General features: G+C 71.3%; 91 protein-coding genes and 4 tRNA genes (2 of these 95 only partly in view). 28 read left to right on the top strand and 67 right to left on the bottom strand.

What is annotated here, in order from left to right; genetic code table 11:
- A protein-coding gene (locus ACZ56E_RS26130; RefSeq protein WP_471217750.1) for an AMP-dependent synthetase/ligase crosses the window boundary here: on the bottom strand, nt 1-200 show its beginning. Its footprint begins 1690 nt before the window's first position; the window shows 200 of its 1890 coding nt (coding positions 1-200); the start codon lies at nt 198-200; the stop codon falls past the left edge of the window.
- A gap of 286 nt (nt 201-486) precedes the next feature.
- Entirely contained in the window at nt 487-2358 is a 1872-nt protein-coding gene (gene lepA / locus ACZ56E_RS26125) for a translation elongation factor 4 (RefSeq protein WP_362995725.1), read from the bottom strand.
- Nucleotides 2359-2575: 217 nt separating this feature from the next.
- On the opposite strand from lepA, the gene rpsT reads away from it, so the two are divergent.
- Nucleotides 2576-2842, top strand: coding sequence for a 30S ribosomal protein S20 (rpsT, locus tag ACZ56E_RS26120; protein WP_030783448.1), 267 nt, complete (start codon nt 2576-2578; stop codon nt 2840-2842).
- 667 nt (nt 2843-3509) lie between these two features.
- Here rpsT and holA read toward each other — a convergent pair.
- Entirely contained in the window at nt 3510-4502 is a 993-nt protein-coding gene (gene holA, locus ACZ56E_RS26115; protein WP_468601067.1) for a DNA polymerase III subunit delta, read from the bottom strand.
- A gap of 105 nt (nt 4503-4607) precedes the next feature.
- On the opposite strand from holA, the gene ACZ56E_RS26110 reads away from it, so the two are divergent.
- A complete protein-coding gene (locus ACZ56E_RS26110) occupies nt 4608-4853 on the top strand; it encodes a hypothetical protein (RefSeq protein ID WP_471217748.1) in 246 nt (81 codons plus the stop codon).
- A 27-nt stretch (nt 4854-4880) separates the two neighbouring features.
- On the opposite strand, the gene ACZ56E_RS26105 is transcribed toward ACZ56E_RS26110, so the two are convergent.
- The 6 genes from ACZ56E_RS26105 to leuS form a co-directional block, all read right to left on the bottom strand.
- A complete protein-coding gene (locus tag ACZ56E_RS26105; protein WP_471217791.1) occupies nt 4881-5765 on the bottom strand; it encodes a YceI family protein in 885 nt (294 codons plus the stop codon).
- Between the two features lie 282 nt (nt 5766-6047).
- Nucleotides 6048-8774, bottom strand: coding sequence for a ComEC/Rec2 family competence protein (locus ACZ56E_RS26100; protein WP_471217746.1), 2727 nt, complete (start codon nt 8772-8774; stop codon nt 6048-6050).
- The gene (locus tag ACZ56E_RS26095) at nt 8771-9982 is read right to left on the bottom strand and encodes a ComEA family DNA-binding protein (protein ID WP_471217744.1); all 1212 of its coding nucleotides are present in this window, start codon (nt 9980-9982) and stop codon (nt 8771-8773) included. Before ACZ56E_RS26095 ends, ACZ56E_RS26100 begins: the two co-directional genes overlap by 4 nt.
- Nucleotides 9983-10083: 101 nt before the next feature.
- On the bottom strand, nt 10084-10929 hold the full coding sequence (locus ACZ56E_RS26090; protein WP_471217742.1) for a DegV family protein: 846 nt from the start codon (nt 10927-10929) through the stop codon (nt 10084-10086).
- Nucleotides 10930-10983: 54 nt separating this feature from the next.
- On the bottom strand, nt 10984-11727 hold the full coding sequence (locus ACZ56E_RS26085) for a hypothetical protein (protein ID WP_471217740.1): 744 nt from the start codon (nt 11725-11727) through the stop codon (nt 10984-10986).
- 179 nt (nt 11728-11906) lie between these two features.
- Complete coding sequence (gene leuS / locus ACZ56E_RS26080; protein WP_471217738.1) at nt 11907-14807, bottom strand: leucine--tRNA ligase; 2901 nt, start codon at nt 14805-14807, stop codon at nt 11907-11909.
- 406 nt (nt 14808-15213) lie between these two features.
- Here leuS and ACZ56E_RS26075 point away from each other — a divergent pair, with 406 nt between their 5' ends.
- Nucleotides 15214-16302, top strand: a complete 1089-nt coding sequence (locus ACZ56E_RS26075) for a hypothetical protein (protein ID WP_471217736.1) — start codon at nt 15214-15216, stop codon at nt 16300-16302.
- Entirely contained in the window at nt 16299-17891 is a 1593-nt protein-coding gene (locus ACZ56E_RS26070; protein ID WP_471217734.1) for a ferredoxin, read from the top strand. The genes ACZ56E_RS26075 and ACZ56E_RS26070 overlap by 4 nt, the downstream gene beginning before the upstream one ends.
- 82 nt (nt 17892-17973) lie before the next feature.
- Here ACZ56E_RS26070 and ACZ56E_RS26065 read toward each other — a convergent pair.
- Nucleotides 17974-18046 (bottom strand) — tRNA-Ala (locus ACZ56E_RS26065).
- A 121-nt stretch (nt 18047-18167) separates the two neighbouring features.
- Between ACZ56E_RS26065 and ACZ56E_RS26060 the strand changes: the two genes are divergently transcribed.
- On the top strand, nt 18168-19439 hold the full coding sequence (locus tag ACZ56E_RS26060) for a glycosyltransferase 87 family protein (protein WP_471217732.1): 1272 nt from the start codon (nt 18168-18170) through the stop codon (nt 19437-19439).
- On the opposite strand, the gene ACZ56E_RS26055 is transcribed toward ACZ56E_RS26060, so the two are convergent.
- The 9 genes from ACZ56E_RS26055 to ACZ56E_RS26015 all read right to left on the bottom strand — a co-directional run bounded on the left by ACZ56E_RS26055 (nt 19408) and on the right by ACZ56E_RS26015 (nt 24209).
- On the bottom strand, nt 19408-19641 hold the full coding sequence (locus tag ACZ56E_RS26055; protein ID WP_306334254.1) for a hypothetical protein: 234 nt from the start codon (nt 19639-19641) through the stop codon (nt 19408-19410). The two genes, ACZ56E_RS26060 and ACZ56E_RS26055, sit on opposite strands and share 32 nt — an antisense overlap.
- 3 nt (nt 19642-19644) lie before the next feature.
- Nucleotides 19645-19827, bottom strand: coding sequence for a hypothetical protein (locus tag ACZ56E_RS26050; RefSeq protein WP_362995749.1), 183 nt, complete (start codon nt 19825-19827; stop codon nt 19645-19647).
- 168 nt (nt 19828-19995) lie between these two features.
- Nucleotides 19996-20068 (bottom strand) — tRNA-Ala (locus ACZ56E_RS26045).
- A gap of 72 nt (nt 20069-20140) precedes the next feature.
- A complete protein-coding gene (locus ACZ56E_RS26040; RefSeq protein WP_468601087.1) occupies nt 20141-20782 on the bottom strand; it encodes a histidine phosphatase family protein in 642 nt (213 codons plus the stop codon).
- Nucleotides 20779-21222, bottom strand: coding sequence for a ribosome silencing factor (gene rsfS, locus ACZ56E_RS26035; RefSeq protein ID WP_398297710.1), 444 nt, complete (start codon nt 21220-21222; stop codon nt 20779-20781). Before rsfS ends, ACZ56E_RS26040 begins: the two co-directional genes overlap by 4 nt.
- A 99-nt stretch (nt 21223-21321) precedes the next feature.
- On the bottom strand, nt 21322-22977 hold the full coding sequence (locus tag ACZ56E_RS26030) for an LCP family protein (protein WP_471217729.1): 1656 nt from the start codon (nt 22975-22977) through the stop codon (nt 21322-21324).
- A 16-nt stretch (nt 22978-22993) separates the two neighbouring features.
- Complete coding sequence (gene nadD / locus ACZ56E_RS26025) at nt 22994-23620, bottom strand: nicotinate-nucleotide adenylyltransferase (RefSeq protein WP_356262450.1); 627 nt, start codon at nt 23618-23620, stop codon at nt 22994-22996.
- A gap of 44 nt (nt 23621-23664) precedes the next feature.
- Complete coding sequence (locus ACZ56E_RS26020; RefSeq protein WP_362995757.1) at nt 23665-23829, bottom strand: hypothetical protein; 165 nt, start codon at nt 23827-23829, stop codon at nt 23665-23667.
- 86 nt (nt 23830-23915) lie between these two features.
- Nucleotides 23916-24209: a hypothetical protein gene (locus ACZ56E_RS26015; protein ID WP_471217800.1), complete on the bottom strand. Its 294-nt coding sequence runs from the start codon at nt 24207-24209 to the stop codon at nt 23916-23918.
- 99 nt (nt 24210-24308) lie between these two features.
- Here ACZ56E_RS26015 and ACZ56E_RS26010 point away from each other — a divergent pair, with 99 nt between their 5' ends.
- Entirely contained in the window at nt 24309-25415 is a 1107-nt protein-coding gene (locus ACZ56E_RS26010; protein WP_471217726.1) for a M48 family metallopeptidase, read from the top strand.
- 28 nt (nt 25416-25443) lie between these two features.
- Here the strand turns inward: ACZ56E_RS26010 and ACZ56E_RS26005 are convergent, their stop codons facing one another.
- The 5 genes from ACZ56E_RS26005 to proB form a co-directional block, all read right to left on the bottom strand.
- Nucleotides 25444-26529: an SCO2583 family membrane protein gene (locus tag ACZ56E_RS26005; RefSeq protein ID WP_471217724.1), complete on the bottom strand. Its 1086-nt coding sequence runs from the start codon at nt 26527-26529 to the stop codon at nt 25444-25446.
- A gap of 66 nt (nt 26530-26595) precedes the next feature.
- Nucleotides 26596-27210 carry an SCO2584 family spore wall biosynthesis protein gene (locus tag ACZ56E_RS26000; protein WP_471217722.1) on the bottom strand — a complete coding sequence of 205 codons (615 nt, stop codon included), beginning with the start codon at nt 27208-27210 and terminating at the stop codon, nt 26596-26598.
- Between the two features lie 50 nt (nt 27211-27260).
- On the bottom strand, nt 27261-28553 hold the full coding sequence (locus ACZ56E_RS25995) for a glutamate-5-semialdehyde dehydrogenase (RefSeq protein ID WP_468601097.1): 1293 nt from the start codon (nt 28551-28553) through the stop codon (nt 27261-27263).
- 85 nt (nt 28554-28638) lie between these two features.
- Nucleotides 28639-29127 (bottom strand): hypothetical protein, encoded by a 489-nt coding sequence (locus ACZ56E_RS25990; RefSeq protein ID WP_471217719.1) that lies wholly within the window; start codon nt 29125-29127, stop codon nt 28639-28641.
- 215 nt (nt 29128-29342) lie between these two features.
- Nucleotides 29343-30449 (bottom strand): glutamate 5-kinase, encoded by a 1107-nt coding sequence (proB, locus tag ACZ56E_RS25985; RefSeq protein ID WP_468601101.1) that lies wholly within the window; start codon nt 30447-30449, stop codon nt 29343-29345.
- 251 nt (nt 30450-30700) lie between these two features.
- Here proB and ACZ56E_RS25980 point away from each other — a divergent pair, with 251 nt between their 5' ends.
- Nucleotides 30701-32800 carry a hypothetical protein gene (locus ACZ56E_RS25980; protein ID WP_471217717.1) on the top strand — a complete coding sequence of 700 codons (2100 nt, stop codon included), beginning with the start codon at nt 30701-30703 and terminating at the stop codon, nt 32798-32800.
- 116 nt (nt 32801-32916) lie between these two features.
- Here the strand turns inward: ACZ56E_RS25980 and obgE are convergent, their stop codons facing one another.
- From obgE to folC, 18 genes are all read right to left on the bottom strand, one after another.
- Nucleotides 32917-34365, bottom strand: coding sequence for a GTPase ObgE (obgE, locus tag ACZ56E_RS25975; RefSeq protein WP_471217715.1), 1449 nt, complete (start codon nt 34363-34365; stop codon nt 32917-32919).
- Between the two features lie 123 nt (nt 34366-34488).
- Entirely contained in the window at nt 34489-34743 is a 255-nt protein-coding gene (rpmA, locus tag ACZ56E_RS25970; RefSeq protein ID WP_365355700.1) for a 50S ribosomal protein L27, read from the bottom strand.
- A 14-nt stretch (nt 34744-34757) separates the two neighbouring features.
- A complete protein-coding gene (gene rplU, locus ACZ56E_RS25965; protein ID WP_055566950.1) occupies nt 34758-35078 on the bottom strand; it encodes a 50S ribosomal protein L21 in 321 nt (106 codons plus the stop codon).
- 194 nt (nt 35079-35272) lie between these two features.
- Nucleotides 35273-36625, bottom strand: a complete 1353-nt coding sequence (locus tag ACZ56E_RS25960) for a phospholipase D-like domain-containing protein (protein ID WP_471217713.1) — start codon at nt 36623-36625, stop codon at nt 35273-35275.
- 219 nt (nt 36626-36844) lie between these two features.
- On the bottom strand, nt 36845-41293 hold the full coding sequence (locus tag ACZ56E_RS25955) for an Rne/Rng family ribonuclease (protein ID WP_471217711.1): 4449 nt from the start codon (nt 41291-41293) through the stop codon (nt 36845-36847).
- A gap of 232 nt (nt 41294-41525) precedes the next feature.
- A complete protein-coding gene (locus ACZ56E_RS25950; protein ID WP_471217709.1) occupies nt 41526-42323 on the bottom strand; it encodes a TIGR03936 family radical SAM-associated protein in 798 nt (265 codons plus the stop codon).
- A gap of 47 nt (nt 42324-42370) precedes the next feature.
- Nucleotides 42371-43561: a hypothetical protein gene (locus ACZ56E_RS25945; RefSeq protein WP_471217707.1), complete on the bottom strand. Its 1191-nt coding sequence runs from the start codon at nt 43559-43561 to the stop codon at nt 42371-42373.
- 6 nt (nt 43562-43567) lie between these two features.
- A complete protein-coding gene (locus ACZ56E_RS25940) occupies nt 43568-44113 on the bottom strand; it encodes a GNAT family N-acetyltransferase (RefSeq protein ID WP_471217705.1) in 546 nt (181 codons plus the stop codon).
- Nucleotides 44114-44128: 15 nt separating this feature from the next.
- Nucleotides 44129-46054 (bottom strand): TIGR03960 family B12-binding radical SAM protein, encoded by a 1926-nt coding sequence (locus tag ACZ56E_RS25935; protein ID WP_471217703.1) that lies wholly within the window; start codon nt 46052-46054, stop codon nt 44129-44131.
- Between the two features lie 50 nt (nt 46055-46104).
- On the bottom strand, nt 46105-47709 hold the full coding sequence (locus ACZ56E_RS25930; protein ID WP_471217701.1) for a CYTH and CHAD domain-containing protein: 1605 nt from the start codon (nt 47707-47709) through the stop codon (nt 46105-46107).
- Between the two features lie 63 nt (nt 47710-47772).
- A complete protein-coding gene (rodA, locus tag ACZ56E_RS25925) occupies nt 47773-48966 on the bottom strand; it encodes a rod shape-determining protein RodA (RefSeq protein ID WP_362995791.1) in 1194 nt (397 codons plus the stop codon).
- Nucleotides 48966-51143 carry a penicillin-binding protein 2 gene (gene mrdA, locus ACZ56E_RS25920; RefSeq protein ID WP_468601123.1) on the bottom strand — a complete coding sequence of 726 codons (2178 nt, stop codon included), beginning with the start codon at nt 51141-51143 and terminating at the stop codon, nt 48966-48968. Before mrdA ends, rodA begins: the two co-directional genes overlap by 1 nt.
- On the bottom strand, nt 51140-51814 hold the full coding sequence (mreD, locus tag ACZ56E_RS25915) for a rod shape-determining protein MreD (protein ID WP_398297749.1): 675 nt from the start codon (nt 51812-51814) through the stop codon (nt 51140-51142). Before mreD ends, mrdA begins: the two co-directional genes overlap by 4 nt.
- Before the next feature lie 12 nt (nt 51815-51826).
- Nucleotides 51827-52777, bottom strand: a complete 951-nt coding sequence (gene mreC, locus ACZ56E_RS25910) for a rod shape-determining protein MreC (protein ID WP_468601126.1) — start codon at nt 52775-52777, stop codon at nt 51827-51829.
- Between the two features lie 163 nt (nt 52778-52940).
- On the bottom strand, nt 52941-53960 hold the full coding sequence (locus ACZ56E_RS25905; RefSeq protein WP_030362602.1) for a rod shape-determining protein: 1020 nt from the start codon (nt 53958-53960) through the stop codon (nt 52941-52943).
- Nucleotides 53961-54301: 341 nt separating this feature from the next.
- Nucleotides 54302-54715 carry a nucleoside-diphosphate kinase gene (gene ndk / locus ACZ56E_RS25900; RefSeq protein WP_471217698.1) on the bottom strand — a complete coding sequence of 138 codons (414 nt, stop codon included), beginning with the start codon at nt 54713-54715 and terminating at the stop codon, nt 54302-54304.
- A gap of 71 nt (nt 54716-54786) precedes the next feature.
- Nucleotides 54787-55152 (bottom strand): DUF4233 domain-containing protein, encoded by a 366-nt coding sequence (locus ACZ56E_RS25895; protein WP_398297753.1) that lies wholly within the window; start codon nt 55150-55152, stop codon nt 54787-54789.
- A gap of 6 nt (nt 55153-55158) precedes the next feature.
- A complete protein-coding gene (gene folC, locus ACZ56E_RS25890) occupies nt 55159-56682 on the bottom strand; it encodes a bifunctional tetrahydrofolate synthase/dihydrofolate synthase (protein ID WP_471217696.1) in 1524 nt (507 codons plus the stop codon).
- Between the two features lie 144 nt (nt 56683-56826).
- Between folC and ACZ56E_RS25885 the strand changes: the two genes are divergently transcribed.
- Nucleotides 56827-57843 carry a rod shape-determining protein gene (locus ACZ56E_RS25885; RefSeq protein ID WP_471217694.1) on the top strand — a complete coding sequence of 339 codons (1017 nt, stop codon included), beginning with the start codon at nt 56827-56829 and terminating at the stop codon, nt 57841-57843.
- 181 nt (nt 57844-58024) lie between these two features.
- Here ACZ56E_RS25885 and ACZ56E_RS25880 read toward each other — a convergent pair whose 3' ends face one another.
- Nucleotides 58025-59188 (bottom strand): sensor histidine kinase, encoded by a 1164-nt coding sequence (locus ACZ56E_RS25880; protein ID WP_471217692.1) that lies wholly within the window; start codon nt 59186-59188, stop codon nt 58025-58027.
- 136 nt (nt 59189-59324) lie between these two features.
- Here ACZ56E_RS25880 and ACZ56E_RS25875 point away from each other — a divergent pair, with 136 nt between their 5' ends.
- Nucleotides 59325-59969 (top strand): hypothetical protein, encoded by a 645-nt coding sequence (locus tag ACZ56E_RS25875; protein WP_471217690.1) that lies wholly within the window; start codon nt 59325-59327, stop codon nt 59967-59969.
- A 498-nt stretch (nt 59970-60467) separates the two neighbouring features.
- Here the strand turns inward: ACZ56E_RS25875 and ACZ56E_RS25870 are convergent, their stop codons facing one another.
- Entirely contained in the window at nt 60468-63092 is a 2625-nt protein-coding gene (locus tag ACZ56E_RS25870) for a valine--tRNA ligase (protein WP_471217688.1), read from the bottom strand.
- A 135-nt stretch (nt 63093-63227) separates the two neighbouring features.
- Here ACZ56E_RS25870 and ACZ56E_RS25865 point away from each other — a divergent pair, with 135 nt between their 5' ends.
- From ACZ56E_RS25865 to ACZ56E_RS25850, 4 genes are all read left to right on the top strand, one after another.
- Nucleotides 63228-64271 (top strand): hypothetical protein, encoded by a 1044-nt coding sequence (locus ACZ56E_RS25865; RefSeq protein WP_471217686.1) that lies wholly within the window; start codon nt 63228-63230, stop codon nt 64269-64271.
- A 194-nt stretch (nt 64272-64465) separates the two neighbouring features.
- Nucleotides 64466-65488: a hypothetical protein gene (locus ACZ56E_RS25860; RefSeq protein WP_471217684.1), complete on the top strand. Its 1023-nt coding sequence runs from the start codon at nt 64466-64468 to the stop codon at nt 65486-65488.
- Between the two features lie 91 nt (nt 65489-65579).
- Entirely contained in the window at nt 65580-66599 is a 1020-nt protein-coding gene (locus ACZ56E_RS25855) for a hypothetical protein (RefSeq protein WP_471217682.1), read from the top strand.
- A gap of 75 nt (nt 66600-66674) precedes the next feature.
- Nucleotides 66675-67508, top strand: a complete 834-nt coding sequence (locus ACZ56E_RS25850) for a hypothetical protein (RefSeq protein WP_471217681.1) — start codon at nt 66675-66677, stop codon at nt 67506-67508.
- Between the two features lie 69 nt (nt 67509-67577).
- Here the strand turns inward: ACZ56E_RS25850 and clpX are convergent, their stop codons facing one another.
- From clpX to ACZ56E_RS25825, 5 genes are all read right to left on the bottom strand, one after another.
- Nucleotides 67578-68864, bottom strand: coding sequence for an ATP-dependent Clp protease ATP-binding subunit ClpX (gene clpX, locus ACZ56E_RS25845; protein WP_468601146.1), 1287 nt, complete (start codon nt 68862-68864; stop codon nt 67578-67580).
- Nucleotides 68865-69030: 166 nt separating this feature from the next.
- Nucleotides 69031-69726: an ATP-dependent Clp protease proteolytic subunit gene (locus ACZ56E_RS25840; RefSeq protein ID WP_468601148.1), complete on the bottom strand. Its 696-nt coding sequence runs from the start codon at nt 69724-69726 to the stop codon at nt 69031-69033.
- A 62-nt stretch (nt 69727-69788) separates the two neighbouring features.
- Nucleotides 69789-70394 carry an ATP-dependent Clp protease proteolytic subunit gene (locus ACZ56E_RS25835; RefSeq protein WP_190329594.1) on the bottom strand — a complete coding sequence of 202 codons (606 nt, stop codon included), beginning with the start codon at nt 70392-70394 and terminating at the stop codon, nt 69789-69791.
- A gap of 395 nt (nt 70395-70789) precedes the next feature.
- The gene (tig, locus tag ACZ56E_RS25830) at nt 70790-72169 is read right to left on the bottom strand and encodes a trigger factor (RefSeq protein WP_471217678.1); all 1380 of its coding nucleotides are present in this window, start codon (nt 72167-72169) and stop codon (nt 70790-70792) included.
- Between the two features lie 160 nt (nt 72170-72329).
- A tRNA-Pro gene (locus ACZ56E_RS25825) sits at nt 72330-72406 on the bottom strand.
- 144 nt (nt 72407-72550) lie between these two features.
- Between ACZ56E_RS25825 and ACZ56E_RS25820 the strand changes: the two genes are divergently transcribed.
- A tRNA-Gly gene (locus tag ACZ56E_RS25820) sits at nt 72551-72621 on the top strand.
- A gap of 61 nt (nt 72622-72682) precedes the next feature.
- Here ACZ56E_RS25820 and ACZ56E_RS25815 read toward each other — a convergent pair.
- Nucleotides 72683-72877, bottom strand: coding sequence for a hypothetical protein (locus ACZ56E_RS25815; RefSeq protein WP_398297777.1), 195 nt, complete (start codon nt 72875-72877; stop codon nt 72683-72685).
- Between the two features lie 554 nt (nt 72878-73431).
- Here ACZ56E_RS25815 and ACZ56E_RS25810 point away from each other — a divergent pair.
- Nucleotides 73432-74640: an acyltransferase family protein gene (locus tag ACZ56E_RS25810; protein ID WP_471217676.1), complete on the top strand. Its 1209-nt coding sequence runs from the start codon at nt 73432-73434 to the stop codon at nt 74638-74640.
- A 7-nt stretch (nt 74641-74647) separates the two neighbouring features.
- On the opposite strand, the gene ACZ56E_RS25805 is transcribed toward ACZ56E_RS25810, so the two are convergent.
- The 3 genes from ACZ56E_RS25805 to ACZ56E_RS25795 are packed head-to-tail and all read right to left on the bottom strand — an operon-like array spanning nt 74648 to nt 78356.
- Nucleotides 74648-75082: an HD domain-containing protein gene (locus ACZ56E_RS25805; protein WP_471217790.1), complete on the bottom strand. Its 435-nt coding sequence runs from the start codon at nt 75080-75082 to the stop codon at nt 74648-74650.
- Nucleotides 75082-77538 carry an FtsX-like permease family protein gene (locus ACZ56E_RS25800; RefSeq protein ID WP_471217675.1) on the bottom strand — a complete coding sequence of 819 codons (2457 nt, stop codon included), beginning with the start codon at nt 77536-77538 and terminating at the stop codon, nt 75082-75084. Before ACZ56E_RS25800 ends, ACZ56E_RS25805 begins: the two co-directional genes overlap by 1 nt.
- Nucleotides 77538-78356: an ABC transporter ATP-binding protein gene (locus ACZ56E_RS25795; RefSeq protein ID WP_471217673.1), complete on the bottom strand. Its 819-nt coding sequence runs from the start codon at nt 78354-78356 to the stop codon at nt 77538-77540. Before ACZ56E_RS25795 ends, ACZ56E_RS25800 begins: the two co-directional genes overlap by 1 nt.
- Before the next feature lie 254 nt (nt 78357-78610).
- On the opposite strand from ACZ56E_RS25795, the gene ACZ56E_RS25790 reads away from it, so the two are divergent.
- Complete coding sequence (locus ACZ56E_RS25790) at nt 78611-79786, top strand: cation:proton antiporter (protein WP_471217671.1); 1176 nt, start codon at nt 78611-78613, stop codon at nt 79784-79786.
- Nucleotides 79787-79804: 18 nt separating this feature from the next.
- Here the strand turns inward: ACZ56E_RS25790 and ACZ56E_RS25785 are convergent, their stop codons facing one another.
- Entirely contained in the window at nt 79805-80989 is a 1185-nt protein-coding gene (locus tag ACZ56E_RS25785) for a PP2C family protein-serine/threonine phosphatase (protein ID WP_468601160.1), read from the bottom strand.
- 129 nt (nt 80990-81118) lie between these two features.
- Between ACZ56E_RS25785 and ACZ56E_RS25780 the strand changes: the two genes are divergently transcribed.
- Nucleotides 81119-82348 carry a GNAT family N-acetyltransferase gene (locus tag ACZ56E_RS25780; RefSeq protein ID WP_471217669.1) on the top strand — a complete coding sequence of 410 codons (1230 nt, stop codon included), beginning with the start codon at nt 81119-81121 and terminating at the stop codon, nt 82346-82348.
- A 32-nt stretch (nt 82349-82380) separates the two neighbouring features.
- On the opposite strand, the gene ACZ56E_RS25775 is transcribed toward ACZ56E_RS25780, so the two are convergent.
- Both ACZ56E_RS25775 and ACZ56E_RS25770 read right to left on the bottom strand, forming a co-directional pair.
- Entirely contained in the window at nt 82381-83193 is an 813-nt protein-coding gene (locus tag ACZ56E_RS25775; protein ID WP_471217667.1) for an Fpg/Nei family DNA glycosylase, read from the bottom strand.
- Nucleotides 83194-83284: 91 nt separating this feature from the next.
- The gene (locus ACZ56E_RS25770; protein WP_471217665.1) at nt 83285-83770 is read right to left on the bottom strand and encodes a ribose-5-phosphate isomerase; all 486 of its coding nucleotides are present in this window, start codon (nt 83768-83770) and stop codon (nt 83285-83287) included.
- A gap of 205 nt (nt 83771-83975) precedes the next feature.
- Here ACZ56E_RS25770 and ACZ56E_RS25765 point away from each other — a divergent pair, with 205 nt between their 5' ends.
- Both ACZ56E_RS25765 and ACZ56E_RS25760 read left to right on the top strand, forming a co-directional pair.
- A complete protein-coding gene (locus ACZ56E_RS25765; protein ID WP_471217663.1) occupies nt 83976-85424 on the top strand; it encodes an amino acid permease in 1449 nt (482 codons plus the stop codon).
- Nucleotides 85425-85639: 215 nt separating this feature from the next.
- On the top strand, nt 85640-86899 hold the full coding sequence (locus tag ACZ56E_RS25760; RefSeq protein WP_471217789.1) for an FAD-binding oxidoreductase: 1260 nt from the start codon (nt 85640-85642) through the stop codon (nt 86897-86899).
- Between the two features lie 24 nt (nt 86900-86923).
- Here ACZ56E_RS25760 and ACZ56E_RS25755 read toward each other — a convergent pair whose 3' ends face one another.
- On the bottom strand, nt 86924-87502 hold the full coding sequence (locus ACZ56E_RS25755; protein ID WP_398297800.1) for a biotin transporter BioY: 579 nt from the start codon (nt 87500-87502) through the stop codon (nt 86924-86926).
- 262 nt (nt 87503-87764) lie between these two features.
- Here ACZ56E_RS25755 and ACZ56E_RS25750 point away from each other — a divergent pair, with 262 nt between their 5' ends.
- The 3 genes from ACZ56E_RS25750 to ACZ56E_RS25740 all read left to right on the top strand — a co-directional run bounded on the left by ACZ56E_RS25750 (nt 87765) and on the right by ACZ56E_RS25740 (nt 91623).
- Nucleotides 87765-89183 carry an amino acid permease gene (locus ACZ56E_RS25750; protein WP_471217661.1) on the top strand — a complete coding sequence of 473 codons (1419 nt, stop codon included), beginning with the start codon at nt 87765-87767 and terminating at the stop codon, nt 89181-89183.
- A gap of 135 nt (nt 89184-89318) precedes the next feature.
- Nucleotides 89319-90740, top strand: coding sequence for an amino acid permease (locus ACZ56E_RS25745; protein WP_471217659.1), 1422 nt, complete (start codon nt 89319-89321; stop codon nt 90738-90740).
- A gap of 232 nt (nt 90741-90972) precedes the next feature.
- On the top strand, nt 90973-91623 hold the full coding sequence (locus ACZ56E_RS25740; RefSeq protein WP_362339562.1) for a superoxide dismutase: 651 nt from the start codon (nt 90973-90975) through the stop codon (nt 91621-91623).
- Nucleotides 91624-91793: 170 nt separating this feature from the next.
- Here ACZ56E_RS25740 and ACZ56E_RS25735 read toward each other — a convergent pair whose 3' ends face one another.
- Entirely contained in the window at nt 91794-92435 is a 642-nt protein-coding gene (locus ACZ56E_RS25735) for a mycothiol-dependent nitroreductase Rv2466c family protein (RefSeq protein WP_471217657.1), read from the bottom strand.
- A gap of 196 nt (nt 92436-92631) precedes the next feature.
- Here ACZ56E_RS25735 and pepN (ACZ56E_RS25730) point away from each other — a divergent pair, with 196 nt between their 5' ends.
- Entirely contained in the window at nt 92632-95208 is a 2577-nt protein-coding gene (gene pepN / locus ACZ56E_RS25730; protein ID WP_471217655.1) for an aminopeptidase N, read from the top strand.
- Between the two features lie 209 nt (nt 95209-95417).
- A complete protein-coding gene (locus tag ACZ56E_RS25725; RefSeq protein WP_471217653.1) occupies nt 95418-96485 on the top strand; it encodes a hypothetical protein in 1068 nt (355 codons plus the stop codon).
- A 52-nt stretch (nt 96486-96537) separates the two neighbouring features.
- Here ACZ56E_RS25725 and ACZ56E_RS25720 read toward each other — a convergent pair whose 3' ends face one another.
- From ACZ56E_RS25720 to ACZ56E_RS25710, 3 genes are all read right to left on the bottom strand, one after another.
- Nucleotides 96538-97695, bottom strand: coding sequence for a serine hydrolase domain-containing protein (locus ACZ56E_RS25720; RefSeq protein ID WP_471217651.1), 1158 nt, complete (start codon nt 97693-97695; stop codon nt 96538-96540).
- Between the two features lie 108 nt (nt 97696-97803).
- On the bottom strand, nt 97804-99636 hold the full coding sequence (locus tag ACZ56E_RS25715; protein ID WP_471217649.1) for a TIGR03767 family metallophosphoesterase: 1833 nt from the start codon (nt 99634-99636) through the stop codon (nt 97804-97806).
- A gap of 256 nt (nt 99637-99892) precedes the next feature.
- On the bottom strand, nt 99893-100357 hold the full coding sequence (locus ACZ56E_RS25710; RefSeq protein WP_471217647.1) for an NUDIX hydrolase: 465 nt from the start codon (nt 100355-100357) through the stop codon (nt 99893-99895).
- A gap of 304 nt (nt 100358-100661) precedes the next feature.
- Between ACZ56E_RS25710 and ACZ56E_RS25705 the strand changes: the two genes are divergently transcribed.
- Nucleotides 100662-103946 carry a S8 family serine peptidase gene (locus ACZ56E_RS25705; protein WP_471217645.1) on the top strand — a complete coding sequence of 1095 codons (3285 nt, stop codon included), beginning with the start codon at nt 100662-100664 and terminating at the stop codon, nt 103944-103946.
- Nucleotides 103947-103998: 52 nt separating this feature from the next.
- Here the strand turns inward: ACZ56E_RS25705 and ACZ56E_RS25700 are convergent, their stop codons facing one another.
- Nucleotides 103999-104679, bottom strand: coding sequence for a hypothetical protein (locus tag ACZ56E_RS25700; RefSeq protein ID WP_471217643.1), 681 nt, complete (start codon nt 104677-104679; stop codon nt 103999-104001).
- A 587-nt stretch (nt 104680-105266) separates the two neighbouring features.
- Nucleotides 105267-105800 (bottom strand): RNA polymerase sigma factor, encoded by a 534-nt coding sequence (locus ACZ56E_RS25695; protein ID WP_471217641.1) that lies wholly within the window; start codon nt 105798-105800, stop codon nt 105267-105269.
- A gap of 197 nt (nt 105801-105997) precedes the next feature.
- Between ACZ56E_RS25695 and ACZ56E_RS25690 the strand changes: the two genes are divergently transcribed.
- Nucleotides 105998-107014, top strand: coding sequence for an aspartate-semialdehyde dehydrogenase (locus ACZ56E_RS25690; protein ID WP_468601194.1), 1017 nt, complete (start codon nt 105998-106000; stop codon nt 107012-107014).
- A 33-nt stretch (nt 107015-107047) separates the two neighbouring features.
- On the opposite strand, the gene ACZ56E_RS25685 is transcribed toward ACZ56E_RS25690, so the two are convergent.
- Nucleotides 107048-108304: an MFS transporter gene (locus ACZ56E_RS25685; protein ID WP_471217639.1), complete on the bottom strand. Its 1257-nt coding sequence runs from the start codon at nt 108302-108304 to the stop codon at nt 107048-107050.
- 124 nt (nt 108305-108428) lie between these two features.
- Here ACZ56E_RS25685 and ACZ56E_RS25680 point away from each other — a divergent pair, with 124 nt between their 5' ends.
- Complete coding sequence (locus ACZ56E_RS25680; RefSeq protein WP_471217637.1) at nt 108429-109304, top strand: LysR family transcriptional regulator; 876 nt, start codon at nt 108429-108431, stop codon at nt 109302-109304.
- A gap of 9 nt (nt 109305-109313) precedes the next feature.
- On the opposite strand, the gene ACZ56E_RS25675 is transcribed toward ACZ56E_RS25680, so the two are convergent.
- Together ACZ56E_RS25675 and ACZ56E_RS25670 are read right to left on the bottom strand one after the other, a co-directional pair.
- Nucleotides 109314-109868, bottom strand: a complete 555-nt coding sequence (locus ACZ56E_RS25675; protein ID WP_471217635.1) for a DUF1203 domain-containing protein — start codon at nt 109866-109868, stop codon at nt 109314-109316.
- A gap of 111 nt (nt 109869-109979) precedes the next feature.
- Nucleotides 109980-111269, bottom strand: a complete 1290-nt coding sequence (locus ACZ56E_RS25670; RefSeq protein ID WP_471217633.1) for a flavin-dependent oxidoreductase — start codon at nt 111267-111269, stop codon at nt 109980-109982.
- Between the two features lie 255 nt (nt 111270-111524).
- On the opposite strand from ACZ56E_RS25670, the gene pepN (ACZ56E_RS25665) reads away from it, so the two are divergent.
- Complete coding sequence (gene pepN / locus ACZ56E_RS25665) at nt 111525-114092, top strand: aminopeptidase N (protein WP_471217632.1); 2568 nt, start codon at nt 111525-111527, stop codon at nt 114090-114092.
- Between the two features lie 412 nt (nt 114093-114504).
- Here pepN (ACZ56E_RS25665) and ACZ56E_RS25660 read toward each other — a convergent pair whose 3' ends face one another.
- Nucleotides 114505-115343 carry the 3' portion of a LysR family transcriptional regulator gene (locus tag ACZ56E_RS25660; protein ID WP_471217630.1) on the bottom strand. It continues 82 nt past the right edge of the window, so only the last 839 of its 921 coding nucleotides appear in the window; its start codon lies off the right edge, out of view; it ends in the stop codon at nt 114505-114507.

Raw genomic sequence — 115343 nt, 5'->3', positions numbered from 1 at the left:
ACGAGTCCGGCGGCGATGGCGTGGACGCGGTCGGCGGCCTGCGCCCAGCTGAGCGCCTTCCAGTCGTCGGGGCCCTCGCCGGAGGCCGCCGGGACGGGGTAGCGGTAGGCCTCGGCATCCGGCGTGGCCGCCACGCGCTCCAGGAAGAGATGCGCCACGGACGGCGGACGGTTCTCGATCAAGGTCTGTGTGTCGCTCACGACATCCTCCGGGCCCACGACGGTGCGGCGAACTGGCTGGCGGCTGCTTCTCGGCTCTGCTTCTCGGGTCTGCTTCTTATGTCCCTGCGGCTACTTGTTTAACTTGTGAGTAACCTACGAGTGGTGATCAGAGTAGAGCTCCGACGCGTCGTGCGTAAGGGGCAGCTGCCTGTCACTTCCTACAGACACCCAAACGGAATGAGCAGGCCCGCCGCAACGCGCCGCGGGCCCGGTGCGTGTGCGCACCGGGCCCGCGTGGCGGCCGCTCCACCGCGGCAGGGGGCGACTACTTCTTGGCCTTGCCGGGCCCGCTGTCGTCGCTGGAGAGCACCGCGATGAAGGCTTCCTGCGGCACCTCGACGGAGCCGACCATCTTCATGCGCTTCTTGCCCTCCTTCTGCTTCTCCAGGAGCTTGCGCTTACGGGAGATGTCACCGCCGTAGCACTTGGCGAGGACGTCCTTGCGGATGGCGCGGATGGTCTCGCGGGCGATCACCCGGGAACCGATCGCGGCCTGCACCGGCACCTCGAACGCCTGGCGCGGGATGAGCTCGCGCAGCTTGGCGACGAGCCGCACGCCGTACGCGTACGCCGCGTCCTTGTGCGTGACGGCGGAGAACGCGTCGACCTTGTCGCCGTGCAGCAGGATGTCGACCTTGACGAGCTGCGCGGACTGCTCGCCCGTGGGCTCGTAGTCCAGCGAGGCGTAACCACGCGTCTTGGACTTCAGCTGGTCGAAGAAGTCGAAGACGATCTCGGCGAGCGGCAGCGTGTAGCGGATCTCCACGCGGTCCTCGGAGAGGTAGTCCATACCGAGCATGACGCCGCGCCGGTTCTGGCACAGCTCCATGATCGAGCCGATGAACTCGCTGGGCGCGAGGATCGTGGCGCGCACGACGGGCTCGTACACCTCGTCGATCTTGCCCTCGGGGAATTCACTCGGGTTGGTGACCGTGTGCTCGGTGCCGTCCTCCATGATCACGCGGTAGACCACGTTCGGAGCGGTGGCGATGAGGTCGAGCCCGAACTCGCGCTCGAGCCGCTCACGGATCACGTCGAGGTGCAGCAGCCCCAGGAAGCCGACGCGGAAGCCGAAGCCGAGCGCGGCCGACGTCTCCGGCTCGTAGACGAGCGCGGCGTCGTTGAGCTGGAGCTTGTCCAGGGCCTCGCGCAGGTCCGGGTACTCCGAGCCGTCCAGCGGATACAGACCCGAGAAGACCATCGGCTTCGGGTCCTTGTAGCCGCCGAGGGCCTCGGTGGCGCCCTTGTGCAGGGAGGTGATCGTGTCACCGACCTTGGACTGACGGACGTCCTTCACACCGGTGATGATGTAGCCCACCTCACCGACGCCGATGCCGTCGGCCGAGGTCATCTCGGGGGACGACACACCGATCTCCAGCAGCTCGTGCGTGGCGCCGGTGGACATCATCCGGATCCGCTCACGCTTGTTGAGCTGGCCGTCGACGACTCGTACGTACGTCACGACGCCGCGGTAGGAGTCGTAGACCGAGTCGAAGATCATCGCGCGGGCGGGCGCGTCCGCGACGCCGACCGGCGGCGGGATCTCGGCGACGACCTTGTCGAGCAGCGCCTCGACGCCCATGCCGGTCTTCGCCGAGACCTTCAGCACGTCGGCGGGGTCGCAGCCGATGAGGTTGGCGAGCTCCTCGGAGAACTTCTCCGGCTGAGCGGCCGGCAGGTCGATCTTGTTCAGTACGGGGATGATCTTGAGGTCGTTCTCCATCGCCAGGTAGAGGTTGGCGAGAGTCTGCGCCTCGATGCCCTGGGCCGCGTCGACGAGGAGGATCGTGCCCTCACAGGCCGCGAGCGAACGCGAGACCTCGTACGTGAAGTCGACGTGGCCCGGGGTGTCGATCATGTTGAGGATGTGCGTACTGCCCTGGTCCGGGCCCTCGTTCGGGGCCCAGGGCAGACGCACCGCCTGGGACTTGATCGTGATGCCGCGCTCGCGCTCGATGTCCATGCGGTCGAGGTACTGAGCGCGCATCTGGCGCTGCTCGACCACCCCGGTGAGCTGGAGCATGCGGTCGGCGAGCGTGGACTTGCCGTGGTCGATGTGCGCGATGATGCAGAAATTGCGGATCAGAGCCGGGTCGGTACGGCTCGGCTCGGGCACATTGTTAGGGGTCGCGGGCACGCAGGGTCCTGTCTCTTGAGGCGCCTGTAGCCTCGGGTCGGATCTATACGTAGCTTCCATCGTCCCATGGGTGGCGCACTGCGCTCGGTTTGGGCCGGTCCGAGGGCGGCTGGTACCGTGGACAGCTGTGTCTCGTAGCCCTCTCAAGCATCGAGGCGCGTGTCATCAAACTCATCTGCAGTACCTCTGCAGTACCTGAACCTGAAAAGGCTCTTTCGTGGCGAACATCAAGTCCCAGATCAAGCGGATCAAGACCAACGAGAAGGCGCGTCAGCGCAACAAGGCGGTCAAGTCTTCGCTGAAGACCGCGATCCGCAAGGCCCGCGAGGCCGTTGCCGCCGGTGACGCCCAGAAGGCCGCCGAGCTCACGCGTGAGGCCACGCGCCAGCTCGACAAGGCCGTCTCCAAGGGTGTCATCCACAAGAACCAGGCCGCCAACAAGAAGTCGGCGCTTGCGACGAAGGCCGCGTCCCTCAAGGGCTGAAGCCCTTACCCCGGCTAGTACGCCGGGGCGGTGATCAATCCTCCCGCGAGGGTAATTCGAGCCCTCTACCTCGAATCGCGGACAGACCACGCAGTACGCCACGCTGCGCCAATGCCCCCGGACCCACTCCGGGGGCATTGCTGTGTCCGGGGGTACGTCTCGCCGGGGGGGGGCGGCTGGGTCCGCTCAGGGGGCGCGGGATGGGGGCCTTGTCGGGGTGTGGGGGGCGGGGGTGCGACTGGGCGCGGCGGAGCCCCGTCAGGGGCGCGGGGGTGCGATTGAGTGGGGCGGCTGGGCCCCGTCGAGGGCGCGCGGGGACGTGATTGGGCGCGGCTGGGCCCCGTCTGGGACGCGGGGTGGGGGCGCCTCGTCGGGGCTGTGGGGCGCGGGGACGTGACTGGGCGCGGGTGAGCCCCGTCAGGGGCGCGGGGATACGACTGCGTGGGGCGGCTGGGCCCCGTCGAGGGCGCGAGGACGTGACTGGGCGCGGGTGAGCCCCGTCAGGGGCGCGGGGAACTGCGCGACCAGCCACAACCGACCCGCAGACAACACGACGACCCAGCCCACCCAGGGGCGCGGGGAACTGCGCAAACAGCCACGACGGGCCCGCAGGCGGCAAGGCACCGCAGCCAAGGCGAGTCGCCCCCGCCCAAGCCAAGCGCAGCGCTCAGCGGCGCCCAGCCCGCGCCGCCCGGGCAATAGCGACCACGGCCTTCTCCAGCGCATACTCCGGATCGTCCCCGCCCCCCTTGACCCCCGCATCCGCCGCCGCAACGGCGGTAAGCGCCGCAGCCACCCCATCCGGCGTCCACCCCCGCATCTGCTGCCGGACCCGGTCGATCTTCCAGGGCGGCATGCCCAGCTCACGGGCGAGGTCGGCAGGACGGCCACCACGCGCGGAGGACAGCTTCCCGATCGCCCGCACACCCTGCGCAAGGGCACTAGTGATCATGACGGGGGCGACCCCGGTCGCAAGAGACCACCGCAACGCCTCGAGCGCCTCGGCGGCCCGCCCCTCGACGGCCCGGTCGGCCACCGTGAAGCTGGAGGCCTCGGCGCGGCCCGTGTAGTACCGCCCGACCACCGCTTCGTCGATCGTGCCCTCGACATCCGCCGCCAGCTGGGACACCGCCGAGGCGAGCTCCCGCAGATCGCTGCCGATCGAGTCGACGAGCGCCTGGCACGCCTCCGAGGTCGCCGAACGACCCAGCGTCCGGAACTCGCTCCGCACGAACGACAGCCGGTCCGCGGGCTTCGTCATCTTGGGACAGGCGACCTCACGCGCGCCCGCCTTGCGCGCGGCGTCGAGCATGCCCTTGCCCTTCGCGCCGCCCGCGTGCAGCAGGACGAGGGTGATCTCCTCGACGGGCGAGGCGAGATACGCCTTGACGTCCTTGATCGTGTCCGCCGACAGATCCTGCGCGTTCCGCACGACGACGACCTTGCGCTCGGCGAAGAGCGACGGGCTGGTCAGCTCGGCGAGCGTGCCGGGCTGCAACTGGTCGGAGGTGAGGTCGCGCACATCCGTGTCCGCGTCGGCCGCGCGGGCGGCCGCGACCACCTGCTGCACGGCGCGGTCGAGGAGCAGCTCCTCCTGTCCCACGGCGAGCGTGAGGGGAGCGAGCGGGTCTGACTGCGCGGTATCTGTCTTCCTGGCCATCGCGGTCAAGCATCCCACGCGGCACTGACACCCCGCCCCGAGCCGCCCGCCCGCTCTGAGCCTCCCCCTCCCGACCCCGCCCGTCCCCTGTCGGAGAATGGTCGAGTGACCGACGTACGACATGTCCTGGTGCTGCCCGACCGCGATGCCGCGGAGACGGTGGCCGAAGAGCTCCCCGACCGTTTCGGCGTGACCGAGGAACCCCAGCTCGTCCGCGACGCCCTCGCCGGCGAGGACGACGCCGAGGACGCCCAGTGGCTGGTGGTCGTCGAGGACCCCGCGTCCCGCCTCGACCCCGCGGCCCTCGACGAACTGGCCGCCGAGCACGAGGGCTGGCTGGAGGCCCCGTAGGTCTCCGTAGGTCTCCGTAGGGGAAGGTCAGCCGGTCTTGGGGATGACCTGGATGTCGAGGTCGATCGTGATGCTGTGCCCGACGGCGGCGATACCGCGCGCGAGCATCGTCTGCCAGGTGATCGTGAAGTCGTCGCGGTGCAGCTCGGTGGTGGCGCGGCAGGCGACACGGGTCTCACCTTCGAGGCCCTTGCCGATGCCGAGGTACTCCGTGTCGAGCGTGACCGTCCGCGTCACGCCGTGCAGCGTCAGGCCGCCGGACACCGCCCAGCGGCTGCCGCCCTTGTGCACGAAGCGGTCGCTGTAGAACTCCATCGTCGGATAGCGCGCCACGTCCAGGAAGTCACCGGACCGCAGATGGTCGTCGCGCATCGTGACCGCGGTGTCGATGGAGGCCGCGTCGATGACGACGTGCATCGCGGACTCCTCCATCCGCTCGCCCAGCCTGATCGCACCCGCGAAGCTGTTGAACCGGCCGTGGATGCGGGCGAGCCCGATGTGCCGCGCGGTGAAGCCGACCGAGGAGTGCAGCGGGTCGATCTCCCAGTCACCGGGCTCGGGGAGCGCCGGGGGCGGGGCGACCTGGAGCGTGACATCGCCGAGCGAGGCGTGCGCGTCCTCCGCGACCGTGGCGCTCGCCCGGTACGGAGTGAACCCCTCCGCCGAGACCGCGAGGCGGTAGTCCCCGGCCGGAACAGCGGTGACGAACGATCCGAAGGGATCCGTGCCCCCGCTGACGACCTTGCGGCCCATGGCGTCGCTGACGGCGAACTCCGCGTTCCGCACGGGTTCGTTGACCGGGTCCAGCACCCGGCAGCTGAGCACCCCCGCACTCGACGGAACCGTCAGCGCCGACAACGGTCTCGTCCGTCCAGCCAGATTCGTACGGTTTCCCAGCCAACGGCCGAACACGTGCGACACACCCCCGCCTTGCTTGACAACACCACAACACCTGCAAACTGCAACGAAGAGGCATTCGATCACCGTTGCGGCTTTCGATGCAACACGGACCCAGATCACGGGAATGCTGCCGATGCGCCGCGAAGTGTCGCGACTGGCCCGAATTGGCCCTCCCTCCTTCACATCTTGCCTGCTCACGACGGGGTTCCCCGCGGTAGCCACCACGCGGGGCGGGGGCCTGGGGCGGGGCGGAGCCCCGGGCGGCTGCGGAGGTGGCTCGGTGCTCGGTGCTGCTCAAGGCGGCCGGGTGGCCACTTCGAGCCGTGGCGCCGACCGGGAGCCCGACCCCACCACCGCGATCGCCCCCTGCGTGTCCGTACGCAGCACCTTCGCTCCCCCGGCCCGCAGCGCCGCCATGGTGACCGGCGACGGATGTCCGTACGTGTTGTCGGCGCCGCAGGAGATGAGGGCCAGCCGCGGTGCCGCCCTGCGCAGGAGCTCCGGGTCCTGGTGGGCGGAGCCGTGATGGGCGACCTTGAGCACATCCACGGAGGCGAGCGACGCGGCGGCCGGCGTGCGCAGCAGGGCTCGCTGGGCGGGCGGCTCCAGATCCCCGAGGAGCAACAGGGTCAGTCCTCCCGTCCGCACGAGCAGCGTGACACTCGCGTCATTCGGCCCCTCGGGTCGCGGCACCGGCCCCGCCGTGGGCCACAGCACCTGCCAGTCCAGGGGGCCCGCACGGCGCCGCTCCCCCGCCACGGCCGGGGCCACCGGAACTCGTGCCGCCGCGGCCTGCCTCCGCACGAACGCTGCCTGCTCCGGCGGCTCCTGGAACCCCGTCGTCTGGATCTCCCCCACCGCTCGCCCCCGCAGCACGCCCGGCAGGCCCGCGACATGGTCGGCGTGAAAGTGCGTGAGCAGGACGAGCGGCACGCGCGTGATCCCGAGCGAACGCAGACAGCGGTCCACGGCCACCGGGTCGGGCCCCGCGTCGACCACCACCCCCGCGCCGTCGCCCGCCGCGAGCACCATGGCATCGCCCTGCCCGACATCACACATCGCCATGCGCCATCCCGGCGGCGGCCAGCCCGCGATCACCCGGGTGACGGGCGGAGGCTGAACGATCACGAGGAAGAGCAGCGCGGCACAGGCCATGGCGAGCCAGGGATGCCGGATGATCCTGCGCCCCACCAGGACGAGGACGACCGTGGCCACCGCGAGCAGCAGTCCGCCGCGCCAGCCGTCCGGCCAGTCGACCCCGCTCCCGGGGAGCGCCGCACCGGTGCGGGCGATCCCCGCGATCCACTCCGTGGGCCAACCCGCGCCCCAGGCCAGCGCCTTGGCGACGGGCATCGCGACCGGCGCCGCGGCAAGCGCCGCGAAGCCGAGCACGGTGGCGGGCGCGACCGCGAACTCCGCGAGGAGGTTGCACGGCACCGCGACCAGGCTCACCCGCGCCGCGAGGACCGCCACGACGGGCGCGCACACCGCCTGCGCCGCCGCCGCTGCGGCCAGCGCCTCGGCGAGCCGGGGCGGGACCCCTCGGCCGCGCAGTGCGGCCCCCCAGCGCGGCGCGAGAGTGAGCAGGGCGCCGGTGGCCAGGACGGAGAGCAGGAACCCGTAACTCCGGGCCAGCCAGGGGTCGTACAGGACCAGCAGCAGAACCGCCGCGGCGAGCGCGGGAATGAGGGACCTGCGCCGCCCGGTGGCGATGGCGAGGAGCGCGATCAGCCCGCACGCCGCGGCCCGCAACACGCTCGGGTCCGGCCGGCAGACGATGACGAACCCGAGGGTGAGCGCCCCGCCCAGCACCGCCGTCGCCCGCAACGGAATGCCCAGCTTCGGCGCCAGACCGCGCCGCTCGACCCGCTGGGCGGTGCCCTGCGGTCCGATGAGCAGGACCAGGACGATCGTGAGGTTCGCGCCGCTGACCGCGAGCAGGTGTGTGAGGTCGGTCGCCCGAAAGGCCTGGTCCAGCTCGGCCGGCACCCGTGACGTGTCCCCGATGACGAGCCCGGGGAGCAGCGCGCGGGCGTCGGCCGGCAGACCGTCCGTGGCCTCGCGCAGCCCGCCCCGCAACTGCCCCGCCAGCCGCTGCGCACCGGACGGCGCCCCGACCACCCGCGGCGCCCGCTCCCCCGACACCCGCAACACCGCCGCGACCCGACCCCCCTCCCGCAAGGGCGGCGCCAACCGGGCCTGCACCCGCACCCGAGCCGACGGCAACAACCCAAGCCACCCTTCCCCGGGCTCGGCCCGTCGCTTCACCGCCACGTCACCGGTACCGACACCGGCCCCTCGCTCCACGGCCACGTCGTCGGAGCCGGCTCCCCGCTCCACCGCCCCGTCATCGGAGCCCGCTGCCCGTCCCACGGACACGTCGCCGGACCCGCCGCCCCGAAGCACTCCCACATCACCGGAGCCCGCTCCCCGCTGCGCCGCCCCCTCCCCCCTGCCCTCGCCCCTCGCGGAGTCCGTGCTCCCCGGTCGTACGACGACCAGGACCGGCGTGCGCGTCGCGGTTGATGTGCCGTCTGCCTCCCTGACTCGTACGACCTCGGCGTTCAGGACGATCGCGGGTGGCATCGAGTGCGCACGCGCGACGGCGGGACGGGAGCGGCGGGGGTCGGACGTGACCTTCAGCTCCGCTTCCACTTCCGCGTATTCACCGGCCAGCACGGGGACGGGCCCACGGCGCAGGTCCGCGCCGTGCAGAGCCGCGGAGACTGTCGCCCCGGCGGTGCAGAGCAGAACCGCGGCCGCCGACAGCCTTCCCCACTGCCTCCGCCGCGTCCGCTCCCGCCGCCCCACCGTCCACGCCACCATCAGCGCTCCGGCCGCGAGCACGCAGACCGTCACCGTGGCGACCACCCACCGCGTCGGGGCGTCCAGCATCAGTGCCGCCGACCCCCATGCCGCGAGCGCGGGCGGCACCAGTCGGAGGTCGGCCGGGCCTTCCTGCCGGGGGTTCGAGGCACCGAGCCGGTGGCCCGACGCGAGGTGAACTGCCGGGCGCGTCATGGCCGTACGAGATCCTGGAGATCGGCGAAGCGCCGGTCACCGATGCCGTTGACCTCGCGGAGCTCTTCGACGGAGCGGAAACCGCCGTGCTCCGCGCGGTAGTCGAGGATGTGCTGCGCCAACACGGGGCCGACACCGGGGAGTTCGTCGAGCTGCTCGGCGGTCGCCGTGTTCAGGCCGATCGGGCCGGTGGCAGCCACCCCGCCCACTCCGCCCGCCCCACCCACTCCTGCCGCTCCCGCCGTTCCTGCCGCTCCTCCCACTCCCGCCGCCACTCCCGCGCCTACACCCGCCGCGCCCGCTGTGGCGGCTCCTCCCACCAGCAGCTGTTCGCCGTCCATGAGAAAACGCGCCCGGTTCAGACCGTCCGTCTTCGTGCCGGGCCTCACCCCGCCGGCGGCCCGCAGAGCGTCGGCCACCCTGGACCCGGCGGGCAGCCGATGCACCCCGGGGCGGCGGACCTTCCCGCTGACGTCCACGACAATCACGTCCGCGGCACCACCGGCGGCCGTCGCACCACCCGGGCCGCCCAGACCGCCCGGACCGCCCCCGCTCCCCGAGGCCCGCCCCGCCTGCGCCGCAGGACCCGGCGACGGAGCCGGTTCCGCGCCACGGTCAGTGGCGGCGCCCGCCGCACGCACCACCTCGGGCGGCCGCACGGGCTGGGCCCGCCCCGACCAGAAGTGCTGCACCGCGAACACCGCCGCGACGGCGAGGACCACCACGAGGGCGACCACGCTGCGCCGCTCCAGACCGCACCGCGACTGCAACCACACCGGCAGCCGCTCCCGCAGGGCGAGCCCCATTCGCTCGCGCCGCGAAGGACCCGGCCCGACCTCCTCACCCGAGTCAGGCGGCTCCCCCACCTTCGCCCGCACCCCCGCTTCCGCCTCCCGCGCCCACCCCGGCACGGGGGCGGAGACCGGAGCCCCGCCCGCCACCAGCTCGGCGTCGGCAGCCGCTACGTCCAGCCGCGGAGACCCCGACAGTCGTGAGGATGACTGCGGCTCGGCGAACAGGCTTTCCGCCCGCAGCCGGACCGCCTCCGCCGAGGCGACCGGGGCGACCGAGGCGGCCGGGCCGGTCGAGGCTCGTCTGCGGCGGGCCCGCTCACGGGCCTGACGGTGGTGCGCGCGGCCGTCGGACGCGGGAGCGCGGCCGGGTCCGCTCGTCGCGGAAGCTGTCCTGGAAAGTGATCGAATCGCCATGCCGACGACGTTAGGCACAGCGGGAAAAAGTTGTTGATCTTGCTCAATTTCCGTGGATTACTCGGCAGTTGTGGATATCCCCGTCACCCACACGAGGGACCTCACCGAGGCGAGACCACAGCTCCCAGCAGCCCCGGCCCGGTGTGCGCCCCGATCACCGCGCCGACCTCGCTGACGTGCAGGTCGGCAAGGCCCGGCACCCGCTCCCTGAGCCGCTCGGCGAGCACCGACGCCCGCTCCTGCGCCGCCAGATGATGGACCGCGATGTCGACCCGGCCGCTGCCCGCGCGCTCGACCACGATCTCCTCAAGGCGGGCGATCGCCTTCGACGCCGTCCGCACCTTCTCCAGCATGTCGATGCGTCCGCCGTCCAGCTTGAGCAGCGGCTTGACGGCGAGCGCGGAGCCCAGCAGCGCCTGTGCGGCGCCGATGCGGCCGCCTCTGCGCAGATAGTCGAGGGTGTCCACGTAGAAGTACGCGGATGTGCCGGCGGCCCGCTTCTCCGCGGCTGCCACCGCCTCCTCCACCGAGTCGCCCGCCTCCACGGCCTGCGCCGCCGAGAGGGCACAGAAGCCGAGGGCCATCGCGACCATGCCGGTGTCCACCACCCGCACCGGCACGGGCGCTTCCTTCGCGGCGAGGACCGCGGCGTCGTACGTACCGGAGAACTCGGCGGACAGGTGCAGCGAGATGATGGCCGTGGCGCCCGCCTCGGCCGCCTTCCGGTACGTCTCGGCGAAGAGCTGGGGGCTGGGCCGGGAGGTCGTCACCGACTTCCGCTTCTGCAGCGCAAGCGCGAGCGAGCGGGCCGAGATCTCGGTGCCCTCCTCCAGCGCTTCATCCCCGAGGACCACGGTCAGGGGCACCGCGGTGATGCCGTGCCGGTCCATCGTCGGCTGCGGCAGGTAGGCCGTTGAATCCGTGACGATCGCGACATGGCGGGACATGAGCTGGAGATTACCTGTCTGCGCCGCCGGGTGGCAGCCCGGCCCCCGCGCTCCTCAGGTCGTGCTCTCCGGCTTGGTCTTCTTCTCCCACGGATACGCCGGCCCGGCGGTCGGCGGGGTGATCGCGGGCCGCGTCGGCTCCCGGTCCGTCCGCCGGGTGGACCCGGACGGCTCGGACCTGGCCTGTTCGGCGTCCTTGCCGGTGTCCGCCGCGGGCTCGGGCCACGCGGCGGGGGGAACCTCGGCGGACGACGGCTCCGTCGTCCAGTGCCGCAGGGCGCCCGCCTCCATGTCGATCTGCGTGCTCAGCGAGTCCAGGTCGTCGGCGGCGAACCGGCGGGCCCGGTCGCGCGCCGACCAGCGCAGGGAGTCGGCGGCCTTCTTGATCTGCTCCGTGCGCTCCCGCAGCTCGGGGAGCCGCTCGGCCAGGGCGGCCTTGTCCGGGTCGCGCTCCAGGCGCCGGAGGTCGTCGTCCAGCTCATGACCGTGGACGCTGAGCCGGTCGAAGAGCTGCAGGGTCTCCTTCAGCGACGCGTCGTCGGCGGCGCCCGCCTGTAGGACGTCCTGCGTGGCGCGCATCGAGGTGCGCAACGAGAGGCGCAGCTGGGCCACTTCGGCGGCGGGGCCGACCGCGAAGCTCTTCGCCCGCAGCGTGGTGTCCTCCACCGTCCGGCGGGCCTCCTGGATGGTGCGGTCCACGCCCCGCTTGGCCGCCCGGACCGCCTTCACCGTCAGAAAGACACCCAGCACCAAGAACAGCACGAAAAGCAGCGCCACGATCGCGCCCACGGCTTCCATGACGCTCCTCTCCGCATCCGGTCCAGTCCAGCGCACGCCGGCGATGTCCGCCTCGGCGCCTCCTCCACCGTAAACGGAGAAGGCAGGTCGGAGGTTCCAGCGGAACCCCCAACCTGCCCGTAAGGGAAGACCCCTATGCCGCTCGGCGCGTGCCGTTACGCACGGCCCGGCGCGTGCCGTTACGCGGGAACGATGTTCACCAGCTTCGGCGCCCGCACGATCACCTTGCGGATGCCCGCGCCGTCCAGCGCGGCCACGACCCGCTCGTCGGCCAGCGCGACCTTCTCCAGCTCCGCGTCGGAGATCGACGGGGAGACCTCCAGGCGCGCCTTGACCTTGCCCTTGATCTGCACGACGCAGGTCACGGACTCGTCCACGACGTACGCCGGGTCGGCGACCGGGAAGTCCTGGTGGACGACCGTCCCGGTGTGGCCCAGCTTGCGCCACAGCTCCTCGGCGATGTGCGGGGCCAGCGGCGCGATCAGCAGCACCAGACGCTCCGCGACGGACCTCGGCACCGTGCCGCCCACCTTGGTCAGGTGGTTGTTCAGCTCGGTGATCTTGGCGATGGCGGTGTTGAACCGCATGCCGTCCAGGTCCTGGCGCACGCCGTCGATCGCCTTGTGCAGGGCGCGCAGGGTGGCCTCGTCGATGTCGGCCTCGGCGACGTCAGCGACGGTGACCTCACCGGTCGACTCGTCGACGATCAGGCGCCACAGCCGCTGCAGCAGGCGGTACTGGCCGACGACCGCGCGCGTGTCCCAGGGACGCGACACGTCCAGGGGGCCCATCGCCATCTCGTACAGGCGCAGGGTGTCCGCGCCGTACTCGTCGCAGATCTCGTCCGGCGTGACCGCGTTCTTCAGGGACTTGCCCATCTTGCCCAGCTCGCGCTTGACCGGCTCGCCCTCGAAGAAGAACTTGCCGTCGCGCTCCTCGACCTCGGCGGCCGGCACCGGGAAGCCGCGGCTGTCCCGGTAGACGTACGCCTGGATCATGCCCTGGTTGTACAGCTTGTGGAACGGCTCGGCCGACGAGATGTGGCCCAGGTCGAACAGGACCTTCGACCAGAAGCGCGCGTACAGCAGGTGCAGCACCGCGTGCTCGGCGCCGCCCACGTACAGGTCGACGCCACCGGTGGGCTGCCCCTCGCGCGGGCCCATCCAGTACTGCTCGACGGCGGGGTCGACCAGCTGCTGGTCGTTGCGCGGGTCCAGGTAGCGCAGCTCGTACCAGCACGAACCGGCCCAGTTGGGCATGGTGTTGGTCTCGCGGCGGTACCGCTTGGGGCCGTCGCCCAGGTCCAGGGTGACGTTGACCCAGTCCTCGTTGCGGGACAGCGGCGTCTCCGGAGAGGTGTCCGCGTCGTCCGGGTCGAAGGTCCGCGGGGAGTAGTCGTCGACCTCCGGCAGCTCCAGGGGCAGCATCGACTCGGGCAGCGAGTGGGCGATGCCGTCCTCGTCGTAGACGATCGGGAAGGGCTCGCCCCAGTACCGCTGGCGGCTGAACAGCCAGTCGCGCAGGCGGAAGTTGACGGTGCCCTCGCCGATGCCGCGGGTGGCCAGCCAGCCGGTGATGCGGGCCTTGGCGCTCGCCACGTCCAGGCCGTCCAGGGAGATCTCCTGGTTCGAGGAGTTGACCAGCTTCGCCTCGTACGAGGAGAAGGCGTCGTCCCACGTCCGGGTGTCGGTGCCCCTGTCGTCGGACGGCTCGACCACGCAGCGCATCGGCAGGTTGAAGGCGCGCGCGAAGGCGAAGTCGCGGCTGTCGTGCGCCGGGACGGCCATGATCGCGCCGGTGCCGTAGCCCATCAGGACGTAGTCGGCGATGAAGACGGGGACCTGCTCGCCGCTGACCGGGTTGGTGGCGTAGACGCCGGTGAAGACGCCGGTCTTCTCCTTGGCGTCGGCCTGGCGCTCCACGTCGGACTTCGAGGCGGCGAAGGCGCGGTACTTGGCGACGGCCTCGGCCGGGGTGGCGTGTCCGCCGGTCCACGTCTCGTGGGTGCCCTCGGGCCAGGCCGCGGGGACGACCTTGTCGACCAGGTCGTGCTCGGGCGCCAGGACCATGTAGGTCGCGCCGAACAGGGTGTCCTGACGGGTGGTGAAGACGGTGATCGCGTCGCCTTCGGTGCCCACGGGGAAGTTCACGCGGGCGCCTTCGGAGCGGCCGATCCAGTTGCGCTGCTGCAGCTTGATGGCGTCGGGCCAGTCCAGCGCGTCCAGGTCGTCCAGCAGCCGGTCGGCGTACGCGGTGATGCGCATGTTCCACTGGCGCAGCTTGGCCTTGAAGACGGGGAAGTTGCCGCGCTCGGAGCGGCCGTCGGCGGTGACTTCCTCGTTGGCCAGGACGGTGCCCAGGCCGGGGCACCAGTTGACGGGCGCGTCGGAGGCGTAGGCCAGGCGGTACTGGCTCAGCACGTCGGCGCGCTCGGCGGCGTCCAGCTCGCTCCACGCGCGCGTGGCGCCCGGTACGGCACGGTCACCGCTCTCGAACTGCGCGACCAGGTCGGCGATCGGGCGGGCCTTCGCGGCGTCGGCGTCGTACCAGGAGTTGAAGATCTGGACGAAGATCCACTGGGTCCACTTGTAGTACTCGGGGTCGATCGTCGCAAACGAGCGCCGCTTGTCGTGCCCCAGGCCCAGTGCGCGCAGCTGGGCCTTCATGTTCTCGATGTTGGCCTCGGTGGAGACGCGCGGGTGGGTGCCCGTCTGCACGGCGTACTGCTCGGCGGGCAGGCCGAAGGCGTCGAAGCCCAGGGTGTGCAGGACGTTGTGTCCAGTCATGCGCTGGAAGCGCGCGAAGACGTCCGTGGCGATGTAGCCCAGCGGGTGGCCGACGTGCAGGCCCGCTCCGGAGGGGTACGGGAACATGTCCATGATGAACTTCTTGGGCTTGCCGACCAGCGCGGTCCCGGCCTCGTCCCGCGGGGCCATGTCGCCGCTCGGGTTCGGCGCCTCGTAGGTGCCGTCGGCGTCCCAGAAGTCCTGCCAGCGTGCCTCGATCTCGGCGGCCAGAGCGGCCGTATAGCGGTGCGGCGCGGCCACCTCGGAGGCGGCAGCAGAATTCGTCTCGCTCATGATCCTCAAAGCTCCATCGATCGTCTCTGCCTACGGAATTGACCGTGCTGGCCAAATGAAAAAGCCCCTCGCACAGGAGGGGACGCCGCGCCGATTCCGACCGCGATTCACCGGCGGTCGGGACTGATCAGCGCGGCCCGCTAAGCAGAAGGCGTACGGCACGCATGGCGTCAGGGTACCGCAGCCCTCCCGCGGCCCGCGACGAGCTTCCGCCCACGCCGCCCGGCGCCCGGATACCGCCCGCTCGCCAACCTTTGGCCATGGGTTACTCCGCGTACCGCCCACTATCGGGGCAACACCAAGATCGTGTCGCACTTTGATAACAACGCAATAACTCAAATCCCGTACCCACCGGTATGGAGCGACTTAGCATGCGGCGGGACCGAACCATTTCGGAGCCGCCCCCATGAACCCTCTGCACCTCCACCGCAAGAGTGCTCTGCTCGGTACCGGAGCCCTGCTGCTGATACCCCTGCTCGTCCTCGCGGGCAGCGACGGCCTGCGGGCCGCCCTCGACTTCACCACCGGCGTCCTCTCCCTGGTCTGCCTGACCGCCGCCGTCGTCTGGGGCCTGGTCGCCACGGACCGCCTGTTCCTGCATCCGCGCCAGCGCCTGCTCGCCCAGGCCGTGCACCGCACCACCGCGATCGCCTCCGTCGGCTTCCTGCTGCTGCACGGCACCGTCAAGGTGGCACTTGACCACGTGTCGCTGTTCGGCGCCCTCATGCCGTTCGGACTCGGTGTCTCCGGCAGCGCCGGACTCATCGGCCTCGGCTCGCTCGCCGGCATCCTCATGATCGCCACGGCCGTCACCGGCGCCCTGCGCAGCGCCTTCGCCTCTCCCGCGCGGATCGCCTCGCGCTGGCGGGCGCTGCACATGCTCGCCTATCCCGCCTGGTGCGCCGGGCTGGTCCACGGCCTGTACGCGGGCCGCCCGCCCGCCGGATGGGTGATCACGCTGTACGCCCTGTGTCTGGTCGGTGTCGCCGGTGCCGTCGCGCTGCGCGCGGCGCCACGCCCGGTCAAGCGGAAGGTCGCCGCCCGGATCCTCGCCCTGCTCGAACCGGAACGCGACGCCTCACCGCGTCCGGAACGCGACTCCCCCCTCCGGCCGGAGCCGCCCGCGCGGGACACCGCCTCCGCCCCGCTGCCCGGCACGACCTCCCCGACTCCCTCCTCAGACCCGGTCGCCGGCATCTCGGCCGCCTACCGCGCGCTGACCCCGACCGTTCCCCCGCACCCCACCGTCCCGCCACCCCGCACCGACCCCACCGGCCGCTGGCCCTCGCCCTCCCCGCCACCACCCGCCGAATCGCCCTACATCGCGCCCCCGCCCACGTACGACACCACCCCCCAGCCCGTCTACGACCCCTCGTACGACGCGCCCCTCGACCCCGCGTACGACAGCGGCCCCGCCACCCAACCGCTGCCCCGGCCCTTCCAGGCCCCCGGCGCGGGCGAGCCCTGGAACGCCGCCACCGGAGGCCACCCGTGAACGCCCCGCTGCCCGATGTCCCGGAAGTCCGCGTCGTCGGCCTGCCCCTGCTCACCTCCGGCTTCGACCTGGTCGAACGCCTCGATCTCGCCATGCACCTGAAGGTCCACGGCCCTCTGGAACCCATGGCGGGCGAACCCCTCGCCCGTCTCGCCGAGCACATCGCGCTGCGCGGCCGGGGCGGCGCGGGCTTCCCCTTCGCCCAGAAGCTGCGGGCCGTCGCGGACGCGGCGATACGTCGGGGTGTACGCCCCGTGGTCGTCGTCAACGGCAGCGAGGACGAGCCCGCCTGCCGCAAGGACACCGTCCTGATCAACCGCGCCCCGCACCTCATCCTGGACGGCGCCCTGCTCGCCGCCGAGGCCCTGGGAGCCCGCACGCTGGTCGTCGGCGTGACCCGCGACTCCACCGAGAGCTCGATGCGCACCGCGCTGGCCGAGCGCGGCCTCGGCAACCGGCGCGGGCCCGCCCTCCGCGCGCGCGTGCAGCGCAATCCCGTACGCATGGTCACCGGAGAGTCCTCCGCGCTCGTCCGCTCGGCGGACGGCGGACCTCCCCTGCCACCGGGCCGCAAGGTGCGGACGGCCGACTCCGGAGTGGGCGGCGCCCCCACCCTGCTCTCCAACGCGGAGACCTTCGCGCAGCTCGCCGTCGCCGCCCGGGCCGGCGCCGACCGCTACTGCCGCACCGGCCTGCGCGACGAGCCGGGCACGGTCCTGTTGACCCTCTCCGGAGCGGTCGCACGGCCGATGGTCGTCGAGGTCCCCACCGGAGTGCCCTTGCGGTACGTCCTCGAACTCGCCGGCGCCCCCGCGCTCCCGCAGGGCGTGCTGACGGGCGGCTACCACGGCAGATGGCTCGACGGCATGACGGCACACGACGCGGTCGTCTCACGCGCCGCCCTGGACGCCTGCGGGGGTGCGCTCGGCGCGGGCGCGATCCTGCCGATCGGCGCGGGCACCTGCCCGCTCGGGGAGTCGCTGCGGGTCGCGCACTGGCTGGCCGCAGAGAGCTCGGGCCAGTGCGGCCCCTGCTACCTCGGACTCCCCGCGGCGGCCCGCGGCCTCGCCGACGTCCTCCAGGGCGGCGGGCCCACCGCTCTCGAGGCGCTGCGCGAGGTGACCCGGGCCGTGAAGCGGCGCGGCGCGTGCAAGCACCCGGACGGCTCGGCGGCCTTCCTGGAGTCGTCGATCTCGGCGTTCACGGACGACCTGGCGGCGCACGTCCTGGGCGGCGGCTGCGGTCGCCCCGTCGAGGGAGTCCTGCCCCTCCAGGCGGACGCGCCCCGGGCGGAGGCTCCCAGCGGCCGCACGCTCGCCGTCGACTGGACGCTCTGCCAGGGCCACGGGCTGTGCGCGGACATCGTCCCCGAACTCATCCAACTGGGCCCGGACGGCTTCCCCTCGGTGGCGGAGGCATCCGTACCGCGCTACTCCGAAGCGCGCGCCACCCGCGCGGTGCGCCGCTGTCCCGCGCTCGCGCTGCGCATCGAGGAGGCCCCTAAGACGGCCCTTCCCGCACCCCGGACGCTGCCGGCCGCGCTCCCGCCGGGCCGGGGCCGCCGCGCACTCGGCAGCGGCAGACAGTAGCGACGGCAAGAAGGGTGTGACCACGAAAGCCGTGACAACGAAAGAGCGGGCCACCCGATCCGGGTGGCCCGCTCATATCCTGTGGAGCTAAGGAGAATTGAACTCCTGACCTCCTGCATGCCATGCAGGCGCTCTACCAACTGAGCTATAGCCCCTTGCTTGTCCGCCCGGTTTCCCCGGCGGCTCCGCCAACATTACACGGTCATACCCGTGCTCCACCAAATCGTTTCCGGTCTGGGCGGATAGCGGTCGATACGCCCGGTACTGTCAGCCTTCGTGACCGTGCCCGTGACCGCGACCGCGCTCGCCACCGCCCGTCGCCGTGTGCCGCTGGCCGCCGGGGGCTGTCTGCTCTCCCTCACGGCCTTCTGGATCGCGCAGCGCGCCGCCGACGTCTCGATGATCGACCTGATGGTCTACCGGGCCGAGGGCGAGACGGTGCGCGCGGGCGGCGACCTCTACGCGCTGCGTGCCACCGACGCCCAGCTGCCCACCACCTACCCGCCGTTCGCCGCGCTGCTCTTCACCCCGCTCACGCTCCTGGACCCTGCGGACATGCGCACGCTCGCGACGCTGGGCAACCTGCTGCTCCTGATCGTCTTCGTGCACCTCTCCCTGCGACTGGTCCACGGCGAGCGGCACGCGCGCGTGGAGAGCGTCCTGTGGGCGTCCGCCCTCGCCGTCTGGTGCGAGCCGGTGTGGACGACGCTGCGCTACGGGCAGATCAATCTGCTGCTGGCCGTGCTCGTCCTGTGGGACCTGACCCGGCGCCCCGGTCACCGCTGGGCGGGCGTGGGCATCGGGGTGGCGGCGGCGGTCAAGCTCACGCCCGCGCTCTTCGCGGTGTTCCTGCTGCTCACGGGGGCCGTGGAGGCCCTGCGGCACGGGCCGTGGCGGGCGGCCGTGCGGCACGCGTGCGTGGCGGCCGGCTCCTTCGCCGGCGCGACGGTCCTCGCGGCCGCCGTCCTGCCGTACGACTCGTGGCGCTTCTGGACCCGCATGGTCTTCGAGGCGGGCCGGGTCGGGTTCGCCGAGGACACCGCGAACCAGTCGCTGCGCGGCGTCCTGGCCCGTCTCCTGCACACCGGGGAGCCCGGCGCCCACTGGGCCTTGGCCGCCGCCACGGTCGGCGCGCTGGGCCTCGCGGTCGCGGTGGCAGCCGCGCTGCGCGGGGAGCGCGCCCGGGCCGCCCTCGCCTGCGCGGCCACCGCGCTCCTGGTGAGTCCCGTGTCGTGGTCGCACCACTGGGTGTGGTGCGTGCCGATGGTGCTGCTCCTGGGCGCGGAGGCGAGGCGCCGGGGCGGGCGGCGGAGGTGGGCGGCCGTCGGGGCCGCGTCTCTGGTCTTCTGCTCGTACGCCCTGTGGTGGGTGCCGCACGGCGAAGGACGGCTCGAACTCGCCCAGAACCATGGCCAGATGACGCTGTCCGCCCTCTACGTAGTGACCGCTTTGGCGTTTCTTCTGGTGACGGCAGTGGCGGCAGTGAGGACAGTGACGGCAGTGGGGACAGCGGGGGTCACGCGGTCGCGAACGAGTAGAACCGTTTGAGCGTGCAGTGTTCGTCCAGCAGCCGACCGTAGATCGGCTCCCCTTCGAGCTCGCGGTACGTCTCGATGGGGTCGCCTTTTATGATCAGCGCCCGTGCGCACTCCTCGCACCAGTACTGATACTCCTGGTTGACCGGTTCCATGTCGCGGACGATCGGTGTGCCACTGCCGCACCAGTCGCATTTCCGCCTGTGTGCACCCATCGATCAGCTCCAGCTGTGGCCGCAGGCGGTGCATACGTACGAGATTCCGCCGTTGTCACCGAGCACTTGAGCGACGTGGGACGAGCCGCAGGAAGGGCAGTCGAGGAGCGTGCGGGGCACGGGCCGTTCTCGTACGTCCGCCGCTTCGGAGAGGCGGTCGACCTCTCCGAGGATGCTCGCAGGCATCGCGCTCTCCCTCCCGTCGGGCTGCGTCCCCTTCCGGCCGTCCGATTCTGCCACGGCACGAGCGACCCGGTCAGCGACGCATGCGTACCAGTCCGGACACGGCACCCGGTGGCGGGCGGCGGAAAAGGAAAATCCCGCCCCCTGGTGGGGACGGGATTTCCGGGACTGTGGAGCTAAGGAGAATTGAACTCCTGACCTCCTGCATGCCATGCAGGCGCTCTACCAACTGAGCTATAGCCCCTTGTGTTCTTCCCGCTCGGCGGGCGAACAAGAAGAACTTTAGCCTGCGACCAGCCGGAATGTGAAATCCGGGTCAGTCGTCGTCGCCGAGCACCGGTTCCGGCAGCGTGCCGGCGTTGTGCTCGAGGAGGCGCCAGCCTCGCGCGCCCCGGCCGAGGACCGACCAGCAGCAGTTGGTGAGACCGCCGAGCCCCTCCCAGTGGTGGGGCTCGAGGCCGAGGAGACGGCCGATCGTGGTGCGGATCGTGCCGCCGTGGCTGACCACCACCAGCGTGCCGTCCTCGGGCAGCTTCTCGGCATGGCGCAGGACGACAGGGGCGGCCCGGTCGGCCACCTCGGTCTCCAGCTCTCCCCCGCCCCTGCGCACCGCCTCGCCGCGCTTCCACGCGGCGTACTGCTCGCCGAAGCGGGCGATGATCTCGTCGTGCGTCAGGCCCTGCCAGTCACCGGCGTACGTCTCCCGGAGGGACTCCTCGTGCGTGACGGCGAGGCCGGTGATCGCGGAGAGCTCGGCGGCGGTGGCCGCCGCGCGCTTGAGGTCGGAGGCGACGATGGCGTCCGGCTTCAGGGAGGCGAGCAGCCGGGCGGCGCGCTTGGCCTGGGCGACGCCCGTCTCGGTCAGCTCGATGTCCGTGGAGCCCTGGAAGCGGCGCTCCAGGTTCCACGCCGTCTGGCCGTGCCGCCACAGGATGATCCGGCAGCCGCGGTTGCTCACCGCAGCTCCCCGTCCAGGTCGGCCTCCTCCGCGGCCCGCTGCTCGGCGTGCTCGGCGGCCTTGCCGCGGGTGGCCTTGGCGTCCTCGGGCAGGCCGATCTCGGGGCAGTCCTTCCACAGGCGCTCGAGGGCGTAGAAGACACGCTCCTCGCTGTGCTGGACGTGCACCACGATGTCCACGTAGTCGAGGAGGATCCAGCGGGCGTCGCGGTCCCCCTCGCGGCGGACCGGCTTGGCGCCGAGCTGCTTGTTCAGCTGCTCCTCGATCTCGTCGACGATCGACTTGACCTGGCGGTCGTTGGGAGCGGAGGCGAGCAGGAACGCGTCCGTGATCGACAGCACGTCGCTGACGTCGTACGCGATGATGTCGTGCGCGAGCTTGTCGGCCGCCGCCTGGGCGGCGACGTTGATGAGCTCGATGGAGCGGTCCGTGGCGGTCACTAGAGAGCTTTCCTTCGGCTGGTGGATACACCCCAAGGGTCTCACGGACCGCCGACAGCGCCCCAGACGATTACGTCACCGCCTCGGGGCGCTCCCCGGTCAGCCGGTCCGGTAGTCCTGGCCGAGGACCACGGAGACGTCCGCGTTCGCCGCCGTCTTCCCCTCGCGAACCGCGCTCGCGGGCAGGCCGAGGGTCTTGGCGACCTCGGTGGCCTGCGCCTTCTTGCCCGCGTCGGCGTAGGTGACCTGCGAGGTGGGCCGGGCCGCTGCGCCCGTGCCGCCGTCGATGAAGGTGTAGCCGCCGTTGACCAGGGAGACCCGGGCGTCCTCGCCGGCGGTCTTCTTCCCCGAGGCGTTCTGCACGCCGACCCGCAGGGCCGCGCCCTTCTCCGGGCTCTTCACCGTCCCGCCGAGTACGTCCTTGACCACGGTTTCGCCGGCCTGCTCGGTCAGCGTGCCGTCCTGCCGCACCGGCAGCAGCGACGTCTTGTAGTCGCCGCCCTTGGCGCGGTCGGCGAGCCTGGCGAGGAAGGCGCCGAGATCCTTCTCCGCCAGCGAGGGGTCGAGGATCTGCGCGAGGGACTGCACGGTGGTCGTGGCCGCCTGCGGGTCCGAGGAGAGCTTGCGCAGGATGCCCTGCATGACCTCTCCGAAGCGGTTCAGCTGGTCGGTCTCCGTCTCGCCGGGCGCGCGGTAGGTGGCGTACGCGACGGCCATCGGCCCGCTCAGGGTCTGCTGCTCGCCCTTCTTCACGAGGGGCGCCTCGCCCTTCTTCGCCTTGGGGTCGGGCACGTCGGTGTTCGTGTCGATGTCGATGTTGCCGACGAGTTCGACGAGGTTGTTGAGGTACGGGGTGTCGAGGCGCCAGGTGCCTTCGACCTGGGTGCCGAGCACCGTGTCGATCGACTCGCGGGTGCCGGTCGAGCCGTCGTCGTCGACGGACTTGCCGAGCGTGGTCGCCGTGCCGTTGTCGTCCGTCACGGCGAGGGAGTTGGGCAGCAGGACGGTGGCGCCCTGCTTGGTGGTGGTGTTGTTCACCAGGAGCGCGGTGGAGGTGCCCTTGCCCTTGGTGTTGTGCAGATGCAGGACGATCACGTCGCGCTTCTGCGGTCCGGTCGCCGCGGCCGCGCCGTCCTCGCCGTCCGACTGGCCGGGCAGCAGGCCCGCGGACCACAGGTAGCCGACGCCGCCCGCGATCACCAGGGCGAGGACCACGACGAGGGCGACGACCCGGGACCGCCCGCGCCGCTTGGCCTCCTCGCGCCGCTCGGTGCGGCTCTCGGTGAACTTCAGCCAGTCGATGACGTCTTCGGAGTCCTCGTCCGGCTCCTCGATGAAGGAGAACTGCTCGGTCTTGTACTCGGGCGACGGTGCCGGTGACGGGGACGGTGACGGTTCCGGTTCGGGCGCACGTTCGGGTTCCGGAGCAGGAGCCGGAGCCGGAACGGGAGCCGATTGCGGCTGATATTGCTGCTGCTGAGGGACCCAGGCGGTGTCGTACCCCTGCTGCTGACCGCCCTGACCGCCCGCGTACGGGTCGTACCCATACCCGTACCCCTGGTACTGCTGAGGCACCTGCGGCTGCTGCTGCACCTGCGGCTGCTGCTGCACCTGCGGCTGCTGCACCTGCTGGTACACCGGCCGCCCGTACTCGTCGTACCCGACGACCTGGTACTGGTCGGCCGCGTACTCACCCGCGTACTCGCCCGCATACGGGTCGCTGCCCGCATAAGGGTCGTACTGTCGGTCGTTCACCGGTGCCCCTCTCGGCTCATTCGCCGCGGTACAGCTCACGCTTGTCGATATAACGCACCACACCGTCGGGCACCAGATACCAGACCGGGTCTCCCTTGGCGACCCGCGCGCGGCAGTCCGTGGACGAGATGGCCAGGGCCGGCACCTCCACCAGGGAGACACCGCCCTTGGGCAGCCCGGGGTCGGCCAGCGTGTGGCCGGGCCGGGTGACCCCGATGAAGTGCGCGAGGGAGAACAGCTCTTCCGTGTCGCGCCAGGTGAGGATCTGGCCGAGGGCGTCGGCGCCCGTGATGAAGAAGAGGTCCGTGTCGGGGTTGAGGGCACGCAGATCGCGCAGCGTGTCCGTGGTGTAGGTGGCCCCGCCGCGGTCGATGTCGATGCGGCTGACCGAGAACTGCGGGTTCTCGGCGGTCGCGATGACCGTCATCAGATAACGGTCCTCGGCAGGTGACACCTGCTTGTCGCTCTTCTGCCACGGCTGTCCGGTCGGCACGAACACCACCTCGTCGAGGTGGAACTGCGCGGCGACCTCACTGGCCGCCACGAGGTGTCCGTGGTGGATCGGATCAAACGTTCCGCCCATGACGCCCAGGCGGCGCTTGCCGTTGCTCACCGGACCGGTAGGCATGTCCTGCTCTCCCATGCGTGCAGACCCTACCGGCCCGGTCGAGGGGCCCTGCTCCGGTCCTAGCGGTCCCGGTTGAAGAGGGTGGTGATCCACAGGAGGAGCATGAGGACGACGAAGGCGCCGCCACCGGTGAGGAGAGGGCTGAGGCTTTCGTGGTTGCCGCCGTGCTCGCCGCCCTCGGAGGCGAGAGTGACCAGCTGGGCGGCGTTGCTGTGGAGGCTCATCTCAGGCAGGACCTATCCGGAGGTGGGATGGACATAAAGATTTCCGGCCCATCGTAAGCGGGGGGCTCGCTCCGGCTTACGCCGACTCAGCCGTTGCGGTTGTCGGCGCCCTTGCCGGGCGTACCTTCCGGGGTCTCTTCGGCGCTCTCGTTGCTCTCTTCAGGGGTACGTTCCGCGCCAGGGGCGCGTTCCACGCTGTTCCCGTCCGTACGGGCCCCGCTGTCGGCTCCCTGGCGGTAGCCGCGCAACAGGAACCAGCCGACCAGTACGCATCCGACGACCATGACGATCAGCACGATCCGCAGCAGATTGCCCGGTCCCTGCTGCTCCGCGGCCTTGGCCGCCTCCGTGAGCCAGACGGCTCCAGGACTGTGCTCCATGACGGAAGACTCCTTCTGTGTGCTGCCCTGTCACGGTATCTCCGCCTACGCTGGGCCCCACCTCGGGGGCACGAGAGGACGAGACATGGGGGATGCGGCATGACCGACGACAACCACCACGGCGGGGGCGGCGAGGGGTACGAGCGCGTGCCGAGCCGGCAGCGCAGGCGCTTCCCCGGCATCTCGTCGCGGGCCTACGAGCACCCGGCGGACCGCTCGGCCCTGGTGGCCCTGCGCAAGCTGACCGGCTTCGACACGGTCTTCAAGGCGCTCAGCGGTCTGCTGCCCGAGCGGAGCCTGAGGCTCCTGTTCCTGTCGGACTCCGTACGCGTGTCCGACGCGCAGTTCGCGCACCTCAACACCATGCTGCGGGACGCCTGTTACATCCTGGACCTGGAGAAGGTCCCGCCGATGTACGTGAACCAGGACCCGAATCCGAACGCGATGTGCATCGGCCTGGACGAGCCGATCATCGTCGTGACGACGGGCCTCGTCGAACTGCTGGACGAGGAGGAGATGCGGGCGGTCGTCGGCCACGAGGTGGGCCACGCCCTCTCCGGGCACTCCGTCTACCGCACGATCCTGCTGTTCCTCACGAACCTCGCCCTGAAGGTCGCGTGGATCCCGCTCGGCAATGTCGCGATCATGGCGATCGTGACGGCGCTGCGCGAGTGGTTCCGCAAGTCCGAGCTGTCGGCGGACCGCGCGGGGCTGCTGGTCGGGCAGGACCTGCGGGCCTCGATGCGCGGCCTGATGAAGCTGGCGGGCGGCAACCACCTCCACGAGATGAACGTGGACGCGTTCCTGGAGCAGGCCGAGGAGTACGAGGCCGGGGGCGACCTGCGCGACTCCGTCCTGAAGATCCTGAACGTCCTGCCCCGCACCCACCCCTTCGCCACGGTCCGCGCCGCCGAGCTGAAGAAGTGGGCCGAGTCCCGCGATTACCAGCGGATCATGGACGGCCACTACCCGAGCCGCGAGGAAGACGGGGACACCTCGGTCTCCGACTCCTTCCGGCAGTCGGCCTCCGCGTACGCGGACGACGTGCGCAACAGCAAGGACCCGCTGATGAAGCTGGTCAACGACATCGCGGGCGGCGCGGGTGACCTGGGCGGCAAGCTCCGCGGGAAGTTCACGGGCCAGGGCGGACAGGGCGGCGGCACAGGCTCCGGTTCCGGCTCGCCGACCGACGACAAGCAGCCGTAACGGCCCGGGGCACGACGGAGATCTCAGGTCACGACGGAGCGAGCGAGGGCTGGGCCGACGCCGCCAGCGATCCGCACAGCGCCGTCGCGTCCCCCGTGGCGTACGGATCGGTGCCCGCCGGGCCCGCCGCCTTCGCCTTCTGCCCGGCGAGCAGCGGGCGCAGGTGGTTGGCCGTCTCGCCCCCGCAGGCGAGGGGGCCCGCCTGGGTGGCGGAGGTGACCAGCTCGGCCCGGTGCATCCGCAGGTCGTCGCGGTCGAAGCGGAAGCGCAGCTCGCGGCGGACGGTGAACAGGGACGCCTCGACGCGGCCCCCGTCGGCCGCCTTGCCCGCGGGCCGCAGCGCGTACACGAACGTGTGGTCCGAGGTGACCTCCAGCGCGTTCTTGCCGGCCTCCTCGACCCGCATCGTGCCCTCGACCCTGACCCGCTTGTCGGCGAGCGCGGCCGTCGCCGGGTCGAACCGCACCAGCCAGCCGGTGGCCGCGTGCCGCCCGTCGGCCGCCGGGTGCGCGAAACTCCGGTCGAACTGGGCCAGTTGGCGCGGGTCGACCAGGACCCGCACGGAGCGCGCGGAGCCGCCGGTGAGGACGTCCGGGGCGAGCGAGGACGCGACCAGATAGTCCTTGGCGGTGATCAGCGCGGCCATCACCTGGCTGTCCGAGAAGTGTGAAGTGCGGCGCGCGCCGGGGAGGTTGATCCCGGCGGCGCCCACCCGGAGCTGTGCGGCAGGGCTGCGTGCGTAGAGGTCGGGGAGGCTGGTCGAGCCGGGCACGCGGCCCGCGGGGGCGAGCGGTATCACCGTCATGCGCAGTGGCTCGGGGCGCTTGGCCGCCGGGGACTGGTAGGGCTGTCGTACGCCCATGTAGATCGCCGTGCCGAAGGCGACGGCCATCAGCACGGCGAGGACCACGAGTTGGCGGGAGAGGCCCCGGTGGAGTCCGGGGCGGCGGCGCACGGCGCGGGTGTGGTCGCCCATGCGCTCCTGTGCGGAGAACTCCTGGAGGCGGGCAGCGCGCACGAACGATTCGTCGAAGACAACCGACCCGTACTCGTCCTCGCCACCGCCGGGAGCGCCCTCGGGCGTCCCTGCGGGTGGGTCTCCTGGCCCGCCCATACCTTCAGAGTAGGTCTCCGGGACGCCCGGTAAACGCCCTGGTACACGTCAAGTTCGGTCAACTCCTCATGGCGTGCGCGGCTCGGCGGGGACGGCCGACCTGCCGAACTCGGCGGAGAGGGAGGGGCTGGGCGGCGTCTCCTTGGCGGCGCCCTGGCCGACCTCGGTCGAGGCGGGGGCGGGCACCTGGTCCTGGCGGCCCGACGACGCTCCGCGGTAGACGGCGGTGAAGGCGAGGGCGACCATACCGACGCCCATCACGAGGGCGAGCATCCAGGCGATGGGGCGGTGCCAGCGGATCTGGCCGGGGTGGCGGCCCGGGCGGCCGTACCCCTCGCCGCGGGCGAGGTGTTCATAGGCGTCGTCGAGGTCGTCGTCGCGGCCGAACTCGCTGCCGTCGTCGGGGCCGAAGCCGTCGTCGTGGAGCTCGTCGTCCGGCGCGTCGGGGCCGCGGCCGCGGGTGCGCGCCCGGCGGGCCTCGGCCTCGGATGCCTCGGCGCGCGCCTGGGCGGCGGCCAACAGCCGCTCCACCGCGGTCGGTTCGTGAATCTCCGCGGCCCGCACGAAGTCCTCGTCGAAGACCACGGAGGCGAACTCTTCGTCCGCACCCCCGCGGTCGCGGTCGTCGTCGGGCTCCCAGCCGTCAGGGAACGACGGCGTGCCCCCCACGTCCTCCGGCACCCCTCCAGCGTAGCCCTGGACGGGGTGATTTGGGCAGCCGGAAAGGGAATTCAGCGGATGTGGCCGTCGCCCGTCACGATGTACTTGGTGGAGGTCAGCTCGGGCAGTCCCATCGGGCCGCGCGCGTGCAGCTTCTGCGTGGAGATGCCGATCTCGGCGCCGAAGCCGAACTGCCCGCCGTCGGTGAAGCGCGTCGAGGCGTTGACGGCGACCGTCGTGGAGTCCACGAGCTGGGTGAAGCGGCGCGCGGCCTGCTGCGAGGTGGTGACGATGGCCTCGGTGTGCCCGGAGGTCCACAGCCGGATGTGCTCGACGGCCTGCTCCAGGGTGTCGACGACGGCGGCCGCGATGTCGTACGAGAGGTACTCGGTCTCCCAGTCCTCGGTGGTCGCGGGCACGACGGTGGCCTTGGATGCGTCCCCGTACGTGAGGACGCGCTCGTCGGCGTGCACGGTGACCCCGGCCTCCGCGAGGGCGTCCAGGGCGCGCGGCAGGAACGCGTCGGCGATGTCGCGGTGCACGAGCAGCGTCTCGGCGGCGTTGCAGACGCTGGGGCGCTGGGCCTTGGAGTTGATCAGGATGTCGACGGCCATGTCGATGTCGGCCGCGGCGTCCACGTAGACGTGGCAGTTGCCGGTGCCCGTCTCGATGACGGGGACGGTGGACTCCTCGACGACCGTCTTGATCAGGGAGGCGCCGCCGCGCGGGATGAGGACGTCGACGAGGCCGCGGGCGCGCATCAGCTCGCGCACCGAGTCGCGGTTCTCGCCCGGGACGAGCTGGACGGCGTCGGCGGGCAGTCCCGCGCCGTGCACCGCGTCGCGCAGGACGCGGACGAGGGCGGTGTTCGAGGCGTACGCCGACGACGAGCCGCGCAGCAGGACGGCGTTGCCGGACTTCAGGCAGAGGGCGGCCGCGTCCACGGTGACGTTCGGGCGGGCTTCGTAGATGATCCCGACGACGCCGAGGGGCACGCGGACCTGGCGCAGGTCGATGCCGTTGGGGAGCGTCGAGCCGCGGACGACCTCGCCGACCGGGTCGGGCAGGGCGGCCACGTCGCGCACGTCGGCGGCGATGGCGCGGACCCGCTCCGGGGTGAGGGTGAGGCGGTCGACGATGGACTCGCTGGTCCCGGCCTCGCGGGCGCGCTCGGTGTCCTTGCCGTTGGCCTCGACGATCTCGGCGGTCCGCACTTCGAGGGCGTCGGCGATCGCGAGCAGCGCGTCGTCCTTGGCGGAGCGCGGCAGCGGGGCGAGCGTGGCGGCTGCGCCGCGGGCGCGGTAGGCGGTCTGGGCGACCGGCGAGAGGTTGTCGTAGGGCGAGACGGGAGAGAGCGACGTCATGCCCGCAGGGTAATCCCCGCGCGCGGGGCGTCCACCCGGTGTTCCAGTCCCCGAGACCGGCGCGGTGCCCCCGTGGGACGACGGCTCAAAAGGGGTGCACGCCGACGGGGGCGGCCGGTAACGGACCGTAACCCTCTGCGATGCGTTGGTGATATGTGTCGCGGCCGATCACTTCGAGCCCCACGATCTCCCACGGCGGCAGCTGGGCACTCTGCCGGTGCTCGCCCCACAGGCGCAGCGCGACCGCGGCCGCGTCGTGCAGATCGCGGGCCTCTTCCCAGTAGCGGATCTCGGCGTGGTCCGGCGCGTACCTGCTGGTGAGGAGAAAGGGGTGGTCGTGGGCGAGCTGTTCGAGTCCTCGCCTGAGCTCGTCGAGCGGGGCTTCGGCGCCCGAGACGCTCAGCGTGACGTGCCACAGCCGGGGCGCCGCCGTGCTCTCGCCCTCCTGGCTCTCGCCCGCGTCGCTCTCCCGCCCGCCGGGCGGGTCGCTCTCGTACGCCGTTCCCGCGGCGACGCTCGTCAGCGTCCGCTCAGCCGAGCCGCGGGACGCCGCCCCTGGGCGTACTCGTCTCACGACGGCCTCCTTTACGCAATGGTGGTGCTGATACGCAACGGTCGTGCAGAACTGTCTTCAACAAAGTTGAGCAGGCCAAGCAGTCCCGCGGGGCGGTTTTGGGGAGTTTCACCTTCCGCGGACCGGACGGCGCGGGCCGTCCGCGATGGTTTTCAGCCGGGGCGTGTGAGGCGGGTGGGACGGACGGTCCGACGCGACCTGGGGCTTTCCGGAGGCTATCCGTGCAGCAGGACGAGGTCGTCCCGGTGCACGACCTCCCGCTCGTACGCAGGTCCGAGTTCGCGGGCCAGATCGCGGGTGGAGCGCCCGATGAGCATCGGGATCTCCTTGGCGTCGAAGTTCACCAGACCGCGCGCCACGGGCCGGCCCGCGGCGTCCCGCAGCTCGACCGGGTCGCCCGCGGTGAAGTCGCCCTCGACGGCGGCGATCCCGGCCGGCAGCAGCGACTTGCGGCCCTCGACGACCGCGTGCACCGCGCCCTCGTCGAGGGTGAGGGCGCCCCGCGGCTCGGAGGCGTGCTGCAGCCACAGGAGGCGGTCGGCGGAGCGGCGTCCCGTGCGGTGGAAGTACGTGCCGGTGGCGCGGCCCGCGAGGGCGTCGCCCGCCTGGCTCGCGGAGGTCAGGACGACGGGGATGCCGGCGGCCGCGGCGATCCGCGCCGCCTCGACCTTGGTGACCATGCCACCGGTGCCGACGCCCGCCTTGCCCGCGCTGCCGATCTCGACGTGCGCCATGTCGGCGGGGCCCCTGACCTCGTCGAGGCGGGAGCTGCCGGGCTTGGCGGGATCTCCGTCGTAGAGCCCGTCGACGTCGGAGAGGAGGACGAGGAGGTCGGCGTGGACGAGGTGGGCGACGAGGGCGGCGAGCCGGTCGTTGTCGCCGAAGCGGATCTCGTCGGTCGCCACGGTGTCGTTCTCGTTCACGACGGGCAGCGCGCCCATCGCGAGCAGCTGGTCGAGGGTGCGCGACGCGTTGCGGTGGTGGGCCCTGCGGGCCATGTCGTCGGAGGTGAGGAGCACCTGTCCGACGCGTACGCCGTAGCGCGCGAAGGAGGCGGTGTAGCGGGCCACGAGCAGGCCCTGGCCCACGCTGGCCGCCGCCTGCTGGCGGGCGAGGTCCTTGGGGCGCCGCACGAGCCCCAGCGGGGCCAGGCCGGCGGCGATGGCACCGGACGAGACGAGCACGATCTCGCGCTCGCCGCCGCTCCTGCTCTTCGCCAGTACGTCGACGAGTGCGTCGACACGGTCGGCGTCCAGGCCTCCCGCCGCGGTGGTCAGGGACGACGACCCGACCTTGACGACGACCCGCCGGGCCTCTGCCACTGACTGCCTTGCCGCTGTCACGCTGTTCCCCAAGTGATCCGATGCTCCGGATGTGCAATCTACGTGGCGCGGGAAGGCGTATTCGAGTCAGAGGCAGAAAACGGCCTCGGGGTTCAGTCTCCTTTGCCCCTTTATCCGGTGATTGATGTCACGCAAGATTGCTAGGGAGCCACTGCGCGTCATACGGTCAGTGGTCGACTTCCCCCCAGTTTCCCTTCATCCCCCTTCATCCCCGCCAGGAGCCCAAGCCCGTGCCCTCTGCCGGACTCGCCCCCCGACGCATCGTGCAGCTGTCAGCGCTGTTCGCGATGTTCGCGCTCTTCGCGACACAGCTCGCGACCGCGCTGATCCCCATCGTCCCGGTGTTCATCGCCGCGGCCGCCGCGAATCTCGCGCTCGACATCTATCTGCAGTACAAGCAGCCGGGCCTCCTCTCCCTCCTTGGCAAGATCCGCTTCGACGTGACGGTGCGCCAGCTCCTGCGCGACATGCTGATCCTCGTCGGGCTGCTCCGCATCGACGGCATAGAGCCGCTGGCCGAGCAGTCGCCGCTGACCATCGCGCTGCTCGGCTTCTACGCCCTGCATTTCGTCTGCCAGGCCGTCGCCGTGCTCGTGCGCCGCACCCGCTCGCTGCCGATCGTCACCCGCAACATCGACGCGTCGGACCTGCACCTGACCGCGGCCCCGCCGCGGATCCTGTCCCGCCGCCAGGCCCACCGTCTGCTGACCTTCTCGGTCCCGACGACGGTCGGCCTGCTGCTCACCGCGGGCACCACCGACGCGTACTGGGGCGGCATCGGGCTCGCCGTCTCCCTCACCCTGATCGGCGCCGGCGCGCTCTACCTCGCCACCTGGCTGCTGCCGAAGAAGCGGGCGAAGAACGACCAGAAGGTCACCGAGTGGCTCGACGCGTGGCTCGCGGAGTACAAGCCGACCGTCGCCATGTACTTCTCCGGCGGCACCACGTCCGCGTACCAGGCGAACATGTGGCTCTCCACGCTCGCCGCCCTCGACGGCAAGCCGCTGATCGTGCTGCGCGAGCGGTTCATGGTGCAGAAGATCGACGCGACCGACGTCCCGATCATCTGCTTCCCGAAGGTCGCCACGATGTTCTCGCTGGAGACGTCGACGCTGAAGATGATGCTGCACCCGGCGAACGCCGCGAAGACCTCCCAGGTGCTGCGCATCCCCACGATCAAGCACGCGTTCATCAACCACGGCGAGAGCGACAAGCTCTCCTCCTGCAACCCCTACGCGAAGGCGTACGACGAGGTGTGGGTGGCGGGCCCCGCGGCCCGCGACCGCTACCAGCTCGCGGACATCGGCGTGGACGACAAGGACGTGGTCGAGGTCGGCCGCCCCCAGCTGTCCCCGATCCGCCCGTTCTCCGGCGCGCCCACCGGGCCGTACACCACCGTTCTGTACGCCCCCACCTGGGAGGGCTGGGACGGCAACCCCGGCAACACCTCGGTGGTCCTCGCCGGCGAGAACATCGTCCGCGAGCTCCTCGCCGACCCGGGCGTACGCCTCCTGTACAAGCCGCACCCGATGACCGGCTCGCAGGACCCGCGCGCGGGCGCCGCCAACGAGCGCATCAAGGCGATGATCCTCGCGGCGAACGCGAAGCGCTCCGGTGCCCGTCCCGGGCCCGAGGCCGCCGCCGAACTGGCGCGGCGCACCGAGGAGCTGGACCGGCTGACCGCGCGGCGCTTCCGCAAGAGCGCGGACGAACAGGAGCGGATGATGCTCCAGGGCTCCCCCGACGGCGGTCAGCAGGCCGCCGTGGCCGCGGCGACGGCCGCGTGGGAGACCGCGTTCTGGGCGTCCTTCCCCGAGTGGGAGCACCAGATCATCACGTCCGCGCGCCCGGCGATCTTCGCCTGCTTCAACCAGGCCGACCTGCTGATCAGCGATGTCTCCTCGGTCGTCTCCGACTGGCTGAGCAGCGAGAAGCCGTACGCCGTCGCCAACACGGCGGGCATGTCGGAGGCGGAGTTCCGCGCGAGCTTCCCGACGGCGTCCGCGGCGACGATCCTCAGCCCCGAGGCGGACGGCGTGGCGGCCCTCCTGAAGGCCGTGCGCGCCCCCGAGCTCGACCCGCACGCGGAGGCCCGCGCGGAGCTCAAGGAGCACCTCCTGGGCCCCTCCGACCCGCCTTCCCTGGTCCGCTTCAACGCCGCGGCCCTCGCCCTCAGCGCCAAGGCCGACGCCCGCCGCGCCCGTATGACGTCCCGCATCGACGCGGACATCCCGGGCCAGCGCGTCGCGGAGGAAGCGGCGGAGGAGATGGAGCAGGACCCGAACGAGTCGAACGAGCCGAACGGCGCGGAGGACTCGGTCTCGGCCTGACCGACTGAGCGCATACGAAAGGGCCCCGGAGCTTGGATCCAAGCTCCGGGGCCCTTTGGTATGCGCCGCTCTGAGGCCTTGCCCTGAGACGTTGCCCAGAGGCTGGCCCTGCCGTACTAGAAGGGCTTGAAGTCGTCGTACGCCTTCTCGGCCTCGTCCCGCTCCGCGTCGCGGTCCCTGCGCCGCTGTGCGGCCGGCCTGGGCGCTTCCAGACGGTGGTCCTCGCCACGGCGGCCGAGCATCTCGGCGCCCGCCATCATCGTCGGCTCCCAGTCGAAGACGACCGCGTTGTCCTCGGGGCCGATGGCGACGCCGTCGCCGTTGCGCGCACCGGCCTTCATCAGGGCCTCCTCGACACCGAGGCGACTGAGACGGTCCGCGAGATAGCCGACGGCCTCGTCGTTCTGGAAGTCGGTCTGGCGCACCCAGCGCTCCGGCTTCTCGCCGCGCACGCGGTACAGCGCCTCGCCGCCGACCTCCTCGCGGGTGACCGTGAAGCCGGTGTCGTCGACGGCCTTGGGACGGATGACGATGCGGGTCGCCTCCTCCTTCGGCTTCGCGGCACGCGCCTCGCCGACCAGCTCGGCCAGCGCGAAGGACAGCTCCTTGAGGCCCTTGTGGGCGACGGCCGACACCTCGAAGACGCGGTAGCCGCGCTCCTCCAGATCGGGCCTGACCAGGTCGGCGAGGTCCTGTCCGTCCGGCACGTCGATCTTGTTCAGGACGACGATGCGCGGCCGGTTCTCCAGGCCCGCGCCGTACTCCCGCAGCTCGGCCTCGATGACGTCGAGGTCGGAGACGGGGTCGCGGTCGGACTCCAGGGTCGCCGTGTCGAGCACGTGCACGAGCACGCTGCACCGCTCGACGTGCCGCAGGAACTCCAGGCCAAGGCCGCGGCCCTGGCTGGCGCCCGGGATGAGACCGGGCACGTCCGCGACGGTGTAGACGGTCGAGCCGGCCGTCACCACGCCGAGGTTCGGGACGAGCGTCGTGAACGGATAGTCGGCGATCTTCGGCTTCGCGGCGCTCAGCACGGAGATCAGCGAGGACTTGCCCGCGCTCGGGTAGCCCACGAGGGCGACGTCGGCGACGGTCTTGAGCTCCAGGACGACGTCCCGGGCCTCACCCGGCTCGCCGAGCAGCGCGAAGCCGGGGGCCTTGCGGCGGGCGGAGGCCAGCGCCGCGTTGCCCAGGCCGCCGCGGCCGCCCTGGCCCGCGACGAAGGTGGTGCCCTGGCCGACCATGTCCGCCAGGACGTTGCCCTCCTTGTCGAGGACGACCGTGCCGTCCGGGACGGGCAGGACCAAGTCCTGGCCGTCCTTGCCGGAGCGGTGGTCGCCGGCGCCGGGCTGGCCGTTGGTGGCCTTGCGGTGCGGGCTGTGGTGGTAGTCCAGGAGGGTGGTGACGTCCTGGTCGACGACCAGGATCACGTCGCCGCCACGGCCGCCGTTGCCGCCGTCCGGGCCGCCGAGCGGCTTGAACTTCTCACGGTGGACGGAGGCACAGCCGTGGCCTCCGTTACCCGCGGCGGCGTGCAGCTCGACGCGGTCCACGAAGGTGGTCATGGTTCGGTGCCTCCAGAAAAGAACGGAAATGTCTTACGTCTAACACGCGAAAGGCGGACCCTCTTCCCGACACCGGGAAGAGAGGTCCGCCCTCGCGAAGAACGTGTTCTACGGCAGCCTGGATCAGGCGACCGGAACGACGTTGACGACCTTGCGGCCGCGGTGGGTGCCGAACTCCACCGCACCGGCGTCCAGCGCGAACAGGGTGTCGTCCTTGCCGCGGCCGACGCCCGAGCCCGGGTGGAAGTGCGTGCCGCGCTGGCGGACCAGGATCTCACCGGCGTTGACGACCTGACCGCCGAAGCGCTTCACGCCGAGCCGCTGAGCATTGGAGTCGCGACCGTTCCGAGTGGACGATGCGCCCTTCTTGTGTGCCATCTTGTCTCAGTCCCTTACTTCGCAGCCGTGGGGATACCGGTGATCTTGATCGCCGTGTACTGCTGGCGGTGACCCTGACGACGGCGGTAACCGGTCTTGTTCTTGTAGCGAAGGATGTCGATCTTCGCGCCCTTGTGGTGGTCCACGACCTCGGCCTGGACCTTGATGCCCGCAAGCACCCACGGGTCGCTCGTCACGGCATCGCCGTCGACAACGAGCAGGGTCGAGAGCTCGACCGTGTCGCCAACCTTGGCAGTGGAAATCTTGTCAACCTCAACGATGTCGTCGACAGCAACCTTGTGCTGACGACCACCGCTGCGCACGATGGCGTACACGCGGATCTCTCTCTCGCTCGGAACGGTGCCCCCGCAGTCCAGCCGCCCGCAGGCGGACGGCCTCTCCCGGCCCGGAACAGTGCCCACGAAACGGGAGGAAAAAGGTTTACAGGGGGTGGCGGTGCATAGGAACACGCCGACGGTCAAGGTTACGGGGCCGGTCCTGGCGGGTCAAACCGGCCCCGCACCCCCGCTCACCTGACCGGATTCTCACCGTCCGGCGGCAGCGGCTTGACGCCCTTGCACAGGTCCGTCTTGTCGGCGCTGCCCGGCCAGGCCACGGCCCGCGTGCGGTCGAAGTGCGAGCGGTAGGTGTCGTGCACCGAGTCGTCGTCTATCTTGACGATCGCCTCGTCGTTCTCGCGCAGGGCGGGCGCCGTGTAGTTCTGCGAGCCCGTGAAGGAGACCTTGTTCCGCTGGCCGTCGTACACGCCGTCGACCAGCAGGTACTTCGAGTGGATGATGTACGGCGTGGTGAGGCGGGAGCCGGGGCGCAGCGGGTCCCGGTCGTCGTTGTAGCAGCGCACGGACGGGCCGCCCGACTTGTGCAGCTGCTCCCAGGTGCCCGGGGTGCCGCCCTGGCTCTTGGCGCTGTCCGTCTCCGCGTACAGGATGCTGACCGAGCAGCCGGCCTTCTTCAGCGAGACGAGCTTGTCGGCGATCTGCTTCCGCGTGATCTTGAAGATCGCGGCGCGCACCTTGGTGTGCTGTGTCACACCCGCCGAGTCCTTGTACGTGCACTTCACGTTGTTCAGGACTGAGTACATGGTGTCGGTCTCGTTGACCGTGCCGTTGCGCGGGAAGAAGTACGCCTTGTAGCGGCCGCTGCTGACCGTGCGGTAGTCCCAGTCCGCCCAGCGCTTGCCGAGCATGTCCGTGAAGTACTCCGCGTACGCGTCGTACATGGCGGGGTTGTCCGGGAGCAGCAGCGCGTCGTTGAAGAACTTCGTGTGCGCCGACGGCGTCGAGTTCGACGTGGTCTGCACGACCACGTCCCTGGCGCCCTCGACCTCCGAGAACAGCCAGAACTTGTTGTGCATGATCGACTTGCCGTACTGGGGGTTGCCCAGGCAGGACTTGCCGGTCGGGCAGAGGGACACGAACGACGACTTCGTCCTGTCCGTGCCGAGTGCCGACTTCAGTGTGTTGTACGAGGTGTTCGTCGGCCGGTCGCTCCTGCTCGTCTCGTCGAGCAGGACCTGCACGCGCACGCCGCGCCTCTTGGCGGCGACGAGCGCGTCGACGACCGGGGCCTCCCAGACGTGGTAGACCGCGACCTTGATCGTCGAGCCGGGCACGGCGGCGTTCGTCAGCTCGATCAGCCGGGTCCTGATGGCGTGCTGCTGGTCGACGGAGCCCTTGGGATCGTTGAAGATCGGCCCCTCCGTCCAGGTGGGCAGCGGGTCCGCCGACGCGGTCCCCACGGAGCCCGCGGCCTGGATTCCCGCCGCCGACAGGACCGTGGCCAGTGCCACCGCCTGGCGGCCGCCCTTGACCGGTTTCACCGCACGGTGTCGTCCCGTGCCTCGCAGGCGCACATGCGCCATGTGTCATCCCTCCCCTGACGAAGGCGCGCAGTCTCCCCAAACGCGCGCACACGTCCCTGTTCGTTCATCAGACCGCATGAGTTTTACAGGTATCTCCCCGGACCTCCAAGGAGGGCCCTCCCACTTCACGCTTTCGGGGTGTGCGAGGCCGTTCCCCGGACACGGCGGTGCCCCCCGCCCGGCGTTCTCGCCGTGCGGGGGGCACCGGTCGCGAAGAGGTCAGTCCTCGCTGGTCGCGCCGGCGGAGACGCCGGACGGCGTCTGCTCCGCCGCCGCGGCCTTCTTCGCCGTCGCCTTCGACGCCTTCTTGGCCGTCGTCTTCTTTGCGGCCGTCTTCTTGGCCGCGGTCTTCTTGGCGGCCGTCTTGGTGGCCGCCGTCTTCTTGGCGGGCGCCTTCTTGGCCGCCTTGCGCGCCGTCTTCTTGGCCGGAGCGGCTTCCTCGGCGGGGGCCTCGGACTCCGTCCCCGCCTGCTCGGCGCCGGCCGGCTTCTCAGCGGCCTTCTCCGCCGACGGGACGACCACGATGGCCGCCTCCGCGGACGCGGTCGGCGCGGTGGCCTTGCGCACCGCACGGCGGCGCGGACGCGGCGGCGCGGCGTCGGCGACGGGCGCCTCGGCGACGGGCTCGGACACCGGCTCGGTGACCGCTGCGGCGACCGGCTCGGCCTTGGGGGCCTCGACGACCACCTCGGCGCTGTCGGCGCCCTCAGTGCCCTCGGCGGCCTTGGGCGAACCGGCCGGCGACGTCGCCTTGCGGACCGCACGGCGGCGCGTGCGTCCCTTCGGCGCGGCGTCGTCCACCGGAGCCGCCGGAGCCTCCTCATGGGCGTCGTGGGCCTCATGGGCCGCCTCGACGGCCTCGGGGCTGCCCACGATCGGGTCCTCGACGGCCGGGGCCACCGTGCGCGCGGTCTCGGCCTCGACCGCCGGGATCTCGGCGGCCTTGGCCTCCGCCTCGGCCTTCGCGGCCCGCTCGGCGCGCTCTGCGGCCTTCGCCGCCCGCTTGCCCGACTTCTTCGCGGCCCTCGGAGTGTCCGCCTTCGGAGCGTCCGCCTGCGGGGTGTCGGCCTGCGCGGCCTCCTCCTCGGGAGCGGTCTCCACCCGCGGAGCGCCCGCCGGAGCCGATGCGCGGCGCGTGGCACGACGCCGCGAACGGCCGCGGGAAGCAGCCGCCTCGGCCTCGGCCGCACTGCTGTACAGCTCCTCGTCCGCGACGAACTCGGGCTCGGGCAGCGCCACCGGAGCGGCCACCTCGGCAGCGACCTCGGCCGCGGTCTCGGTCTCCGCCGAGTCGTCCGCCGACTCCAGCTCGTGCGTGTGCTCGTGACCGTGGTCCTGGTGGTCCGAGCCGCCGCGGCCGCGCTTCTTGCGCTTGCCGCCGCCGCCCACGGAGGTGGGCTGTTCCATGTGCACGATGACACCGCGGCCGTTGCAGTGCACGCAGGTCTCGGAGAAGGACTCCAGGAGGCCCTGGCCGACGCGCTTGCGGGTCATCTGGACCAGGCCGAGCGAGGTGACCTCGGCGACCTGGTGCTTCGTGCGGTCACGCCCGAGACATTCGAGCAGGCGCCGCAGGACCAGGTCCCTGTTCGACTCCAGGACCATGTCGATGAAGTCGATGACGACGATGCCGCCCAGGTCGCGCAGCCGGAGCTGGCGCACGATCTCCTCGGCCGCTTCGAGGTTGTTCCTCGTCACGGTCTCTTCGAGGTTGCCGCCCTGGCCGGTGAACTTGCCGGTGTTGACGTCGACGACGATCATCGCCTCGGTCTTGTCGATCACCAGCGAGCCGCCGCTGGGCAGCCAGACCTTGCGGTCCAGGGCCTTCGCGAGCTGCTCGTCGATGCGGTACGTCGCGAAGACGTCGACCTCGGACGTCCACCGGGAGAGGCGGTCCGCCAGGTCGGGCGCGACGTGCGAGACGTAGCCGTGGATGGTCTCCCACGCCTCGTCACCGCTGACGATGACCTTGGAGAAGTCCTCGTTGAAGATGTCGCGGACGACGCGGACCGTCATGTCCGGCTCGCCGTACAGCAGGCTCGGCGAGCTCGTGGAGATCGCCTTCGCCTTCTTCTGGATGTCCTCCCACTGCCCCTGGAGCCGCTCGACGTCGCGGCGCAGCTCGTCCTCGCTCGCGCCCTCGGCCGCGGTGCGCACGATGACGCCCGCGTCCTCGGGGACGATCTTCTTGAGGATGGTCTTCAGACGCGCGCGCTCGGTGTCGGGCAGCTTGCGGCTGATGCCGGTCATCGAGCCCTCGGGCACGTAGACGAGGTAGCGGCCGGGCAGCGAGACCTGGCTGGTCAGGCGGGCACCCTTGTGGCCGATCGGGTCCTTCGTGACCTGCACGAGGACCGACTGTCCCGACTTCAGGGCGGACTCGATGCGGCGCGGGCCGTTGGCCATGCCGAGCGCTTCGAAGTTGACCTCACCGGCGTACAGGACGGCGTTGCGGCCCTTGCCGATGTCGATGAAGGCGGCCTCCATGGACGGCAGCACGTTCTGGACCTTGCCCAGGTAGACGTTGCCGACGTACGAGGTGGCCTGCTCCTTGTTGACGTAGTGCTCGACGAGCACGTTGTCTTCCAGGACGCCGATCTGGGTGCGCTCGCCGTTCTGACGGACGACCATCACGCGCTCGACGGCCTCGCGGCGCGCCAGGAACTCGGCCTCGGTGATGATCGGCACGCGGCGGCGGCCCTGCTCGCGGCCCTCGCGGCGGCGCTGCTTCTTGGCCTCCAGGCGGGTCGAGCCCTTGATGGACTGGACCTCGTCGGCACCGGTGCCCAGCTCGCGCTCGGGGTCCTTCGCGCGCCGCTCCCGCGGCTCACGGACCTTCACGACGGTGCGCTCGGGGTCGCCGTCGGCCGGCTCGCCCTCGGCGGAGTCCCCGGCGCGGCGACGGCGGCGACGGCGGCGACGGCTGCTGCTGGAGCCGGAACCGTTCGACTCCGACTCCTCGGCGTCCTCCGCCTCCTGCTCCGCGCTGTCCTCGGCGTCCTGCTCCGCCTGCTCGGCGGCGACCGTGTCGGCGTCGTCGGCGTCTCCGGCGTCGTCGGCATCCGGGGCGTGGCGCGCGGATTCGTGCTGCTCGGCGTCCTGGTCGGCGGAGTCACCGCGACGGCGGCGACGGCCACCGCGACGGCGACGGCGGCCCTGGCGCTCGCCGGACTCCTCCGTGTCGTCGTCGGAGTCGGCCTGCTCGGCCTGGTCCGCGGCGTCCTCGGGCTCGTCGGCGGGCTGCTCGTCGGCGGCCTTGGCGGGCCTGGCGGGCTCGCGCTCCTCGACGGCGGGCTGCTCGTCCGCGGCGCGACGGCGGCGGCGCCTGCGCGGCGTCGGCTCCTCCTCCGCCACGGGGGCGGGCTCGGCGGTCTCCTCCGCGGCCTCGGCGGCGGCGGCCGCGGCGGCGCGCTCCGGGGTCTGGAACATCGGCTCGGCGAACACCGGCGCCTGGAAGACGGCGACGGCCGGGCGGGGCTTGCGCCCGCCGTCCTCGCCGGACTCCTCGGCGCGCTGGGCCCTGCGGGCCTTGTGGCCGGACGGCGCGGAGAAGCCGGTGGCCGCGGTCTTGCGGGTGGCGCGACGACGACGCCCACGGGGCTCTTCGTCGGCGACGTCGGCGGCTTCCTCGACCGGAGCCTGCTCGGCGGCGGCGGCCGGCTGCTCGGCGAGCTTGGCGGCCACCTCCTTCTCGACGGCCTGGGGGGCACCGGCGGGAGCGGAGGCGGTGCGGGTGGCACGGCGACGCGTACGACCCTTGGGCGCGTCCTCCTCGGCCACCGGCTCGGCGACGGGCTCGGCCTGCGCGGGGGTCTCCTCCACGGCCTGGGGGGCACCGGCGGGAGCGGAGGCAGTGCGGGTGGCGCGACGACGTGCGCGACCCTTCGGAGCGTCCTCCTCGGCGACCGGCTCGGCGACCGCTTCGGCCTGCGCGGGGGACTCCTCAGCGGCCTGCGGGGCACCGGCAGGGGCGGAAGCGGTACGGGTGGCACGGCGACGCGTACGACCCTTGGGCGCATCCTCCTCAGCGACCGGCTCGGCGACCGCTTCGGCCTGCGCGGGGGCCTCCTCGACGGCCTGCGGCGCACCAGCGGGAGCGGAAGCAGTGCGGGTGGCACGGCGACGCGTACGGCCCTTCGGAGCATCCTCCTCAGCGACCGGCTCAGCAACCGGCTCGGCCTGCACGGGAGTCTCCTCGACAGCGGCAGCCGTCGCCGTCTCTTCGGCGGCCTGCGGCGCACCGGCGGGTGCGGAGGCGCGGCGGGTCGCACGGCGGCGCGGGCGCGCGGCCGGAGCGGCATCCTCGGCGGTCTCCTGCTCCGCAGCGGCGGGCGCGGGGGTCTCGGCGACGGGCTCCGTCACCTCCGCGGCCTGCGGGGCACCGGCCGGCGCGGAGGCGCGGCGGCGGGGGCGCGCGGCCGGTGCGGCCTCGGGCTCCGGCTCGGCGACGGGCGCCGGGGCCTCGACGGCCTCGGCCGTCTCCTCGGTCTCGTCGACCTCGGGGGCCTCTTCGGCAGGGGTGGCCGTTATGGCCGGGGCCGCTGCTTCGGCGGCACCCGTCGGCGGGCCCGCCGGACGCGACGCGGCGCGGCGCCTGCGGCGCGGCGGCAGGGTGTCGCTGGGGGTGTTGTTCTGCGAACCCTCGGTGGGGTCGTTCGGCTCAAGCATGCGGGCTGTTCTCCCGTCACGCTCCCGGGCGCCGCGCCTGGTCCGGTGATGTCCGCGGCTCGCGCTGTGCGCGGGGCCGCCATCCGGGGGCGTGGGCGCCGCACGGGAGCTCTATGTCTTGTCTCGCCGGTTCCGTACGCCCATGTGCGGACGGCCTGGCGAAAGTCTCGGTCAGTGCGCTGCCCGACCCAGGTGGCTCCCGAGTACGAGGGCTGCGCGTCGACGTACGTCCCTAACGGGGGCCTTCCGGCACCGGCGCCTTCGCGGCGGCAGGTACGGCGGCCGTGGGTGGGGCGGCCGTGTCTGCCTCGCGGTCGGGCGCGAGCGGGTCGGTCACCGTGCCGGTCTCTTCATCGAAAAGCCCCTGCGCCAGCCTGGTCACCGCTGCGGGGACCGGCGGCGCCAGGTCGGCCACAGCTCGGAGACCGGACAGGACGTCGTCAGGTCGTACGGCAGGTGTCACGTGCCGAACAACCAGCCGCAGTATCGCACAGGGCTTGTCGGTCGGCCTATCGGTGTCGTGAGCGACCGGCTCGCCGTCGGCGAGTGCGAGGCTCACGACGGCCTCGCGTGCGTCGAAGGTGCGCATGCCGTTCTTCGTGCGGCGCTGGACCTCGACCTTCTCCGCCGCCGCGAAGAGCCCGGCGGCACGCTCCGCCTCCGCGGGCTCCACGCCGACGAGGCGCAGCTCCCATACGGAGGCCGTGAGGCGGTCGGCGAGTCCCGAGGTGCGGGACTCGACGGCGTCGACGATGTCGAGCCCGGCGGGCATCGACTCGTCGAGGAGCTCACGGAGCTTGTCGGGGTCGCGCGGCGCGGTGAGCGCGATCTCCAGGTACTCGGCCTCACTGCCCGTGCCGGTGGGTGCGGCATTGGCGTACGACACCTTCGGGTGCGGGGTGAACCCCGCCGAGTACGCCATGGGCACCTCGGCGCGGCGCAGCGCACGCTCGAAAGCGCGCTGGAAATCGCGGTGGCTGGTGAACCGGAGGCGGCCGCGCTTGGTGTAGCGCAGGCGGATGCGCTGCACCGCGGGTGCGGGCGGCGGGCCTACGGGCTGTCGCTTGCCCAGTGTCGTCAGTCCTTCATGAGTGCCGTCGTACTGCTACCTAGAGTACGTGTCCCGGGCGCGTCAGGTTCCCGCCGGGCCACCGGTACGGGCACCGGCTCCTTCGGGGCGCCGAAGAGCATGCGTCGTACATCGGCCCTGGCCTGGCGGACGCTGTCGCGCGCTGACGCCAGGGCCTGGCGTGCCGTGCGGCCGACGCTGCGGGCGGCCGCGGCGGCGGGCCGCCAGATCGCGTCGCGGACCACGTGCCCGACGGGCGTGAGGATCGTGCGGTACGCCCACCGCACCGGCTCGACGAAGATCCACCGCAGGAGCTTGCCGAGGAACCGGCCGACGACGAGGGAAATGTGCCCGGCGATGCGCCAGGCGTGTCCGAACGCGTCGCCGACCTCGCGCGCGACGACGGCGATCGCCCGCCCGACCGGGGCGAGCACCCACCGCCACACGGCGACGGCGGGCACGACGAAGACCCAGCGGAGCAGCGTCGCGATGCCGTGCCCGACCGGTGTGAGCACGGCCCCGTACAGCCAGACCAGGGGCACCACGACGAGCGTCCGCACCAGCCAGGCGATCGCGACGCCGACCGGCACGACCACGTACCGCCAAAGCCCCACCCACGGCCACACGAAGACCGCCTTGAACAGCCACACCAGGACGGCGGCGATGCCGCGCCCGGCAGCGGTGGCCCCGGCGCCCAACCGCCGCGCCAGCCAGGCGAGTCCGTGCCCGATCGGCGTCAGCACGCGCGCGTACAGCCAGCCCGCGGGGATCACGAGCAGGACCCGTCCGAGCCAGGCGACGCCGTGCCCGACGGGCGTCAGCACGCGCGCGTAGAGCCACATCAGGGGAACCACGACCAGCATGCGCGCCAGCCAGGCGAGCCCCTTGCCGACCGGCACCAGCAGATACCGCCACAGGCCCACCCACGGCCAGACGAAGACGGCCTTGAACAGCCAGGTCAGTACCGTCCCGATGGCGCGTCCTACGGGCCGCAGCACAGTGCGGTGGATGAAGCGGCCGCACACGGCGAGCGCGTCCCACACGAGGCGCACGGGGACGACGAGCACGAGCACGACGATCCGCACCGGGATGCGGATCGCGACGGCGAGACACCCTTCGGCCTGCGGGGGCTGCCGGTCGGTCCGCCCCGGCGAGGGCTGCGGGACGGCCTCCTGGGGAGGCCGCTTTTCCAGGTCCATGTAGTCCTAGACGCTCATGGCGCCGGTTCGGATCCAGTACCGCAGCTTGCCGCCCCGCTCGTCCTCGAACGTGCCGCCCGCCGCCTCGATGACCTTGCGCGAGCCGGTGTTGTCGGTGTCGCAGGTCACCAGGACGGAGTCCAGGCCGAGTTGGGCGGCGTACGGGAGGCAGCCGAGCAGCATGTGGGTGGCGTGGCCGCGGCGGCGGGCGGTGGGCCGGACGTCGTAGCCGATGTGGCCGCCGTACTCGCGCAGGAAGCGGGTGGCGACGGTGTGCCGGATGCTGACGCGGCCGAAGTAGTCGGCGCCGTCGGCGTACCAGAGGGTGGTGACGGGGACGGCGAAGGGTTCGGCGGGGTGCGCGGCGGCGCGGACCTCGGCGACGTACGCGTCGAAGACGGCCCGGTCGCGCCACCGGGCGCCGTAGTCGCGCAGGGTGGCGCCGAGCGTCGTGTCGTCGTCGGGCCCGCCCCGCCCCTCGGCCCGGAACTCCTCCATCGCGGTGATGTAGGAGCGGTGCACCAGGCCGGTGGGCAGGACGAGTCGGGGCAACGGGGGTTCCCGGCCCTACTTGACCACGGTGAGCGGCAGGAGCTTCTTGCCGGTGGGACCGATCTGGATGTGCGTGTCCATCTGCGGGCACACGCCGCAGTCGAAGCACGGCGTCCAGCGGCAGTCCTCGACCTCGGTCTCGTCGAGCGAGTCCTGCCAGTCCTCCCAGAGCCAGTCCTTGTCGAGACCGGAGTCCAGGTGGTCCCAGGGCAGCACTTCTTCGTACGTACGCTCACGCGTGGTGTACCAGTCGACGTCGACGCCCATCTCGGGCAGCGTCTTCTCGGCGCACCGCATCCAGCGCTCGTAACTGAAGTACTCGCGCCAGCCGTCGAAGCGGCCGCCCTCTTCATAGACGGCGCGGATGACGGCGCCGATGCGGCGGTCGCCGCGCGAGAGCAGGCCCTCGACGATGCCGGGCTTGCCGTCGTGGTAGCGGAAGCCGATCGAGCGGCCGTACTTCTTGTCGCCGCGGATCTTGTCGCGGAGCTTCTCCAGGCGGGCGTCGGTCTCCTCGGAGGAGAGCTGCGGGGCCCACTGGAAGGGGGTGTGCGGCTTGGGCACGAAGCCGCCGATCGACACCGTGCAGCGGATGTCGTTCGAGCCGGAGACCTCGCGGCCCTTCTGGATGACCTTCGTCGCCATGTCGGCGATCTGGAGGACGTCCTCGTCGGTCTCGGTGGGCAGGCCGCACATGAAGTACAGCTTCACCTGGCGCCAGCCGTTGCCGTACGCCGTCGAGACGGTGCGGATGAGGTCTTCCTCGGACACCATCTTGTTGATGACCTTGCGCATGCGCTCGGAGCCGCCCTCGGGGGCGAAGGTCAGGCCCGACCTGCGGCCGTTCCTGGTCAGCTCGTTGGCCAGGTCCACGTTGAAGGCGTCGACGCGGGTCGAGGGGAGGGACAGACCGATCTTGTCCTCCTCGTACCGGTCGGCGAGGCCCTTCGCGACGTCGGCGATCTCGCTGTGGTCCGCGGAGGAGAGCGAGAGCAGGCCGACCTCTTCGAAGCCGGTCGCCTTGAGACCCTTCTCGACCATGTCGCCGATGCCGGTGATGCTTCGCTCCCGCACGGGGCGCGTGATCATGCCGGCCTGGCAGAAACGGCAGCCGCGGGTGCAGCCGCGGAAGATCTCCACGGACATGCGCTCGTGGACGGTCTCGGCGAGCGGGACGAGGGGCTGCTTGGGGTAGGGCCACTCGTCGAGGTCCATGACGGTGTGCTTGGACACGCGCCACGGCACGCCGCTGCGGTTCGGGACGACGCGGCCGATGCGGCCGTCCGGGAGGTACTCGACGTCGTAGAACGCCGGGATGTAGACCGAGCCGGTCCTGGCGAGGCGGAAGAGGACCTCCTCGCGGCCGCCGGGCCGGCCCTCGGCCTTCCACGCCCGGATGATCTCGGTCATGTCGAGCACGGCCTGCTCGCCGTCGCCGATGATCGCGGCGTCGATGAACTCGGCGATCGGCTCGGGGTTGAAGGCCGCGTGGCCGCCGGCGAGCACGATCGGGTGGTCGACGGTGCGGTCCTTGGACTCCAGCGGGATGCCCGCGAGGTCCAGGGCGGTCAGCATGTTGGTGTAGCCCAGCTCGGTGGAGAAGCTGAGCCCGAAGACGTCGAAGGCGCCGACGGGCCGGTGGCTGTCCACCGTGAACTGCGGGACCCGGTGCTCGCGCATCAGGGCCTCCAGGTCGGGCCAGACGCTGTAGGTGCGCTCGGCGAGCACGCCCTCGCGTTCGTTCAGGACCTCGTAGAGGATCATGACGCCCTGGTTGGGCAGGCCCACCTCGTACGCGTCCGGGTACATGAGCGCCCAGCGGACGTCGCAGGATTCCCACGGCTTGACGGTGCTGTTCAGCTCACCGCCGACGTACTGGATGGGCTTCTGCACATGCGGGAGCAGAGCTTCGAGCTGTGGGAAGACCGACTCGGCAGACATCGCGAACCTTCATGAGCGGGCAGGGGTGACCATCAAGCGTACCCCGGCGTTCACCCGCCCAGCGCCGCCCGCACTTTCGCCCGGGACGCCTCGGCCCACACCTCCGGCAGTTCGCGCTCCCGGTCGGCGCCCGCCGCCTCCTCCTGGCCGTACAGCAGCCCCCAGGTGAACGCGGTCTCCCCCGCGAGGTGCGCCTGGATCGCCAGGGCGCGCAGGGCCTCGCGCGCGACGACGCTGTCCTGGTGGTCGCCGAGCACGCTCTGCACGGCCTTCATCCTCTTGGCGAACCGCTTGGCGGGCTTGCCGAGCGCGGGCACCGCCGACTCGCCCGTGTACCTGGCCCGCTTGGCGGCCTTGCGGGCGTCGTGCAGGGCGACGTCGCGCTGCTTGCCCGGGGGCAGTTCCAGGGCGTGCTCGACGCGGGCGGCGAGGCGGGCGTAGTCCTTGAGGGCCGCCTTGGACAGCGCTTTCGCCGGCGGGGCGGAGGCGGCGGGGCGCAGCGGGGGCTCGGCCAGCAGGGCGTCGAGCATGTCCAGGAGGGCGAGGTAGCGCTTGCTGTCGAGCACGGTGACCGTCCTGCGCCGGGAGCCTGCGCGGCGGGCGACGCTCCAGATGCGGAGCCGTCCGCGCACCGGGCCGAGGAGGAGGGTCCTGGGCAGCGCGTCGATGCGGGTGGTGAGCCGCTCGGCGAGGACTTCCTGGTCGCGGTCGACGCCGAGCTCGCCCGCGAGCCACTTGAGCTCGTCGCCGACGGGGTCGGTGGCCGTCCGGTCGAGGAGCTTGCGGTACGACTTGAGCGCACTCCGCATCCGTCGGGTGGCCACCCGCATCTGGTGCACGGAGTCGGGCAGGTCGCGGCGGACTGCGGGGTCGAGCGAGACGATCGCGTCGCGCTGGGCGCGGAGGTAGGCGACGACGTGGTCGCCCGCGGTGCCCGGGCCCTCGCCGACGGTTTCGCGGACCACCTCGGCGACGGCTTCGCCCTTGCCGGCCTTCTTGCCGCTGCGGGTCGCGGTCTCGGGCTCGGCCTTCTGCGGCCCGTTCTTCTTCGGCGCGGTCTCGGCCAGGGCCCTGGCCAGCTTCGACGGCGAGGAGGAGCGGCGCGCGCCCGCCTTCTTGAGCTTCTTCTCGACCTTGTCGAGGATCGCGGGGTCGGCGCCGTCCGCCAGTTCCACCTCGGCCTCGGACCATTCGGCGGTGCCGGTGCCGCCGTCGAGGCGTTCGGCCCGCACGCCGTCGATGCTGACCTCGGCGAGCAGGGTGCCTTCGGCGTCGAGGAGGTGGCACAGGTTCCTCGCGGACCGGAGCCTGACGACGGGGACCAGTTCGGCCTCGCGCACCCGGGAGCGCACGAGGCCGGAGAGGGCGCGCGGCACCGTGTCCGAGAGCGGGGCGTGGATCTCGTCGCGCACGCCCTCCGCGAGGGACACCGGCAGTTTCAGGTGCCAGCCCGCGTCGTCGCCGCCGGTGCGCCGCCGCAGCGTGACCGAGCCCGCGGCGAGGCGCTGGTCGGGGGTGTCCCAGTAGACGGCGTCCAACTCGACGACGCCCCTGTCGACGACGTCCTCGACCCCGGCGACGCCGGACAGGTCGGGCAGCGTCGCGCCCGCCCCGACGTCGTACTTCCGCTCGATCTCGCGCTTCGTCTCCGCCATGAATTGAATCTAGACGCGAAACGCGAGGCCAAACATGCCTGCGACGGGACTTCCGGCCACGGGTTACGCGGACATCGGCCGCTGCACCTTGATCGACTGGAGTAGTCCGACGGCGACCCAGACCGCGAACATCGACGATCCTCCGTAGCTCACGAAGGGCAGCGGAAGGCCCGCGACCGGCATGATGCCGAGGGTCATCCCGATGTTCTCGAAGGCCTGGAAGGCGAACCAGGCGATGATGCCCGCGGCGACGATCGTGCCGTAGAGCTCGGTGGTCTCGCGGGCGATGCGGCAGGCGCGCCACAGGACGACGCCGAGCAGGACCAGGATGGCGCCCGCGCCCACGAAGCCGAGCTCCTCGCCCGCGACGGTGAAGACGAAGTCGGTCTGCTGCTCGGGCACGAACTGGCCGGTGGTCTGGGAGCCCTTGGTCAGTCCGGTGCCGGTCAGGCCGCCCGAACCGATCGCGATGCGCGCCTGGTTGGTGTTGTAGCCGACGCCCGCCGGGTCGAGGGCGGGGTTGGCGAAGGCGGCGAAACGGGCGATCTGGTAGTCGTCGAGGACGCCCAGCTGCCATATGGCGATGCCGCCCGCGACGCCCGTGCCGAGCAGTCCGAACACCCAGCGGTTGGAGGCGCCGGAGGCGAGCAGCACGCCGAGCACGATCATCGCCATCACCATGACCGACCCGAGGTCGGGCATGAGCAGGACGATCATTATCGGGACGGCGGCGAGGCCGAGGGCCTGCACCACGGTGCGGTGGTCGGGGTGCTCGCGGTCGCCCGCGTCGACGCGCGCCGCGAGCAGCATCGCCATGCCCAGGATGATCGTGATCTTCACGAACTCGGAGGGCTGGAGCGAGAAGCCCGCGATCACGAGCCACGCGTGGGCGCCGTTGATGGTGGCGCCGAGCGGGGTGAGGACGAGCAGCACCAGGAAGACGGAGATGCCGTAGAGGATCGGCACGGCCGTGCGCAGGGTGCGGTGGCCGAGCCAGATCGTGCCGGCCATCAGGGCGAGCCCGATGCCGATGTTCATGACGTGCTTGAGCAGGAAGGCGTACGGGTCGTCGCCGACGAGTTCCGTGCGGTTGCGGGTCGCCGAGTAGACGAGCGCGGAGCCGATCACGGACAGCGCGAGGGCGCAGAGCAGTATCACCCAGTCGAGCCTGCGCACCACCGAGTCGCGGGCGAGGAGCCGCGACATGCCGGAGCGCTCGGGTCCGTATCCGGAGACGGAGAAGCCACTTCCGGTCATCAGTCCCGCCTCCAGTTCGCCGGGGCACCGGCAAGCTCCTGCTGCTCGGTCGGCTCCTTGGGCGGCTCGGGCTTGTACGGCCTGATCTTCGGGGAGTGGATGGAGCCGTCGCCCTTGATCTTGGGCAGGGACTTCTGCGGCTCGGGCAGGAGCGCCTTCTTCAGGTCCTGCTTGCCGTTCTCGTCCAGGCCGTAGATCGCGTCGTAGATCTTGCGGACGGCGGGTCCCGAGGCGCCGGAACCCGTACCGCCCTGGGAGATCGTCATGATGATCGAGTAATCCTTGGTGTACGTCGCGAACCACGAGGTGGTCTGCTTGCCGTAGACCTCGGCGGTACCCGTCTTGGCGTGCATCGGGATCTTGTCCTGCGGCCAGCCGCCGAACCGCCACGCGGCCGTACCGCGCGTCGCGACGTCCGCGAGGGCACCGTCTATGTCCTTGCGGAGCTTGGCGTCCATCGGCAGCCTGCCGTGCGACTTCGGCTTGATCTCCTCGATCCGCTTGCCGTCGGCGCTGATGATCGCCTTGCCGACGGTGGGGTCGTACATGGTGCCGCCGTTGGCGATGGCGCTGTAGATCGTCGCCATCTGTATCGGCGTGACGAGGGTGTCGCCCTGGCCGATGGAGTAGTTGACGGAGTCACCGGCACGCATCTTCATGCCTTCGAGGCAGTTCTCGTACGCGATGCGCTCGGCGTAGTCGCCGCCGCTCTTCTTGCCCTGCTTGCACCAGGCGTCCTTGTTGGCCTTCCAGTAGTCCTTCTTCCACTGGCGGTCGGGGACGCGTCCGGTGACCTCGTTGGGCAGGTCGATGCCGGTCTCCTTGCCGAGGCCGAACTGGTGGGCGGTCTTGTAGAACCAGTCCTTGGCGTCCTTCTTCGGCTTGTTGCCGCCGTCCTTGGCCCACTGGTCGTGCGACAGCTTGTAGAAGACGGTGTCGCAGGAGACCTCGAGGGCCTGGCCGAGGGTGATGGAGCCGTGGCCCTTGGACTCGAAGTTCTTGAAGGTCTGGCCGCCGATGGAGTACGAGCTGGGGCACGGGTAGCGGCCGTTGAAGTCGTAGCCCGCGTTGACCGCGGCGGCCGTCGGGATGACCTTGAAGATGGAGCCGGGGGCCGCCTGGCCCTGGATGGCGCGGTTGAGCAGCGGGTAGTTGGACTTCTTGCCGGTGAGCCTGGCGTAGTCCTTGCCGGAGATGCCGCCGACCCAGGCGTTCGGGTCGTACGTCGGATTGGAGGCCATGGAGACGATGCGGCCCGTCTTGTTCTCCATGACGACGACGGCGCCCGCGTCGGCCTTGTAGTTCTCGCCGGTGTTCTTGTCGAACTCCTGCCGCGCCTTCTTCATCGCGTCGTTGAGCCAGTACTCGGAGACGGCCTGCACGCGCGCGTCGATGCTGGTGACGACGTTGGCGCCGGGCTGGGCCGCGTCGGACTCGGCCTTGCCGATGACGCGGCCGAGGTTGTCGACCTCGTAGCGGGTCACGCCGGCCTTGCCGCGCAGCTGCTTGTCGTACGTCCGCTCCAGGCCGGAGCGGCCCACCTGGTCGGAGCGGAGGAACGGCGAGTCGGTGTTCTCGGCCTTCTTGATCTCTTCGTCGGTGACGGGCGAGAGGTAGCCGAGGACCTGCGCGGTGTTGGACTTGCCCGGGGCCGCGTACCGGCGCACGGCGGTGGGTTCGGCGGTGATGCCGGGGAAGTCCTCGGAGCGCTCGCGGATCTGCAGGGCCTGCTTGGGCGTCGCCTCGTCGGTGATCGGGATGGGCTGGTACGGCGAGCCGTTCCAGCAGGGCTGCGGCGTCTTGGAGTCGCAGAGGCGGACCTTGTCGGAGACGTCCTTGGGCTCCATCTCCAGGACGTCGGCGAGCTTGGCGAGGACCGCCTTGCCGTCGTCCTTCATCTTCATCAGGTCCGTGCGGGACGCGGAGACGACGAGCCGCGTCTCGTTGTCGGCGATGGGCACGCCGCGGGCGTCCAGGATCGAGCCGCGCACGGCGGGCTGGACGACCTGCTGGACGTGGTTGCCCGAGGCCTCCTCGGCGTACTCGTCGCCGTTGCGGACCTGGAGGTACCAGAGGCGGCCGCCGAGGGTGAGGAGGAGGGAGACGACGAGGATCTGGATGATGACGAGACGGATCTGCACGCGGGGCGTGCGCCCCGTCTCGGGGATGTTGGTCACAGGCGCTTGACCCCCTTGATGCGTCCGGCGCGGGCGACACGGGCCTTGGCCGCCTTCGCCCGCAGACCGCCGCCGCGCTGGTCGCCGATGCGCAGTCCGGTGCCGGACGAGAGCCAGCCGGAGGAGACGTCGGCCGCCTTGTTGGCGGGTCCGTTCTCCCCGAGCGGGTCGTTGTCGGCGCGCCGGGCGAGCGCGATGATCAGCGGCACCGTGAAGGGCGCGAGCAGCAGGTCGTAGAGCGCGGCGGTGAACAGGAGCCCGACCAGGCCCACGTGGCGGGCGGCCGTGTCGCCGACGAGGGAGCCGACGCCCGCGTACAGGAGCGTCGATCCGATGGCGGCGCTGACGACCACGACGAGCGGCCCGGTGGCGGAGCGGAGCCTGCCGCCGTCGGGCTTGGCGAGGCCCGCGAGGTAGCCGATGACGCAGAGCACCAGGGCGTACCGCCCGGCGGCGTGGTCGGCGGGCGGGGCCAGGTCGGCGAGGAGGCCCGCGCCGAAGCCGACGAGGGCGCCGCCGACATGGCCGTAGACGAGGGCGAGGCCGAGGACGGTGAGCAGCACCAGGTCGGGCACGGCGCCCGGCAGCTGGAGCCGCGCGAGGACGCTGACCTGGATGACCAGGGCGACGACGACCAGGGTGGTGGACAGCAGGATTCGGTTGAAGCGCATGGGTCCGGTCTCCTACTGCTCGTCGGCGGCGGCGCCGTCGGCCGGGGGCTGGCCCGACGGGGTGGCCGTCACGGTCACCGTCGGTGTCGGCTTGGGCTTCTCGGGCTTCTTCGGCAGGACCGTGTCGCGCGGGTCCTCGCGGGGCGCCTCGACGACGACACCGACGATGTCGAGCTTGGTGAATCCGACGTACGGCTTCACGAAGACGTTCCGGGTGAGGTCGCCGCCCGAGGGGTCGACGCGGACGACCTCGCCGACCGGGACGCCCGGCACGAACGGCCGGTCCTTCTGCGAGCCGAAGGTGACGAGCCGGTCGCCCTTCTTGACCTCGGCCTTGCCGTTGAGCAGCTGGACGGAGAGCGGACGGTCGCCCTGTCCGGTGGCGAAGCCGAGCTCGTCGGTCTTCTCCATGCGGGTGCCGACGGTGAAGTCGGGGTCGTTGGCGAGCAGGACGGTCGCGGTGCCCGGGCCGACCGTGGTGACCCGGCCTACCAGGCCGTCGCTGTTCAGGACGGTCATGTCGCGCTTGATTCCGTCCTTGGCGCCGGCGTCGATCGTGACGGTCCAGGAGAAGCCCTGGGCCGCTCCTATCCCGATGACCTCGGCGCCCTTGATGCCGTACTGTCCCGCGCCCGCCTTCTTGAGCATGCCGTCGAGCTGGCGTACGCGGCTGCGGTTGCGGTCGTCGCTGCCGAGCTTGGCCTTCAACGCGGCGTTCTGGCGCTCCAGTTCGGCGATGCGGCTGTGGCGCTCACCGGAGTCGCGGACCGCGCCGATGGCGTTGCCGATCGGGTCGACGGCGGAGGACATGCCCTCCTCGACCGGACCGAAGACCGTGGCGGCGGCCCGGCGGGCACCGTCGACCGGCGAGTCCTCACCGCCGCGGATGTCCACCGTGATCAATGCGAACGCGATGGCGACCAGCAGCACAAGAAGCAGCCGGCTCTCTCGTGTGTCCCTCACGTGCGGCGGCGTGCCTTCCTCAATCGGATTCCGTGGAAACTGCGGGTTCCACGAGGTTCTGGGGAATTGTCGTGCCTTGCGGGAATTGCGTGTCTTGCCTCTATATCAACGATCCGCCGCACGAAGTGGCAGGCACTCGTACGGCGGATGTTCTCGCGTCAGATCATCTGCGCGGCTGGGCGTCCAGCACCTGCTGCAACGCCTCGAACTCCTCGACACACTTCCCGGAGCCGAGCGCCACGCTGTCCAGCGGGTCCTCGGCGATGTGGATCGGCATGCCGGTCTCGCGGCGCAGCCGCTCGTCGAGGCCGCGCAGCAGGGCGCCGCCGCCGGTCAGCACGATGCCGCGGTCCATGACGTCGCCCGACAGCTCGGGCGGGCACTTGTCGAGGGTGGTCTTGACCGCGTCGACGATCGCGTTGACCGGCTCCTCGATGGCCTTGCGGACCTCGGCGGCGGAGATGACGACGGTCTTGGGCAGCCCGGAGACCAGGTCGCGGCCGCGGATCTCGGTGTGCTCGTCGGCGTCCATGTCGTACGCCGAACCGATGGTGATCTTGATCTGCTCGGCGGTGCGCTCGCCGAGGAGGAGGGAGTACTCCTTCTTGATGTGCTGGATGATCGCGTTGTCCAGCTCGTCGCCGGCGACGCGGATCGACTGTGCCGTGACGATTCCGCCGAGCGAGATGACGGCGACCTCGGTGGTGCCGCCGCCGATGTCCACCACCATGTTGCCCGTGGCCTCGTGGACGGGCAGGCCGGAGCCGATGGCGGCGGCCATGGGCTCCTCGATGATGTGCACCTGGCGGGCGCCGGCCTGCGAGGAGGCCTCGATGACGGCGCGGCGCTCGACGCCCGTGATGCCCGAGGGCACGCAGACGACCACGCGCGGACGGGCCAGGTAGCGCCGCTTGTGGATCTTCAGGATGAAGTAGCGGAGCATCCGCTCGGTGATCTCGAAGTCGGCGATCACGCCGTCCTTCAGCGGACGCACCGCGACGATGTTGCCGGGCGTGCGCCCGATCATCTTCTTGGCTTCCGCACCGACCGCGAGGATGCCGCCGGTGTTGGTGTTGATCGCGACGACGGACGGCTCGTTGAGTACGATCCCCCGACCCCTGACGTACACCAGCGTGTTGGCGGTCCCGAGGTCGACAGCCATGTCACGGCCGATGAACGACATGTTGTTCCCCATGAGGATGCGTCTGGCCTTCCCTATTGGAGCTTGTGATGGCTTTTTAGGTAGGCGAGGTGGGTGCTGAGTGGCAGTGGAGGCTTCCATCGTAGTCTCGGCCGCGCGAAGACGGCGCGAGGGTCTTCGCCATTGTCAGCAGATGATGTGCCGCCTCGCCTTTGGAGACGTGCCATCGGAGGCACGGGTTCCCCCAATTGGGGCGCATATGCCAAAGGACGGCCGAATTCCTTCGGCCGTCCAGGGGCGGGCGGCGCGCTGCTGACGCGAGGTCAGAAAGTCTTATGTCGCACTTTCGGACTCTCGTCCTGTCGGACTCTCGTCGTGCCGGACTAGGCGATGCCCGGGAAGAAGATCTTCAGCTCGCGCTCGGCGGACTCCTCCGAGTCCGAGGCGTGGATCAGGTTCTCCCGGACGATCGTGCCGAAGTCACCGCGGATCGAACCGGGCCCCGCGGCGATCGGGTCGGTCGGTCCGGCGAGCGCGCGGACGCCCTCGATGACCCGCTCGCCCTCGACGACGAGCGCCACGACGGGACCGGACGACATGAAGGCGACCAGCGGCTCGTAGAAGGGCTTGCCCTTGTGCTCGCCGTAGTGCTGCTCCAGGGTCTCCTGGTCGAGCGAGCGCAGTTCCAGCGCGGAGATCGTCCAGCCCGCCTTGCGCTCGATGCGGCCGATGATCTCACCGATCAGGCCGCGACGGACGGCGTCGGGCTTCAGCAGGACGAGGGTGCGCTGGCTCATGTGCGGCTCCAAGAGGTGTTCTTACGATCTCTGCGATCACGGGGGATTGGGCCGCACGATACCGGGGTCGGCTACGCGGCGTTACCTCCGGCCTCCGGCTGCCCCTCCGCCATCGCCGCGAAGCGCGCCTTCGCCTCGTCGATCTTGCGGCCGAAGTGGACCGACGCCCACCACAGAGCGGCGAACACCGCGCCCAGGAAGAACATCGTCGGCACCACGAAACCGCTGGCGATCAGCGCGATCTGCAGGGCCCAGCCGAGCTGGATGCCGCCGGGCCGGGTGATCATGCCGCAGAGCAGGAGGCTGAGCAGCATCGCGATGCCGCAGACCGTCCAGACCGTGCCCATGGACAGGTCGTCGTCCTTCATGGCGACCAGACCCGCGAAGCCGATGACGAAGAACTCGCCGATCAGCGTCGAAGCGCAGAGCATACGCACAGGAATTCAGCCTCTCCCCAGGAGCAGTCGGGCCTCGCCGACCGTGATGACGGAACCAGTGACGAGCACGCCGGCGCCGGCGAACTCCCCCTCCTCCTCGGCGAGGGTGATCGCCGCCTCCAGCGCGTCGTCCAGGCGCGGCTCGACCTGCACGCGCTCGTCGCCGAAGACCTCCACGGCGAGCGCGGCCAGCGTGTCGGCGTCCATCGCGCGGTGGCTGGAGTTCTGCGTGACGACGACCTCGGTGAAGATCGGCTCGAAGGCTTCGAGGAAGCCCTTCATGTCCTTGTCGTCGCTCGCGCCGATCACGCCGATGAGCCGGCTGAAGTCGAAGACCTCGCTGATCGCGGCGGCGGTGGCGCGGGCGCCCGCCGGATTGTGCGCGGCGTCCAGGACGACGGTGGGCGAGCGGCGCACCACCTCCAGGCGGCCCGGCGAGGAGACCGAGGCGAAGGCCTTGCGGATGGTGTCGATGTCCAGCGTGCGCGCGTGCTGCGAGCCGACGCCGAAGAACGCCTCGACGGCGGCGAGCGCCACCGCTGCGTTGTGCGCCTGGTACTCGCCGTGGAGGGGCAGGAAGACCTCCTCGTACTCCCCGCCGAGTCCGCGGAGCGTCAGGAGCTGGCCGCCGACCGCGACCCGGCGGGCGACGACGCCGAACTCGAGGCCCTCACGGGCCACCGTCGCGTCGACCTCGACGGCCTTCTTCAGGAGCACCTGCGCGGCGTCCACCGGCTGCTGGGCCATGATCACCGTCGCGTCCGGCTTGATGATGCCGGCCTTCTCCTTGGCGATCTCGCCCGGCGTGGAGCCGAGGCGGTCCGTGTGGTCCAGGTCGATGGGGGTGATGACGGCGACCGAGCCGTCGATCACGTTCGTCGCGTCCCAGCTGCCGCCCATGCCGACCTCGACGACGGCCACGTCCACCGGGGCGTCCGCGAAGGCCGCGTACGCCATGCCGGTGAGGACCTCGAAGAAGGAGAGGCGGTACTCCTGCCGGGCGTCGACCATCTCCACGTACGGCTTGATGTCGTTGTACGTCTCGATGAAGCGCTCGGCATCGACGGGGGCGCCGTCCAGGCTGATGCGCTCGGTGATCGACTGGACGTGGGGCGAGGTGTACCTGCCGGTGCGCAGCTCGAAGGCGGAGAAGAGCGCCTCGATCATGCGGGCCGTGGACGTCTTTCCATTCGTCCCCGTGATGTGGATCGAGGGGTACGCGCGCTGGGGCTCGCCCAGGACGTCCATCAGGGCGGCGATGCGGCTGACGGAGGGCTCAAGCTTGGTCTCGCCCCAGCGGGACGCGAGCTCCGTCTCCACCTCGCGCAACGCCCTGTCCACCTCGGGATCGGCGGGCCGCGCGGGGACGTCACCCTGCGGCGGGCCCCCCTGGGCGCGAAGGGTACGGCTGCCCGCCTCGATCACCGCGAGGTCGGGGTCGCGGTCCGTCTCGGCACCGACGATCTCGTCGAAGGGGTCGCCGTCGGCGGGTCGGTCGGCGCTGTCGTCGTACGGGGGGAGATCACTCACGTACGTCAGTCTACGGAGCGGCACCGACACTCGCCGTCAGGACCTCCGAGTGGGCCCATGATCGCCTCGTCGGGACTTTCGGCCCGTCCGATTCAGGACCTTGGTCCCTCCGCTTCGCGCGGCCGCCGGGCAAACTTGGCGATCATGGACATAGGTATCGACCTCGGCACTGCCAACACCCTCCTGTACGTGCGCGGCAAGGGGATCGTGCTCAACGAGCCGTCCGTGGTCGCCGTGCGGTCCGAACGGGGCGGCAGGAGCAGGGTGCTGGCCGTGGGGGCGGAGGCCAAGGAGACCATCGGGCGGACGCCCGGGTCCATCACCGCCATCCGTCCGCTGCGGGACGGCGTGATCAGTGACTACGAAGCCGCCGAGGAGCTGATCCGGCACTTCGTGAGGAAGGCCCTGCCGGGGCGCCGGCCCCGTACGCGCATGGTCGTGTGCGTGCCGAGCGGCGTCACGCCCGTCGAGCGGCGCGCGATCGTGCACGCGTCGCAGCGGGCCGGGGCGCGGGCCGTGCACCTCATCGAGGAGCCGATGGCGGCGGCCATCGGGGCGGGGCTGCCGGTCTCCGAGCCGCGGGGGTCGATGGTCGTCGACATCGGGGGCGGGACGACCGAGGTCGCCGTCATTTCGCTGGGCGGCATCGTCACCTCCCAGTCCCTGCGGGTGGGCGGTGACCGGCTGGACTCGGCCATCACCGACTTCGTGCGCAAGGAGCACACGCTGCTCATCGGGGAGCGCACCGCCGAGGACATCAAGGTCGCCATCGGTTCGGCGTGGCCGGTGCCGGGCGACGACGCCCTGGAGATGCGGACGTTCACCGTGCGGGGGCGGGAGAAGGTGGGCGGGCTGCCGAAGACCGTCGACCTCACCGCGCGCGAGGTGCGGGCCGCGCTGGACGAGCCCGTCGAGCAGATCATCGCCGCGGTGAAGGCGACCCTGGAGGAGTGCCCGCCGGAGCTGTCCGGCGACATCATGGAGCACGGGATCGTGCTGACCGGCGGCGGTGCGCTGCTGCCGGGACTCGACCTGCGGATCGCCTCCGGCACGGGGATCCCCGTCTTCGTCGCCGACGATCCGCTGGACAGCGTCGCGATGGGGTGCGGCAAGTGCGTGGAGGACTTCGACGGGCTCGAGCGGGTGATGACGGCGGCGTGAGCCTGCGGCGCGGGGTGCCCTTTGTCGTCTGCGGGCCGGTGGGGGTTGCTCGCGCAGTTCCCCGCGCCCCTGGGTGGTCCTCCCTCGCCGGATGCCGAAGGTGCCGCAGGTGCTGCCAAGGGGGCGCGGGGAACTGCGCGGCAAGCCCCCACGGCCCGCAGCAGGCGTCGGCGCGTCGGACCTACGTGAGTTCGCCGGGCGAGAGAGTCGCCCGGACCTCGTAGACCGCCCCCCGCCGCCCGGCGGCAAAGGTGCCGCCCACCGCGCGGATCCGCTCCGCCATGCCCGTGGTGCCCGTGCCGGAGGAGACCGGGGCGGAGGGCAGGGCCCTGGTGGGGAGGGGGTTGCGGACCGTGATCTCCAGGCGGGGGCCGTTCAGGGCCACCTGGACCGTGACCCGCTCGCCCGGCGCGTGCTTCGCCGCGTTCGTCAGGCACTCCTGGACCACCCGGTGCACCGCCGCCTGCCGGAGCGGCGACAGACGGTGGGCCGCGTCGTCGATCAGGAGGTCGACGGGGCTGCCCGCACGGACGCTGCGCTCGGCGAGTTCGGGGAGGGCGTCGAGGCCGGGGGTCGGCGCGCCGTCGGTGCCGCGCTGCACGATGATCTCGTTCAGCATCCGGTGCGCGCTGCGCGCCGTCTCCGAGAGCTCCTCGAAGCCGTCCTCGAAGGGCCCGCCCTCGGCCCTGCGTGCCAGGACCTGGGAGCGCACGCTCAGCAGCGTCAGCTCACGGCCGACGAAGTCGTGCACGTCCCGCGCGATGCGGGTGCGCTCCTGTTGGACGGCGTGCAGCGTGTCCGTCTCGGCGCGCTGCGCCTCCAGGGCGCGGACCAGGTCCTGCCGGTTCGCGGCGACGCCGACGCCCGCCGCGAGCACGCCGATCGGGACGACGAGGCTCAGGAACGAGCTGAGCGTGTCACCTCGGTGCACCGGCCAGCCCGGCAGGTTGAACATCACGTACGCGAACGAGACGTAGCCGATGACGCCCAGCGTTCCCGCCGCGCGGCCCCGGTAGCGGCCGAGGGAGTAGAGCGCGAACTGGGCCAGCGTCAGCTCGTGCAGCCAGCCCAGGAAGAGGAGCGAGACCGCGTACGTCAGCCAGGGCCATCTGCGGCGCAGCAGCAGCGAGGAGGCGCCGCCCACCAGGGCCAGCGCGGCCAGCGGGCCGTTGAGGCCGTTGTCCTCCGCCTCGGCGAGGCCCGGGATGTCCAGGCTCATCAGCGCGAAGGCGCTCAGTGCCGCGAGCACGTCGAGGGCGCGCGGCGCCTGCGACCAGTGCCCGCAGAGACGGCCGGCCGTGGCCGCCGCCTCGCGAATCGCCTGGGCGGCGGGCAGGGTGCGCATGCCTTCCATCATCCAAGGTCTTTCGACCCGTTCCGCCGGACTTACGTCCCTGTTTTGGTGATTTGCCGCACCCCGGGAGGGTGTACTTCCGGCGCGGCGGCCCGGTCCCGGCGCGCGCCGGGGGTCAAATCGGACCATGTGGTATGCCCAGAATCCCGCCAAGAGGACCCATCAGCTCGCAGGTGACGCCGCGGTCCTCGTGTGGACCGCGCTGTGGGCCGCCGCGGCCGTCGTCGCGTACCGGCTGGCCTGTGCGCTCGCCCTCCCCCGCGCCCTCCAGGAACACAGCGCGCCGCTGCCGCTGGTCGGCGGCCGGGTCGACATCGCGCTGCGGCGCGTCGCGGGCGCCGTCGACGCCATGGACCCGGTGGTCGTCAGGGCCGCCGTGGCCGTGGGCGCCGTCGCTCTGTTCGTCGTGCCCGTCGGCCTGCTCCTGAACGCGTGGCTGCCGCGCCGGCTGCGGTGGGTCCGGCAGGCGGGTGCCGCCCGTGACCTCGCCGCGTCCGACGACGGCCGCGAGCTGCTCGCCCTGCGCACGCTGCTGCGGCCGCTCCACGAGGTGGCCGCCACCGCGTCGGAGATCCCGGACGCGACGCCCGGCAGCCTCGCGTGGGGCTGGCGGCACGGCGATCCGGAAACACTGGACGCCCTGGCCGCAGCAGAACTGGAACGCCTCGGCCTAGCCCTCCCCCCACCCCGCCCCGACCACACCCCCCTGACCCACCCGGTCCCGGCCCAGGCCACGGAGACGGTGGTGGGCCCGGTGACCAGCGAGGTCTAGGAGAGGCGGGGGGCAGGAGACGCGCGGGGCGCCGCACGCGGGACCCTGCGGGCTCGGGCTCTGCGGGCTCGGGGCTCTGCGGCACGCGAGGCCCTGCGGCACGCGAGGCCCTGCGGCACGCGATGCCCAGCGGGCACGCGATGCCCAGCAGGCACACGAGGGGCTGCGGGCACGCAAGGCCCAAGAGACGCGCGGGCGCTGTGAGCACATGAGGCCCAGCGGGCGCATGAGCCCCAGCAGACGCGCAGGGCACTGCGGGCGCGCGGCGCGCGGGACCCTGCGGGCTCGGGGCTCTGCGGACGCGCAAAGCCCAGCAGAAGCGCGAGGCCCTGCGGGCAAGCGAGGCCCAAGAGACGCACAAGGCCCTGTGAGCGCGCGAAGCCCGGGCAACGCGCAGAGCCCTGCGGACACGCGACGCCCAGCAGACCGCGAAGGTCATCCGACACGCGAAAGCCCCGGAACCAGTGCCGGTCCCGGGGCCCTCGTGTGCGTACGCGCTTACGCGGCCGGCAGTGCCTCCAGCTGTGCCGTCAGGCGGGTGATGTCGGTCTCCGCCTTGGTGAGGCGGCCGCGGATCTTGTCGACGACCTGGTCGGGGGCCTTCGCCAGGAACGCTTCGTTGCCCAGCTTCGCCTCGGCCTGTGCCTTCTCCTTCTCGGCGGCGGCGAGGTCCTTGGCCAGGCGCTTGCGCTCGGCCTCGATGTCGATCGTGCCGGACAGGTCGAGCGCGACCGTGGCGCCCGAGACCGGCAGCGTCGCAGTCGCCGTGAAGGCGTCGCCCTCCGGCTGGAGGCGGAGCAGCTGGCGGATGGCGGCCTCGTGCGGGGCGAGCGCCGTGCCGTCCAGGGTCAGGCGGGCCGGGACCTTCTGGCCCGGCTGGAGGCCCTGGTCGGCGCGGAAGCGGCGGACCTCGGTGATGACCTGCTGGAGCGTCTCGATCTCCCGCTCGGCGGCGGGGTCCCGGAAGCCGCTGTCGGAAGGCCAGTCGGCGATGACGAGCGACTCGCGGCCCGTCAGCGCCGTCCAGAGCGTCTCCGTCACGAACGGGACGATCGGGTGGAGCAGCCGCAGCGTGACGTCGAGGACCTCGCCGAGCACGCGGGCCGAGACCTTCGCGCCCTCGCCGCCCGCCATGAACGTCGTCTTGGACAGCTCGACGTACCAGTCGAAGACCTCGTCCCACGCGAAGTGGAAGAGGGCGTCGGAGAGCTTGGCGAACTGGAAGTCGTCGTAGAGCGCGTCGACTTCGGCGACGGTCGCGTTGAGGCGGGAGAGCACCCAGCGGTCGGTGGCGGACAGCTGCTCGGCCGGGGGCAGGTCACCCTCGATCGTGGCGCCGTTCATCATCGCGAAGCGCGTGGCGTTCCAGATCTTGTTGGCGAAGTTCCGCGAGCCCTGGACCCAGTCCTCGCCGATCGGCACGTCCGTGCCGGGGTTGGCGCCGCGGGCGAGCGTGAAGCGCAGGGCGTCCGAGCCGTACTTGTCCATCCAGTCCAGCGGATTGACCGCGTTGCCGAAGGACTTCGACATCTTCTTGCCGAACTGGTCGCGGACCATGCCGTGCAGCACGATCGTGTGGAACGGCGGGGTGCCGTCCATCGCGTACAGGCCGAACATCATCATCCGGGCGACCCAGAAGAAGAGGATGTCGTAGCCGGTGACCAGGACGGAGTTCGGGTAGAACTTCGCGAGCGATTCCGTCTGCTCGGGCCAGCCGAGCGTGGAGAACGGCCACAGGCCGGAGGAGAACCACGTGTCGAGCACGTCGTTGTCCTGCGTCCAGCCCTCGCCGGTCGGGGGCTCCTCGTTCGGGCCGACGCAGACGACTTCGCCGTTCGGGCCGTACCAGACGGGGATGCGGTGGCCCCACCAGAGCTGGCGCGAGATGCACCAGTCGTGGAGGTTGTCGACCCAGTCGAAGTACCGCTTCTCCATCTCCTGCGGGTGGATCTTGACCTTGCCGTCGCGGACCGCGTCACCGGCGGCCTTCGCGAGCGGGCCGACCTTGACCCACCACTGCATCGAAAGACGCGGCTCGATGGTGGTCTTGCAGCGCGAGCAGTGGCCCACGGAGTGGGTGTACGGGCGCTTCTCGGCGACGATGCGGCCCTCGGCGCGCAGCGCGCCGACGATGGCGGAGCGGGCCTCCAGGCGGTCCAGGCCCTGGAAGGGGCCGTGCGCGGTGATGACGGCGTGCTCGTCCATGACCGCGATGTTCGGCAGGCTGTGGCGCTGGCCGATCTCGAAGTCGTTCGGGTCGTGGGCCGGGGTCACCTTGACGGCGCCGGTGCCGAACTCGGGGTCGACGTGCTCGTCGGCGACGACCGGGATCGTGCGGTCGGTCAGCGGCAGCTTGATCTGCTTGCCGACCAGGTGCTTGTACCGCTCGTCGTCGGGGTGGACCGCCACGGCCGTGTCACCGAGCATCGTCTCGGCGCGGGTGGTGGCGACGACCAGCGTCTCGTCCCCCTCGCCGTACTTGATCGAGACCAGCTCGCCGTCGTCGTCCTGGTACTCGACCTCGATGTCCGAGATCGCCGTCAGACAGCGCGGGCACCAGTTGATGATGCGCTCGGCGCGGTAGATCAGCTCGTCGTCGTAGAGCTTCTTGAAGATCGTCTGGACGGCCTGCGAGAGGCCCTCGTCCATGGTGAAGCGCTCGCGGTCCCAGTCGACGCCGTCGCCGAGGCGGCGCATCTGGCCGGAGATCTGGCCGCCGGACTCGCCCTTCCACTTCCAGACGCGCTCGATGAACGCCTCACGTCCGAGGTCGTGGCGGGACTTGCCCTCCTTGCCCAGCTCGCGCTCCACGACGTTCTGCGTGGCGATGCCAGCGTGGTCCATGCCGGGCTGCCACAGCGTCTCGAAGCCCTGCATGCGCTTGCGGCGGGTGAGGGCGTCGATGAGCGTGTGCTCGAAGGCGTGGCCCAGGTGGAGCGCGCCCGTGACGTTCGGCGGGGGGATGACGACGGTGTACGGAGGCTTCTCGCTCTTCTCGTCGGCGGAGAAGTAACCCCGTTCCACCCAGCGCTCGTACAGCGGCCCCTCTACCTCGGCCGGCGCGTACTGGGTCGGCAGTTCGGGGGTGGTCGCTGGGGGCTGCTGCTGAGCGTTCTCGGTCACGCGGCCAGTTTAGAGGGGTCGAGGAGCGGTCCCGAAACCGGAATGTTCGACATCGCTTTCGGTCCGGGCCGCCATGAGGCCTGAACTTCGTTCAGGATGACCGGGACACGTCGGCGTTCGGAGGGGGACCACGCAATGAGTTACAACGAGCCAGGCCCGTACAACGGCCCTGACAACGGCCCGAACCACGACCCGTACGGGCAGCAGCCCCAGCAGCCCGGACCGTACGGGCAGCCGCCGCAGCAGCCCGGACCGTACGGGCAGCCGCCCCAGCAGCCCGGACCGTACGGGCAGCCGCCGCAGGGGGTCCCGCCGCAGCAGCCGCAGCAGCCCCAGCAGCAGCCGGGGTACGGCTTCCCGCAGCCCCCTCAGCAGGCGCCCCAGCAGGGCGGCTACAGCCAGCCGCAGCAGCCGGGCCCGTACGGCCAGCCGGCGCAGCCTCCCTACGGCCAGCAGCAGCCGTACGGCCAGGTGCCGCCCCCTCCGCCGGCGCAGGGCGGCGGCAAGAAGAAGACCGGGATCATCATCGGCGCGGTCGCCGTGGTCGTCGCCCTCGGTGTCGGCGCGTACTTCGTCCTCGGCGGGGACGGCGGCTCGACGTCGGTCGAGGACGACGGGGCGCACAAGCTGGTGCCGCCGGCCTCGGTGGGCGAGTACAAGAAGGGGGACGACTCCAACTCCCCCGACGACGGCCCGCTCGGCTCCGGCGACAAGAAGAACGCCGAGGAGATCGGCATCAAGAACCCGGAGAATGTGGCGGCCTCGTACGAATTCGGTGAAGCCCTCAAGGGGAAGCAGATGAGCTTCCAGGGCATGTACGGCGAGATCGAGGACCCGGAGAAGGCCATCGACGACGGCTTCGCCAAGGCCGACGAGAACGCGGCGAAGGAGTCGAGCGACAACGCGGACGACGACGAGAAGTTCGATCTCGTCGGCAGCCCCGAGACCGTGGAGCCCGACGGACTCGACAACGCCGTCATGAAGTGCCAGACCGCGAGCATCGAGGAAGACGGCAAGGAGACGAGGCTGCCGATCTGCATCTGGGCTGATCACAGCACCTACGGCATCGTCTTCGGCATCGACGTGGAGGCGATGATGAAGGGCAGCGGCGGCATGGCCACGGACACCGTCGCCTCCTTCGCCGCCGACCTGCGCAAGGCCGCCCGCGTGAAGGCGTAGCGGGGCGGACACCGAGCGGACGCCGAGCGCGGACGGCGGGGCCCGGGGCGGACGATCCGTCCCGGGCCCTCGTACGTCCGCTCTCTGGAACAGCCCTTCAACAACTCCGCATCGATCCGGTCCGGCCGTCCTGCCTCCCCCGCGCATCCGCCAGGATGTTCGGAACACATAAGTATCGGGAGGGAACCCCAGCGATGAGCTACGACCAGCCGGGCCCATACGGCGGGCAGCAGCCCCAGCAGCCCGGGCCGTACGGCCAGCAGCCCCAGCAGGCCGGCCCGTACGGCCAGCCGCCACAGGCTCCCCAGCCCGGCTACGGCTATCCGCAGCAGGCTCCCCCGCCGCAGGGCGGCTACAGCCAGCCCCAGCAGCCCGGCCCCTACGGGCAGGTCCCCCCGCAGGCCCCGTACGGCCAGCAGCCCCAGGCCCCCTACGGGCAGGTCCCGCCGCCGCCCCCGGGTGGTGGCGGCAAGAAGAAGACCGGTCTCGTCATAGCCGCCGTCGCCGTGGTCGCCGCAGCGGCCGTCGGCGGCTACTTCGTCTTCGCGGGCGGCGACGACGACAAGGGCGGCAAGAAGGGCGGCTCGTCGAGCGTGGCGGGCGGCGGTGACGAGGGCGGCATCAAGGACGACGGGCCGCACAAGCTGACGACGCCGGCGATGGTGCTCGGCGAGTTCAAGAAGAGCGACGACGGTGGCAGCGGCGGCGGCATGACGCCGAGCGACATCGAGGACGCCGAGAAGTTCGGCGTGCGGAACGCCAAGGACGTCAGCGGCAACTACCAGTCGGGCGACGAGAGCAACCCGATGGCGGTGAAGGCCCTCAACTTCGGCGGTGTGTACGGCGACATCGAGGACCCGGAGAAGGTCGTCGACGCCCTGTTCGGCGAGATGAAGAAGAACGCGGTCGACGGCGGCTCCGACGAGGACGTGACGCTCGTCGGCGAGCCGAAGGAGTACAAGCCCGCCGGGCTGGACGGCGCGGTCCTCAAGTGCCAGGAGATGAAGGTCGACCTGGGCGGCGGCGCGAGCACGTCCGGTGCCTCGTCCGGCCCGAGCGAGATGTCCGCGGGCACCTGCGTGTGGGGCGACCACAGCACCGTCGGCTTCCTGGTGAACGTCGACGCGGCGGACGCCCTGGCGGGCAAGGCCGCCGACCTCGAGAAGTCCGCGGCCACCACGGCCAAGTTCCGCGGGGAGGTCCGCGTCAAGATCTGACGCCTGTTCACGCGCGGCGGCCCGGTCATTCGACCGGGCCCCGTTGCGTCAGGATGTCGGCAGCACCCAAGCGTTTCGGAGGGGAACCCCCATGAGCTACAACCAGCCGGGCCCGTACGGCGGGCAGCAGCCCCAGCAGCCCGGCCCGTACGGACAGCCGCCGCAGGCTCCCCAGCCCGGGCCCTACGGCCAGCCGCCCCAGCAGCCCGGTCCGTACGGCCAGCCGCCGCAGCAGCCCGGCCCCTACGGGCAGCCGCCGCAGGCCCCCCAGCCCGGCTACGGCTACCCCCAGCAGGCTCCCCCGCCGCAGCCCCAGGCGCAGCCCGGTTACGGCTACCCGCAGCAGGCCCCGTACGGGCAGCAGCCCCAGGCGCCCTACGGGCAGCAGCCGCAGGCCCCCTACGGCCAGGTCCCGCCCCCGCCCCCGGGCGGCGGCAAGAAGAAGACCGGGATCATCATCGGCGCGGTCGCCGTGGTCGCCGCCCTCGGCGTCGGCGCGTACTTCGTCCTCGGCGGCAGCGACAGCGGGGGCGGCTCCTCCGTGGCGGACGACGGCCCGCACAAGCTGACGACGCCCGAGAAGGTCCTCGGCGAGTACGAGAAGAGCGACAACCCCTCCGGCGGCTTCAACTCCAGTGACATGAAGGCCGCCGAGAAGGCGGGCGTGAAGGACCCCGAGGACGTCGACGCCGCTTATGAGGCGGGGGACGAGAGCAATCCCCTGTCGCAGAAGCTCATCCAGTTCATGGGTGTCTACGGAGAGGTCGAGGACCCGGGCAAGGTCGTCGACGGCATGTTCGCCAAGGTCGAGAAGGACTCCCGGAAGCCCGGCGCGAAGACGGGCAACCTGGTCGGCAGCCCCAAGGACTTCAGCACGGACGACGCCGTCCTCAAGTGCCAGGAGTCGGTGATCAAGAACGACAGTCCGGGCGGCGGCTCGTCCTCGGCCCCCAAGGAGATCCACATGCCGGTCTGCATCTGGGGCGACCACAGCACCGTCGGCGTCGTGGTCCCCATCGAGGTCTCCGACGCCATGGCGGGCAAGATCTCGCTCGATGAGGCCTCGGCCACCGCGCTGAAGTTCCGCAAGGAAGTCCGCGTCAAGTCCTGACGCGGCCCGCACCACGGCACCACCGCACCACCGCACCACCGCACCACCGCACAGTCAACGAGGGGAACCCACGCAGTGAGCTACAACCAGCCCGGTCCGTACGCCGGACAGCCTCAGCAGCCCGGTCCGTACGGCCAGCCGCCGCAGGGCGTCCCGCCGCAGCAGCCGTACGGCCAGTACCCGCAGGCCCCCTACGGCCCGCCCCCCGTCCCCCCGCAGGGCGGCGGCAAGAAGAAGACCGGGCTCGTCATAGGCGCCGTGGCCGTCGTGGCCGCGCTCGCTGTGGGTGGGTACTTCGTCTACGACAAGGTCAGCGCCTCCTCCGTCTCCGACGACGGCAAGACGTACAAGCTGACGGCGCCCGAGACGGTGCTCGGCAGCTACAAGAAGGACACGTCGGCCGGTGACGCCGGCGGGATGTCGTCGAGCGACCTGGCGGAGCTGGAGAAGCAGGGCGTCAAGAACCCCAAGGAGGCCCACGCCGCGTACAACTACGGCAAGGGCCCGGCGATGAAGTCCCTCAACTACGCCGGTGCGTACGGCGAGATCGACGACCCGGAGAAGGTCGTCGACGCGATGTTCGCCGATATGAAGAACAACCAGGCGAAGGGTTCGGCGGGCGGCTTCAAGCTCACCGGCAGCCCCGAGGAGTTCACGCCGGACGGCTTCGAGAACGGCATCATGAAGTGCCAGAAGGCCGAGTTCAAGATGGGCGAGACCGGCGCGAACGACGAGGGCGTCCCCAACAGCTTCCAGACGCCGGTGTGCGTCTGGGGTGACCACAGCACGGTCGCGTCCGCCACCTACTCCGACGTCGCCGCGACCGGCAGCGGCCAGGAGATCTCCCTGGACGACGTCGCCACCCAGGTCGCGAACCTGCGCGACGACGTCCGCGTCGAGATCAAGTAATCCTGCGGTACGCACAGAGGGGCGCCCGGCGATCGAATCGCCGGGCGCCCCTCTACATGTGTGCCGGGCCTACGCCGACTTCTGCTCCCCGGCGCCGGGACCGCGCGCCTCGCGGGGCACCAGCGTCGGGTTCACGTTCGACCGGACGACGTCCGACGTGATGACGACGCGGGCCACGTCCTTGCGGGACGGAACCTCGTACATCACCGACTGGAGGACTTCCTCCATGATGGCGCGCAGGCCGCGCGCGCCGGTCTGGCGGAGGATCGCCTGGTCCGCGATGGCCTCGAGCGCCTCGCGCTCGAACTCCAGCTCCACACCGTCGAGTTCGAACAGGCGCTGGTACTGCTTCACCAGCGCGTTGCGCGGCTCGACGAGGATCTGGAGCAGGGCCTCGCGGTCGAGGTTGTGGACCGAGGTGATCACGGGGAGGCGGCCGATGAACTCGGGGATCATCCCGAACTTCACCAGGTCCTCCGGCATGATGTCCTCGAACTGGTCCTTCTCCTCCAGCTCCCGCTTGGAGCGGATGGTGGCGCCGAAGCCGATGCCCTTCGCGCCCGCCCGCGACTCGATGATCTTCTCGAGGCCGGCGAAGGCGCCGCCCACGATGAAGAGCACGTTCGTCGTGTCGATCTGGATGAACTCCTGATGCGGGTGCTTGCGGCCGCCCTGCGGAGGCACGGAGGCCGTGGTGCCCTCCAGGATCTTGAGCAGGGCCTGCTGGACACCCTCGCCGCTCACATCGCGCGTGATCGACGGGTTCTCGCTCTTGCGGGCCACCTTGTCGATCTCGTCGATGTAGATGATCCCGGTCTCGGCCTTCTTGACGTCGTAGTCAGCGGCCTGGATGAGCTTCAGGAGGATGTTCTCGACGTCCTCGCCGACATAGCCCGCCTCCGTCAGCGCCGTCGCGTCCGCGATGGCGAACGGGACGTTCAGCATCCGGGCGAGTGTCTGTGCCAGGAGCGTCTTGCCGGAGCCGGTCGGGCCGAGCAGCAGGATGTTGGACTTCGCGAGTTCGATCGCGTCGTCGCGGCCCTGTGCGCCGCCGTTCTCTCCGGCCTGGACCCGCTTGTAGTGGTTGTACACCGCTACCGAGAGGGCCTTCTTCGCGGGCTCCTGGCCCACGACGTAGCCCTCAAGGAATTCGTAGATCTCGCGAGGCTTGGGGAGTTCCTCCCAGCGCACCTCGCTCGTCTCCGCGAGCTCTTCCTCGATGATCTCGTTACAGAGGTCGATGCACTCGTCGCAGATGTACACACCGGGGCCTGCGATGAGCTTCTTGACCTGCTTCTGACTCTTTCCGCAGAACGAGCACTTGAGCAGATCGCCGCCGTCACCGATGCGTGCCACGAGGTGCTTCCCCTTCGCCTGGGAGACGCCACGTTCAGCGGCTCCTGGTGCCTCTATCCGACGGTACCTTGCCGGGCCCCCCGTTCGGGCCCCCCTTGGCACGGTTCACTTCGACGCGAGTCGTGCGCGAACCGTGCCGAGGAGCGGCAGATGCTACAGCGCTGCGTCAGGCCACCGAGGAATTGTTCATCTTCCGGGTGGAGATGATCTGGTCGACCAGGCCGTACGAGAGCGCGTCCTCGGCCGTGAGGATCTTGTCGCGCTCGATGTCGTCGCGGATCTTCTCGATCGGCGTCGTGGAATGCTTGGCCAGCATCTCCTCCAGCTGCGCACGCATCCGGAGGATTTCGTTGGCGGCGATCTCCAGGTCGGAGACCTGCCCGCGGCCGGTCTCGCTGTAGGGCTGGTGGATCAGGATCCGCGCGTTCGGCAGAGCCATGCGCTTGCCGGGCGTGCCGGCCGCGAGGAGCACGGCGGCGGCGGACGCGGCCTGACCCATGCAGACGGTCTGCACGTCGGGCTTCACGAACTGCATCGTGTCGTAGATGGCCGTGAGGGCCGTGAACGAACCGCCCGGGCTGTTGATGTAGATCGAGATGTCGCGGTCCGGGTCCATCGACTCCAGGCACAGGAGCTGCGCCATGACGTCGTTGGCGGACGCGTCGTCGATCTGCACGCCGAGGAAGATCACGCGCTCCTCGAAGAGCTTCGCGTACGGGTCGTACTCACGCACGCCCTGCGAGGTGCGCTCGACGAAGCGCGGGATGACGTAACGGGACTCGGCGCTGGCGCCGGTGAACTCGGCCTGGCCGCTCTCGGCCTGCGCACGCCCGAGGAGGCCGCTGCCGGGGAAGTGGTTCATCTCTGATTCTCCTGAGAAGGGAGGGGCTTGGGTATCGGCTTCGGGGCGCTGAGCCAAGGGGCTCAGGCTCCGGTGCCGCCCCCGCCCGGCATGCCGGCGGCGCTGGACATGATGTCGTCGATGAGGCCGTACTCCTTGGCCTCCTGCGGGTCGAACCAGCGGTCGCGGTCCGAGTCGCGCGTGACCTGCTCGACGGTCTGGCCGGTGTGGAACGCCGTGAGCTCGGCCATCTTCTTCTTGGTGAGAAGGAGGCGCTCGGCGTGGATCTTGATGTCCGACGCGGAGCCGGCGAGGCCCGCGGACGGCTGGTGGATCAGGATCTCGGCGTTCGGCAGGGCGAAGCGCTTGCCCGGCGTGCCGGCGCTGAGCAGGAACTGGCCCATGGAGGCGGCCATGCCCATCGCGATCGTCACCACGTCGTTCTTGATGTACTGCATGGTGTCGTAGATCGCCATGCCGGCCGTGATCGAGCCGCCGGGGCTGTTGATGTAGAGGTAGATGTCCTTGTCCGGGTCGGAGGCAAGGAGCAGCAGCTGTGCGGTGATCTTGTTGGCAATGTCGTCGTCGACCGGCTGGCCGAGGAAGATGATCCGCTCGCCGAGCAGCCGGTTGTAGACCTGGTCGCCGAGGCCACCACCGATGGAGGGGTCGCCGGCGGCGGAGGGCATCAGATTCGTCACGTATCCACCTGCTCGTCTTACGACGGCGCCGGGCCGTCTCACGTCTTCAGCTGGGGCCGGGGGCCCGCGTGCGGCGCCGCTCCGGGGCGGCGTCGGGGACTCCCCTGCCCTCGTATTCATGGACCCTAACGCGCGGGGGGTCTCCGGGAATCCCGGAGGCCTGACTGTTCGCTGTGAGCGCAGGTCGTGCCCCGTCAGGGGCGCGGGGAACTGCGCGAGCAACCAGATACAAGCCGCACCCGCCGTGGGACCTTCGGCGGCAGACGCGAGGGCGGGCCGTGAGGGCGGGCCGCGCAGTTCCCCGCGCCCCCTGAAACGGCACCGGGGCCCCCGGGACCGTGAAGTCCCGGGAGCCCCGGTATGCGTTCAGCCGAGCGCAGCGGTCACGCCTCGGTCTTCTCCTCGGCGGCCTCGTCCGAGGAAGCCTCGACGGTCTCGGCCGTCTCGTCATCCTCGTCCTCGAGGTCGACGACCTCGCCGTTCGTGTCCTTGACCGTGGCGGCCTCGACGACGACCGCGAGGGCCTTGCCGCGGGCGACCTCGCCGACCAGCATCGGGACCTGGCCGCCCTCGACGACGGCCTGGGCGAACTGGTCGGGGGACATGCCGGAGGACTGCGCGCGACGCATGAGGTGCTCGGTGAGCTCCTCCTGGTTCACGTTCAGCTTCTCCTTGTTGACGAGCTCGTCGAGGACGAACTGCGTCTTGATGCCCTTCTCGGCCTGCTCCTTGGTCTCGGCGTCGAACTCTTCCTCGGTCTTGCCCTGGATCTCCAGGTACTTCGCGAGGTCGAGGCCCATCTGGCCGAGCTGGTGGTTCACCAGGTTGTGCTTGCGGGTCTGGATCTCGTCCGCGAGGAGCTTCTCGGGGACGGGGACCTCGACCAGCTCGAGCAGCTTCTCCAGCACGCGCTCCTGGGCCTGCGTCGCCTGGTCGTACTGCTTCATGTTCTCGAGGCGCTTGCGGCTGTCGGCCTTGAGCTCGTCGAGGGTGTCGAACTCGGAGGCGAGCTGCGCGAAGTCGTCGTCCAGCTCCGGCAGTTCACGCTTGGCGACCTGGGTGACCTTGACGGTGACCTCGGACTCCTTGCCGGCGGCCGAGCCGCCCTTGAGCTCGGAAGTGAAGGTGGCCTCGCCACCGGCCTCCAGGCCCTTCACGGCGTCGTCGATGCCCTCGAGGAGCTCGCCGGAACCGATCGTGTAGGACACGCCGGAGGCGACGCCGTCCTCCAGGACCTCGCCGTCGACCTTGGCCTGCAGGTCGATCGTCACGACGTCGCCGTCCTCGGCGGCACGCTCGACCGGGGACGTGGAGGCGAAGCGCTCGCGCAGCTCCTCGACGGCCTTGTCGACGTCCTCGTCGCTGACCTCGATGGCGTCGACCTCGACCTCGATGCCGGAGTAGTCCGGGATCTCGATGGTGGGACGGACGTCGACCTCAGCGGTGAAGTTGAGGGTCTCGTTGTCCTTGAGCTCGGTGATGTCGACCTCGGGCTGGCCCAGGACGTTGAGCTCGGCCTCGTTGACGGCCTCGGTGTAGAACTTCGGGAGCGCGTCGTTGACGGCCTCTTCGAGGACGGCGCCACGGCCGAACCGCTGGTCGATGACTCGGGCCGGGATCTTGCCCTTGCGGAAGCCCTTCACCGTGACCTGCTGGTTGATCTTCTTGTAGGCCGCGTCGAGGCTGTCCTTGAGCTCCTCGAAGGGCACCTCAACAGTGAGCCGAACCCGAGTCGGGTTCAGGGTCTCCACGGCGCTCTTCACGGTTCGGTCTCCTTGGGGCTGACTTCTTGGGATTCTGCCCGGCTCAGAGACACACGGGCACACAACTTGCATAGTAACGGCAAGCGGGAGCCGAGCCACAATGCGATCTTCGCCGGAGCCTCGCGGAGAGGAACGGTGGGCCTCGCGGGGAGGAACAAGGTGGTCGGGGTGGCGGGATTTGAACCCACGGCCTTCCGCTCCCAAAGCGGACGCGCTACCAAGCTGCGCCACACCCCGTCGGTGCGACACGTAGGGTACATGCCCGCAGGCAGTGCGGCTCCCGGTTAAACGGGGCCGGATGTGAGGGGGCACGTGCGCCGGGGCCCGGGGACCCGCTACGATGCCTGTCGTGCCGCGGCTTCCGCCCGTGGCGCGAACTGTGCGGGCGTAGCTCAATGGTAGAGCCCTAGTCTTCCAAACTAGCTACGCGGGTTCGATTCCCGTCGCCCGCTCTTCGGAGGAAACCCCAGGCCGGCCACGGTCTGGGGTTTCGCCGTTCCAGAAGCCGATCGGTCAGAAGCTGATCGAGTTGATGGTCTCCGCCACTTCGTTGAGAAAGCGGTTTATGGACGGAGCCATGCCCGTGGAGGCGAGGAAGAAGCCGAAGAGCACCGCGACGATCGCGGGGCCCGTCTTGAGCGATCCCCCTCGGATCAGCACCACAAGGATGATCGCCAACAGCAGCACCACTGACAGCGAAATGGCCACACTGATCACACCCTAGGTCGGTCGCTCTCCCGGCCCGGGGGGTACGGCCCCGCACACCCCCGCCAGAAACCATCGTGCCACCAACAGGCCCCCTCCATGCGGCCGGTGACACATCGTCGGCCAACGCTTTCCGACCCCGGCGCGCGGGGGCGCCCTACGGGGGCCCGCGCGGCGCACCGTCGCACAGCAATTCGACGACTTGCGGACACCGTGAATTCCAGGTGATCGTTGCCATCGCCACACACGACGTTCGCAAGAAATTCCAATTCGGCCAACCGGACATTTCACCGGTGTCACCCGGGGGTGTTATGCACCATTTAAACCGGATGAGTTGTGACGTACCGGACGCGCTGCGCGTGCATACTGCCACATCTCTTTGTCGACTCTCTTTGTCACTGCAACCGATTCCCGGGGATTGAGTCGACGAAAGCGACGGGGGTTTTACGAATACACCGGGGCGACGCTAGGGTGCCTCAGATGTTCCACGCTGCCACCACCCCCGCAGGCGCAGTGCGGTCCCGGATCGTCTCACCGAGCTCGTGGTGGGAGGGCCTGTGACCAACTCGGTGCACCCGCACGGACGCCACCGGGCGCCGCTCCCCCCGGCCCAGGTGCCGGCGGCCGGAGTCACCATCCCCCGCGCCCCCCACCCGACCCCGCAGGCCACCGCCACAGCTCCCCCCACCCCGGTCGGCCGCAGCACCGCCCAGAGCGCGACGAAGCCCGCCAAGCAGCGGGACGCGTTCTTCGACAACGCCAAGTACCTGGCGATCGTCCTCGTGGCGATGGCCCACGCATGGGAACCCCTGACGGATCACAGCCGCGCCGCCGAGGCGCTGTATATGACCGTCTACACCTTCCACATGCCGGCGTTCATCGTGATCTCCGGCTACTTCTCGCGCAGTTTCGACATGCGTCCCGACCGGCTGCAGCGGCTCGTGACCGGCGTCGCCGTGCCGTACGTCGTCTTCGAGGTCGCGTACAGCCTCTTCAAGCGCTGGGCCGACGACGACCCCGGCCATCCGATCAGCCTGCTCGACCCCTGGTACCTCACCTGGTTCCTGGTCGCCCTCTTCGTGTGGCGGCTCACCGTGCCGCTGTGGAAGATCGTGCGCTGGCCGGTGCCGCTCGCGCTGGCCGTCGCCATGCTCGCGGTGATCTCGCCCGACATCGGCGACGACCTCGATCTGCAGCGCGTCCTGCAGTTCATGCCGTTCTTCGTGCTCGGCCTCTTCATGAAGCCCGAGTACTTCCAGCTGGTGCGCCGCCGTGAGGTGCGGATCCTGTCCGTGCCGGTCTTCGCCGCCGCGGTGCTCCTGGCCTACTGGGCGGCGCCCCGGATGACCTCCGTGTGGTTCTACCGCCGCGACAGCGCCCAGGAGCTGGGCGTGCCGTGGTGGGTCGGCATCGTGATGACGCTGGCGCTCTTCGGCTGTTCCGTCGTCCTCACCGCGTGCTTCTTCGCGTGGGTGCCGCGCCGCAAGATGTGGTTCACGATCCTCGGCGCCGGCACGCTCTACGGCTATCTGCTGCACGGCTTCCTCGCCAAGGGCTCCCGCTTCTGGGGCTGGTTCGAGAATTACGAGTGGCTGCACAAGCCGCTCGGCGAGATCTTCGTGACGGCGGTCGCCGCGACGGTCGTCACCCTGCTGTGCACTCCTCCGGTGCAGAGGATGTTCCGCTTCGCGATGGAGCCCAAGATGGAGTGGGCCTTCAAGCGGGACGCGGCGCAACTCGCCCGGGAGCGGGGCAGGTCCGGCTAGCGGGTCCTCAGCCGATCCCCAACAGGGCGCGCATGGTGGCGTACTTCGCCGTCAGGCGCGCCCTTGTCGTCGCGTCGAGCACCGCGAGGCGGGCCGGGTCCGCGTTGTGGGCCAGGTCCGCCTCCTTCACGAGGCGGGCGCCGGGGGTGGCGAGAATGCGTTCCGCGTACGACTCCTTGGACTCCCCCGCGCGCTTGGTGAGCGCCAGGACGATGTCCTTCGTGCGCGGGGCGAGGGGGGCCTCGCGCAGCCAGCGCTCCGACAGGGCGTCGTCCTCGACGGAGTCGTGCAGCCAGGCCGCGGCGATCTGCTCGTCGTCGCCGCCCCTCGCCCGCACCCCGTCGGCCACGGCCCGCAGATGCTCGGCGTAGGGGCGGCCCGCCTTGTCGGTCTGGGCGGCGTGGGCCTCGCGGGCGAGGGCTTCCACCTCGAGTAGGGACATCACGCGGTGGACTTTAGCGCCGCCCGCGCCGGGATCGTCGCCGAGGCCAGCCCCAGGACCAGGATTGCGCCCACGAAGGAGCCGTACGTCAGCGGCGGGATGTACGGGGACTCGCCGGTCAGGCCCTTCATCATCGGGACGAGCGTGGCGAGGGCGATCGCCGAGCCGATGACGATGCCTGCGCAGGCGACGAGCAGCGCCTCCCAGCGGATCATGTGCATCACCTGGCGGCGCGTGGAGCCGATCAGGCGCAGCGTGCCGAGTTCGCGGCGGCGGTCGAGGACCGTCATCACCAGGGTGTTGACCGCGGCGACGGCCGCGAAGCCGCCGAGCACGGCCGCCATCGTGGTGTTGGCCCAGGCGTTGAGCTCGCGGTCGAGGGACTGGGCGGTGGCGTAGCCGTCGCGGTCCTGGAGGGTGCCGAGGCCGGCGAGGGCCTGCTCCGAGCCGCCCTTCGTCCAGATCTCGGTGGTGAAGGACGAGGTGACGTGCTGCTTCAGGTCGGCCGCGGGCAGGGTCGCCTGGGAGAGGCCGAGGCCCCTGCCGTACGTCGCCACGACCTTCGGTGTGGCCTTGGTGCCGTCGGGCAGGCGGATGTCGATGCGGTCGCCGACCTTCACGTGCGCCGACCGGGCGAGGTTGGCGTCGATCGCGATCTCGCCCCTGCCGAGTCGCAGGGCGCCCGTCTCGACCTTCAGGTCCTGGACCTTCGCGAGGTCGGCGGCGGAGCCGGTGATGCCCTGCGCCGACGCCGACTCCAGCCAGCGGTCGCCGCCGGAGCCGACGGGGACGAGCACGGAGGTCTTGAGCAGACCGACGGCGGAGGTGACCCCGTCGGCGTCGGCGGCCTTCGTCACGGCACCCGGGGCGAGGCCCGCGTCGGAGGTGACGATGTGGTCGGCGGTGATGCCCTCGCGCTGCTGGTCGGCGGCGACCCGGTCCTCGCTGGTGTGCATGAAGACGAGGACGGAGGAGAAGGCCATGGCGAGGACGATCGGGGTGATCGCCGAGGCGAGGCGGCGGGCGTTCGTACGGGAGTTGGCGGCGGCCAGTGCGGCGGAGGCTCCGGCGCCGCGCAGCGGGAGGCCGAAGAGAGCCGCGCAGCCGCGGGCCACCAGCGGGCCGAGGAGGGCCACGGCGAGCATGAAGAGCATGACGACGCCGAGCGCCGCGTTCGCCGCGTCCTCGCCGGTGTTGTTCGCGGCGAAGCCCGCGAAGACCGCGCCGCCGACGGCGGCGGCGACGCCCAGCGGCGTACGGATCCAGCCGAGCGGCAGCCGCTCCACGGAGGCCTCGCTGAGTGCCTGCCCCGGCTTGATGCGGGAGGGGCGGCGGGCGGCCATGTACCCGGCGCCGAGTGCGGTGAGGACGGCGACGCCGACGGCGGCGACGAGCGGGATGAAGGAGACGGACAGGTCGACGGCCTCAGGGACCGCGCCCTTCTCCTTCAGCTGCCCGAACCACCAGGTGGCCAGGGCGATGCCGGGCAGCACGCCGACCGCGCCCGCGACCGGTGCGACGAGCAGGGTCTCGGTGGCGATGGTGCGGCGGATCTGGCGCGGGGTGGTGCCGATGGCGCGCAGCAGCGCGTATTCGCGGGCGCGCTGGCCGACCGAGAGCGCGACGGTGCCGGCCGAGGTGAAGACGGCGGTGAGCGCGGCGATGCCGCCGAAGGAGCCGCCGAGGGCGGTGAGGAGTTCCTTGGCGTAGGCGAGCTCGGAGCCCTCGGCCGCGCTGCGGTCGTCGCCGGTGTGGACGTCGGCCTTCTTGCCGAGGGCGTGCGCCACCTGTGACTTGAGGGTGTCGGCCGGGACGCCCGCCTTGGGCAGGACGGCGATGGCGTCGACGCGGCCGGGGTGCCCGGAGAGGCGGACGGCCTCGGTGTCGGCGAACCAGGCGGTGGGCGCGCCCTGTTGGTTCCGTACCGTGCCGGACACGCGGAAGTCGCGGGGTCCGTCGGCGGTGGTGAGCGTGGTGCGGTCGCCGACGGAGGCGCCGGGTGCGGCGAGGACGACCTCGCCGGGGTGCGGGGCGCGGCCCGCGGACAGCTTCTCGCCGGTGAAGGCGGTGGAGCCCCAGCCGTGTGCGGTGACGTCCTTGCCGCCGGAGTGCACGGGGAAGGTGACGTCGGGGACGGCGGCGCGGGCGCCGGGCACCGCACCGGCCTTCGCGACCAGGGAGTCGTCGAGCCGCGCCCGGTCGGGCAGCGGGGTGTTCGACTCGGACCTGCTGTCGCCGCTGCCGGTGACGAAGTGGGCGGACTGGTCGGCGGCGGCGACCACGGGGGCGCCCGCGTAGCGCTCGGACGGCATGGAGGCGCGCAGCCCCGTCTCCAGGAGGATGCCGCAGGCGGCCACGATCAGCGAGGCCATCATCAGGGCGACGAAGGTGCCGGCGAACGCGGCGGGTTTGAAGCGGACGGCCGCGCGGGCGAGGCCGTTGGGCACGTACGCCATTACGCGGCCACCCCCGCGTAGGAAGGCGTGGTGAGGGCCGTCATGCGGGCGGCGATCTGTGCGGCGGAGGCGCGCTCCAGGCGGTCGACGAGGGAGCCGTCGGCGAGGAAGAGGACGCGGTCGGCGTAGGCCGCGGCGGCCGGGTCGTGGGTGACCATGACGACGGTGGCGCCCATTCCGTCGACGGCGGAGCGCAGCAGGGCGAGGATCTCGGTGGCCGTGGTGGTGTCCAGGGCGCCGGTCGGCTCGTCGGCGAAGATCACGTCGGGTTGGGTGACCAGGGCGCGGGCGATGGCGACGCGCTGCTGCTGGCCGCCGGAGAGCTGGCCGGGGCGGCGGCGCGCCTTGTCGCCGAGGCCGACGCGGGTGAGCATCTCGGCGGCCTTGCGGCGGTCGGGGCGGTGTCCCGCGAGGCGCATCGGCAGGACGACGTTCTGCTCGACGGTCAGCGACGGCAGCAGGTTGAAGGCCTGGAAGACGAAGCCGAGGCGGGTGCGGCGCAGGGCGGTGAGCTTGTTCTCGCTCATGCCGGTGATCTCGGTGCCGCCGAGGCGGACGGTGCCGGCGCTCGGCCGGTCGAGGCCCGCGGCGCACTGCAGGAAGGTGGACTTGCCGGAGCCGGAGGGCCCCATGACGGCGGTGAAGCTGCCGCGGGGCAGGGCGAGGTCGATGCCGGCGAGGGCGTGCACGGCGCCGGAGCCGCGGCCGTACTGGCGGCGGACGCCCCGGAGCTCGACGGCCCAGTCGCCGTGTGCCGGCGCGCCGACGACGCGTACGTCCTCCTCGACGACCTGGTTCTTCTTCCGCCGCAGCCCCATGTCCCTGTCCACCTCTCCGTACGAATTCGACCTCTTGAACGTACGGAGAAGGGGGTGCTGTGGACCATGACGGCTCCCGGCCGATGCCAGGTAGGGGAAACCCCACCCCTCGGCTCACCGGCACCCCTCCGGTCGGCTCACCCGCACCCCCGGGAAACCCTTTGGTAAGCTAACTATTGACGCGTTCTTTACGAACCCTTGACCCGATATCTCGAAGGAGCGGGCCCATCGGACACGCAGACACCCTGATAGCCATGGGCGGAGCCTTTCTCGCCGCCGCCGTCCTCGCCCGTCTCGGCGGCCGCATCGGACTCCCCACCATTCCCCTGTTCATCCTGGCCGGAATCCTCCTCGGCCCGCACACCCCCGGCGTGGTCCTGGTCTCCGACCCCCACGACCTGGAGATGCTCTCGGCGCTCGGCCTGGTCCTGCTGCTCTTCTACCTGGGCCTCGAATTCCACCTGGACGACCTCAAGACCGGCGGCCGCAAGATGGCCCTCGCCGGAGGCACCTATCTCGCCCTGAACGTCGGCGCCGGCCTGGGCTTCGGATTCGCGCTCGGCTGGGGCACCTCCGAAGCGCTGGTCCTCGCCGGAGTGCTCGGCATCTCGTCCTCCGCGATCGTCACGAAGGTCCTGGTCGACACCGGCCGCCTCGGCAATCCGGAGACCAGGCCCATCCTCGGCATCATCGTCGTCGAGGACATCTTCCTGGCCCTCTACCTCGCGGCGCTCCAGCCGATCCTGTCCGGCGCCGACAGCCTCTCGGCGGCCGTGCTCGACGGCGGCAAGGCCTTCGGCTTCCTGCTGCTCCTCGCGCTCGCGGCCCGCTTCGGCACCCGGCTCGTCGGCCGGCTGATGGACACCCGCGACGACGAACTGCTCGTCATCTCCTTCCTCGGCGTCGCCGTCTTCGTCGCCGGAGTCTCCGAGTGGTTCGGTGTGGCCGACGCGATCGGCGCGTTCATGGTCGGTCTGATGCTGGGCAGCACGGCGTCCGGCGACCGCATCCGCAAGCTGGTGCATCCGCTGCGCGACGCGTTCGGGGCGATCTTCTTCTTCGCGTTCGGGCTCTCCATCGACCCCGGCGACCTGCCGGTGGTGCTCTGGCCGGTCCTCGCCGCGGTCGCGGTGACACTCCTGATGAACGTCCTGGCGGGGCTCGGGGCCGCGCGGGTGTACGACTTCGGGGCGGGCCCCGCGGCGAACATCTCCACGACGCTGCTCGCCCGCGGCGAGTTCGCGCTGATCCTCGCCACGATGGCGGCGGGCGCGGGCCTCGACGAGCGGCTCTCCCCCTTCATCGCGGGGTATGTGCTGCTGCTCGCGGTCCTCGGACCACTGGCCGCGGGACGGTCGGAGTGGCTGGCGCGGATCCTGCCGGGTGGCCGGGACCGCGCGGTGACGGAGACGCCTTCACCCGTCCCCTAGGTCGTGCCCGGGGGCGGTTCACGCCTCCCGGCAGATCAGGAGCAGCGCCCTGTCGTCGTTGACGTCCTTCGCGACGGCCTCGATCAGATGCCAGGCCGCGCCGTGGAAGCCCCCCGCCACATAGCGGTCGGCCTCGCCCGTGAGGCGGTCCATGCCCTCGGCGATGTCGCGGTCGGACGTCTCGACGAGGCCGTCCGTGAAGAGCATCAGGACGTCGCCGGGGCGCAGGACGCCTTTGACGGGGTCGAACTGCGCGCCGTCGTAGACACCGAGGAGCGGGCCCTGCCCGGCCTTCTCCTCCCAGCGGCCGCTGCCCGCGCTGAGCTGGAGGCCCGGCGGGTGGCCCGCGGAGAACAGTTCGTAGTCGCCGGTCTCCAGGTCGAGGACGAGGTGGATGGAGGTCGCGAAGCCCTCGTCCCAGTCCTGGCGGAGCAGGTAGCCGTTGGCGGCGGGCAGGAAGGCGTGCGGGGGCAGCGAGCCGAGCAGGCCGCCGAACGCGCCGGAGAGCAGCAGCGCCCGCGACCCCGCGTCCATGCCCTTGCCCGAGACGTCGGTGAGGACGGCCTCCAGGGTGCGGCCGCCGTTCGTGCGGGCCGCGACCACGAAGTCGCCGGAGAAGGACTGGCCGCCGGCCGGGCGCAGCGCCATCTCGCGGTGCCAGCCGCGCGGCAGCTTCGGCAGTTTGCTCTGGACGCGGATGCGTTCGCGCAGGTCGAAGAGCATGGTGCCGCCGCCGCGCCAGGGGACGCCGACCCGGCTGCGGAACTGGGCGATGAGGAGCCCGAAGAAGCCGCAGGCGGCGACCACCAGGACGACGCCGGGTGTGACGCGGGAGGCGCCTTCGGTGTACGGGCCGAGCCGGACGGACTCCACGATGAGGGCCACCGCCGACGCCGCGTAGAGACCGAGCAGGCTGGCGGGGCGCAGCAGCAGGCCGCCCGCGACGATGGGCAGGACGAGCGCGGCCGGTGAGAACCACACGTTGTTGACGATCGTGCAGCAGGTGATCACCGGGACGGTGAGGAGCAGGCCGGCCAGCGCGACCCAGTCGGAGCCGTCGCCGCGGAAGTAGTCGACCCCGGATTTGCGCAGCACGATCCGGGCCCGGTGCACCCTCTTCTTCATCCGGGCCGTGAACGTCTCGGCTTCCGCCCGCCGTTCGCGGTGCGCGCGGCGTGCGCGTCCTGCTCGTCGTACCACCATTGCTCGTGGACCTTATCCAGCGGGCCGCGTACTTCGCACGGGAGGTCCCGGTTGTCCCCCCGCCGGTGGCGCGCCGCGGGGCGTGGAAATCCTGTCGCACCGGGCGTATCGCCCTGGTAGTCATGGCATATGACGACAGACTTGCGCATGCTCGCGAAGACCGAATGGGACACCTGGTACGGGGCGTTGGACGTCGCGTTCGGCGGCGTGCCGGAGGCCCCGGAGGAGCAGGAGCTGTGGCGCGGGCTCGTCGAGTTCGACCGGTCGATGGGCGTGTGGGACGGGGACGCCTGCGTCGGGGCGGCGGGGGCGTTCTCCTTCCGGCTCTCCGTGCCGGGCGGCGCGCTGGTGGACGCGGCGGGCGTGACCATGGTGGGCGTCGCGGCGACGCACCGGCGGCGCGGCATCCTGACGTCGATGATGCGGCGGCAGCTCGACGACGTGCGCGCGCGGGGCGAGGCGCTGGCCGTGCTGACCGCGTCGGAGCCGGCCATCTACGGCCGCTTCGGGTACGGCGCGGCCACCCAGATCCTGCGGGCCGACATCGACACGACCCGGGTCCGGCTGTCCGTCCCGGCCGGTACGGATGACGTATCTCTCCGGTACGCGAAGGCCGCCGACGTCCACGACGCGTGCGAGGCGCTGTACGCACGCCTGGTCACCGGGCGTCCGGGGATGCTGGCCCGGCAGCCGGGCTGGGAGCGGCTCGGGCTGCTCGACCCGAAGGACGACAGGGACGGCGCGTCACCGCTGCAGTGCGTGGTCGCCGAGCGCGCGGGGGAGCTCGTCGGCTATGTGCGGTACGCCATCAAGCCGGAGTGGGACACGAAGGGCCCCAAGGGCGTGGTGAGGGTGCGCGACATCGAGGCACTCGACCCGGCGGCGTACGCGGCGCTGTGGCGGTTCCTCTTCGAGATCGACCTGACGTCGTCGGTCGTCGCCCGGAACCGGCCGGTGGACGACCCGCTGCTCCAGCTCGTCTCGGACGTCCGCCGGTGCGACCTGCGGGTGGCCGACATGCTGCACGTGCGGCTCGTCGAGGTGGGCGCGGCACTGGAGGCGCGGACGTATCAGACGCCCCTGGACGTGGCGTTCGAGGTCGAGGACGCCTTCTGCCCCTGGAACGCGGGGCGTTGGCGGCTCACCGGCGACGCGAAGGGCGCCTCGTGCGAGCGCACGGACGATGCGGCCGATCTCGCCTTGTCCGTGCGGGAGTTGGGCGCCGCCTACCTCGGCGGCACGTCCCTGACGTCCCTGGCGGGCGCGGGCCGGGTGCGCGAACTGCGCCAGGGCGCCCTGGCAGAGGCCTCGGTGGCCTTCGGCTCGCCCGTGGCACCGTGGCTGCCGCACGGGTTCTAGGCGGTTCGGGGCAGCGGGGTCGTGGGCCCGGGTCAGGCCGGGCGCTGGCAGGTCGGGCACCAGAAGAGGTTGCGGGCTGCCAGGTCGGCGGTGCGGATGTCGGTGCCGCAGAGGTGGCAGGGCTGGTTCGCCCTGCGGTAGACGTAGACCTCGCCGCCGTGGTCGTCGACGCGCGGCGGGCGGCCCATCGCCTCCGGGGTGTGCTCGGGCCTGACCGTGTCGATGCGGTTCAGCCGCACTCCCTCGCGCATCAGCTCCACGAGATCCGCCCAGATCGCGGTCCACCGCGCCTCGGTGAGGTCCTTGCCGGGGGTGTACGGGTCGATGCCGTGCCGGAAGAGGACCTCCGCCCGGTAGACGTTGCCGACGCCCGCGATGACCTTCTGGTCCATGAGGAGGGCGGCGACGGTGGTGCGGCTGCGGGAGATGCGGCGGTAGGCCTTCTCCGGGTCGTCCCCGGCCCGCAGCGGGTCGGGGCCGAGGCGGTCGTGTATCGCCCGCTTCTCCTCGTCCGTGATGAGGGCGCAGGTGGTGGGGCCGCGCAGGTCGGAGTAGTACGACTCGGTCAGCAGGCGCAGGCGGACGGTGTCCGTGGGAGGCGGGGCGGGGCACTCGCCGAGGGCGTATTTGCCGAAGAGGCCGAGGTGGATGTGGACCCAGCCGGTCCCGGCGAAACCGAGGAACAGATGCTTGCCGTGGGCCTCGGCGGTGTCCAGCACCTGGCCGGTGAGGAGGGCGGCGCTGTCGGAGAACTTGCCCTGCGGGCTGGTGGCCCGGACCGGGCGGCCCTGGAAGCGTTCCCGGTGGTCGGCCGCCAGCCGGTGAATCGTGTGCCCCTCCGGCACGGTGTCCCTCCGGACGTGAGTACGGAGGGGCTGAGGATCAGCCCCTCCGGCGATTGAGGAGCGGGGTCCGGGGCGGGGCCCCGCGGCCTCGCTACGACTGCGGGTGGTGGGCGGGGATCGCGGGCAGCTCGCCCGTCTCCTCGTACCGCGACAGCATCTCGATGCGGCGCGTGTGACGCTCCTCACCCGAGTACGGCGTGGCCAGGAAGATCTCGACGAACTTCGTCGCCTCCTCCTGGCTGTGCATGCGGCCGCCGATCGAGATCACGTTGGCGTTGTTGTGCTCGCGGCCGAGCGCCGCGGTCTGCTCGCTCCAGGCCAGGGCCGCCCGCACGCCCTTCACCTTGTTCGCGGCGATCTGCTCGCCGTTCCCGGAGCCGCCGATGACGATGCCGAGGGCCTCCGGGTCCGCGGCGGTCCTCTCCGCGGCGCGCAGGCAGAACGGCGGGTAGTCGTCCTGGGCGTCATAGATGTGGGGCCCGCAGTCGACGGGCTCATGGCCATGGCTCTTGAGCCATTCGACCAGGTGGTTCTTGAGTTCGTAGCCGGCATGATCCGAGCCGAGGTACACGCGCATGGGACCGAGTGTGGCATGTCGCGGGGCGGGTAGCCGCGACCGGGCAGGACCTTGATCTTGTCGAGATCTCCCCGGAATCACCCCGGGCGGGACCTTGGTCCAGGCCATTGGCCGGAATACAACGATCCGGATTCAGGACTTCCGTCCCGTTCACCCCTGAGTTTGAATGCGGGGGCTCGTGACCCGAGAACTTAAGGATTCGTCCATGACCTCGCAACCCTCCCTTGCGAAGGCAGACAGCAGCCCCGCATCCCCTGGGGATCCGCAGTCAGGCCAGAGTGGTGACACCGGCGACGGCCTCAAGGCGGGTCTGAAGAACCGCCACCTCTCGATGATCGCCATCGGCGGTGTGATCGGCGCCGGTCTCTTCGTCGGCTCCAGCTCCGGCATCGCCGCCGCCGGGCCCGCGATCCTGATCTCGTACGCCCTCGTCGGCACGATGGTCGTCCTCGTGATGCGGATGCTCGGCGAGATGGCCGCCGCCCGGCCCGCCTCCGGCTCCTTCTCCACCTACGCGGACCAGGCGCTCGGCCGCTGGGCCGGCTTCTCCATCGGCTGGCTGTACTGGTTCTTCTGGGTCGTCGTGCTCGCGGTGGAGGCCACCGCAGGCGCCGTCATCCTCAACGGCTGGATACCCGCCGTCCCGCAGTGGGGCTGGGCGCTGATCGTGATGGTCGTCCTCACCGCGACGAACCTCGTGTCGGTGGGCTCGTACGGCGAGTTCGAGTTCTGGTTCGCCGGGATCAAGGTCGTCGCCATCGGCGGCTTCGTCGTCATCGGTCTGCTCGCCGTCTTCGGCCTGCTGCCCGGCTCCGACAACCCCGGCGCCGGATTCGCGCACCTCACCGACGCGGGCGGCTTCATGCCCAAGGGCGCGGGCGCCATCCTCACCGGTGTGCTGATGGTCGTCTTCTCCTTCATGGGCAGCGAGATCGTCACCCTGGCCGCCGGCGAGTCCGAGGACCCGCAGCGCGCCGTCACCAAGGCGACGAACAGCGTCATCTGGCGCATCGGCGTCTTCTACCTGGGCTCGATCTTCGTCGTCATCACGCTCCTGCCGTGGAACGACAAGTCGATCACCGAGCACGGCAGTTACGTCGCCGCGCTGAACTCGATCGGCATCCCGCACGCCGGCCAGGTCATGAACGTCATCGTCCTCACCGCCGTGCTCTCCTGCCTCAACTCCGGCCTCTACACCGCCTCCCGCATGGCCTTCTCGCTCGGCCAGCGCGGTGACGCGCCCAAGGCCTTCGCGCGCACCAACGCGCGGGGCGTGCCGATGGCCGCGATCCTCGGCTCCGTCGTCTTCGGTTTCGTCGCCGTCTGGTTCAACTACCAGTGGAAGGACACCGTCTTCGACTTCCTACTCAACTCCTCGGGCGCGGTGGCCCTCTTCGTGTGGCTGATCATCAGCTTCACGCAGCTGCGGATGCGCGGGATCATCCTGCGCGAGGAGCCCGAAAAGCTGGTCGTGAAGATGTGGCTCTTCCCGTATCTGACGTGGGTCACGATCGCGATGATCTCGTTCGTGCTCGTCTACATGCTGACCGACGAGGCGGGACGCAAGCAGGTGCTGCTCTCGCTCCTCGCCGCCGCCTTCGTCGTCGTCTTCTCGCTGGTGCGCGAGAAGGTGCGGCCCAGGACGGCCGCCTGACCTGAATCCCGGTGGAGCACCGGGGCAGTTGACGACGGGTGTTCACGTCTGTGAGGGATGCTCTCCCTGACAGACGAGACACCCGTCTCGACGTATGCAGGCAGAGCGGCGGCCGGACACCGCCCCGCCGCCCAACGGAGGCTCCCGTGGACTTCACCGCACAGCGACTCGTGTTCCGGCCGGGCGAGCCCGGATACGACGAGGAACTCGCCGGAATGCAGACCGGCTTCGCGACGCGGCCCGCCATCGTCTTCGGCGCGGAGAGCGCCGACGACGTCGTCGCAGCGGTGTCGTACGCCGCGGAGGCCGGTCTGCCCGTCGGTGTCCAGGCCACCGGGCACGGTGTGCCGGGAGCGTCCGAGGGCGGCGTCCTCGTCAGTACGCGGCGGATGGACGCCGTGCATGTCGACCCCGGAACGCGCTCCGTCACCGTGGGCGCCGGCGCCCGCTGGGGCCAGGTCGTCGAGGCCGCCGTCGAGCACGGCCTCGCCCCGCCGAACGGCACGGCGCCGAGCGTGGGCGCCGTCTCGTACACCCTCGGCGGCGGACTCGGCATCCTCGGCCGAGAGTTCGGCTACGCGGCCGACCACGTCCGCTCGCTCGACGTCGTGACCGCGGACGGCGTCCTGCGCCACGTCACGGCGGACAGCGACCCCGAGCTCTGCTGGGGGCTGCTCGGCGGCGGCGCGAACCTCGGCGTCGTCACCGGCCTGGAGATCGGTTTGCTGCCGGTGGCCAGGCTGTACGGCGGCGCTGTCGCGTTCGACGGCGGCGCGGTCGACCCGGCCGCCGTGCTGCGCGGCTACGAAGAGTGGACGCGGACCCTGCCCGACGAGGTGACCTCGTCGCTCGCCGCGCTCGTCTACCCGGACCTGCCGCAGCTCCCGCCGCACCTGCGGGGCCGCTACCTCCTCCTGATCCGGGTCGCCTTCACCGGCCCGGCGGCCGAGGGCGAGCGGCTCGTGGCTCCGCTGCGGGAGATCGGGCCCACCGTCTCGGACACGCTGCGCGAGATGCCGTACGCCGAGAGCCCCTCCATCCACGGCGACCCGGACTTCCCGCACGCCTTCTACGGCGACAACGTGCTCCTGAGCGGGCTCGACGTCGACGCGGCCGTCGACGTCCTCGCGCTCGCCGGGCCCGGCGCGGCCACCATGCACGTCCTGCAGCTCAACCACCTGGGCGGGGCCCTGGCGCGGCCCGCGCGGAACGCGGTGCCCTACCGGGAGGCGGGCTGGCTCCTGCGGCTCCTGTCGCCGCTGGACGGCACGGACGTCGAGGCCCAGCGGAAGGTGCACGCGGAGGCGTTCGGGCTCCTGGCGCCGCAGGCCCTGGGGCGCTCCCTGAACTTCGTCTTCGGCGGCAACGACCGGCCGGAGGGGCTGTACGACCCGGAAACGCTGAAGAGGCTCGCCGCGTTGAAGGCCACGTACGACCCGGCGAACCTCTTCAGGCGGAACCACAACATCGGATAGCCCGGCCGGTGGCCGGGCGGGCCGTCAGCGGTCGAGGAGCTTCCACGCCGTGGGCAGCGCGCCCATCGCGAGCGCGGCCTTCAGGGCGTCGCCGATCAGGAAGGGCGTGAGGCCGGCGGCGACGGCCTGGGTCAGCGACATGCCGGTGGCGGCGGCCAGGTACGGGACGCCGACCGCGTAGATGATCGCCGAGCCGAGGACCATCGTGCCCGCCGTGCGCAGCACCGAGCGGTCGCCGCCGCGGCGGGCCAGGGCGCCCACCACCGTGGCGGCGAGCAGCATGCCGAGGACGTAGCCGAGGGACGGGGCCGCGACGCCGGAGCCCGCCTGGGCGAACCACGGCATGCCCGCCATGCCCACGAGGGCGTACAGCGCGAGCGACAGGAAGCCGCGGCGGGCACCCAGCGACGTGCCGACGAGCAGCGCGGCGAAGGTCTGACCGGTCACCGGCACCGGGGAACCCGGCACGGGCACCGCGATCTGGGCGGCGATCCCGGTGAGCGCGGCGCCGCCGAGCACGAGCGCCGCGTCCTTCACGCGGGACGCGGGCAGCAGGTCCGCGAGGACCTGGCCGGGACGGGTGGTGGCAGCGGCGATGCTCATCGGGACTCCGCGGGGACGTGGGCAGGTGGGGAACGCGTCGACGCTATCCCAGGCGGTGGCGCGGGAACACGGTCATCGGCCGACAACCCGGGGGCGGGGCCTTGGTGGGCTCCGTACAAAGCGCTGTCCGTACACCTCGGACGGCGTGACGCTCGTCACGGAGGTCGGCGGGTGGGTGCCCCGTTTTGCGCGAGGGGCGGCTGCCCGGGGAGACTGTGGAGTCCCGCCAAAGTCCTGTGACCCCGAGAGCAGCCTGAGCACCATGCACGACGCACCCCCCGACCGCTCGGAACCCGGCACCGGGGGCATGAAGGAGACGGCGCAGGAGCCGCTCTCCGGCGGTCTCAAACAGCGTCACCTCACCATGCTCGGGCTCGGCGGCGTCATCGGCGCCGGACTGTTCGTGGGGTCGGGGGCGGGGATCTCGGTCGCGGGCCCCGGCATCGTCGTCTCGTATCTGATCGCGGGCGCGCTCGCGATGTGCGTGATGCGGATGCTCGGCGAGATGTCGGCCGCGATGCCCGCCTCCGGTTCCTTCTCCGTGCACGCGGAGCGCGCGCTCGGCCGCTGGGCCGGGTTCAGCGTCGGCTGGCTCTACTGGTTCCTGCTCGTGGTCGTGCTCGCCGTGGAGGCGACCGGCGCCGCGCAGATCGCGCACGGCTGGGCGCCCGCGGTGCCGCAGTGGGCCTGGGTGCTGATCTTCATGCTGGTGTTCACCGCGGCCAACCTCGCCTCGGTGAAGAACTTCGGCGAGTTCGAGTTCTGGTTCGCGGCCCTGAAGGTCTTCGCGATCGTCGCGTTCCTGGTCCTCGGGCTGCTCGCCGTCTTCGGCGTGCTGCCCGACACGGACCCGGTGGGCCTCACCAACCTCACCGGGCAGGGCGGCTTCCTGCCGAACGGCTGGGAGGGCGTCGTCTCCGGCGTCCTCGCCGTCGTCTTCGCGTTCGGCGGCCTGGAGGTCGTGACCATCGCGGCCGCCGAGTCCGACGACCCGGTGCGGTCGGTCGCCCGCGCGGTGCGCAGCGCGGTCTACCGCATCCTCTTCTTCTACGTCGGGTCGATGCTCGTCATCGTGACGGTGCTGCCCTGGACGGCGCAGCAGGCCGGCGCCAGCCCGTATGTGACGGTCCTCGACTCGATCGGGGTGCCGTCCGCCGGGACCATCATGAACATCGTGGTGTTCGTGGCGCTGCTCTCCGCGCTCAACGCCAACCTCTACGGCTCGTCGCGGATGGTCTTCTCGCTGGCCGAGCGCGGCGAGGCGCCGAAGGCCCTCCTGAAGGTGTCCGGCGGCGGGGTGCCGCGCCGCGCGGTCCTCGCGTCCGTCGCCTTCGGCTTCGTGTCCGTCGTCCTCAATCTGAAGTGGCCGGACTCCGTCTTCCTCTACATGCTCAACTCCGTCGGCGCGGTGCTCCTCTTCGTCTGGGCGCTGATCGCGGTCTCGCAGCTGCGGCTGCGCCGGCGCATCGAGCGGGAGGCCCCGGAGCGGCTCGTGCTGCGGATGTGGGCGTTCCCGTATCTGACGTGGGCGGCGCTGGCCGCGATGGCCGTCGTGCTCGGTCTGATGCTGACGGACGAGGGGGCGCGGCCGCAGCTGCTGTGGTCGGCGGGGGCGACGGGGCTGGTCCTGGTGATCGCGGGGCTGCGGGAGTGGCACGCGGCGCGCGTGAACAACAGATGAACTTGATGTGCATGTTTCTTCACGACGTGTGAGCGTCGTGTCCGTATAGCGGTCAAGTGTTCCCTGTCAGCGGTACCGGACCTCAGACTGTGGGCCGCTCGCTCCCCCGTCTCGGCTACTGAACAGGGCACGCCCATGTCTCGGACGTCCACCCAGCAGGACGCAGCACCCGAAGAGGTCCCCAAGGCCGACTCGCCGCTCGTGCACGGCCTCAAGCAGCGGCATCTTTCCATGATCGCCCTCGGCGGCGTGATCGGGGCCGGTCTCTTCGTCGGGTCCGGGGCGGGCATCGCCGCGGCCGGCCCCTCGATCGTCCTCGCCTACGCGCTGTCCGGTGCGCTCGTCATGCTCGTGATGCGCATGCTGGGCGAGATGTCGGCCGCGAACCCGGCGTCGGGCTCCTTCTCGGTCCACGCCGAGCGGGCCATCGGCCCGTGGGCGGGCTTCACCGCGGGCTGGGGCTTCTGGTTCCTGCTCTGCGTCGCCGTCGGCCTGGAGGGCATCGGCGCCGCGGAGATCATGGTGGGCTGGTTCCCCGACACCCAGAAGTGGATGTGGGTCGCCCTCTTCATGCTGGTGTTCTGCGGCGCGAACCTGACGGCCGTGAAGAACTTCGGCGAGTTCGAGTTCTGGTTCGCCGCCCTGAAGGTCGGCGCGATCACGCTCTTCCTCGGCATCGGCGCCCTCGCGATCCTCGGCATCCTGCCGGGATCGGACGTCTCCGCCCCCGGCACGGCCAACCTCACCGGTGAGGGCGGCTTCATGCCGCACGGCACGGACGGCCTGATCATCGGCCTCCTCGCCTCCGTCTTCGCGTACGGCGGCCTGGAGACCGTCACGATCGCCGCCGCCGAGTCCGAGAACCCGGTCAGGAGCGTCGCCAAGGCCGTGCGCACGGCGATGTGGCGCATCGCCGTCTTCTACGTCGGCTCGATGCTCGTCGTCGTCACGCTGCTGCCGTGGGACAACAAGGAAGTCGTCGCCAAGGGCCCGTACGTCGCCACGCTCGACCACCTGGGCATCCCCGGCGCCGGCGAGATCATGAACGTCATCGTCCTGGTCGCCCTGCTCTCCGCGATGAACGCCAACATCTACGGCGCATCGCGCATGTCGTACTCCCTGATCGAGCGCGGCCAGGGCCCGAAGGTGCTCGGCCGTGTCTACAGCGGCGTGCCGCGCCTGGCCGTCCTCGCCTCCTCGGTCTTCGGCTTCGTCTGCGTGCTGCTCAGCTACTGGAGCCCCGACGAGGTCTTCCCCTGGCTGCTCAACATGATCGGCGCGATGATCCTGGTCGTCTGGATCTTCATCGCCGTCTCGCAGCTGATCCTGCGCCGCCGGACGGAGCGCGAGGCTCCGGAGACGCTGGTCGTGAAGATGTGGGGCTTCCCGTTCCTCACCTGGGTGGCGCTGGCCGCAATGGCGTACGTCTTCTACCTGATGACCGACCAGCCGGACACCCGCAAGCAGCTGCTCGCCACGGGCGCGCTGACGCTGGGGCTCGCCGTGATCGGGTTCGTGCGGCAGAAGATGACGGAGAAGCGGGCGGCGGCCGCCTAGGACGTCGCGGCCCCGACGCCTAGGACGTCGCAGCCCCGAAACGTACGAGAAGGCCCCGGACCTCGTGGTCCGGGGCCTTCTCGCGTCCCGGCATGCCCCCGCGGACCTAGGACGAAGGGCTGATCAACTTCTCGGGGTTCCTGCTGCTAGCCTGCACTTGCGAGATAGTTGCAATAAGTTGGGCAACACAACAGCGCACCACAGCAGAGCAGCAGTCGGAGGGCTCGGACTCATGGCCATTTACACGCTTCCTGAACTTCCGTACGACTACGCGGCGCTCGAACCTGTCATCAACCCGCAGATCATCGAGCTGCACCACGACAAGCACCACGCGGCGTACGTGAAGGGCGCGAACGACACCCTTGAGCAGCTGGAGGAGGCTCGCGACAAGGAGACGTGGGGCGCCATCAACGGCCTGGAGAAGAACCTGGCCTTCCACCTCTCCGGCCACATCCTGCACAGCATTTACTGGCACAACATGAACAGCCCGAAGGACGGTGGCGGCGGCGAGCCGCTGGCCGCCGACGGTGTGGGCGACCTGGCGGACGCGATCACCGAGTCCTTCGGCTCCTTCGCCAAGTTCAAGGCCCAGCTGACCAAGGCCTCGGCGACGACGCAGGGCTCCGGCTGGGGCGTGCTCGCCTATGAGCCGCTCAGCGGCCGCCTCATCGTCGAGCAGGTCTACGACCACCAGGGCAACGTCGGCCAGGGCTCGACGCCGATCCTGGTCTTCGACGCCTGGGAGCACGCCTTCTACCTGCAGTACAAGAACCAGAAGGTCGACTTCATCGAGGCCATGTGGCAGGTCGTCAACTGGCAGGACGTGGCGAAGCGTTACGCCGCCGCGAAGGAGCGGGTCAACAGCCTGCTGCTCGCCCCGTGAGCCAGGGCTGTCGTCCGCTCCCCCGGCTGACAGCCCGTGAAGATCCTGCCTCGTGATCGTCTTCTCAACCTTCACCGAGGCGGGTGAATGAAGGAAAGGCCCCCGTGAGGACGTGACTCACGGGGGCCTTTCGGTATGTGCCGGCGAGCGGGCGTGGCTGTGGGTGTGGCTCAGTCGAAGATCGGGCCCTGGGTGCGGGTCCGCTTGATCTCGTAGAAGCCCGGGGTCGACGCCACGAGCAGCGTGCCGTCCCAGAGCCTCGCCGCGGCCTCGCCCTTGGGGGCCGGGGTGACGACGGGGCCGAAGAAGGCGACCTGGCCGCCGTCGGCGCCGGGGACGGCGATGACGGGCGTGCCGACCTCCTGGCCGACCTTGTCGATGCCCTCCTTGTGGGAGGCGCGCAGCTCCGTGTCGTACGCGTCCGAGTCCATGTACTCGACGAGGTCGGCGGGCAGGCCGACGTCCTCCAGGGCGCCGACGACGGCCTCGCGCGTCGCGCCCTCGCCGCGGTTGTGGAAGCGGGTGCCGAGCGCGGTGTAGAGCTTGCCGGTGATCTCGTCGCCGTGCTTCTGCTGGGCGGCGATGACGACGCGGACGGGACCCCACGCCTGGGTCTCCAGCATCTCGCGGTACTCCTCGGGCAGCTCGTCGAGCTTGTCCTCGTTCAGGACGGCGAGGCTCATCACATGCCAGCGGACCTCCACGTCGCGGACCTTCTCGACCTCGAGCATCCAGCGCGACGTCATCCACGCCCAGGGGCACAGCGGGTCGAACCAGAAGTCGACGGGGGTCTTGCTGCCGTTCTCTGACATGTCTCTCCCTAGGGAATCCGTTCGCATCTGGCCGGGGAAACGTCAGTGGCGCACCGGGGCATTCCCGGATGTCGGCCGCAGACGGCACATGCGAGGATCGTAGACATTCGTACGAGTCACGCGAGTCACGCGGATCGAGTCGACTCGTGCCGATCATGCGAATCACAGTCATGCGAGTCACAAGGGAGTGCCGCCCGTGCCCGGTGAGAATCTGTCCCGCGACGAGGCCCGCGAGAGGGCCGCGCTGCTCTCCGTCGAGGGGTACGAGGTCTTCCTCGACCTGCGGTCGGCGGTCGGCGAGAGCGGTCAGGAGCCGCGCACGTTCCGCTCGGTCACCACGATCCGGTTCCGCAGCGCCGAGCCGGGCGCCGCGACCTTCGCGGACCTGATCGCACCGAGCGTCACGGCCCTCTCGCTCAACGGCAAGGACCTGGACCCCTCCGAGGTCTTCGACGGCACCAGGATCACCCTGGAGGACCTCGCCGAGGAGAACGAACTGGTGGTGGACGCCCAGTGCGCCTACAGCCGCACCGGTGAGGGCATGCACCGCTTCGTCGACCCGGAGGACGGCGAGGTCTATCTCTACACGCAGTACGAGCCCGCGGACTCCCGCCGCGTCTTCGCCAACTTCGAGCAGCCCGACCTGAAGGCGCCCTACCGCTTCTCGGTGCAGGCCCCCGAGGGCTGGACCGCGTGGTCCAACGGCGTGGGTGAACTGTCCGACGGCGTGTGGCGGTTCGCCGAGACGAAGCCGATCTCGACGTACATCACGGCGGTCGTCGCGGGCCCCTATCACTACGTCACCGATTCGTACACGCGCGTCCTCGACGACGGCACCCGCCTGGAGATCCCGCTCGGCGCGATGTGCCGCAAGGGCCTCGCCCCGCACTTCGACGCCGACGACGTCTTCCTGGTCACCAAGCAGGGCCTGGACTTCTTCCACGACAACTTCGACTACCCGTACCCCTTCGGGAAGTACGACCAGGCGTTCGTGCCGGAGTACAACCTCGGCGCGATGGAGAACCCGGGCCTGGTGACCTTCCGCGAGGAGTTCATCTTCCGCGGCAAGGTGACCCAGGCGTCGTACGAGCGCCGGGCCAACGTCATCCTGCACGAGATGGCCCACATGTGGTTCGGCGACCTCGTCACCATGCGCTGGTGGGACGACCTGTGGCTCAAGGAGTCCTTCGCCGACTTCATGGGTTCCTTCTCGATGGTGGAGGCGACCCGCTTCACCAACGGCTGGATCACCTTCGCCAACAACCGCAAGGCCTGGGCCTACCGCGCCGACCAGCTGCCCTCCACCCACCCGGTCACGGCCGACATCCGCGACCTGGAGGACGCCAAGCTCAACTTCGACGGGATCACGTACGCGAAGGGCGCCTCGGTCCTCAAGCAGCTCGTGGCGTACGCGGGCCGTGACGCGTTCCTGGAGGGCGCCCGCCGCTACTTCAAGCGGCACGCGTACGGCAACACGGTCCTCGGCGACCTCCTCTCGGTCCTGGAGGAGACGTCCGGGCGCGACATGGGTTCCTGGGCGCGGTCCTGGCTCCAGACGGCCGGCGTCAACACCCTGACGCCACAGGTCATCCTGAACGCGGAAGGACGCATCACCGAGCTCTCCGTCCTCCAGGAAGCCGCCGAGTCCCACCCCGAACTCCGCCCGCACCGCGTCGCCGTGGGCCTCTACCGCCGCACGCCGGACGGCGACCTGGAGCGTTACGCCCGCGCGGAGATCGACGTCGACGGGCCGCGCACCGTCGTGGCCGAGCTGGCCGGGGAGGCCGCCCCCGAGCTCGTCCTGGTCAACGACGACGACCTGACCTACTGCAAGATCCGCTTCGACGAGAACTCCCTCGACACGCTGCGGGACCACCTCGGCGACATCACCGACCCGCTGGCCCGCGCCCTGTGCTGGTCCGCTCTGTGGAACCTCACGCGGGACGGTCTGATGCCCGCGCGCGACTTCATCGGTCTCGTGCTCCGCTTCGCCGGGCGCGAGAGCGACATCGGCGTGCTCCAGATGCTCCACGCCTGGGTGCGCTCCGCCCTCACGCACTACGCCGCGCCGGAGTGGCGCGAGGAGGGCGCCCGGGCGCTCGCCGAGGGTGCGCTGCGGGAGCTGCGGATCGCGGCGCCGGGCAGCCAGCACCAGCTGACGTGGGCGCGGTTCTTCGCCGCGGTGGCGTCGTCGCCCGCCGACCTGCAGCTGTTGCAGGGGCTGTTGGCGGGCAGCGCGAAGATCGACGGTCTGGACGTCGACCAGGAGCTGCGCTGGGCGTTCCTGAACCCGCTGGCCGCGCACGGCGTCGCCGACGAGGAGGTCCTCGCCGCCGAGCTGGCCAGGGACGACACGGCGTCCGGCAAGCGGCACCAGGTGCGGTGCCTGGCCGCGCGACCCTCGGCGGCGGTCAAGGCGCAGGCGTGGGCCTCCGTGGTCGAGTCCGACGCGCTGTCGAACGCGCTGGTCGAGGCGACCATCTCGGGCTTCACACAGCCGTCGCAGCGGGAGCTCGTCGCGCCGTACGCGGCGAAGTACTTCGCCGCCATCGAGCGGGTGTGGGCGGAGCGGTCCATCCAGATCGGCATGGACGTGGTGAAGGGCCTCTTCCCGCATCTGCAGGGGGACACGGCGACGCTCGCGGCAGCGGACGAGTGGCTCGGCGCCCGCGAGGAGGCCGCGCCGGCCCTGCGCCGCCTGGTTTGGGAGGCGCGCGACGACCTGGCCCGCGCGCTGCGGGCACAGGCGTGCGACGCGGGGGCTGCGGTCTAGATCGCTCCGAGGCCGTGCGGGCGTTCCGCGGTGCCTCACGGTGCTTCATGGGCACGGTGGGGCGCCCGCGGGCGCAGGTCAGAGGTGGCGGTTGGTGCGGGCACTCATCGGTTGTCGAACGCCCGTGCTTTAGGGCGAGCTTGTCCGGGTTTGTCGACGGGCTTGTAACAGCGGTTAGCGGGGTGACCGGGCGAGGGAACGACCGGGTCATGAACCACAACTCCCCGCTCTCGCCCCTCCCTCTCCCCCTCCCGCTCCGGCATCTCGCCGACGCCCGGCCCCGCGTCATGAGCACCGCCCAGCTCGGCGAGTACGGCGTCTCCGCCGCGGACGCCGGTGCCCACTGCCGTCCCGGCGGCCCCTGGCAGCAACTGCTGCCGGGCGTCTGTCTGCTGCACCCGGGGCCGCCGACCAGCGAGGAGCGGCTGCACGGCGCGCTCCTGTACGCAGGGCGGCCGCCGGCCAGGCAGGCCGGGGGCGTGCCCGCCCAGCCCCGCGCGGGCGAGCCGCACGCCACGTACGCGGACGCGATGATCACGGGCCTCGCCGCGCTCGCCCTGCACCGCTTCTCGTCCGCTCCCCCGCTGCTCTCCCTGGACCGCATCGACGTCCTGGTGCCCCGCACCCGGCGCCTGCGTTCGGCGGGGTTCGCCGGGCTCGTGCGCACCCCGGCGATGCCGACGTCGCAGCAGATCACGGGCGTGCCGGTCGCTCCCGTGCCGCGTGCCCTCGCGGACGCCGTGGCGCAGCTCTCCGATGCGGGTGCGGTGCGCCGGCTGCTCACCGAGGCGGTGCGCGGCGGGCACTGCGAACCGGCCGCCGTCGTGCGGGAGTTGAACCTCGCGCGACTGCTGACCCGGCCGCATGTGGTGGACGCCGTGGACTCGCTGCTCGCCGAGGGGCGGGCCATCGCCGAGGACCGGCTGTACCGGATGGTCGACGAGCACGGGCTGCCCGCCCCGTTGTGGAACGTCGACCTGCGTCTGCCCGGCGGTCCGCCGCTCGGCGGTGTCGACGCGTACTGGCCCGACCAGGCCGTGGCGGTGGAGCTGGACACGCGGGCGCCCCGCCAGGGCCTCCGGCAGGACGACGACACGCAGTGGTCCGAGTACGTCCGCAAGCGGGAGCACCTGGAGCGTCTTGGCATCACCGTCGTCCACATCACCCCGAGGAAGCTCAGGGACGCGCTGGAGCAGCAGGCCACCGTGGTGCGGACCGCGTTGATGGCGTCGACGGACCGTGACCCGGCGGCGTATGTCGTGGTGCTGCCCCGATGACACGGGCGCCGTCGGCCGCTGTCCGACGGCTCCCTGTCGCTCCCGGTGCCCCTCAGTCACGTCCGCAGAATTCCGCCTCCATGACCGGGATGAAGTCCGCACCGGGACCGTTGAAGTTGAAGGCCATCGCGTGGCGGCCGTCCGCCGTCGTCATCGCCACGGACTCCGAGCCGTGGATGTCGCCGCCGTGGCCCCAGACGACCGTGCCGCAGGAGGTGGTGACGGGTTCGATGCCGAGTCCGTACCGCCCGCCCGGCTGCCCCTCGCCCTTCGGGACGGTCGTCTTCATCTCGGCGAGCTGCTTCTTCGGCAGGAGCCTGCCGCGCAGCAGCGCCGTGTAGAAGCGGTTGAGGTCCGCCGAGTTCGAGACCATGCCGCCGGACGCGCCCGCCACGGACGGGTTGAGTTCCGTCACGTCGTGGCGCGGGGTGCCGGGTGCGTCGGAGAATTTCGTGTACGCCCGTGAGCTGGGCCGCGGCAGGGTCGGCTTCGTGGCGGGGGCCGACGTGGAGCGCAGGCCGAGCGGTTCGATGACACGCCGCTCGATCTGGCGCGCGTACGGCGTGCCCGTGACCTTCTCGATGATCATGCCCGCGAGGAGGTAGTTGGTGTTGGAGTACTTCCAGGCGGTGCCTGGGGCGAAGTCCGGTTTGTGGCGCATGGCGATCGCGACCTGCTGTCCGGGGGTCCAGGTGTCGTAGCGGTGGTCGAGGAACTCCTCGGTGAAGACCCGCTGCCGGAAGCCCTTGTCGGCCGTGACGTTGAAGATGCCGCTGGTGTGGTTGAGGAGTTGGCGGACCGTGATCCGGTCGCCGTCGTGGCCGTTGCCCTCGACCACGCCCGGCAGCCACCGGCCGACCGTGTCGTCCAGGGAGAGCCGTCCCTCGGCGGCCAGCTGGAGGAGGACGGTGGCGACGAAGGTCTTGGTGATGCTGCCGACGCGGTAGTGGTCGTGGGCTCCGCGCGGGGTGTTCCGTGCCAGGTCGCCGATGCCCGCGGCGGCGTTCCACGGGCCGCGCCGGTCCGTGGCCTGCGCCGTCACCCCGGGCACGTCCTCGCTCAGGGCCGCCTCCATCGCCCGCAGGGTCTCCCGGTGCCGGTCCCCGCCCTCGGGGGCCGCGACCGCCGCGGGCGCCGCGAGCGCGCCCGCCACCGCCGCCGCGGCCAGCGCCGCCGCCACACCGGTCCGCCGTCTCCTGAGTACCGCCATGTCCGTACCGTCCCTCCGGTCGCCTCGGCAGGGCTTCGCCGCCCTCGGCCGGTGGGACCCGCGGCCCGCGGCGGCGGGTTGAGCGGCGTCCCGGGGGTTGGGCGGGTTTCAGCCCTTCCGCAGCACCAGTTCGGTGTTGCGGTCGCCCGCCTCGCCGCCCAGCGCGGGCTTCGCGCCGGGGGCGTTGAAGGACAGTTCGCGGTAGAGCGCGGCCAGGCCGGTCTGCGAGAGGTCGGCGAAGTCCGTGCGGTGCGGGGCGGCGGACTCGATGAGCGTGGTGAAGACGGAGACCGTGCCGTCGTGGTTGTCGGCGATCTCCACCACCCGGGCGAGCTGCGGGAAGTCGATGTGCGAGGCGGTGGAGACCTCCCAGAAGGCGCCGTGCAGGGTGCGGTGCGGGGTGATCCTGTTCTTGTGGCTGTGGCCGTTGACCCAGGCGAGGACGGAGCGGTGGCGGCCGAGCAGCGAGACGACCTCTTCGCCGCCGTGCCGGGCCTCGCCGGGACGTGCCGGGTCGTGGCGGAGGTTGCGCATGGTCCTGCTGGTGTGGTGGCTGAAGACGACGACGTACGACGGGCCGCCGTCGCGCCGCTCGTTGGCGTCGAGCTCGCGTTCCAGCCAGCGGAGTTGGGCGGTGCCGAGGGACCCTTCGTAGTGGCCGCCGGGGTCGGTGGTGTCGAGGCTGATGCCGAGCACGTCGTCGCTGACGCGGAAGGAGTAGTACTGGGTGGCGGCGGCGAGGTTCTGCTGGGTGTAGCCGTGGCCGTGGGGGCCGGGGCCGGTGTGGGCGGGGTCGAGGTGCGCCCGGAGGTACTCGACGGGGGTGAAGGGCGCTCGCGCCGGGTCCGGCGTGACGGACCGCATCCGCCGCTTCTCGCTCCGCAGGAGCTCCTTGAACTGCGCGCCCTTGGGGTCGCGGCCCTTCTTGACCGCCTTCCAGAGGGCGGCTCCCCGCGACTCGTCCAGGGACATCAGCTTCTTTCCCCCGACGGCGAAGTCGGTGAAGTACGAGTCCTTGGGCGCCCAGCAGCCGCCGGGCAGCGCGTCGTGGTTGCCGACCGTGGAGTACCAGGGCAGGCCGAGGCCGGGGCTGTTGACCTCGCGGATCGCGGCGTCGAGGAAGCCGTGCAGCTGCGGGAAGCCGAGCCGCTTGTCGGCGTCGCGCAGGGCGTCGTCCGGGTGCCAGTACAGCTTGAGGCCGCTGGCCTGCACGCCTTCGTAGCGGCGCGGGTCGCCCGTGTTGGGGGTGATGCGGCCGCCGCTCATCACCTTGAGGAACCAGTCCAGTTCGGCCTTGGAGTTGTTGTCGGTGTTGTCGCCGGTCGTCACGACGCAGTGCAGGGGCGCGCCGGTGGCGGGTGCGCCGCGCAGCGCGTTGACGCGTTCGACGAGGGCGACGGCGCCCGCCACGGACAGGGACTCGTGGGGCCGCCAGGCGCTCGCGGTCTGGGCGCGCAAGTACTCGTACCTCAGCGGGTGTTGTACGTCGACGAGGTGCAGGTCGGTGAATTGCACGAAGGCGGCGAGCGGGGTCCTGCGCTCCTCGCGGCCCGCCCCGGCCGCCGCGAGGTCGCCGCGGACGACGCGCGGCCAGGCGGGCCCGTCGCCGAGCCGCCGGTAGCCGGTGGTGCCCTGCGGGGCGGCGACGGTGAGCAGGGTGGTGCCGTTCTTGTACGGCATGAGGGGGGCGGCCGGCGCCGGCCGGGAGCGCGGGACGGTGGCGCGGCCCGCGGGAGCGGCGTTCCCGGAGCCGGCGCCGGGGCCCATCGCGTAGCCGACGCCCGCGGAGAGGGTGACTGCTCCGGTGGCGGCGAGGAACGCGCGGCGGTCGAGTCGGGCGGCGGCACCGGCCACGGCGGAGGCCGCCTGGGCCGTCGCGGTGGCGGTGGCGGCGGCGGTTGCGGTGACTGTTGCGGTGGCGACAGAGCGTATGCGCGGCATGCGCGGTCTCCCCGAGTGCGAACGCGTCGGCAGTGGTCCGCGGTCGTCCCCGGCCTGACTGCGGCCTGCGAACTTCCGCTCGTACTGGATCGTTGGCATCGGGAATGGCCTGTGCGTGAACGAGACGGCAACGGGCAGCGCCGATCACCGTACGTGGATCAGTCGGTACCCTACGCGGTCATCCACCTCTCTCCGACCGGAGAGGAAGTGGTCACTCCACGTTCACCTCGCGGGGAAGGGAAGGCCCTGGGAGAGGTCAGGGCACCGGCCCCGATGCGTGGCCGTGTCCGTCGGCCGGGCGGCTGCGCCACAGTTCCAGACCGATGTCGACGAGCCCGACGCGGTCGAGGTCCGGCACGGTCTCGAGGGGGTGCCAGGCCGCGAGGTCCGTGGACCCGCCGGTCTCGTGGCGCAGTTCGCCGCCGGTGACACGCCCCTCGTACACGATCCGCAGCCCGTGGAAGTCGGCGACGGCGCCGAGCCTGCGCGGGTAGCGGCGGCGCAGCGAGTCGATGCCGAGGAGCGTGACGGGCTCGACGACGTAGCCGGTCTCCTCGTCGGCCTCACGGATCACGGTGTCGTAGGGGTCCTCCCCGTGGTCCATGCCGCCGCCGGGCAGCGTCCAGCGTTTGCTGCCGTCGCCCGCCACCCAGCGGGCCAGCAACACCTGCCCATCGCGTACGCATACGGCGTAGGCCGCCACCCGAAGTTCTCTCTGCACAGGTTGACGCTAGGCGGTTCTTCCTTTGCCCGTCGTTCATCTGCGAGTTCGCCGTGGCTTGTCTCGCAGTTCCCCGCGCCCCTTCCAGAGGCGCGACCGCTCCCCATGTCCCCCTATAGCCGCCCATGTCCTCGATGGCGTATGGCGGAATTGCGTCACGCCCTGATCACAGCTCGGACAACTCTCCCCAAACAGCTGTCACTTGCGTAAGGCTGAGCGGTCATCCGGCCCCGCATTCCGGAACTCTTCGGAAACCGGGGGCCGGGTCGACCCTCCTTCCCGACCTTCACGCACAGGGATGCCGATGCCCAGATCCAGTTCCAGCGCCAGACGCGCGCCCCGTCTCGCGATAGCCGTCGGTCTCACCGCCGCGCTCTGCGCGACCGGGGCCGTGCCTCTCGCCTTCGCGGCGGACGAGACCCCCGTCCCCGCCCCCAAGTCCGCGGGCGGCAAGCTCGGTCCGGCCGACGCCGACCTGCTCGCCGACGCCAAGGCGGAGGGCGAGAAGACCGTCACGATGATGGTCGCCACCGCGCCCGGCGCCACCGAGCAGGTCGCCGACCAGCTCGACGCCGTCAAGGGCGGCTCGGTCGGCCGCACCTACGACAAGCTCGGCTACGTCCGCGCGACCGTGCCGACCGGCAGGGCCGACGCCGCGATCAAGTCGGCGGCGAAGCTGTCGTCCGTGCACGCCATCGACCTGCGCCACGAGATCGAGCTGGACGACCCGACCCCGGCCGCGGACCGCGCCGAGGGCGCGAAGACCGCCGCCCGCGGGACGTACCCGGGCCCGGACAAGAACACCCCGGCGGACAACCCGTACAACCCGGCCGCCGAGACGGGCGCCGTCGACTTCGTGAAGAAACACCCGAAGGCGGACGGCCGCGGCACCACCATCGGCATCCTCGACTCCGGCGTCGACCTCGGCCACCCCGCGCTGAAGAAGACCACCACCGGCGAGCGCAAGATCACCGACTGGGTGACGGCGACCGACCCGATCGTGGACGCGGACGGCACCTGGCGCCGCATGACCAACCCGGTCAGCGGCCCCACCTTCACCTGGGACAGCGAGACGTGGCAGGCCCCGGCGGGCTCCTTCCAGGTCAACCGCTTCCGCGAGTCGGCCACCACCGGCGGCGACGCCAAGGGCGACATCAACCGCGACGGCGACACCACCGACAGCTGGGGCATGCTCTACGACCCGGCCGCCGGCACCGTCCGCGTCGACCTGAACGACAACAACGACTTCACCGACGACGAGGTGATGAAGCCGTACAAGGACGGCCACCAGGTCGGCTACTTCGGCAAGGACGACCCGGCGACCGACGTCGTCGAGCGCGTCCCGTTCGTCGTCGAGATCCGCAAGGACGTGCCGACCGATCCGTACGGCGGCGACTGGGTCGGCAAGAAGGCCGACTTCGTCAACATCGGCGTCATCGAGTCCGAGCACGGCACGCACGTCGCGGGCATCACCGCGGCCAACGGCCTCTTCGGCGGCAGGATGAACGGCGCCGCGCCCGGCGCCAAGCTGGTCTCCTCGCGCGCCTGCACCTGGACCGGCGGCTGCACCAACGTCGCGCTCACCGAGGGCATGATCGACCTCGTGACGAAGCGCGGCGTCGACATCGTCAACATGTCGATCGGCGGCCTGCCGGCCCTCAACGACGGCAACAACGCGCGCGCCGAGCTCTACACGCGCCTCATCGACACCTACGGCGTGCAGCTGGTGATCTCCGCGGGCAACTCGGGGCCCGGCGCCAACACCATCGGCGACCCCTCCCTCGCGGACAAGGTCATCTCGGTCGGCGCCGCCATCTCCAAGGAGACCTGGGCCGCCAACTACGGCTCGCAGGTGGAGCGTCCGTACGCGATGATGCCGTTCTCCTCGCGCGGCCCGCGTGAGGACGGCGGCTTCGCGCCGGTCATCTCGGCGCCCGGCTCGGCCATCAACACCACCCAGACCTGGCTGCCGGGCTCCCCGGTCGCCGAGGCGGGCTACAAGCTCCCGGCCGGCTACTCGATGCTGCAGGGCACCTCGATGGCGTCCCCGCAGGCCGCGGGCGCCTCGGCGCTGCTGCTCTCCGCCGCGAAGCGCGCGAAGGTCGACCTCACCCCGGCGAAGCTGCGCACCGCGCTGACCTCGACCGCGGACCGCATCCGCGGTGAGCAGGCGTACGCCCAGGGCACCGGCCGCATCAACGTGGTCGACGCCTGGAACGCCATCGAGGACGACGCGAAGGCCCACACGTACACCGTGAAGGCCCCGGTCGACACCGCCCTGGAGCAGGAGCTGAAGAAGCCCGGCACCGGCATCTACGACCGCGAGGGCGGCCTGAAGGCCGGCCAGAAGCGGACGTACGACGTCACGATCACCCGCACGTCGGGCCCGGACCGCTCCATCAGCCACGAGCTGGACCTCGTCAACAACCACGAGAAGACCTTCCGTCTGCTCGGCGACGACGACATCAAGCTGCCGCTGAACAAGCCGGTCACCGTCAAGGTCCAGGCGAAGGCCAAGTCCGCAGGCCTGCACAGCGCGATCCTCACCGTCGACGACGAGCGCACCGAGGGCATCGACCAGCAGGTCATGTCGACGGTCGTCGTCTCGGCGCCGCTCGCCAAGCCGTCGTTCACCTTCTCCGCCCAGGGCTCGGTGCAGCGCAGCGCCCCGAAGTCGTACTTCGTGACGGTCCCCAAGGGCGCCAAGTCCCTCGAGGTGTCGCTCAGCGGCCTGAAGGACAAGAGCCAGACCCGCTTCATAGCGATCCACCCGTACGGCGTCCCGGTCGACTCCACCTCGTCGATCGTCTGCTACCCGAACTACGAGAACCCCGCCAACACCTGCCGTCCGGACCTGCGTTCGTACGCGGAGCCGCAGGCCGGTGTCTGGGAGATCGAGGTCGAGTCGCGCCGTACATCGCCGCTGCTCGACAACCCGTACAAGCTGAACGTCGCCGCGCTCGGCGTCGACTTCGACCCGGCCGTGCAGACGCTGCCCGAGGCGAAGGTCGGCACGCCGGCGCCCGTCTCCTGGAAGGCCACGAACAACTTCGCGGCGGTCGACGGCAAGCTGAAGGGCGGCTCGCTCGGCTCGTCCAAGTCGGCGCGGCCCACCATCAAGCAGAACGAGACGCAGACCACCGAGGTCGTCGTGCCCGCGGGCGCGGAGCGTCTCGACGTCGCCATCGGCTCCCCCGCGGACGTCGCCGCCGACCTGGACCTCGCCGTGAAGAAGGACGGCCAGGTCGTCGGTTCGTCGGCGGAGGGCGACTCGGAGGAGACCGTGAGCCTGAAGAAGCCGGCCGCCGGTACGTACACGATCGAGGTGACGGGCTACTCGGTGCCGTCCGGCTCGACCGCGTACGACTACCGGGACGTGTTCTTCTCGGACGCGCTCGGCCAGGTGACCGTCGACGGCACGAAGCCGGTCGAGCTCGGCAACGGCGACTCGGCCCAGGTCGAGGCGAAGGTCGAGGCGAAGGCCCCGGCCGCCGCGGGCCGTGAGCTGTTCGGCGAGGTGTCCCTGCTGAACGCGGGCGGCACGGTCGCGGGCAGCGGCAGCGTGAAGGTCGAGAAGGTCACGCCGTAACGGTGTGCGCTCGAAGCGCCGGTCGGGCTCTGCCGAGCCCGACCGGCGTTCTTCATTTCCCGCACCGGTTCTTCGCCGCGCCCGGCAGGGCCTCGACGACCGTGCGGCGCATGCTGTCGCGGTCCTTGCCCATGGCCCAGTTGTCGGGGTGGGCCTCGCCCAGGGGGATGGTGATCAGGACGCGGTCGCCGGCCTTCAGGCGCGGGTCGACGTCGTGGTCCATGGGGAAGGTGACGGTGCCTGCCCCCGTCTTCGGCTTGTAGTAGTGGCTCACGTCGAGCGTGACGCGGTCCCGCGCGGCGCCCGGCACCGCGTCGACCGCCGTGACCGTGCCCTCCACGATGAGCCGCGAGCAGGCGACGAAGCCCTCGGGGGTGAGGTCCGCGTGCGCGGAGCCCCCGCCGTCCCCGTCCCGCTGCCCCTCCGGCTGCCCCTCCTCCTCCCCCTCCTGCTTCCCGTCCCGCTTCTGGCCGGACGCCACGGCCTTGTCCGAGTCGGCCGAGCCGGCCGAGCCGCCGGGCCCCGCGTCCACCGCCAGCCAGGCGATGCCACCCACCACGGCCGCCGCCACCGTCGCCGCGACCGCCCCGAGGGCGACGGTGAAGCCACGCCGGGCCGCCGGGCGCCGGGGCCGGGGCCGGAGCGGGACGGCCCGGTCCGCCGGGGGTGCCGCGGACGCCTGGGGTGCCGGGGACGCCTGGGGCACCTGGGGCGCCGGGGATGCCTGGGACACCGGGGATGCCTGGGATGCTGGAGACGCCGAGGATGCCTGGGGCGCCGGGGACGCCGAGGACGCCGAGGACGCCGAGGACGCCTCGGGCGCTGGGGACGCCGGGGACGCCGGGGACGCCTGGGACGCCGGAGACGCCGGAGACGCCGGGGGCGCCAGAGACGCCGAGGATGCTGGGGATGCCGGGGATGCCTGGGGCGCTGGGGACGCCGAGGATGCCGGGGACGCTGGGGACGCCGAGGATGCCTGGGACGCCGGAGACGCCGGAGACGCCGGAGACGCCGGAGACGCCGGGGATGCCGAGGATGCCGAGGATGCCGGGGATGCCAGGGACGCCGAGGGCGCCGGAGACGCCGAGGATGCCTGGGGCGCCGAGGATGCCTGGGACGCCGGGGATGCCTGGGGCGCCGGGGACGGCGGGGTGGCTGCCAGGGCGTCGCCCACGGCTCCGAGCTGCTCCCTCAGCAGGGCGACGTCCGCGACGGCCGCCGCGTGGGCGGCCGCGAAGTCGGGGTCGCGCAGCGCCTCCCCCGGCACGGGATCGTCCGTGATCGCGAGCATCAGCGCGTCGAAGTCCTTGTCCCGCACCGTCACACCACCTCCCCTTCGTGCAGCCGTGCCCGCAGGAGCCGTACCGCCGAGTGCAGTCTGCTCTTGACCGTGCCCTCCGGGATGCCGAGCTCGTCGGCGATGGCCCGGACCGGCAGGTCGGCGTAGAAACGCAGGACGAGGACCTGCCGCTGGGCGTCCGGCAGCTCGCCGAGGCCCTGGGCGACGGCCAGCGAGGTCGCCCGCGCCTCCGCGCCGTCCTCGTCGGTGGCCTCCCGCCACAGGACGGCGAGCCGCTCGCCGAGCCGCTCCTGCCTGCGTCGGGCCCGGTGCCAGTCCATGGCCAGGTTGGACGCCACCACGGCGGCCCACGCGGACACGTCACGCGGCGCCTCGCGCCCGTCCGCGGCCCGCTCCAGGAGCTTCAGCCGCACCTGCTGCACCCCGTCCGGCAGATCGGCGTGCGGCACCCCGCCGAGCGCGAGCACGGCCCGCACCCGGTCCTCCTGGGCCGCGTCCAGCGGGTCCGCTCCCCCGGCCCCCGTCGGCGCGCGGCGCGTCTTTCTGCGCAGCAACGTGCCCCTCCCCTCCCCGCGTTTCCCCTACGACGCCCCGGGCGTCCGAAACGTTCACGGCGGCGCACGGCGAATGTGGCGTCCCGCACCTCGGACAATGGATTGGACAAGGCGGCCCTGGACAGACGCATCATGGAGCCACCCCCCACAGACCGGCCGAGGTCACGAGGCCGCACGCACCAATGGAGGACATCCCCGTGAAGGTCGGAATCGTCGGAGCCACCGGTCAGGTCGGCAAGGTCATGCGCAAGATCCTCGTCGAGCGGAAGTTCCCCGTCGACGAGCTGCGCCTGTTCGCCTCGGCCCGCAGCGCCGGGACGGTCATCGACGGCGTGACCGTCGAGGACGCCTCCACGGCCGACTTCACGGGCCTGGACATCGTGCTGTTCTCGGCCGGCGGCGCCACCTCGAAGGCCCTCGCCGAGAAGGTCGCCTCGCAGGGCGCCGTCGTGATCGACAACTCCTCGGCCTGGCGCCGGCACCCCGAGGTCCCCCTCGTCGTCTCCGAGGTGAACCCGCACGCGATCAAGGACCGCCCCAAGGGCATCATCGCCAACCCGAACTGCACGACGATGGCCGCGATGCCGGTCCTCAAGCCGCTGCACGCCGAGGCGGGCCTCGAAGCGCTGGTCGTCGCCACCTACCAGGCGGTGTCCGGCTCCGGTCTCGCCGGTGTCGACGAGCTCTTCGAGCAGGTCAAGAAGGTCGGCGAGGACGCGCCGAAGCTCACCCACGACGGCTCCTCGGTCGAGTTCCCCGAGCCGGACAAGTACGTCGCGCCGATCGCGTACAACGTCCTGCCGATGGCGGGCTCGGTCGTCGACGACGGTCTGAACGAGACGGACGAGGAGCAGAAGCTCCGCCACGAGTCCCGCAAGATCCTGGAGATCCCGGAGCTGAAGGTGTCGGGCACGTGCGTGCGCGTCCCCGTCTTCACCGGCCACTCCCTCCAGGTCAACGCCCGCTTCGCGCGTCCGCTGAGCCCCGCGCGCGCCACCGAGATCCTGGAGCAGGCGGAGGGCGTCGTCGTCACCGAGGTGCCGACGCCGCTGGTCGCCGCGGGCAAGGACGACTCGTTCGTGGGCCGCATCCGCAACGACGAGACGGTCGAGAACGGCCTGGCGTTCTTCATCTCCGACGACAACCTCCGCAAGGGCGCGGCGCTGAACGCCGTGCAGATCGCGGAGCTGGTCGCCGCTGAGCTCAAGGGCTGATCTCACGTACGTCCCGTAGGGGGCGGTCACCCTTCACCGGGTGGCCGCCCCTTTCCTCTGCGTGGCCGCCCTCTTCTCCTGTGTGGCCGCCCCCTTCTCCTGCGTGGCCGTCCCCTTCGCGCACGCCACCGCCACCAGCGCGAGCCCGGCGAGCGCGCCGCCGAGCCACAGCACGCCACCGGCCCCGCGGCTGTCCGCGACCCGGCCGCCCGCGAAGGCGCCCAGCGCGATCGCCACGTTGAAGATCCCGGCGAAGAGCGCCGACGCCGCCTCGCGGGCGTGCGGTGCGGCGGCCATCACCCAGTTCTGCGCGGAGACCGAGACCCCGCCGTAGGCCAGGCCCCACGCCACGAGCAGCGCCACCGACGCGGCGAGCGAGCCGCCCGCGGGCACCATGAGCAGCACCACGGCGCCGAGCGCGGCGCAGATCGCGAGGAGCGCCCTGCGCGGGTCGCGGGCCGCGACGGCGCCGCCCGCGAAGTTGCCGACGATGCCGGCTGTTCCGTAGGCGAGGAGCAGCCCGCTGACCAGGCCCGTGCCGATGCCGGGGACCCGCTCCAGGACGGGCCGGATGTAGGTGTACGCGGCGAAGTGGCCGGTGACCAGGAGGGTGACGGCGAGGAGTCCGGCCCGCAGCCGCCCGATCCGCAGTAGGCCGGGGAACGCCCCGAGCCTGACCCCCTCGTGGGCGGGGAGCCGGGGCAGGACCGCGACGAGCAGCCCGGCGACCGCGAGGGCGAGGGCGGCGAGGGCCGCGAACCCCCAGCGCCAGCCCGCCAGTTCACCGAGGAGCGTGCCCGCGGGGACGCCGAGCACGGACGCCACCGCGATCCCGCTGAAGATGACCGCGGTGGCCCGCCCCGCGCCCTCCTCGTGGACGAGCCGCACGCCGAGCCCGGCCGCGATGGCCCACACGCCGCCGATGCAGATGCCCACCAGGACGCGGGCGGCGAGCAGGACGCCGAAGGCGGGCGCGAGCGCGGAGGCCACGTTGGCGGCGGCGAGCAGCGCCATCAGGACGGCGAGGACCGTGCGCCGGTCCGCGCGGCGCACGGCGACGGGCAGCAGCAGGGCTGCGAGCGCCGCGACGAGGCCGGGCAGGGTGACGGCGAGGCCCGCGGTGCCGTCCGAGACGTGCAGGCCGGAGCCGATCGAGGTGAGGAGTCCGACGGGGAGCATCTCCGTGGTGACGACGGAGAAGGTGGCGGCGGCGACGGCGAGGACGGCGGGACCGCCGCGCCGCCGCTGCAACGGGACGTCCGGTGTGGGGAGTTGTGTGGTCTGTGACATGGCATCCACCCTGTGGGGGTGCCCGCCGGGGAACAACGCGGAAGATCTCATCCTTGTATGAGCCGGGTTCATCGATCAGCGATGATCGACGACCGGGACGATCAAGGAAGAGGGGCCGCGTGCCATGGGCGGGAACGGGCTGGAGATCCGGGAACTGGAGTGTTTCCTGGTGCTTGCCGAGGAGCTGCACTTCGGGCGGGCCGGTGAGCGGTTGTACGTTTCGCAGAGCCGTGTCAGCCAACTGCTCGCCGCCCTGGAGCGGCGGATCGGCGCGCGCCTGCTGGAGCGTACGAGCCGACGGGTCGCACTGACCACACTAGGGGAACGCTTCCTTGCCGAACTCCGCCCGTCGTACGACGAGTTGGCATCGGTGGTCGGGCGGGCCAGGGCGGCGGCGCGGGGGGTCGGGGGCACGCTGCGGATCGGCTTCCAGGGGACCGCGGACGACCGGCTGATGCGGGCCGTCGCGGCCTTCCAGGAGCGGCATCCGGCCTGTGTCGCGGAGATCGTGGAGATCCCCTTCTCCGACCCGTTCGGGGCGGTGCGGCAGAAGACCGTGGACGCGGCGATCGTGCTGCTGCCGGTCGCCGAGCCCGATCTGGTGCTCGGCCCCGTCTTCTCCAACGAGCGGCAGACGGTCGCCGTGTCGGTGCGGCACGCCTTCGCTGAGCGGGAGTCGCTCGCGGCGGCGGAGCTCGCGGGGACGCCACTGATCGCGGCGACGCCTCCGGCCCCTGCCTACTGGCGCGAGGCACACGCCCCTTCCACCGAGCCGGGCCCGGCGGTCCGCACGCTCCAGGAGGGGCTGACGCTGGTCGCGGCGGACCGGGGGGCGATGCTGCTGTGCGGTCCGACGGCGGAGTACCACGGCCGCAAGGACGTCGTCTTCGTGCCGGTGGACGGGCTGCCGGACTCGGTGCTCGGGATGGTGTGGCACCGGGACGGGGAGACGGAGCGGGTACGGGAGTTCGCGCGGGCGGTGGCCGCGGGCGAGGACTGAGAGCCCGTGTCAGGCCGCGGCGGGCCCCGGCGCGCGCACCTCGAAGTGGAAGCAGCCATACTCCACGGCGCGGACGTGCACGAGGGCGACCTGCGGGTCGGCGAAGGCCTCGGCGAACGCCTCGTCGAAGCCACGCTCCTCATCCTCCGGGATCTCCAGGAGGCGGCCGCCGAGAATGCGCCCCTCGGCGCTGTAACGACGCACCGTGCGCAACGCCCCGGCCCGCGAGAACGGATAGCCGACACGCTCCCCCGTCGGCCCCTCGCAGGGGTCCGCGTGGATGAAGACGGGCCCCTGCTCGTCGTAGGCGCCGGGGGTGGCGGCGGTCTCGGCGGCCCAACGGCGCAGCGGCGCGTACGAGACGAGGGCGACGCGCTCGCCGGGGTCGATGGCCCGCAGACAGCAGCGGAGCGGGGAGCCGCCCTCCGCGTCGACGTACGGGACGCAGGGCCGCCCCGCGTCGTCGGTGACGCGGAGCTGGGCGAGGGCTTCGGGGGTGATGGGGAGGGGGGTGTAGGCGGTGGTGGCTGTCGGGGCCGTGGTGCCTGCGTGCGTGGTGGTCATGAGACGAGCCTCGCGCGGGGGGCGGGCAGGGGGCTGGCGGATATCGGACGTCGCGTTACGGGTCATGCGTCACAGGTCACGGGTTACGGGCCACGCATTACAGGTCATGCGTCACTGGCCGTCCCACCCCACCCCCCAGGACCCGCGCCCGTTCAGTTCCGCCACGTCCATGCCCGTCGTTCTGCGGTATGCCGCGTTCAGTTCGGCGAGCTCGTCCTGGGTCAGGACGTCCTCCACGCGGTGGAAGCCCTCCGGGGCGCGTTCCGCGACGGTTTGGAGGATGCGGTCGGCCGGCATGTCGCGGTTGGCGAGGACGATCGCGTTGACGGTCTCCCGCCGTACCTCCTCGTACGCCCGCAGCCCCGCCTCCCGGTCCGGCGCGGTGTGGGCGAGGCAGCGCGCGAGGACGCGGGCGTCGAGGATCGCCTGCGAGCCGCCGTTCGACCCCACCGGGTACATCGGGTGCGCGGCGTCGCCGAGCAGGGTGACCGGGCCGCGGCCCCACCGGGCCAGCGGGTCGCGGTCGACCATCGGGTACTCCAGGATGTGCCGCGTGGCGGCGAGCAGCGCGGGCACGTCCAGGTCGCCGATGCGCCAGCCCGTGTAGTGCGGCAGGACGTCGGAGAGCCGCCCGGAGCGGTTCCAGTCGGCGGGCCCCGCCATCCCGTGGTGGTGCGTCGGCGGGAACCGCACCTCCGCCACCCAGTTGAGCAGCGTCCTGCCCCGCTCCATGGCACGCCGGGAGATCGGGTAGACGACGAGTTTGGCCGTGGCGTTGCTGCCCGCCACGGCCACGGTCCGCCCGCCGAGCACCGGGTGCCACTCGGCGATGCCGCGCCACATCCGGACGCCGTTCCACAGCGGCGGCCCCTCCCCGGGGTGCAGCACGGCCCGTACCGCCGAGTGCAGCCCGTCGGCCCCGACGAGGGCCCGGACCCGTACGCCGTACTCCCTGGCGCGCGCCATGTCCCGCAGGATCACCCGGAGCCTGCCGCCCTCGTGCTCGGCGAGCCGGACGAAGGCGGTGCCGGTGCGGACGGCGTGGTCGCCGAGCCGCTCGCGGACCGCGTCGAGGAGGAGCAGTTGGAGGGCGCCGCGGTGGATGGAGTACTGGGGCCAGCGGTAGCCGAGGGCGAGGCCGCGCGGTTCGGCCCAGATGCGGTTGCCGTGCCGGTCGAAGTGGACCATCACGTCGGGTGCGACGGCGGTCGCCGCGAGCTGGTCGCCGAGCCCGAGCTCGGTCAGCTCCCGTACTGCGTGCGGCAGGAGATTGATGCCCACGCCGACGGGCCGCAGCTGGTCGGCGGCGTCCACCACGCGGACGTCGATGCCCGCCGCGTGCAGGCTGAGCGCGGCGGTGAGCCCGCCGATGCCCGCACCCGCCACGAGTACGTCGGTCATGGCCGTCGGGCGGCGCGGCCGGCGGCGGCCGGTCTCTCGGTCCCCAGCATCTTCCGTGTCCCCCTGTGGTTCCTGACCGCCCTTGTGGCCGTGGTCTGCGGCCTGCCGGGACCGGTGCGGACGCGCGGAGCGTAGCGGCACCGCAGCGGGAGAACAATGGCCCGGGCGGCCATCCGGAGGGGCATGGAAGGATGGCCGGAAACACCACAAGTCGCACCCACGAAGACGCGACACGTCGTACGAGGAGATGACCGCGTGCCCGGCACCAATCTGACCCGCGAAGAGGCGCAGCAGCGGGCGAAGCTGCTCACCATTGACTCGTACGAGGTCGATCTCGACCTCTCCGGCGCGCAGGAGGGCGGGACCTACCGGTCCGTCACCACGGTGCGCTTCGACTCCGCGGAGGCGGGCGCCGAGACCTTCATCGACCTGGTGGCCCCCGCGGTCCACGAGGTCGTCCTGAACGGCCACGCGCTGGACGTGGCCGCGGTGTTCCGCGACTCGCGCATCGCGCTGCGGCACCTGCACGAGGGCCCCAACGAACTGAAGGTGGTCGCCGACTGCGACTACACCAACACCGGTGAGGGCCTGCACCGGTTCGTCGACCCGGTCGACCAACAGGCTTATCTGTACACGCAGTTCGAGGTCCCGGACGCGCGCCGTGTCTTCGCGTCCTTCGAGCAGCCGGACCTGAAGGCGACCTTCCAGTTCACGGTGAAGGCGCCGGCCGGCTGGACCGTGATCTCCAACTCCCCCACGCCCGAGCCGAAGGACGACGTCTGGTCCTTCGAGCCGACGCCCCGCATGTCGACGTACGTCACGGCACTGATCGTCGGCCCGTACCACTCGGTCCACTCGTCGTACGAGGGTCCCGGCGGCCAGTCGGTGCCGCTCGGCATCTACTGCCGTCCCTCGCTCGCCGAGTTCCTCGACTCGGACGCGATCTTCGAGGTGACGCGGCAGGGCTTCGACTGGTTCCAGGAGAAGTTCGACTACGCGTACCCCTTCGCGAAGTACGACCAGCTCTTCGTGCCGGAGTTCAACGCGGGCGCGATGGAGAACGCGGGCGCGGTGACCATCCGCGACCAGTACGTGTTCCGTTCGAAGGTGACCGACGCGGCCTACGAGGTGCGGGCCGCCACGATCCTGCACGAGCTCGCCCACATGTGGTTCGGCGACCTGGTCACCATGGAGTGGTGGAACGACCTGTGGCTGAACGAGTCGTTCGCCACCTACGCCGAGGCCGCCTGCCAGGCGTACGCGCCGGACTCGAAGTGGCCGCACTCCTGGACGACGTTCGCCAACTCCATGAAGACGTGGGCGTACCGCCAGGACCAGCTGCCGTCCACGCACCCGATCATGGCGGACATCCGTGACCTGGACGACGTCCTGGTCAACTTCGACGGCATCACGTACGCGAAGGGGGCGAGCGTCCTGAAGCAGCTCGTCGCGTACGTCGGCGAGGACGAGTTCTTCCGGGGCGTGCAGGCGTACTTCAAGCGGCACGCGTTCGGCAACACGCGCCTGTCCGACCTGCTGGGCGCGCTGGAGGAGACCAGCGGCCGCGACCTGAAGACCTGGTCGAAGAAGTGGCTGGAGACCGCGGGCATCAACATCCTGCGGCCGGTGGTCGACGTCGACACCTCGGGGGTCATCACCTCCTTCGCCGTCAAGCAGGAGGCACCCGCGCTCCCCGAGGGCGCGAAGGGCGAGTCCACGCTCCGGCCGCACCGGATCGCGATCGGCTTCTACGACCTGGACGACGCGTCCGGCAAACTGGTCCGCACGGAGCGCGTGGAACTGGACGTCGACGGTGAACTGACGGCGGTGGACGCGCTGGTGGGCAAGGCCCGCCCCGCGGTCATCCTCCTCAACGACGACGACCTCTCCTACGCGAAGGTCCGCCTGGACTCCGAGTCCCTCGCCTTCGTCACCGACCACATCGGCGACTTCGAGGCTTCGCTGCCGCGGGCGCTGTGCTGGGCGTCGGCGTGGGACACGACGCGCGACGCGGAGCTCCCGACGCACGAGTACCTCTCCCTGGTCCTCTCCGGCATCGGCAAGGAGTCCGACATCGGCGTCGTGCAGTCGCTGCACCGCCAGGTGAAGCTGGCCCTCGACCTGTACGCGGCCCCGGCGCGCCGGGACGCGGCGCTGGCCCGGTGGACCGAGGCGACACTGGAGCACCTGCGGGCCGCCGAGCCCGGCAGCGACCACCAGCTGGCGTGGGCCCGCGCCTTCGCCGCGACGGCACGCACGGACGCGGACCTCTCGCTCCTTGAGCGCCTGCTCGACGGCTCGGAGTCGATCGACGGGCTGGCCGTGGACACCGAGCTGCGCTGGGCGTTCGTGGCGCGGCTCGCGGCGACCGGGCGGCTCGACGAGGCGGGGATCGAGGCGGAGCTCGAGCGGGACAGGACGGCGGCCGGCGAGCGGCACGCGGCCTCCGCGCGGGCGGCGCTGCCGACCGCCGAGGCGAAGGCGGCGGCCTGGGCCTCGGTCGTCGAGTCCGACACGCTGCCCAACGCCATCCAGGAGGCGGTGATCGGCGGCTTCGTCCAGACCGACCAGCGTGAGCTTCTCGCTCCGTACACGGAGAAGTTCTTCGCCACGGTGAAGGACGCGTGGGACTCTCGCTCCCACGAGATGGCCCAGCAGATCGCCATCGGGCTGTATCCGTCGCTCCAGGTCTCCCAGGAGACGCTGGACGCGACGGATGCGTGGCTGGCGGCGGCGGAGCCGTCGGCCGCGTTGCGGCGCCTGATCACGGAGTCCCGCGCAGGCATCGCCCGCGCCCTCCGCGCCCGCACCGCAGACGCATAACCCCCCGGGCGTGGGGGGCGCTTCCGCCGTCCCCCACCCACCGGCCGTACGTGGTTGCTCGCGCAGTTCCCCGCGCCCCTGAAGGGGCGCCCCTGCCGTCCCCCACCCACCGGCCGCATGTGGTTGCTCGCGCAGTTCCCCGCGCCCCTGGACTGCCTGCCGGCAGCCAGAGGGCGACGGGAGCCGCTCAGGGGCGCGGGGAACTGCGCGACCAGCCACACACAACCGCCAGGAAAAGGACGGAGGCCAGCCACGTCAGGGGCGCGGGGAACTGCGCGAGCAACCACACACAACCGCCAGGAAAAAGACAAGGCCAGCCACCCCAGGGGCGCGGGGAACTGCGCAGCCAGCCACACACAACCGTCAGGGAGAAGGCGAGGCCAGCCCCCCCCAGGGGCGCAGGGGAAACGGGTCAGTGAGGGGCAGGGTGTCGTGCGGGGACTGCTGCCCGGAGGGCGGCGAGGACACGGGCCACCGCCGCACCCCCCGCCGCCCCCCTCCGCACCGCAGCCACCACATGCCGCCTGGGCCGATCCAAAGAAAGCTCGCGCATGGCCACACCGGCGCGACTCGTCGCAGCCATGCGAGGGACCAGAGCCACCCCCATCCCCGCCTCCACCATCGCCAGAATCGCCGTCCACCCGGACGCCGAGTGCGCCTGCTCCGGAGTGAAGCCCGCCCCCTCGCACGCGGCCCGGGTGATCTCGGACCAGGGCCCGCTGCCGCCGAAGATCCACGGTTCGGCGGCCAGGTCGGCAAGGCGCAACCCCTCCGCCGACGCCAGCCGGTGGTCGCCGGGCAGCGCCACGTCCAGCGGGTCGGCGAGCAGTGACTCCCGGGTGAACCGCGTGTCCGCGTCGGTCTCGGCGGGCGCCTGGACGGCCAGGGACAGGGCGATGTCGACCTCGCCGGCCGCGAGGAGTTCGTACGCCTGAGCCGCCTCGGTCTCCCGTACCCGTACGGAGATGCCGGGCGCCGCCTCCCGCAGCGCCCGCACCGCGGGCACGACCAGCGCGGGCACCGCCGTCGAGAACGCGCCGACCCGCACCTCCCCCGCCTCCCCCTGCGCATAAGCCGTCAACTCCGCGTCGGCCCGCTCCAGTTGGGCGAACACCGCCTCCGCGTGCCGCAGCACGAGATGCGCGGCATCGGTGAGGCGGACCCGCCGCCCGTGCGCCTCCAGGAGCGGTACGCCGAGCTGCTTGGCGAGGTTGGACAGCTGCTGCGAGACCGCCGACGGCGTCATCTGCA

The sequence above is a fragment of the Streptomyces sp. NPDC039480 genome, assembly GCF_055597165.1.
The sequence above is the reverse complement of the archived record's forward strand: the minus strand, read 5'-3'. Positions and strand labels throughout refer to the sequence as shown.

What these genes read in the sequence shown, in the direction of transcription:
- holA (WP_468601067.1), bottom strand. Translation starts at nt 4,502, where the DNA reads ATGGCCAGGAAGACAGATACCGCGCAGTCAGACCCGCTCGCTCCCCTC.
- ACZ56E_RS26100 (WP_471217746.1), bottom strand. Translation starts at nt 8,774, where the DNA reads ATGACGCGCCCGGCAGTTCACCTCGCGTCGGGCCACCGGCTCGGTGCC.
- ACZ56E_RS26095 (WP_471217744.1), bottom strand. Translation starts at nt 9,982, where the DNA reads ATGGCGATTCGATCACTTTCCAGGACAGCTTCCGCGACGAGCGGACCC.
- ACZ56E_RS26090 (WP_471217742.1), bottom strand. Translation starts at nt 10,929, where the DNA reads ATGTCCCGCCATGTCGCGATCGTCACGGATTCAACGGCCTACCTGCCG.
- ACZ56E_RS26085 (WP_471217740.1), bottom strand. Translation starts at nt 11,727, where the DNA reads ATGGAAGCCGTGGGCGCGATCGTGGCGCTGCTTTTCGTGCTGTTCTTG.
- leuS (WP_471217738.1), bottom strand. Translation starts at nt 14,807, where the DNA reads ATGAGCGAGACGAATTCTGCTGCCGCCTCCGAGGTGGCCGCGCCGCAC.
- ACZ56E_RS26075 (WP_471217736.1), top strand. Translation starts at nt 15,214, where the DNA reads ATGAACCCTCTGCACCTCCACCGCAAGAGTGCTCTGCTCGGTACCGGA.
- ACZ56E_RS26055 (WP_306334254.1), bottom strand. Translation starts at nt 19,641, where the DNA reads ATGGGTGCACACAGGCGGAAATGCGACTGGTGCGGCAGTGGCACACCG.
- ACZ56E_RS26050 (WP_362995749.1), bottom strand. Translation starts at nt 19,827, where the DNA reads ATGCCTGCGAGCATCCTCGGAGAGGTCGACCGCCTCTCCGAAGCGGCG.
- nadD (WP_356262450.1), bottom strand. Translation starts at nt 23,620, where the DNA reads ATGGGAGAGCAGGACATGCCTACCGGTCCGGTGAGCAACGGCAAGCGC.
- ACZ56E_RS26020 (WP_362995757.1), bottom strand. Translation starts at nt 23,829, where the DNA reads ATGAGCCTCCACAGCAACGCCGCCCAGCTGGTCACTCTCGCCTCCGAG.
- ACZ56E_RS26015 (WP_471217800.1), bottom strand. Translation starts at nt 24,209, where the DNA reads ATGGAGCACAGTCCTGGAGCCGTCTGGCTCACGGAGGCGGCCAAGGCC.
- ACZ56E_RS26010 (WP_471217726.1), top strand. Translation starts at nt 24,309, where the DNA reads ATGACCGACGACAACCACCACGGCGGGGGCGGCGAGGGGTACGAGCGC.
- ACZ56E_RS26005 (WP_471217724.1), bottom strand. Translation starts at nt 26,529, where the DNA reads ATGGGCGGGCCAGGAGACCCACCCGCAGGGACGCCCGAGGGCGCTCCC.
- ACZ56E_RS25995 (WP_468601097.1), bottom strand. Translation starts at nt 28,553, where the DNA reads ATGACGTCGCTCTCTCCCGTCTCGCCCTACGACAACCTCTCGCCGGTC.
- obgE (WP_471217715.1), bottom strand. Translation starts at nt 34,365, where the DNA reads ATGACCACCTTCGTGGACCGCGTCGAGCTGCACGCCGCCGCGGGTAAC.
- rpmA (WP_365355700.1), bottom strand. Translation starts at nt 34,743, where the DNA reads ATGGCACACAAGAAGGGCGCATCGTCCACTCGGAACGGTCGCGACTCC.
- ACZ56E_RS25960 (WP_471217713.1), bottom strand. Translation starts at nt 36,625, where the DNA reads ATGGCGCATGTGCGCCTGCGAGGCACGGGACGACACCGTGCGGTGAAA.
- ACZ56E_RS25955 (WP_471217711.1), bottom strand. Translation starts at nt 41,293, where the DNA reads ATGCTTGAGCCGAACGACCCCACCGAGGGTTCGCAGAACAACACCCCC.
- ACZ56E_RS25945 (WP_471217707.1), bottom strand. Translation starts at nt 43,561, where the DNA reads ATGGACCTGGAAAAGCGGCCTCCCCAGGAGGCCGTCCCGCAGCCCTCG.
- ACZ56E_RS25935 (WP_471217703.1), bottom strand. Translation starts at nt 46,054, where the DNA reads ATGTCTGCCGAGTCGGTCTTCCCACAGCTCGAAGCTCTGCTCCCGCAT.
- ACZ56E_RS25930 (WP_471217701.1), bottom strand. Translation starts at nt 47,709, where the DNA reads ATGGCGGAGACGAAGCGCGAGATCGAGCGGAAGTACGACGTCGGGGCG.
- rodA (WP_362995791.1), bottom strand. Translation starts at nt 48,966, where the DNA reads ATGACCGGAAGTGGCTTCTCCGTCTCCGGATACGGACCCGAGCGCTCC.
- mreD (WP_398297749.1), bottom strand. Translation starts at nt 51,814, where the DNA reads ATGCGCTTCAACCGAATCCTGCTGTCCACCACCCTGGTCGTCGTCGCC.
- ACZ56E_RS25905 (WP_030362602.1), bottom strand. Translation starts at nt 53,960, where the DNA reads ATGTCGTTCATCGGCCGTGACATGGCTGTCGACCTCGGGACCGCCAAC.
- ndk (WP_471217698.1), bottom strand. Translation starts at nt 54,715, where the DNA reads ATGAGCCAGCGCACCCTCGTCCTGCTGAAGCCCGACGCCGTCCGTCGC.
- ACZ56E_RS25885 (WP_471217694.1), top strand. Translation starts at nt 56,827, where the DNA reads ATGGACATAGGTATCGACCTCGGCACTGCCAACACCCTCCTGTACGTG.
- ACZ56E_RS25880 (WP_471217692.1), bottom strand. Translation starts at nt 59,188, where the DNA reads ATGCGCACCCTGCCCGCCGCCCAGGCGATTCGCGAGGCGGCGGCCACG.
- ACZ56E_RS25875 (WP_471217690.1), top strand. Translation starts at nt 59,325, where the DNA reads ATGTGGTATGCCCAGAATCCCGCCAAGAGGACCCATCAGCTCGCAGGT.
- ACZ56E_RS25865 (WP_471217686.1), top strand. Translation starts at nt 63,228, where the DNA reads ATGAGTTACAACGAGCCAGGCCCGTACAACGGCCCTGACAACGGCCCG.
- ACZ56E_RS25860 (WP_471217684.1), top strand. Translation starts at nt 64,466, where the DNA reads ATGAGCTACGACCAGCCGGGCCCATACGGCGGGCAGCAGCCCCAGCAG.
- ACZ56E_RS25855 (WP_471217682.1), top strand. Translation starts at nt 65,580, where the DNA reads ATGAGCTACAACCAGCCGGGCCCGTACGGCGGGCAGCAGCCCCAGCAG.
- ACZ56E_RS25840 (WP_468601148.1), bottom strand. Translation starts at nt 69,726, where the DNA reads ATGAACCACTTCCCCGGCAGCGGCCTCCTCGGGCGTGCGCAGGCCGAG.
- ACZ56E_RS25835 (WP_190329594.1), bottom strand. Translation starts at nt 70,394, where the DNA reads ATGCCCTCCGCCGCCGGCGACCCCTCCATCGGTGGTGGCCTCGGCGAC.
- ACZ56E_RS25805 (WP_471217790.1), bottom strand. Translation starts at nt 75,082, where the DNA reads ATGTCCCTACTCGAGGTGGAAGCCCTCGCCCGCGAGGCCCACGCCGCC.
- ACZ56E_RS25800 (WP_471217675.1), bottom strand. Translation starts at nt 77,538, where the DNA reads ATGGCGTACGTGCCCAACGGCCTCGCCCGCGCGGCCGTCCGCTTCAAA.
- ACZ56E_RS25795 (WP_471217673.1), bottom strand. Translation starts at nt 78,356, where the DNA reads ATGGGGCTGCGGCGGAAGAAGAACCAGGTCGTCGAGGAGGACGTACGC.
- ACZ56E_RS25790 (WP_471217671.1), top strand. Translation starts at nt 78,611, where the DNA reads ATGGGCGGAGCCTTTCTCGCCGCCGCCGTCCTCGCCCGTCTCGGCGGC.
- ACZ56E_RS25785 (WP_468601160.1), bottom strand. Translation starts at nt 80,989, where the DNA reads ATGGTGGTACGACGAGCAGGACGCGCACGCCGCGCGCACCGCGAACGG.
- ACZ56E_RS25780 (WP_471217669.1), top strand. Translation starts at nt 81,119, where the DNA reads ATGACGACAGACTTGCGCATGCTCGCGAAGACCGAATGGGACACCTGG.
- ACZ56E_RS25770 (WP_471217665.1), bottom strand. Translation starts at nt 83,770, where the DNA reads ATGCGCGTGTACCTCGGCTCGGATCATGCCGGCTACGAACTCAAGAAC.
- ACZ56E_RS25765 (WP_471217663.1), top strand. Translation starts at nt 83,976, where the DNA reads ATGACCTCGCAACCCTCCCTTGCGAAGGCAGACAGCAGCCCCGCATCC.
- ACZ56E_RS25760 (WP_471217789.1), top strand. Translation starts at nt 85,640, where the DNA reads ATGCAGACCGGCTTCGCGACGCGGCCCGCCATCGTCTTCGGCGCGGAG.
- ACZ56E_RS25755 (WP_398297800.1), bottom strand. Translation starts at nt 87,502, where the DNA reads ATGAGCATCGCCGCTGCCACCACCCGTCCCGGCCAGGTCCTCGCGGAC.
- ACZ56E_RS25750 (WP_471217661.1), top strand. Translation starts at nt 87,765, where the DNA reads ATGCACGACGCACCCCCCGACCGCTCGGAACCCGGCACCGGGGGCATG.
- ACZ56E_RS25745 (WP_471217659.1), top strand. Translation starts at nt 89,319, where the DNA reads ATGTCTCGGACGTCCACCCAGCAGGACGCAGCACCCGAAGAGGTCCCC.
- ACZ56E_RS25740 (WP_362339562.1), top strand. Translation starts at nt 90,973, where the DNA reads ATGGCCATTTACACGCTTCCTGAACTTCCGTACGACTACGCGGCGCTC.
- ACZ56E_RS25735 (WP_471217657.1), bottom strand. Translation starts at nt 92,435, where the DNA reads ATGTCAGAGAACGGCAGCAAGACCCCCGTCGACTTCTGGTTCGACCCG.
- ACZ56E_RS25725 (WP_471217653.1), top strand. Translation starts at nt 95,418, where the DNA reads ATGAACCACAACTCCCCGCTCTCGCCCCTCCCTCTCCCCCTCCCGCTC.
- ACZ56E_RS25720 (WP_471217651.1), bottom strand. Translation starts at nt 97,695, where the DNA reads ATGGCGGTACTCAGGAGACGGCGGACCGGTGTGGCGGCGGCGCTGGCC.
- ACZ56E_RS25715 (WP_471217649.1), bottom strand. Translation starts at nt 99,636, where the DNA reads ATGCCGCGCATACGCTCTGTCGCCACCGCAACAGTCACCGCAACCGCC.
- ACZ56E_RS25705 (WP_471217645.1), top strand. Translation starts at nt 100,662, where the DNA reads ATGCCCAGATCCAGTTCCAGCGCCAGACGCGCGCCCCGTCTCGCGATA.
- ACZ56E_RS25685 (WP_471217639.1), bottom strand. Translation starts at nt 108,304, where the DNA reads ATGTCACAGACCACACAACTCCCCACACCGGACGTCCCGTTGCAGCGG.
- ACZ56E_RS25680 (WP_471217637.1), top strand. Translation starts at nt 108,429, where the DNA reads ATGGGCGGGAACGGGCTGGAGATCCGGGAACTGGAGTGTTTCCTGGTG.
- ACZ56E_RS25675 (WP_471217635.1), bottom strand. Translation starts at nt 109,868, where the DNA reads ATGACCACCACGCACGCAGGCACCACGGCCCCGACAGCCACCACCGCC.
- ACZ56E_RS25670 (WP_471217633.1), bottom strand. Translation starts at nt 111,269, where the DNA reads ATGACCGACGTACTCGTGGCGGGTGCGGGCATCGGCGGGCTCACCGCC.